The sequence below is a fragment of the Aquabacterium sp. genome (assembly GCF_034003525.1).
GTDB lineage: Bacteria > Pseudomonadota > Gammaproteobacteria > Burkholderiales > Burkholderiaceae_C > Aquabacterium.
Genome location: NZ_JAVEYN010000003.1, coordinates 1 through 115343 on the forward strand (window position 1 = coordinate 1; position 115343 = coordinate 115343).

The following is a 115343-nucleotide window of genomic DNA, read 5'->3' on the forward strand; positions in this document are numbered from 1 at the left end:
TGACTACATCCAGTTCTACAACCAACAGCGTTTGCATTCCAGCCTGGACTATTTGCCACCGGCCGCTTTTGAACGCGGCCACCTAACTGCAACCAGTGTCCAATAAAGTCGAGCAAGCGCCCGCTGATACGGCCCATCGCTTCGGATACGCCTTATGGGCGCCAGTTAACTAGTTCCACAAGGGCTTCCCCGTCTGTCAAGCAAAATCATCCCCATGAATCACCGAAGGTGATTCATTTCATTCAAGACAATCAAACCAATCAGGGATCAGTCGCGCGGATATTGCCCAGGATAAGGACGGCGGTACTACAAACGGCCTTTATTGCAGCTGGCTGCTGCGGGCCCTGATGAAAGACGCACGCGGGGGCTCCATTCGTTAGTCAAGGTCGCCAATGGCGCCTTCCTCAGGTTATCGAGCACTCCCCGCGCAGGTCCAACCTTGGCACATCAACGCGGCATCACACCATGAATCAGTTTTGGGCTACTTGCTCCCCTTGGCGTCGTTCAGCCTATCGGCTCGAACGCTTCGCCTTTGCTGAGCATCGCCCAGGCCATTCGCGCATTTTTTGCAGCCACGGCCACCACAGCTTTCCAGTAACCCCTTCTGTTAACCAGCTCAGTCACCCAGCGACTGAGGCGATCCGTCTTCTTTTTGGCAGCAACCACCACCGATCGCGCACCCAGGATCAACAGCATGCGCAGGTAACTGTCACCGGCTTTGGTAATGCGGCCCAGCCTCTGCTTGCCACCCGAGCTGTATTGCCCCGGCACCAGACCCAGCCAGGCGGCCAGTTGCCGGCCGCACTTGAAGTCGTGTCCGTTGCCAATGCTGGCCATCAGGGCCGTTGCCGTCTTCTCGCCGATGCCGGGCATCCCCATCAGCCGTCTGCAGCGCTCATCGAGCCGGTGGACTTCACTGAGCAAACCGCGAATGCGGTTGATCGTTGCCATGCGTTGTTCGACGAACCCTTGTCGTACACGGTGAATCGCCAGTCGGGCCTGCGCGTCGTCGCTCTTGACCGGTACAAATCGCATGTGCGGGCGCTGCACCGCTTCGCAGATCGCCTGGGCGTCAGCCGCGTCGTTCTTGCCGCGTCGACCACTGAGTCGATATGCCGCCACGAACTTCGCCGCGATGATCCGCACATCGCGGCCGAACTTGGCAAACTCTCGCGCCCAGTAATGCGCGCCCGAGCACGCCTCCATCCCAATCAGGCAAGGCGGCAGTTTGGCCACCAACTCCAGCAAAGCATCGCGCTTGACCGTCGGTCGCACCAGCACCGCCTTACCCCCCGCATTCACACCATGCACAGCAAAAACATTCTTGGCGAGATCAATGCCGACAGCAATAATGGCCATGGACTTCCCCTTCCGAGTGAGTTGATGAGATTCGCAACCCCATCGTGGCACTTGATGCCGTTTGCCGCAAACCGCGGCTAGCTCGGGACGGGGAAGTCCCTTTCATTAGTTAGGCCAGGTCAATAGTGGTAGCGCAATTGGGCAATCAGCATTGAATCGCCATCAATCTTGTAAACCATGCGGTGTTCGTCGGTGATTCTTCGAGACCAATATCCAGCCAGCGCGTGCTTCAAAGGTTCAGGCTTTCCGATTCCGGCAAAGGGTTCGCGCTGCGCCTCTTTGATCAGCTTGTTGATGCGCTCAACCATGCGCCTGTCTTGTTGTTGCCAGTAAAGGTAGTCATCCCATGCGGCATCTGCGAAGATCAACCTCATTCGGCCAACTTCTGTTCTGTGCCTGCTCCAGCGTTCAACTGCTCAATGGCACCCATCAGTCGCTTGGCGTTGGCGGGGCTACGAAGCAAATAGGCTGTTTCTTCAAGAGCGGTGAAGTCCGCAAGGGAGAGCATCACAACGGACTGTTGCCCGTTGCGAGTGATGATGAGCGCTTCATGGTCTTCGCACACGCGATCCATGGTGCTGGCCAAGTTGGCACGGGCAGAAGAGTACGAGATAGCATCCATGATCGGAGGGCCCCTTTGTTGTACGCATAATTGTACAGCTCGGAGGTGACAACTGTCCAGCACTCAGTCCAGGCAACGCGGTCGAACTGTAAGTTCAACGTGGATGCCAACAGCGGCCATGCCTTCGGCATTTTATTGGCCGCTGTCGGTTGCATCACGCACCTCTGATCTGATCAATTCCATGCGACATCAACAGACCGCAGCCAAGCGCGCACGCGCAATCCTTCGTGTGAAAGAACGCCTCATGGTGGATTCGTTTCCACGCATGCAAATGGGGCTGATCGTGGCGCTGACGGGCGGCTTTGGCTTGCTGGCCTCGTTCACCTTGCTGAACCTGGGCATGCATTCGATGGCCGCACGGTATCCGCTCGCGCTGTCGTTCGCCTACCTGTTTTTTCTGTTCCTGATCTGGCTGTGGCTGCGCACGAACGCCGAGGAATATGGCGACGTCCCTGACCTGTCCGGCCTGTCCCCCCAAGGCAGTGCCTCGGAATGCGCAGCCGGCTTCAAGAGCGAGGGCGGCGGTGACTTCGGCGGGGGAGGCGCAAACGGCTCCTTCGATGGCCCGGTCCACACCGCCGAAGATGCGATCTCCACGCCGCTGGGTGGCGTTCGCGAATCAGTCGGCTCCATTGCAGAGGCAGACGAGTTGGCGATTCCCCTTGTTGCCATTGCTTTGGCACTGGGTATTGCGCTGGCATCGTTCTATGTCGTTTACATCGCTCCAGCCATCTTTGCCGAGGTTCTGGTTGATGGTGCGCTCTCGTATGCCTTGTTTCGCCATCTGCGAGGCCAGAGTCCTCGGCATTGGCTGTCCAGCACACTGCGGCACACCGCCCTTCCGTTTGTGGCAACCGCTGTGTTCCTGGCGGTCGTGGGTGCCGCCATGGCGGCCTACGTCCCTGAGGCCACATCCGTTGCTCAGGTCATTGCGCACGCCCGCCAACCATGAACGCGCTTCCTGACCCACTCGGCTACTTGCTTGCGCCCGTTCTGGTTCCGTCTCTGCATGTCCTGTTCACGCCATTTTGGGCAGTGCTGGGAGGGGAGGCGGAGTTGTGGGCCTCGGCAATGGCCTGGCAGGTGATCGCCTGGTTGGGTCTCATGGCGTTCTGTCTGGCAACCCTCGGCCCGGCTCTGTGGGTTGCGCGTCGACACGTCCATTGGTTCCCGCACCGTACACTGGGTCGTCAACAAAAAGTAGCATTGGGCGTGGCAGGCTCTGCCTTGGCGTCACTGCTCCTTGTCGGCCCCATCAAAGGCTTACAGTCCGTCCCTGGCTCGTGGGTATTGGCGTACTTCGCGTCGGCGTGCTTCCTCTCTGGCCTTTACACGAAGCGCACCGCTGACACCCTCCACTGAATCATCAAACGATTGCCACCCCATGCCAATTCGCCCTTTGCTCCGCTTTGTCGCCCTGTCGTTCCTGGTCGCACAGGGCGCGCACGCACAGCCTGCCCTGTTGCAAGTGCACGGCTCCGGCGAGCAGGTGTACAAGAAGGTGTGCATTGCCTGCCACGACGCCGGCGTCGCCCACGCGCCCAAGCTGGGGGACCGGGAAGCCTGGGCACTTCTGATCGCCGAGGGCCAGCACGTCTTGACCGGTCACGCCTGGGTGGGTGTGCGTGCGATGCCCGCTCGTGGGGGCAGCGCGGAGCTGTCTCTGGCTGATTTCTCGCGTGCGGTGGCCTTCATGGCACGGTCTGCGGGTGCAGACTGGCAGGATCCCGACACCCAGCTCTTGCTCAAGATCGTCCACGAGGCCGACAAACGCCTCGTGCAGACGATCAAGGAACAAAAGGCGATGCAGCGGGAGTTGCACCGCATTGCCAAGACCTCCAAGTAAACACGCATCGGCGAAAGGGTGGCTTGCCCTGAGCCACCCTGGGTCGCAGAATGGGCTTTCCTACAACCTCTCAGGGGAGCCACCATGTCAGTCGCCAAGGTCATTGAGGTCATTTCCAAGAGCAAGATCAGCTTTGAGGATGCCATTGCGCAGGGTGTGTCACGTGCATCCGAAACGGTCAAGGAGGTGACCGGGGCGTGGGTCAAGGATCAAAGCGTCGAGGTCAGCAACGGGAAGATCGTTTCTTACACCGTCATGCTGAAGATCACCTTCGTGCTCAAGGCGAAGGGCAAGTCCAAGTAAGCGGCCCCGAGGCGACACGTCTTTGTCACCCTGCGAGCGCATGCTGGCTCGCCACACCAACAGGGAGAGCACCATGGGATTTTTCAGCAGCATCCTGTCCAAGCTGGGCATCGGCAAAGACGAGGCCCCGGTCGCCACAGCGCCAACGGCCGTCCCTGCGGCCACACCCACCTCGGCACCCGCCGCAACAGCACCGAGCGGCCCGCCCCCACACCAAGCCATCGAAGTCGTCGATGTGGTGGCACAACTGGAGCAACGCGCAGCCGCCAGCGCGCAAAAGCTGAACTGGCGCACCTCGATTGTCGACCTGCTCAAGCTCCTCGACATCGACAGCAGCCTGACCGCGCGCAAGGAACTCGCCACGGAGTTGAACTGCCCTGCCGAGCTCATGGGGGACTCGGCCAAGATGAACATCTGGCTGCACAAGGCGGTGCTTGCTCGCATCGCGGCCAACGGTGGCAACGTGCCCACGGAATTGCTGGACTGAACCGGCGCCACCCCATCAGCAAAGGAGCAGCCTCATGCAGATCACCGACATCCTCGCCCAGATGGGTGGACTCCAGTCCATTGCCAAGGAACTGGGCATCAGCGAAACCCAGGCGACCAGCGCCGCCGAGGCCCTGGCGCCCGCCATTCTGGGCGGCTTCAAGAAACAGGCGCAGTCACAGCCCGGCGGCCTCGAAGGGCTGGGCGGCTTGCTGGGGCAACTCGGTGGCAGCGGCCTGCTGGAACAGGTGCTGAGCCCCCAGCCCACGGACGTGAGTCGAGGTAATGATGTCCTCGGTCAGATCTTCGGCTCCAAGGATGTGAGCCGCGCGGTGGCGCAGAACGCGGCCTCGCAGTCAGGCCTGGACCCGTCCCTGCTCAAGAAAATGCTGCCGATGCTGGCCATGCTGGTGACCGGCTACATGGCCAAGCAAGCCGGCGGCGGGGCCTCCTCCGCTCAGCAAGCCCCTTCTGAGGGCGTTCTGGGCGGTCTGGGAGGCGGCCTTGGCGGTTTACTGGGTGGCCTGCTCGGTGGCGGTGCGAGTGGCGCCAGTCAGGGCGCCCCAGCATCGGGCGGGCTCGCCTCCATGCTGGACCTGAACGGCGACGGCAATCCGCTGGACGACATCATGGGCATGATCGGCAAAATGACCCGCTGATGCGCGCCTGGCATAGTTCGTGAAAGGGGTACAGACATGGGTTGGATCATCTCCTTGATCATCGGTGGCATCGTCGGCTGGCTGGCGAGCATGGTCATGAAGACCGATGCCCAGATGGGCTGGATGGCCAACGTGCTGGTGGGCGTGGTGGGCTCGATGCTGGGCTTCTGGATTGCCGGCGCGCTGGGCATGGCGCCCGCCGGCGGCATCATGCGCTTTGTGATCTCGATCGCGGGTGCGGTGTTGTTGATCTTCATCCTGCGCAAGCTGGGCATCTTTCGGTGAGCGTGACGCGAGCGGGCGTCGCTTCGTGGTAAGTTTCCGGGCGGGCACGCATCGCGCGCAGCCTTCCCTTTCGAATCGCCCATGAAGATCACGCCCACTGTTCTCACCGCGGCTTTGGCCGGCTGCCTCTCTGCGTTTTGCTGGCCCTGGCTTTGGCCGCTGTTCACAGACCCTGGTTCGTCGGGCAGCATGGGGCTGGTGTTGGGCATGCTGGTGTTTGTGGCACTGCCCGCGCACATCTTTGTCTTCGGCTTGGGCGGCAGCCCCACGCAACGGGGGCGCTCCGTCGACATCGGCTTGCTCAAGCGCATCGGCGCCTGGTTGAGCGCGGCCATTCTCACGGCTGGCGCGATGTCGCTGCTCGGCGCACCGGCTGTGCCCTTGGCCTGATCCCTCATTCCCACGTTTTCTCAGATGAAACTGGACTTGGCCCGTATCCAGGCGCAGGCGGTCGTGCTGCTGCGTCGCGCGTTGCACCATCTGCGCCATCCCACACGCCGCGGCATCCTGTGGGGCTTGGCGGCCATGCCGGCGCTGTGCCTGCTGTATGTGCTGGTGCTCATTCCGTTCACGCCCAGCATCAGCGACATCCGCAAAGCCCGCATCAGCGAGCCAGCCCGCATCCTGTCGGCCGACGGCCATGAGATGGCCGTGTTCAAGCGGGCCAACCGTGCCTGGGTGACGCTCGACGACATGTCGCCGCACTTGGTCAAGGCCCTGGTCGCCACCGAAGATCACCGCTTTTACGAGCATTTCGGGCTGGATTGGCGCCGCACCGCTTCGGCAGCCTTGAGCACCTTTGGAGGTGACCGCCAGGGGGGCTCCACCATCACGCAGCAGTTGGCGCGCAACCTCTACCCCGAGGAGATTGGCCGCGCTCCCACGCTGACCCGCAAGCTCAAGGAAGCCATCACGGCGCTCAAGATCGAGGCGCTGTACTCCAAGGACGAGATCCTGGAGACCTATCTGAACACGGTACCGTTTCTGTACAACGCCTTCGGCATCGAGATGGCGGCGCGCACTTACTTCGACAAGCCGGCCCGCAAGCTGGACGTGCTGGAGAGCGCCACCCTGATCGGCATGCTCAAAGGCACCAGTTACTACAACCCGGTGCTCAACCCCGAGCGGGCCGAGCAGCGGCGCAACACGGTGCTGTCGCAGATGCTCAAGCGCGGGGAGTTGAGCGAGGCCGAGTTCAAGCGCCTGAAAAGGCGCCCGCTGCGTCTGGACTTCGAGCGGCAGACGGAGCCGCCGGGCGAAGCGCAGCACTTCATGCAGCAGCTGCGCAAGTGGCTGATCGAGTGGGCAGACCAGAACGATTACGACATCTACGCCGACGGCCTCGTCGTGCACACCACCATCGACTCGCGCTTGCAGGCCTGGGCCACGCAAGCGGTCCAACGTCAGGGGCGGCAGTTGCAGTCGGTTGCCGACAGCGCCTGGGCGCCCTCCTCGGTCTGGTCCATTGATCTGGACCTGGTGCAGGCCTTTGTGCGCGAGTCGAGCCAGTACAAGCAGGCCCGAGACGCCGGCCAGACCGATTCCGAAGCCATGGCGCGCCTGACCGGCGATGCCGCCTTCATGAAAGCCTTGAAGGCAGAGAAGACCCAGGTGCAGGCGGGGTTCATGGCGCTGGACCCGCAGTCGGGCGAGGTTCGCGCCTGGGTGGGCAGCCGCGATTTTGAGCAAGACCAGTTTGACCACGTGCAGCAGGCGCGTCGCCAGCCGGGCTCCACCTTCAAGCCCTTTGTGTATGCAGCGGCGTTCATGAAGGGCGCCAAACCCACCGATACCTTGCCCGATCAGGCCATCGAGATCGAAACCGAGGGCGGCGACATGTGGCGCCCCACGGACAGCCGTCCGCCCAGCGGCCGCAACATCACGCTGCGCAGCGGTTTGGTCTACTCCAAGAACATCATCACCGCGCAGTTGATGCAGCAGGTGGGGCCTGACAAGGTGGCCGATCTGGCGCGCAAGATGGGGGTGAACGAGAGCCCGCTGGAGGAGGTGATGTCCTTGTCCCTGGGTACGAGCCCGGTCACCTTGTATGAAATGGTGACCTCCTACGGCACGATGGCCAACGGCGGGCGCTACATCGCCCCGCGCTTTGTGACCCGCATCGAGAACCGCGAAGGCAAGGTGCTGGCCGAGTTCGCCATGCCCACGCCCAAGGTGGTGCTGCCGCCCGAGGTGGACGCGACTTTGCTGGACGTGATGCGCGGTGTGATCGACAAGGGCACCGGCTCGGCCATTCGCAGCCGCTACGGCTTGCGGGCCGACCTGGCGGGCAAGACGGGCACGACGCAGAACAACACCGATGGCTGGTTCATCATGATGCACGGCCAACTGGTGGGCGGCGCCTGGGTGGGCTTCAACGACAACCGCATCACCTTGCGCAGCGACTATTGGGGGCGGGGCTCGCAAAGCGCCCTGCCCATCGTGGGCGAGGTGTTCCAGCAGGCGCTGCGCAACCGGGTGATCGATGCCAAGCTGCGCCTGGGTGAACACGACCCCACGGTGATCAAGCGCGTCAACGACTGGCTCGGTGACGTCTTGCAGCCGACCGCACCGGCCAGCGCTGCGAGCGAGGCCGAGGAAGAGGTCACGGTGGGCGATGAGCCGGTGATCTCGGCGGAGGTGGCCGCCAGTGCCGTGACGCCAGCGGCCAGCGGCGCCGCGCCCGCCAGCCCTGTGGCCAGTGAGCCGGTGGCGGACAACGCGTCGGCGCCACGCCCCTCAAATGAAGGGGACTCCGAGGCCAATTGAGCCAGCCACCCGGGTGATGATCCCTAGCATGACCGTGTGGGCGCCCTCCTACACTGGCTCGGTTGTTTCACTGCCCGAGTCTGCGTTCATGCGCCATCTTTCCCTGACCTTGCTGGCTTCGGCCCTGTTGTGTACGGCTTCGGCATCCTGGGCCCAGGCGCGCAAACCGTCGGCACCGGCCGCGAGTGCGGCGCCTGCATCGGCCTCACAAGCCGAGTCGCGCTCGGAGTTGGAGATTGACCCGAACGAGCCACACATTCAGGCCGCGATGAAGAAGGGGCGCGCCACCGCGAGCGAGGTGCTGAAAGTGGGCGCCACGGGCGACGAGAAGCGCTACGAGAACGTGGCGGTGCGTGTGCTGGTCAAAGAGGGCAAGCTGCAAGAGTTCATCTGGCTGCAGCCTTTCGAGAAAACCGACAAAGGCTATGTGGGCTATGTGGCCACGGTCCCCGTCACCCTCCAGCGCATGCAGGTGCGCATGAGCTACACCTTCCAGCCTGAAGACATCGTGGACTGGATGTACACCGACAAGCTCAAGAAGACGATGCACGGCCAGTTCATCACCTGCGCGCAGGTCAAGAAGCACGCGCCGCAGGATGCGCCGGTGCTGAAGCGCCGTTACGGTTTGGACTGCTCGCGCTGAGTCTCGGCCCGGATGGGCAGCACCTTGCGTCCCATCCCTCCGGCGTGACGGGCACGCAATTGACCGCATCCGCCATCCACATCCTGCCCGGCTGAGTTGCGCAGCTTGGTCAGAATGCCGCGCTGGTGCAGGCTGCGTGCAATCGCCGCGGCTTTTTCCCATGAAGGCCGGCGATAGGGCAACTCCGGCACGCTGTTGTACGGAATCATGTTCATCAGCGCGTACTTGCCCTTGAGCAGACGCACGATGCCCTCGAGTTCTTCTTCGGTGTCGTTGATGCCGTCCAGCAAGGTCCACTGGTACTGGATGGGGTAGCCGGTGGCGCGGGCGTAGCGCTCGCCCTCTTCTACCAGTTCTTCCGGGGTGATGCGCGGCGCCCGGGGCAGCAGTTCGGCACGCACGTTGGCCTTGGTGGAGTGCAAAGACAAAGCCAGCGCCGGCTTGACGCGGCCTTGGGGCAGGCGCTCGAAAGCCCGCGCATCGCCCACGGTGGAGAACACCAGGTTCTTGTGGCCGATGTTGCCGACCGTGCCCAGCAGGTCGATGGCCTCCAACACGTTGTCGAGGTTGTGCGACGGCTCGCCCATGCCCATGAAGACCACTTTCCTGACCGGGCGCAGCGTTCGGGCCAGGGCAACCTGGGCCACGATCTCGGCGCTGCCGACCTGCCGCAGCAGGCCTTCTTTGCCGGTCATGCAAAACACGCAGCCCACGGCGCAGCCAATCTGGGTCGAGACGCACAGGCCATCACGCGGCAGCAGCACGCTCTCGGCCATCTGACCATCGGCCAGCTCCACCAGCAGACGCGCGGATCCGTCGTCACCGGGGTGTTGCGAGCGCAAGCGGGCCAGGCCTTCCAGCTCGGCCACGATCAAGGGCAAGGCTTCGCGCACCTCTTGCGGCAGGAAGTCTTGCAACTGGCGACGGCCGCTGTCTTGTGGCAGGGCCTGAGACCACAGGCGCAGCACGCGCTGCTCGTGGATGGGTTTGGCGCCCAGGTCACGCAGACGCTGGCGAATGGTGTGGATGCGCATGGGGGAGACGAAAATCAGGCGCCAGTGTAGGCACTTTTGGCCTGCGTTTGCCTGCGGGGCGCCTCAAGACCTGGGTGGGGCACCGAATCCCTGGGTAAGCCACTCTTGCCACTGCTTCCGGGCCGACGCCACATGAGGCTGGCGGATCGGGCCGTAGCCCTTGATGGTCTCAGGCAGCTCGGCGATCTGACAGGCCAGTGGCAGGTTGGCCTGAGTCAGTCGAGGCAGGATCTGCGCGATGGCCTGCAGATACTCGTCCAGCACCTGCCGGGCCTCACGGTGTTCGGCACTGTGGCGCAGCGGGTCCAGCCAGGTTCCCCGCAGTCGGCGTGCCCAGGCCAAGCCGTGCAACACGCCGCGCCAGGCTGGGCCAAAGGCTCGCTTGCGCGGTCGCCCGGCGTCATCCAGATCCGGGTTCGACATGGGTGGGGCCAGGTGGTACACCAGTGTCCAGGCGCCTTCAAACTGGTTCGTGATGCGCTGGCGGAAAGCGTCGGACGTGAGAAGGCGGGCCACCTCGTACTCGTCCTTGAAGGCCATGAGCTTGTAAAGGTAGCGCGCCACGGCCAGGCTGAGACGGTTGGAGCCCAGCTTCTGCTCAGCAGCCCGCACCTGGGTCAGCACGTCCAGATAGCGCTGTGCATAGGCCTGGTCCTGATAGTCGACCAGGCGACTGTGTCGGTCCTGGATCAACGCGTCCAGCGTGGCAGCGACCTGTTGTGCGCTCCCGCCCACCCCTCTGCCCAGCCATTGCACGGTTTGCGTGGGCGCAGACCAGCGCGACACGCCGGCTGGGTCATGTGCAGCGTGCCTTCCCCAGGCAAACGCCTGCAGATTTCGCTCGACCTGGGTGCCGTTGAGCGTCAGTGCGCGCTCGATGGAAGCGCGCTGCAAGGGCACCCAGCCCATCTGCCAGGCAAAGCCCAGCAGCAAGGGGTTGGCGTAGATGGCGTCACCCAGCAGGCGCTCGGCCAGCACCACCGCGTCGATGCGTTGCAGGTGCTCGGGGCCAACGGCCTCGTTCAACACCTGGTCGCACTGCGCCGAGGGGAAGGCCCAAGCCGGGTCGTGCAGCACGGCGGCGGTGGGAGTGCCATGGCTATTGAGGGCCAGGCGGGTGCGCCCGCGTTGCATGACCGACAGGGTGGCCTCGTGCGCCGTCACGATGGGGTCGCAGCCCAGGACCAGATCGGCCTCGGCCATGCCCACCTTGGTGGTGTGGATGGCGCGCTGGTGTTCGGCGATCTGCACGTGGCTCCAGGTGGCGCCGCCTTTCTGGGCCAATCCGGCGGCTTCCTGCGTGACCACACCTTTGCCCTCAATGTGCGCCGCCACGCCCAGCAACTGCCCGATGGTGATGACGCCCGTGCCGCCGATGCCTGCGACCACGATGCCGTAGGGCTGGCTGCAACCCGGCAGAAGGGGCTCGGTCAGCGGTGGGAGGCTGGCCAGGTCGGGCGCTTCTCGAGAAGCCTGCTTGCGTCGCAACTGCCCGCCCTCCACGGTGACGAGGCTGGGGCAAAAGCCTTTGAGGCAGGAGAAGTCCTGGTTGCAGCTGCTCTGGTTGATGCGGCGCTTTCGGCCCAGTTCGGTCTCGATCGGCTCCACACTCAGGCAGTTGGACTGCACAGCGCAATCACCACAGCCTTCACAGACCTCTTCGTGGATCACCACGCGGCGGGCCAAGGCCGGTTCGGTGCCGCGTTTGCGGCGCCGGCGCTTTTCGGTGGCACAGGTCTGCTCGTAGATCAGCACGGTGCAGCCCGGCACGTCGCGCAAGGTCTTCTGCACGGTGTCCAGGCGGTCGCGGTGGTAAACCTGCACGCCGGGCGCCAGGTCAGCGTCGGCATGGTAGTGGTCCGGTTCGTCGCTGACCACGGCGATCTGCCGCACGCCTTCGGCTTCCAGCTCGCGCGTCATGGCAGCGACGCTCAGGGTGCCATCGACCGGCTGGCCGCCCGTCATCGCCACAGCGTCGTTGTAGAGGATCTTGTAGGTGATGTTGACCTTGGCTGCGATGGCCTGGCGGATGGCGAGCAGGCCGGAGTGGAAGTAGGTGCCATCGCCGAGGTTGGCGAACACGTGGGGCTCGTCGGTGAACGGCGCCTGGCCGACCCAACTCACGCCCTCCCCGCCCATTTGCGAGAAGGTGCGGGTGTCACGGTCCATCCACATGGCCATGTAGTGGCAGCCGATGCCCGCCAGCGCCCGCGAGCCCTCGGGCACGCGCGTGGAGGTGTTGTGGGGGCAGCCGCTGCAGAACCAGGGCGGACGATCGACCTGGGTAGAGGAATGGGCCAGGGCCTGCTCTTTGGCCTCGATGACGCGCAGGCGCTCGGCCACGCGGGCGCGCAAGGTGGGGTCGGCATCGCGCAGCAGGCCCAGTTTGTCGATGCGCTGGGCCACGGCCTTGGCAATGAGGGCCGGGTTGAGGTCGGCCTTGGCCCGCAGCAGCCAGCGCGAGGCCGGATGCGGGTGCGACCACTCGCCGCCGCTCACGTCCCCATCGGGTTCGTTGAACTTGCCCAGCACATTGGGGCGCACGTCTTCGCGCCAGTTGTAGAGCTCCTCCTTCAGCTGGTACTCGATCATCTGGCGCTTTTCCTCGATGACGAGGATTTCGCGCAGACCGGTGGCGAACTCGCGGGTGATGCTGGCTTCCAGTGGCCAGACCACGGCCACCTTGTGCACGCGCAGGCCGATGCGCCGGCACGCTTCGTCGTCCAGTCCCAGGTCGTGCAGGGCCTGGCGCAGGTCGTTGTAGGCCTTGCCGCTGGCGATCAGGCCCAGCTGCGCGTGGTGGCTGTCGAGCACGGTGTGGTTGAGCCGATTAGCCCGGATGTAAGCCAGTGCGGCGTACCACTTGTGGTCCATCAGCCGCGCTTCCTGCTCCAGAGGCGTATCGGGCCAGCGGATGTGCAGGCCACCGAGCGGCATGTCGAAGTCATCCGGCAGGAGAATCTGTACCCGGTCTGTATCAATCGACACGGTGCTGGACGACTCCACCACCTCCTGGATCGTCTTGAGCCCAGCCCAAAGGCCCGAGAAGCGGCTCATGGCCAGACCGTGCAGCCCCAGGTCCAGAATCTCCTGCACATTGCTGGGGAAGAACACCGGCAAGCCGCAGGCCTTGAAGATGTGGTCGCTCTGGTGGGCGACGGACGAGCTTTTCGCCACATGGTCGTCCCCCGCCACGGCCAGCACGCCGCCATGCCGCGCTGTGCCCGCCATGTTGGCGTGCTTGAACACGTCGGCACTGCGGTCCACCCCCGGCCCTTTGCCGTACCAGATGCCGAAGACGCCGTCGTAGCGACGCGGCCCCGGGGTCAGGTCCAGTTGCTGGCTGCCCCACACGGCGGTGGCGGCCAACTCTTCGTTGACAGCGGGCTGAAAGACGATGTGGTGGCGCTCCAGGTGGGCCTTGGCCGCCCACAGGGCCTGGTCATACGCTCCCAGGGGGGAGCCACGGTAGCCGCTGATGAAGCCGGCAGTGCGCAGGCCGTCGAGCGCGTCGCGCGTGTGTTGCAGCATGGGCAGGCGCACGAGTGCCTGGATGCCGCTCATGTAGACGCGGCCCCGCTCCTGGGTGTACTTGTCGTCCAGCGACAGGTCGGCAAGGACTTGCAACGACGAATGGGGGACGGGCGCATTCATCACGACCTCCTGAGGTCAGCGATGGGGTCAAGCGGCGCTCACAGCGCGCCCGCCTGACGGGGTGACGTGACTGCCTTTTGGGTCAGTTTAGGACGGGCGGCATCGCCTGACCCGAGTGGTTTTACCGAGACAATGCACCGCCAGTTTGGCCCTTTATGCGTTTTCCGGTGAAGCCAAAGCGGGCTGATTCCTTGCCGCGCATCGATTCCGCGTCTATCGTGTCACCTCGTCCTGAACGCACCTCGGCGTGAAGGGCCGCCACAAGATCAATTCTGGAGATGTGAATGAGCAACCCCGAGTGGAAGTTTGAAACCCTGTCCGTGCACGCCGGCTACTCGCCCGACCCGACCACCAAGTCCGTGGCCGTGCCCATCTACCAGACGGTGGCTTACGCCTTTGACAGCGCCCAGCACGGCGCCGACCTGTTCGACCTGAAGGTGCCGGGCAACATCTACACCCGCATCATGAACCCGACGCAAAGCGTGCTGGAAGCGCGCGTCGCGGCCCTGGAGGGCGGCATTGGCGCCCTGGCCGTGGCCTCGGGCTAGTCGGCCATCACCTACGCCATCCAGACGATTGCCGAAGCCGGCGACAACATCGTGTCGTCCACCGCGCTGTACGGCGGCACCTACAACCTGTTCGCCCACACCCTGCCGCAGTTCGGCATCACCACCCGGTTTGCCGACCACAAGGATCCGGCCAGCTTTGAGGCGCTGATCGACGATCGCACCAAGGCGGTCTTCGTGGAGTCGCTCGGCAACCCCGCTGGCAACGTCACCGACATCGCCCGCATCGCCGAGATCGCGCACCGCCACGGCGTGCCGCTGATCGTGGACAACACCGTGCCCTCACCCTACCTGTGCCGCCCCATCGAGCACGGTGCCGACATCGTGGTGCAGTCGCTCACCAAGTACCTGGGCGGCCACGGCAACAGCCTGGGCGGCGCCATCATCGACTCCGGCAAGTTCCCATGGGCCGAGCACAAGGCCCGCTTCAAGCGCCTGAACGAGCCTGACCCGTCCTACCACGGCGTGGTCTACACCGAAGCACTGGGCGCTGCGGCCTACATCGGTCGTGCCCGCGTGGTGCCGCTGCGCAACACCGGCGCCGCCATCTCGCCGTTCAACTCCTTCCTGATCCTGCAGGGCATCGAAACCCTGGGCCTGCGCATGGACCGCATCAGCAGCAACGCCCTGAAGGTTGCCGAGTTCCTGAAGGCCCACCCGGCCGTGAAGTGGGTGAACTACGCCGGTCTGCCCGACCACCCGGACCACGCCCTGGTGCAGAAGTACCTGTCGGGCCAGGCCTCGGGTCTGCTGACGTTTGGCGTGCCCGGTGGCCGCGAAGGCGGCGCGCGCTTCCTCGACAAGCTCCAGCTCTTCACCCGCCTGGTCAACATCGGCGACGTGCGCTCGCTGGCCACACACCCGGCTTCGACCACCCACCGTCAACTGTCGCCCGAAGAGTTGGCCAAGACTGGCGTGAGCGAGGAAACCGTGCGCCTGTGCGTGGGCATCGAGCACATCGACGACCTGCTGGCCGACCTGTCGCAGGCCCTGGCCGTAGCCGGCTGACGCGGCCCCCCCCGCCCTTCCACAAACCTGGCCTGCGGGCCAGGTTTTTTTGTGCCGATGACGCACTGCTAAGGCGATGACACCCCACGGTCACACGCCGAGTGACACAATATCGCCCTTGAGAAAATAGGCCCGATGGCCAGAGGTCTCGTGTGATTGTTCGCCCCCGTCCCAATTGGCTGCGCATGCTGTTCGTCTGGCGCGGGTCGATCCTGAAGAAGATCCTGCCCCAATTGGGATTCACCACCGCGCTGTCGATCGCGGTGGTCATCTTCCACGGTGAACTGCTGCATTGGAAAGTCACCCTCACCGCGGTGCCCTTCTCCCTGGTCGGGGTCGCGCTGGCCATCTTCCTGGGCTTTCGTAACAGTGCCAGCTACGACCGCTACTGGGAGGCCCGAAAGCTGTGGGGCAAGCTGCTGACCGACAGTCGCAACGCCGCACGCCAAAGCGTCAGCTTCATGCCGGGTGACCCGCGCCCCTTTGCCTTGGGCATTGCCGCCTTCGTGCACGCCGCGCGGCATCAGTTGCGCGGCACCGACCCCACCGCCGACATGACCCGCCTGCTGCCCGCTGAGGTGGTGAAGCAGCTCGAAGGACGGCGTACCCCCGCCTTGCAGATCATGATGTGGCTGTCTGGCCAGGTGAAACAGGCCCATGCCGATGGCCAGTTGCCCCCTATCCTGGCGGCGCAACTCGACAACTCACTGTCTGGTCTCAACGACGCCTTTGGCGGCTGCGAGCGCATTGCCTACACGCCCCTGCCCTTCACGTACTCGGTGATCCTGCACCGCACGGTGTACCTTTACTGCCTGATGCTGCCCTTCGGCCTGCTGGACTCGATCGGGATCATGACGCCCTTGATGGTGGCGTTTGTGGCCTACACCTTCTTTGCCATCGAGGCACTGAGTGACGAGATCGAAGAGCCCTTTGGCACCATGCCCAACGACCTGGCCCTGGATGCCCTGTCGCTGAACATTGAGGTTCACGTGCGGGAGATGCTGGGCGATCGAGACCTGCCCGCCCCCATGGAGCCGCAGGATTACCTGCTGACCTGAGCTGGGCCAACGCGCGCACGCGTCAGGCGTCAGCCCTCGGCCAGCAGCCCCAGCAGGCCACTGGCCCGCTGCGTGGGGTGCTGGATCGCACTGGCCAACGCACCCGTATCGGGGGCCACCAGGGTGAAGGCCTCGCGTGCACGGGTGATGCCGGTGTAGACCAGCTCACGCTGCAGCATGCCCAGTCCATAAGGCGGCAGCACCACGGCGGTGTGCCGGAACTCGGAGCCCTGGCTCTTGTGCACCGTCATGGCAAAGGCGGTTTCCACATGAGCCAGTCGGCTGACACCCACCGAGCGGATCTCGGACCCATCCATGAAGTAGGCACGCAGCGGTGCCCCGCGTGTCACCGGGCGAAGTGCAATGCCGATGTCGCCATTGAACACGCCCAGGGTCGGGTCATTGCGGGTGACCATGACCGGGCGGCCCTCGAACCATTCACCTGAGGGTTTGAGCCAACCCGCACTGACCAAGGCCTGCTGCACAGCGCGGTTCAGCCCAGCCACGCCCCATTCACCCTCGCGCACCGCGCACAGCAGGCGAAAGCGATCGAACGCGGTGAGCACCTTGCGCACCCATTGCGCATGCGCCGCCTCGTCGCCTGCCTCGGGCCGCTCGGCCATCGCCTTCAGGTACTCGGCATAACCGCCTTCGGCCTGCGGGCGCCCTTGCAGCGCCAATTGCACGGCCACTTCAGGGCCTGTGGCCGCCAGGTTGCGCACGGCGCCCGTTTTGTCTTGCGACAGGATCGCGTGGCTGCCCCGCACATCGCCCTGGTTGACCGCCAGGGCCAGTTTGCCGATGGGCCCACCGAAGCGGCGGCTCTCCCTCAGCATCACGGTCTGCTGAGCGAGCAAGGGCGCCGCGCCACTGTGGTCTTGGTAGATCAGATCCAGGTCCTGCCCCGCCACGTCGCGGGCGTAACGCAGGGTCTCCGGATCGTAGCCCCCCTGCTCGGCGTCGCGACACAGGTCGCCCAGCACCGCACCGGCCTCGACCGAAGCGAGTTGGTCCTTGTCGCCCAGGAAAATCACGCGTGCGGTGGCCGGCAAGGCATCCAGCAAGGCGGCCATCATCTCCAGGTGGATCATGGAGGCCTCGTCCACGATCAGCACGTCCACATCCAGCGGGTGGCTGGCGTTGTGGCGAAACTGCCGCGTGTCCGGCCGGGCGCCCAGCAAGGCGTGCAGGGTCCGAGCGGCACCCACCCGCTGCGTGAGCGCGTTCAGGTCGACCCGATCGCCGATGGCGTCTTGCAGTTGGGCCAGCGAGGCGTCAATCGACTGTTTGAGGCGGGCCGCAGCCTTGCCCGTGGGCGCGGCCAGGGCCACGCGCAAACGCTGGGCATCGGCATCGACTGCGAACAGCAAGGCCAGCAAGCGCGCGGCCGTATAGGTCTTGCCAGTGCCGGGCCCGCCGGTGATCACCGACAGATGCGCCCGCAAGGCCACGGCGCAGGCGAGTTTCTGCCAATCGGTGGCCGGGGCATCGCCCTCGGTGGCTCCTTTGGCGTCTGCACGCGATGGCGGTGGAAACAATTGGGCCAGCCAGGTTCGCGTCACCACCTCGTTCACCCGCACCCGCTCCGACACCCGTTGGCGCAGCTGTCGCGCCACGCGGCACTCATAGTCCCAGTAGCGGCGCAGGTACAGCACCGGCGCAGCCTCACTGCCGCCCAGCACAAGCGGCTGACCCTCGTCGGCATCCGGGCTGGCGTCCTGATCGGCAGACCGACGCGCATCGCGCACCACGCGGCTGCTGCGCAAGGCGTCCAGCCAGCCGTTCAGGGTCGCGGGCAAGGTGGACCACAGCGTGTGCAAGGCTGCCTGCGCCTCAGGTGGGCCAGCCAGCAAAGCCACGGGCGGAGCGACCACATGGGCCAGCGGCAGGCAGGTGTGGCCTCGCCCTTCCATCTGGGACAAGACGGCCGCCGCCACCAGCACCGCAGGTGGGGCTTCAGGGTCGCGCTCGGCCAGAAAGGCCGAGAGCGCCGCATCCAGCCGGCGCAGCCATCCCGCTTCGGCCCATTGCGCCAGGGTTTGACACATCGCGCTCATGCGGCATGCTCCTCATCGGCCAGCAAGGTGTCCAGCGCGTCCAGCAAGGGCCACGCGGGCGGCATCACATAGGCGCCACGCTCGGGGCCATCAATGCCCCGCAGGAAGAGGTACACCGCGCCCCCCAGGTGTTCGGTGGGCTCATAGGCATCCCCCAGGCGCACCCGCAGCAGGCGGTGCAAGGCCAGCAGGTAGATGGCAGACTGCACGTCGTAGCGATGTTCTGCCATCGCGCCTTCCAGTCGGTCGTGGGTGTAGGCGGCGCCCCGGTCGCCCAGGTGGTTGGACTTGTAATCCAGCACCCAATAGCGGCCCTCGTGCTCGAACACCAGGTCCGCAAAACCCATCAGCATCCCGTGCAGTTCGCGCTCGGGCAAAGCCGGTCGCTCCCGCCCACCCAGCAGATACATGCGGCACAAGGCGTCAATGGTCTGGGCCTGCAAGCGGCCCGCCGGCAACCAGAACTCCATTTCGGGCAAGCGGTGCTGCAGCGCTTGCAGGCTGGCGCCCACACCCGGCAAAGGCAGGCTCACCACGGCTTGCAGCCACTGAGCCACCTCATCGGCCTGCTCCAGGCGCCCAGCCCGCTCGCACTGCCGGCGCAGGCGCTCGGCCACATCCGGGCGGATCACGGCGAAGCCCTCGGCGGCCAGCCACTCCAGCTGGTCGTGCAGGAAGTTACCGGCCACGGCGCCTTTGGTGAAGCGATGCCAGGCCGGCACGTCGTTCGCGGCCTCCTGCGTCGCATCCGCTGTCCCTGGGAGCTCTGCCGCAGTCTGAGCCCCGCGGGCCGACGGGTCACTGCCGTCCCCGCCCGCCTCCGCCTCGGCGATCGGCCATTCGTCATCGGCAGGCCGCAGCGCAGCGACGGGCGCCGGCGAGGTCACCACACTCCCCAGGGAACGCACCAGCGCCGAGAAGCTGCCAATCGTCCAGCGCCGGTCAAACCGCGCCGTGTAGACCGCCGGGGCCTGCAAGGGCACCACCGCTTCGTCGCGCTGCAGCGGGGTGCGCGCCACATGGATCGGCAACGGGGTCAAGGCGATGTGGGCATCCCGTGCCGCGAAGGCCTGCAGACGCGCCATCAAGGCTTCGGGATCGGTCTGGCTCGGACCGGCCAACAAATAGCCCGAGGCACTGAGGTGGTTCGCGCACTTGGGGCTGCGACCATCGCTGACGGCGGGCAAACCCACCCACAGGGCATGGCGGGCCCGCGTCAAGGCCACATACAGCAGGCGCAGGTCTTCGCGCAGACGGTCGCGGTCGGCGGCCTCTTTCACCTCGGGGTCAGACAGGTTCAGCACCAGGCGGCGCTGCCCAGCCTCATCGAGCAGGTGCACAAAGGCCGTGCGTGACGGGTCCACCTTGCGGTGCGCCGCCGCAAAAGGCAGGCACACCACCGGGTACTCCAGCCCCTTGCTCTTGTGCACGGTCACCACCTTGACCAGGTCGGCATCGCTTTCCAGGCGCACGATCTGCTCTTCGCTGCCGCTGCGCCCCTCGTCGATCTGCATCGCTAGCCATCGCACCAGGGCCTGTTCGCCGTCCAGTTGCGTGCTGGCGTTCTGCAGCAACTCGGCCAGATGCAGGTAGTTGGTCAGGCGCCGCTCGCCCCCCGCTTCCGCCAACCAGCGCGCCGGCAAGTCCAGCCGGTGCAAGGTCTGGCGCAACATGGTGAGCACGCCCTGGTTCTGCCAGATACCGTGCAGCTCGCGCAGGGCTTCGCTGCGGGCGTCAAAGGCTTCATCGTGGCTGGCCAGGTAGGCCAGCTCGTCCAGGCTCAGGTCCACCATGCGAGTGGCCAAGGCGGCCCGCGCCAGCCGCACATCCAGCGGCGAGGCCACGGCGCGCAGCCAGTGCAGCAGATCGCGCGACTCCTCGCTGAGGAACACCGAATCCTTGTCCGACAGGTACACCGAAGCCACCTTGCGATGACGCAGCTCTCGGCGGATGGCCTCCGCCTCCTTGCCGTCGCGCACCAGCACCGCCACGTCCGCGGGCCGCAAACGCTGAAAAGATTTGCCCTCTTGCGCAAAACCGACTGCCGGGTCGTTCAGCCAGGTCACGATCTGTTCGGCGCAGCAGGCGGCATAGGGCCGCAAGGCCTCCTTGGCCGGGCGCACCGCGTCGAGGGCATGAACCACCTGGATGGCAGGCAGCGCACCCTGACCATCCACCAACACCTCGTCGCGCCCCTTGGCCTTGACAGGTACAAACGGCAGCACGCTCTCCGCCTGCCCCGCTTCACCAAACAGGAAAGCCCCAGGCCCATCCCGTTCCTCCGCCTGCTGGAACCACGCATTCACAGCGCCCACCAGCGCCTGGGTCGAGCGGTAATTGGTGTCCAGCACATAGTGCCGACCTGCCGTGGCGCGACGTGCGGCCATGTAGCTGTGAATGTCGGCGCCCCGAAAACCATAGATCGACTGCTTTGGGTCCCCGATCAGCAGCAGCGCGCTGTGTCGGTCGTGCTCGGCAGTGCGATAAATCTGATCGAAGATACGGTACTGCAGTGGCGAGGTGTCCTGAAACTCGTCCAGCATCGCCACCGGATACTGGGCCAGCACCCGCTGTCGCAAGGTCTCACCGTGCGGGCCAGCCAAGGCCGCATCCAGGCGGTGCAGCATGTCTGCAAAGCCGAAGGTGCCGGCCTGTCGCTTCAGATGCGCCAGGCGCTGCCCCACCCGTGCCGCCCCATGCAGGCGGATGGGCGTGCGCACATCGGGCACGTGCCGCAGGCTCTCCAGCAATTGCGCAAAGGCTTCAAAGTCATCGGGCAGCTCGACGCCCGGTGCCGACGCCTTGCGCGCCTCCAGCAAGCCCTCTGGGCTCAGGCGATGGCAGGCAGCCGGGGTCAAGCCGTGGGCATCCAGATCAGGATCGTCCGCCCACGCTGCGAGATTGGCCAACCACCCTTGGTAGTTGGTGGGCGCCAGTTTCCGGCGATCCCACTGGCAGTCCTTGGCCGATGTTTGTCCATCCAACCAGTCCCGCATGGCCTCGGCACGCTGCGGCCATCCAGCCTTGAGCTCATCCAGTCGCTGGCGGCGTTGCCGCTGGCTCTCGCGCAAGCAGTCCGCCAGGCTGCCCTGGCCCGCGCCCTTCGGCAACTCCTGCTCGTGCAGACGCTCCACGTCGCGCTTCAAGGCCCGCACATCCGCCCACACGCTCAGCACCACGGCCAGCTCATCGCTGCTCAGGCTGTAGCAATGCTGGCGCCAGTAGTCCTGCGCAGCCTCGGTCAGCAGCGCCTCGGCGTCGGGCTCCAGCGTTTCGTCAAACAGGCAGCCGCTGTCGAACGCATGCTCGCGCAGCATCCGCTGGCACCAGGCGTCGATCGTGTGCACCGAGGCCTCGTCCATGCCTTCCGCCGCCATCGACAGGCGCCATGCGGCCTGACTGCGGGCGGCCTCATCGGGATATGCCGCTAGCAAGTCCCTCAACATCGGGTCGACCTTGTCGGCGGGCACTTCGCCACGGAAGCAGCGCGCCGCCTCGACCAGGCGTGCGCGGATGCGATCCGACAGTTCACGGGTGGCCGCGCGGGTGAAGGTCATCACCAGGATGTCGGCCGGCAGCAGCGGACGCGGAAAGCCGTCCTCGCTGCCATGCCCCAAGACCAGACGCAGGTACAAAGCCGCAATCGTCCAGGTTTTGCCCGTGCCCGCGCTGGCCTCGATCAGCCGGCTGCCCCACAGCGGAAAACTCAAAGCATTCAAAGGCTGTCTCATACCTGCTCCCCAGTGCGCGACGCCGACGTTCCCGATCCCGTGTCGGCCATCGGCGTTTCGTGCAGGCTGACCGTGACATGGGTCGTGGCCCAGGCAAGCACCCGCCCCCACACCTCCTGCGCCAAGGCTTCAAAGCGCCCGTCATCGGCCAGCGCCTCAAAATCTGGATACAGGCGCGACCAGCATGGGTCCTCGTTCTCGGCACTGCGCATGTAGCCGCCCTCGTACACGACCTCCGGGTCCTCCGATTCGCTCACCTTGGCCAGGGCCGTGCGCATCGGCAGCGGAATCGGCGCATTCAGGCCGGTGCGCCACACAGTCAACAAGGCACGCAGGTCGTCGTGCGCAACGGCAGGGTCCATGGGCTGGCACAACAGCGTCGCATCGCTGCCCACCAGCACGCCTTGCACCGTCACGCCGCCACAGGCGGCCACCAGGCTGCGCACCCAGGCCAGCCGCAACTTGTCATGGCGCGGCTGCGGTGTCTCCTTCTTGCTGGCCTTGCCTTTGGCCAGCTTGCCCGCCGACAGTTCCAGCCAGGTCGGCACGGCCTCCGCATCTTCGGTGAGGCGCAGGTGATCCAGCCAGTCTTGCAGCACCACGCCGGCCTGTTCGATCCCCACCGGTTGACGCGTCGCAGGATGCGGGTGGCGGGCCACCTCACGCTGCCACGCTGCCAGCATCGGCAGCAAGGTGCTTTCCAGCTCCTGCTCGGTCCACTCACCCAACGCGCCCATCGGCAAACGCCCCGAGCGCCGCAGACGTTCCAGACGCGCCCGCACCTGGTCGCGCAAGGCTGCCAGTTGCGCCGGCTCATCCGCCACGGCCTCCTGCGACGCCAGCCACGCATCAAGGTCGGCCAACACCTCGTCCATCAAGCTTGACACCAGCTGATGCTCTTCCAGCGCGTCCAGCCCGAAAGACTCTTCGTCTTCCGGCTCAGCATCCATGTCGTGGAACACCACATTCAGGCGCTGCCGAAAGAACACCTGCGCCGGGTTGCGCAGGAACTGAGCCAACTGGGCCATCGTCACCGGCACGTTCGGATCAGGCTCGAACGGTGGCAGAGACGGGATGGACGCAAGGAGATCTGGCGACGCATCAGCCGAGCCCAGCTCACCGGCTGCGTCATCATCCAGATCGCCAGCCACATCGCTGTGCGCCGCATGCCATTCCCGTGCATGGGTGAACAGGCTTGCCCCCTGCTCGAAGTAACGGCGGCTGAACGGCTGCAAAGGGTGCTCCGTCGTGCGTGGCCCCAACACATCACCCGCCCAACCCGCAGCCAGATAGTCACGCAACTGTGACACCAGCACCGAAGGCGGCTGCTCGGTGTTGTCGCGCACGCTGCGACCCGTCCAGCTCACGTACAACTGGCGCCGCGCCGACAGCACCGCCTCCAGCATCAGCTGCCGGTCGTCATCGCGCCGCGAGCGGTCGCCAGCGCGGTTGGTGCCGGGCTGCAGCATCAGGTCAAAGTCGATGCGCGTGGCGCGACGCGGATAGTCGCCATCGTTCATGCCCAGCAAGCACACCACCTCGAACGGAATCGCCCGCATAGGCATCAAAGTACAGAACGTGACACCGCCCGCCTTGAAGCGCTTGTTCACGGTCGGCTCATTGAGGGCCGACAACCAGGCCTCACGCGCCACGTGCAGGTCCACCGGCGCATCGAACTCTGCCTGGGCACAGGCATCCAGCCAGGCACGCAAGGCATCGTCCAGCGCCGACACAATCAGACGGTCGTTGTCATCCTGAGCCGCGGCCATGTCTGCCAAGAGCGCACGACCGCGCTCGGCCCAGGTCGTCGGCGTGGCCGGCTCGCTCAGCACCTCGCGCCAGTGCGACAGGCGCGCCAGCAAACTGGCCAGCGCCCCGGCCAGCTCGGCCTCCAGGCCACCCACTTCCGGGTAAGCCTCGATGCCATCGAACACGCCTTCCCCGGCGGCGTAGCCCAGCAGCATGCGTCGCAAGCCAAACCATCCGGTGTTCTGCTCTCCGCAAGCGGACAGGCCCAGCTGCCCACGATGCACCTCGTCCAGCCCCCAGCGTATCCCTGCGCCGGCCATCCACTGCGTCAGCCTGGGCAGGGCATCGGCACTGATGCCGAAGCGCGCCGCCACCGCCGGCACATCCAGCAGGTCGCGCAACTCGCTGAAGCGGCAGCGCTGCTGCGGCAGGCGCAACAGCCATTCCAGCGCCGCCACCAAGGGGCTGCTGGAGCGCGCGCTGAGGTCGGCAATGTCAAACGGGATGTAGCGGGCATCGTGGCGCCCGTACTGCCCGAACACGGCCCGGATGGCGGGCGCCACCAGGTCGATGTCGGGCACCATCACCACCACGTCACGCGGCTGCACCGGCGACACCGACGACGCCGTGTCCGCAAACAGCTGCAGCAGTTGGTCGTGCAGCACCTCCACCTCGCGCATCATGCTGTGCGCGGCATGGAAGACGATCGAGCGGTCGTCTTCACGCACAGCTCGCTTCGGGTGCTCCGCCATCGGCGTCAGATCGCGGATGCGTTGCTGCACCTGCATGAGCAGCGGGGCATCTGCGGCCTCGTCCTCGTCAAACAGGTCCACCCGCGGGATGGCAAAGCGGGCCTGCGCCTGCCGCACGTCATCGAACTCGTCGAGCTGTCGCACGAAGTCACGACTCTGCCGTCCCCACGCGGCCAGCAAGGGGTGCGCGTGCGCGTGCATCTGGTCCAGCGACAACTGAGACAGGTCCACATCCCCGCGGAAGGCATGGCGCCGACGCGCAATGCCCCGCAACAGCTCCCGCCCATCCATGATGTCGGCCCAGTGGAAGCGGCAGGGGTTGGGAATGGCCATCAGCACCTGGCTGTGCGCGCTCAAGGCCGCCAACACCTGCAAGGTCGGCAAGGGCACGCTGGTCATGCCGAACACCACTACACGCCGCGCCACAGGGCTGACCGGTGGCACACCTTGTTCCAGAGCCTGCAACACCCGCTGATGCACCCGCGGCCGAATGCTCTCCAAATCCGCTGGCGCCAAAGTGGCCAGCAGGGCGCGCCACAGCTTGGGCTGCCAGCCCTGCTCGGGCGGCACCGGCTGCATGAGTCGCCCCGGTGTCGGCAGCACATCCCGCCCCTCGGCCCAGGCCTCCAGCCAGTCGGCCCGGTACACCTGGTACTGGTCAAACAGGTCGGCCAGGCGGCTGGCCAGTTGGTACAAGCGATCAGGCTCGTCGCCTTGCAGAAAGCCCGCCACCGCTTCAAACCCGGGAGCGTGCATCCACTGCGGCAACAAATGCATCAGGCGCCAGGTCAGCGGTGCCTTGTCGGTGGCGCACTGGCTGGGCACCTGGTCGCGCCCCAGCACCTGCCGGTAGGTGCGCCACATGAAACGCGCCGGCAACTCCACGCGCATGGCCGCGCACACCCCGCCATCGCGGGCCAGCGTCATCTTCAGCCACTCGGCCATGCCGGCGCTCTGCACGAGGATGACCTCTTCTTCAAGGGGCGCCAGCGGACGTTGACGCAGCCACGTCAACACCGCCTCGGCCAGGGCCTCGGAACGGTTGCCGTGCAGGGCCAGCAGGCCCGTCTGGATGTCAGTGTGCATGGATGGGGAGCAGGATGAATTCACGCTCATCTTCCCCGATTCCTGGCTCATGGCGTGAGCCAGGATGGAACAAGCGCGCGGGAGCGCCCATTGTCTCTGATGCACCACAGCGGTGCCACAAAGATGCCGACCGTCACAGCGCGAACTGGCTCCACAAAGCAAAACGCCGACAAGTACCAGACTTGTCGGCGTTCACTTATGCGGTGGGGTGGCTAATGGGACTCGAACCCACGACAACCAGAATCACAATCTGGGACTCTACCAACTGAGCTATAGCCACCGCAGAACAGAATTAAAGTATAGCGCGATTTCGTACCTTTTTACAAGGCCGACGCAGATTTTTGCGCCGCTGTGGCCTTCTCCACCACAGTCTTGCCTTCGTTCAGGTACTCGACTTTGTACTCGCGCTTGAGGGCGCGGTAGTAGGCGTCGGCTTCGGCACGGGCCCAGTAGCCGCTGAACTGAGCCTGCATTTCCTTCAGCTCTTCAGGCTTGACCTCCAGGGGCACCACCTTGTTGACCTTCAGCAGGGCCACGCCCTCATCACCCAGGCTCACCACGGTCCAGGCCGGCAGTTGCTTCTCAGGCACGCGCAGGGCGGCGTCCAGCACCGCAGCCGGCTGAGCAAACACCGTGCTGCGCGACATCTGCACCGCAGCCGGCAGTGCCGCCTTCTCGGGCGACTGCTTCCACAGGGCCATCTTCTGCTCGGCATCGGCACGTGCGGCCTTCAGGGCCTGCGCCGTCATCCAGCGCTCGCGAACCTGCGCCTGGGCCTGCTCGAACGGCATCAGCGCGGCTGGGCGGTATTTCACGATGCGAGCCGACACCAGCTTGTTCGTGCCCACTTCCACCGCTTCGGTGTTGTGGCCCTTGCTGCGGTTGGCAGGATCGAACAGCGTCTCCAGCAGGCGACGGTTCGACAGATCGCCCTGCTCCTTGGCGCCCGGCTGACGCAGTACACCATTGGCGGTCTGCACGGCCAACTTCAGCTCATCGGCCACCGGCTGCAGGCTGTCCGACTGCTCGTACACCATGTTGGTGAACTTCTCGGCCGCCTCGGCGTACTGGCGCTGGGCCAGTTGCTTGCGGGCATCGTCTTCGATCTCGGCGCGCACGGCCTCGAACGGCTTGGTCTCGCCACCGCGCACAGCCGTCAGCTGGATGATGTGGAAACCAAACTCACTCTCGACAATGCCGCTGAGTTGGCCAGGCTTGAGGCCATAGGCCGCGTCTTCAAACGGCTTGACCATGTCGCCCCGGGCAAAGAAATCCAGGTCACCGCCGTTGGCGCCCGACCCAGGGTCGTCCGAATTCTTGCGGGCCAGTTCGGCGAACTGCTTGGGGTCCTTCTGCAGTTGTGCCAACAGCTGCTCAGCCTTGGCGCGAGCAGCCTTCTTTTCGTCCGCCGTAGCGCTGGCCTCGGCCTTGATGAGGATGTGGCTGGCACGACGCTCTTCCGGCGTCGAGTAACGCTGGATGTTTTCCTTGTAGGAACGACGCAGTTCGTCTTCCGACACCGACACGCGCGCCTTCAAGGTGTCCAGATCCAGTACCACGTACTGCACATCGGCTTGCTCGGGCGTCGTCAGCCATGCGGCGTTGGCGGGGTCCTTGTAGAAGGCCTGCAGCTGTTCCGCCGTCGGATTCAACTGGCCCAGGTAAGCCTTGGGCTCGAACTTCACCCACTGCACGTCACGCACCTGGAACAGGGCATCCACGGCAGCGCGGGTCGACAGTTGCGAGCCGTGGCTCGACATCTGCACACCACCCAGCACCTGGGCCACGGTCAGCTCTTGGCGCAGCATGGTTTCGAGCTGCAAAGGCGACATGCCACGGGCTTCCAGCAGGGCCTTGTTGACCGTGCCATCGGGGTTGCGCAAGGCCGCAAACTGCGGGTCGTTGGCGAAGATGCGCATGATGCGGCCCGCCGGCACGGTCAGGTGCTGATCGTTCGCGGCCATCAGCAGCACGTACTCGCGAATCAGCGCGTCGAGCGACTGCTGCTTCACCTCGGGCAGGTCAAACAGACTCATGTCCAGATCGGGGCGCTGGGAGCGCTGACGCTCCACAAAATTGCGGTGCGCGTTGTCCCACTCCTGTTGAGACACCTTCTGCTTGCCCACCTTCGCCACGGTGCCGGCGTTGTCAGTGAACTGCGAATACCCTTCCATGCCCACCAGCACGAAGGAAGGCAGGATCAACAGAACCAGGATCAGCTGGAGGATGCGGGTGTTTCTGCGAACGAAATCAAACATGGCTTTGGGCCAGTTGGAAGCTGGCCTGCGGTAGCTTGGGAATCGGTGCCACGCCGTCAAACGTGGCCCAGATAACACAAAGGCGAACCGTGGTTCGCCTTGCTGGAGTGCGCCTGGATTGGTGGGTGCTGAGGGGTTCGAACCCCCGACCTACGCCTTGTAAGGGCGCCGCTCTACCAACTGAGCTAAGCACCCAAACGCCTCTAAGCCGGCTATCTTACATTAATTGAGCGCGTCCTTCAGGGCCTTGCCTGGGCGGAACTTGGGCACCTTGGCCTTTTTGATCTTGATCTCGGCGCCGGTACGCGGATTGCGGCCGGTGCGCGCGGCACGGGTGCTCACCGCAAAGGTGCCAAAGCCCAGCAAGGACACCGTGTCACCCTTCTTGAGGGAAGCCTGGATGCCACCGATCACGGCCTCCAGCGCACGCCCCGCGGCCGCCTTCGAGATATCAGCCTGTTGGGCAATGTGTTCAATCAACTCGGACTTGTTCACAACCACTTCCCTTCACAGTACAACGAAAAAACTCTGCGCGTTCAGCGTGATTTGGCCCGGATGTCGGGCAACGACTTTTGCAGGTAGTAGATCATCGACCAGATCGTCAAGGCGCATGCGATGTAGATCAACCAGGTGCCCAGGACGCGGCTGTGGAACAGCCCTAACACGTCGGCATCCAGCAACAGCAACACGATGGCCGACATCTGCGTGGCCGTTTTCAGCTTACCCAACATGTGCACGGCCACGCTGCCCGAGGCGCCGATTTTGGCCATCCACTCTCGCAAAGCAGAAATCGCGATTTCCCGACCAATGATGATGAAGGCCACCAGGGCGCTCACCCGGTCGAGATCCAGCAGGATCAAGATCGACGCGCACACCAGGAACTTGTCGGCCACCGGATCGAGAAAGGCTCCGAACGCCGAGGTCTGGTTCAAGCGACGCGCCAGCCAGCCGTCCAGCCAATCCGTGGCGGCCACCACCACGAACAAGGCGGCGGCGGTCACATTGATCTGTGCCTGCGTCCAAGGCAGATAGAAGACGGCCACGATGAGCGGAATCGCCACGATTCGCGCCCAGGTGAGCATGGTGGGCAAGGTGAGAAACATGCCCGCATTGTGCCGTGAACCACGGCCCTCGTTGGCACTCACCGGCGATCCAGGGTCATCGGTTTGAACTGACGTTGATCATTGAACAGAAACGTCTCATTGAACTTCCAGGGCCGCGGCAGCCGGGAGACATTGCCAAACGGCGCGGCACGGCGCACGGCCTGAATGGCGAGTTGCACCGTGTCCCGTGCCTGGCTGGGGTAGCGCATGACATCGATGCGGCGCACGGAGCCGTCGGCATTCAACTCGATGGTCAGCACCGGGATGGCCAGCAGCACCTGAGGGGACGCCCCCATATAGCTCACATCCGGACTGGCCGCCACCATCCGCCGCGCGGCCTGCTCCCGTGCCTGGGCCCAGTTCCGGGGCGTTTCGGGCGGGTCCAGCTTGACCACACGGGGTGCACCCGGACGAGCTGACTCTGCGGCCGGCGCCTCCGCCTGCGGCGTCTTGGGCGACGGCTTCGTCCCCTGGTCCGAGGGCATCAAGCCACAGCCTGCCAGCCAGGCCGACAAGGCCATCGCACCGAACAGGCTGGCGCGTGCACCAGACCCGTCAGCGCAGAGCCTTGTAGATCTCTTCTGCCAACTCATGCGAAATCCCCTCCACGCTTGCCAGCTCTTCCACGCTCGCGGACGCCACGCCTTTGACGCCGCCAAACCGCTGCAGCAGTTTCGCACGGCGTTTCGGGCCCACGCCAGCAATGTCTTCCAGGCGACTGCCGCCGGTGCGCACACTGGCCCGCCGCGCACGCATGCCAGTGATGGCAAAACGGTGCGCCTCGTCCCGAATCTGCGCCACCAACATCAGCGCCGCTGAACTGGGTGACAAGGCCAACTTGGGACGTCCGTCGGCAAACACCAGCTCTTCCAGGCCCACCTTGCGGCCCTCTCCCTTTTCCACGCCCACGATGATGGACAGGGGCAAACCAAGGGTTTGAAACACGTCGCGGGCCATCGCCACCTGCCCCTTGCCCCCGTCAATGAGGACCAGGTCGGGCACGCGGGCGGCCTTGGTGCCCGCTGCGCTGTAGCGCCGCTCCAGGGTCTGTTTCATCGCCGCATAGTCATCGCCCGGGGTGATGCCCGAGATGTTGTAGCGGCGGTACTGCGAGGGTTGCATTTTGTGACCCTCGTACACCACACACGACGCCTGCGTGGACTCGCCCGCCGTGTGGCTGATGTCGAAGCACTCGATGCGCAAGCCCGCCAAGGGGTCGTGCACCGCATTGGCCGGCGTGGCGGGCGCCGCGGCATCGCCTTCCTCGGGCGTCTCGGCAGTGGCATCCAAGCCGGCTTCACGGGCATCCAGGTCCAGATCCAGGTTGAGCGCTTCCACCAGGGCGCGGGTGCGTGCCTGCTGTGAGCCCTCCTCGCTGAGCAGGCGCGCCAGCGACAGTTCGGCCCCCTTGATGGCCATCTCCAGCCAGGCCCGTCGCTGCTCGCGAGGTTGGTGTACCACCGTGATCTTGCGTCCGCCCTGCTCGGACAAGGCCTCGATCAAAGCCGGGTTGACCGGGTGACTCAGGATCAGCAAGGACGGCACCGCCCCGCCCAGGTAGTGCTGCGTCAGGAACGCCTCCAGCACCCGGACCTCGGTGGCCTGCACCAGGGCCTCGGCGTCACGCCCATCGGCCGTACCGGCGACATTGGTTGCAGACGCCGAGGGCTCGCCTTGCGACTCGCCACCACCAGGCTCCTCCGCCTCATCGGGCACCAGCACATGGTCCTGCACATGCACCGGAAAGTGCGCCCGGTCGCCCAGATGCCGGCCACCCCGCACCATGGCCAAGTTCACACAGGCGCGACCGCCCAGCACCTTCACGGCCAGCACGTCCACATCCTTGTCCATCACCGTGTCCACCGACTGCTGGTGCAGCACGGTCGACAGTGCCTGAATCTGGTTGCGGAACTCCGCCGCCTTCTCGTACTCCATGCGCTCGGCGTGCTCCATCATGCGGCGCTGCAGGTCGGCCATCACCGCCTCGGGCTCGCCCAGCAAGAAGCGTTCGGCCTGCGCCACGCTGTTGCGGTAGTCCTCGTCGCTGACCAGCCCCACACAGGGGCCGCTGCAGCGCTTGATCTGGTACAGCAAGCAAGGCCGCGTGCGGTGGTTGTAAACCGAGTCCTCACAGGTGCGGATCTGGAACACCTTCTGCAGCAACTGGATGGTTTCCTTCACGGCCCAGGCGTTCGGGAACGGTCCGAAGTAGCGGTGCTTGCGGTCCACCGCACCCCGGTAGTAGCTCATGCGCGGAAACGCGTGCGAGGCAATCTTCAGGTAGGGGTAGCTCTTGTCGTCCCGAAACAGGATGTTGAAGCGCGGGTTGAGCGTCTTGATCAGGTTGTTTTCCAGCAGCAGCGCCTCGGCCTCGCTGCGCACCACCGTGGTCTCCATCCGCACGATCTTCGAGACCATGTGCCCGATGCGCGTGCCGCCGTGGTTCTTGTGGAAATAGCTCGACACCCGGCGCTTGAGGTCGCGCGCCTTGCCCACGTACAGCACATCGCCCTTGGCGTCGAAGTAGCGGTACACCCCCGGCAGGGCCGGCAAGGTGCTCACTTCCTGCAGCAGGCGTGCCCAGATCTGCTCTCGCTCCGCATCCGCCCCCTGGTTCGGGCGCTCCTTCGATGCATCCTGTACGTCAATCGGCTCACTCATGGGGTGCGATTGTCCCCGAGCCCGCGACCTCCCGGCATGCGGGTTGCCATAATCCGCGCCATGCTGTGGGATCTTTTCTGTCGCGTCATCGACAACTTCGGTGACATGGGGGTGTGCTGGCGCCTGGCCTCTGACCTGGGCCAGCGCGGCCACGAGGTCCGCCTGTGGGTGGACGACCCCAGCGTGCTGTCATGGATGGCGCCGCAGGTGAGCTGGCAGCACGACCCCAGCCTGGGGATGGAAACCGGCTGCGGCCAGCCCGGTGTCACCGTCTGCCATTGGGCAGATGCCGAAAGCCTGCCCGCCGACATCACCGCCGCCCCCCATCCCCTCCTCCCTGGCGACGTCGTCATCGAAGCCTTCGGCTGCGACCTGCCGGAGGCCTTTGTGGCCCGCATGCAGCGCCCCGCACCGCCGCATTGGGTCAACCTCGAGTACCTCAGCGCCGAAGACTATGTGGAGCGCAGCCACGGACTGCCCTCCCCCATCTGGCACGGGCCCGGCGCAGGTTTGCGCAAGCGCTTTTTCTACCCTGGATTCACACCCGCCACGGGGGGACTGCTGCGCGAGCCCGACCTGCTGACCCGACGCGCCGCCTGGCACGACGGAGCCCGGCAGGTCTGGTTGCAGCGCCACGGCATCCCCTGGACGCCCGGCGAACGGGTGGTGTCCATTTTTTGCTATGCGAACGCCCCGGTGGCAGACTTGCTCACGCAACTGTCAGCGCTGTCAGCCCAGCCCACCTCGACAGACGAGTTCGCCGCGCCCGCACCTCTCACGCACGTCCTGCTGGCGCACGGCCATGCCACGCAACTGGCGCAAGCCTGGCTCAGCACCGCCCCCAAACCACCTTTCGGTGTGCACCTGCACCCCCTGCCCGCCCTGCCGCAACCGGAGTTCGACCACCTGCTGTGGTCGTGTGACCTGAACTTCGTGCGCGGTGAGGACTCTGCCGTGCGCGCCCTGTGGGCCGGCAAACCCCACGTCTGGCAAATCTACGAGCAAGACGATGGTGTGCACGCCGACAAGCTCAACGCTTTCATGAACCGCTGGATGGCCGAGTGGCCGGCTGACGTGCGCCAGCAGGTGACGGCCCTGTGGCAAGGCTGGAACGGCCTAGCTCCCCTGCCTGCCGCCCTGCCCGACTGGACGCCCGACCGCGCGCCTTGGGCCCGACACACCTTGATGGCACGCAAAACCCTGCTGAAACAAGCGGATCTCGTCACCCAACTGGTTCAATTTGTCAGCGAGGCGGGGTAAAATAGCTGGCTTTGCTTCTGGCAGGTTTCCCCGTGCAAATTCACCTTTGCAGCCATCGGGAGGCTGGGAGCGTCTCCGTATTTGCACAGACCCTAATCGGGAATCCACATGAAACTCGCACAAGAAATCCGCGCTGGCAACGTGATCATGCAGGGCAAGGACCCGATGGTCGTCCTGAAGACTGAATACAGCCGTGGCGGCCGCGGTGCTGCCACCGTGCGCATGAAGATGAAGAACCTGCTGAACGGCGCTGGCGCCGAAGTGGTCTTCAAGGCTGACGACAAGATGGACCAGATCATCCTCGACAAGAAGGAGTGCACCTACTCCTACTTCGCCGATCCGATGTACGCCTTCATGGACGCCGAATACAACCAGTTCGAAGTCGAAGCCGAAAACATGGGCGACGCCGTGAACTACCTGCAAGACGGCATGGAAGTCGAAGTCGTGTTCTACGACGGCAAGGCCATCTCGGTCGAACTGCCCACCAGCGTTGTGCGCGAGATCGAGACCGAACCCGCCGTCAAGGGTGACACCTCCGGCAAGGTCATGAAGCCCGCACGCATCGTCGGCACCGGTTTCGAAATCCCCGTGCCCCTGTTCGTCGACTCCGGCGACAAGATCGAAATCGACACCCGTACCCATGAGTACAAGAAGCGAGTCTGAGCCCCCTCGGTCTCACGCCCCACAAAAAGGACACCTCGGTGTCCTTTTTTCATGCCCGGTGCCACCTCTCACGCATGACACCCGGCCGCATCACCCGCGCATCAAGGCCGTTGATGCGCCAAGGCCATGACCTCGGACGGCGGCAGATCCTTGAGCTTGTGGTCTGACCAGACCTGGCGCCAGCGGCGCGCGCCCGGCAAACCGTGGTACAGCCCCAGGATGTGACGGATCACCTGCGGCCAGCGTACTTCACCATGCGCCCAACCCGCAGTGCGCGCCATCTCACGCTCGGTGTAAGCCACCATCGCGGCTTCGACCGCCTCACGCGTCAGGGCCTGCTCACGGGGCGGCAAACCGAACAACAGCTCGTCCCATTCGGCCATCAACCAGGGGTTGTGGTACGCGGCGCGCCCCACCATCACACCGTCCAGCGCCACACCATCGATCATCGCCCCCGGCTGCAACTGCGCCACACAGCTGGCGTTGTCGGCCAGGCCGCCATTGAGCACGATGGTCAGGTGGGGGAAGTCGCGCTTGAGTTGATGAACGAACTCGTAACGCAGCGGCGGAATCTCGCGGTTCTCTTTCGGGCTCAGGCCCTTGAGCCAGGCATTGCGCGCGTGAACGATGAACACCTCGCAACCGGCGTTGGCCACCGTGCCCACGAAGTCGCGCACATAGTCATACGACTCGATCTGGTCAATGCCAATGCGATGCTTGACCGTGATGGGCACCTTCGGATCGCCCCCCACGGCGTCGATCATCGCCTTGACGCAGTCGGCCACCAAAGAAGACTCGTTCATCAGGCAGGCACCAAAGGCCCCCCGCTGCACCCGCTCGCTCGGGCAGCCGCAGTTCAGGTTCACCTCGTCATAGCCGAACTGCTGGGCCAGTTTCGCGCAGTGCGCCAGGTCAGCCGGCTCGCTACCGCCCAGTTGCAGGGCCACCGCATGCTCTTCCTGGTTGTATTCCAGGAAACGCAGCATGTTGCCGTGCACCAGCGCCCCGGTGGTGAGCATCTCCGTATAGAGCCGAGCGTGAGGGCTCAGCAGGCGATGGAAATAGCGGCAATGGCGATCGGTCCAGTCGAGCATCGGCGCCACGCAGGCACGCCAGGGGCTCAGTTCTTGGGGAGGCAAAGTGGTCACAGTCACAAAAAGAGCTCGGTCAGGGGGCGCGGGCCAGGGTCGGGTCTGAACGGCGTCCCGACCAACCCCATGTACAAGCCCGTATTTTCTCAGCTACATTGGGTTTTGTCTGATGACATCCAGTGAGGCCCTCATGAAGCACATCCTGACCACCTTGAGCGTGCTGACTGCCTTCGCTCTGGGCGCCTGCACGACCACACCCCGTCAGTACAGCGGCGACGTCATGGTCAGCACCGCGCAGGCCACCGAGCGCTGCGAGATCCTCGGCGAACTCTCCGGCTCCTCTGGACTCACCGGCCTGTTCGGCCTCAAAGGCGTCGACGACATCCGCCTCGATCTGATGCGCCGCGCCGAGGCCATGGGGGCCACCCACGTCGTGTGGGGCAAGCCCAACGTGGGCTACTTCAGCACCACCGAAACCGCACGCGCCTACCGCTGCAAGTAGCCTTCTGCCCGCCTTCACAGCGGGTCGTGCAGGTCGCGCAGTGGGTGGGCATGCGGCGGCCACACCGCCTCGAAGAATGCCTCGATCATGGCCGGCGTCACCGCCTCCACCGTCGACGGGTTCCAGCGCGGCTGGTGATCCTTGTCGACCACCAGCGCCCGCACGCCCTCCACTGTCTCACTGGCCGCACCGGGGCGCAACTGGAAGCAATGCCTGACCATCGTGCGCTCCATGCGGAAGACATCGGCCAAGGGCATGCTGCGCCCACGGCGGATCTGCTCCAGCGTCACCCCCATCATCAACGGTGAATGCCCCGCCATCTGCTGGCGCACCTGCGCGGCCCACTCGCTGTCATCCGCCAGCAAAGAAGCCCAGATGTCTTGCAAGGTGTGCTGACTGAAATGCCGGTTGATCGCCTCGAGATGCACGGTCACGGTCGCCTCCGGCAACTGCGTCAAGCCGTGCAGATCCAGGTGCGCACGGCAGCGACCCATCAACTCGTCGCTGCCATGCGCCGGTCGCGCCCCCAACTCGGCCAGCATCGATGGCCATGCGTCAGAGCGCGCATGCACATCGGCAAAGCCCAGGGTCAAGGCATCCGTCACATGCAGATGCGGCCCGACCATGCCCAGGTACTCGCCCACGGAGCCCACGCAGCGCGACAGAAAGTAGCCGCCCCCCACATCCGGAAACAGACCGATGCGGGTCTCGGGCATCGCCATGCGCAGCGACTCGGTCGCCACCCGCAGGTCGCCCCCCTGCGCCAGGCCCATGCCGCCGCCCATCGTCACGCCTTCCATCCAGGCGATCGTGGGCTTCGGGTAACTGTGGATCAGGTGATCCAGGCTGTATTCCTCGGTAAAGAAGTCTTCCACCGCCGCATCCCCCGCCAGCGCCGCATCGTGCATGAAGCGGATGTCACCCCCGGCACAAAAATGCGTCACCGGATGCTTGCCGCCTTCCGCAGGCCGTGGCGCGCCGCGCAGCAAGACCGCATGCACCGCCGGGTGTGTGCTCCAGCCCCGCAGCACCACCGTCAACTCACGCACCATTTCCAGCGACAAGGCATTGAGCGCCCTGGGCCGATTGAGGGTGATGACCCCCAAGCCACCCACGATCTCCGTCTGAATCACACGCTCCATCTCATCCCCCTGGCATCCAGCAAAAAAAAGGCCGCGTTGTCACACGCGGCCTTTTTACCTCAATCCGTCAGAGCGGATCAGGATTCGCGCGCAGCGCGCTTGCGGTCATGTTCCTTCAGGTGACGCTTGCGCACACGGATCGACTTGGGCGTGATCTCGACCAACTCGTCGTCATCGATGAAGTCCACACCGTATTCCAGCGTCAGTTCGATCGGCGGCGTGATCTTGACCGCGTCTTCCTTGCCGGACACGCGGAAGTTGGTCAGCTGCTTCGTACGCGTGGCGTTGACGACGAGGTCGTTCTCACGGCTGTGGATACCCACGATCATGCCTTCGTACACGGGGTCGTTCGGCTTGACGAACATGCGACCACGGTCGTCCAGCTTGCCCAGGGCGTAGGTGAAGATTTCACCGTCGTCCATGGAGATCAGCACGCCGTTCTTGCGTCCGCCGATTTCGCCCTTGTGCGGCTCATAGCCGTCGAAGATCGACGAGATCAGGCCCGAACCACGGGTCAGGTTCATGAACTCGTTGCTGAAACCGATCAGGCCACGAGCCGGAATGCGATATTCCAGGCGCACACGACCATGGCCGTCCAGCTCCATGTTGATCATGTCGCCCTTGCGCAAGCCCAGGGCTTGCATCACGCCGCCTTGGTGCTCTTCTTCCACGTCGGCGGTCACCAATTCCATGGGTTCGCACTTCACGCCATCGATGTCTTTGAACATCACACGTGGCTTCGAAACGGCCAGCTCGTAACCTTCGCGGCGCATTTCTTCCAGCAAGATGGTCAAGTGCAATTCACCACGACCGCACACCTCAAAAACACCGTCTTCATCGGTTTCCTTGACGCGCAGGGCCACGTTGGAGCGCAGCTCCTTTTGCAGGCGGTCCCAAATTTGGCGGCTGGTCACAAACTTGCCTTCACGACCTGCCAGAGGCGAGGTGTTCACGCAGAAGTTCATGGTCAGGGTGGGCTCGTCAATCTTCAGCATCGGCAGAGGCTGAGGATTGGCCGGATCGGTCACGGTTTCGCCGATGCCAATGTTTTCAATGCCGCTGATCAACACGATCTCGGAAGGACCAGCTTCAGTCGCTTGCACACGGTCCAGGCCTTGGAAAGTATGAACCTGGTTGATCTTGCCGGTGTAGGCCTTGCCATCAGGGCCAGCCATCACAGCCACTTGTTGACCTGGCTTCAAGGTACCTTGGGTGATGCGGCCGACGCCGATACGACCCACGAATGTGGAATAGTCCAGCGCCGAGATTTGCAGTTGCAGAGGTGCAGTTGCATCACCCTTGACCGCAGGCACGTGCTCCAGAATGGTGTCGAACAGGGCCGACATGTCTTCGCCCCACTTGGCGCCAGGCTCGCCCTCTACCTTCGAAGACCAGCCATTGATGCCGGAGGCATACACCACGGGGAAGTCCAACTGCTCGTCGGTCGCACCCAGCTTGTCGAACAGGTCAAACGCAGCGTTCACCACCTTGTCGGGGTTCGCACCGGGCTTGTCCACCTTGTTGACCACCACGATGGGCTTCAGCCCCAAGGCCAATGCCTTCTTGGTCACAAAACGCGTTTGAGGCATCGGGCCTTCTTGCGCATCGATCAGCAACACCACGCCGTCGACCATGGACAGGGCACGCTCCACTTCACCACCGAAGTCCGCGTGGCCTGGTGTGTCGAGGATGTTGATGTGGGTGTCTTTCCAAGACACGGCACAGTTCTTGGCCAGGATGGTGATGCCGCGTTCACGTTCGATGGCGTTGTTATCCATGACCGTGTCGACCACTTTTTCGTGCTCGGCAAAGGTGCCAGACTGGCGCAGCAGTTGGTCGACCATGGTGGTTTTGCCATGGTCAACGTGGGCGATGATCGCGATGTTGCGAATTTGAGTGCTCATAAAAGCTCTTTGGTCCTAAATCAAATTTCTGAGGCTGACGCCGCCGCCACGGAAGGCGCTGACTGGGTCAGCATGCCTTCCACCTCGGTCGGACTCAGCAGGCGCGTAGGGATCAATTCGCCGCCCTTGATGTGGGCACTGCCCAGCAACACGCGGCGATCCGGGAGGCTGCCCGGCTCAGGATGGGGCCCATACACACGCACCTGGGGCGCATCGGCCAAACGGGTTCGCCGGCGCAAGCCGGTGAGAAAACGGGCAGCCTCAGGCTCACTCAAGAGCACTTCCGGCCAATCGTTCAACAAAATATCGGCGGGCAGCAAGTGCGCATCGCGCTCGGCTTCGCTCATGGCCGTCAAGGCCTCCAGCGTCACCGCGCCGTTCAGGCTCACACCACCACTGCCCGTGCGACGCAGCCCGATCAGGTGCGCACCACACCCGAGCGCCTCGCCAATGTCCTGCGCCAGGGTGCGAATATACGTCCCTTTGCTGCATTGCACATCCAATTCCAGCACGTCACCTTGCCAGCCGAGGATGTCAATGCGGTGAATGGTCACCTGACGTGGCGGACGCTCGATGTCGATGCCCTGCCGCGCATACTCGTACAGCGCCTTGCCTTGATGCTTGAGCGCCGAATGCATCGGCGGCACCTGCTCGATCGGGCCGGTGAACTGCTCGCAGGCCTGCGCAATGCGCTCCGCGTTGACCTGCTCGGGCGTCACCGGGCGTGTCTGCAGCACCTCGCCTTCGGCGTCACCTGTGGAGGTGGTCTCCCCCAACTTCAGGGTGGCCGTGTAGCGCTTGTCGGCGTCCAGGGACACCTGAGAAAACTTCGTGGCCGCCCCGAAACACAAGGGCAGCAGGCCTGTGGCCAAGGGATCCAGCGTGCCGGTATGGCCCGCCTTCTCCGCCCGCATCAGGCGGCGCACCTTCTGCAAGGCATCGTTGCTCGACAGGCCCAAAGGCTTGTCAAGCAGGATGACGCCATGCAGTTGGCGACGTGGCTGACGCGGTGGCTTGCTCACGTGGGCGTGCCCTCGCCTTCATCGTCCTTTGCCTTGTCGGCCACGGCGCGGGTGATCAAGGCATTCAACTCGGCCGCACGCTCGGTCGTGCGATCAAAGTGGAAATGCAGAGTCGGAACCGTGTGGATCTGCAGGCGCTTGAACAGGCCATTGCGGATGAAACCCGCCGCCTCGTTCAAACCCACTTCGCAGGCCACCGGGTCGCCCACCAGCAAGGAGAAGAACACCTTGGCATGGGCGTAGTCGGGCGTCACCTCCACGTGGGTGATGGTGACCATGTTGCTGATGCGCGGATCCTTCAGATCGCGGATCAGCTCGGCCACGTCGCGCTGAATCTGGTCATTGACCCGATGGCTGCGATTGGGAGTAGCTTTTTTATGGCGCATGGTGAATTCCTGCTGTCTTGGCGGTCGGTGCTCGGAAACACAAACCCCGCCTGACTCAGGCGGGGTTGAGGGGCAGAGCTACCTGCGCGCTGATTACAGCGTACGGGCCACTTCCTTGATTTCGAAGAACTCGAGGACGTCGCCTTCCTTGATGTCGTTGTAGCCCTTGATGTTCAGACCACACTCGAAGCCCTCGCGAACTTCCTTGACATCGTCCTTGAAGCGCTTGAGGCCTTCCAGCTCGCCGGTGTAAATGACCACGTTCTCGCGCAGCAGGCGCAGCTTGGCGCTGCGACGCACCACGCCGTCGGTGACCATACAACCCGCGATCGTGCCGATCTTCGAGGCCACGAAGACCTGACGGATCTCGGCCGAGCCGATGACTTCTTCGCGCTGTTCCGGCGCCAACATGCCACCCATCGCTGCCTTCACATCGTCCACGGCGTCGTAGATGATGTTGTAGTAGCGCAGGTCCACACCGTTGCTGTCGGCCAGCTTGCGAGCGCCCGAATCGGCACGCACGTTGAAGCCAATGATGACCGCCTTCGAGGCAATCGCCAGGTTGACGTCCGATTCGCTGATGCCACCCACCGCAGCGTGCACAACCTGCACACGCACTTCAGGCGTGGACAGCTTGAGCAGCGAGGCCGCCAGCGCTTCTTGCGAACCTTGCACGTCGGCCTTGATGATGAGGGCCAGCGTTTGCACGTCGCCCTGCCCCATGTTCTCGAAAATACTTTCGAGCTTGGCGGCTTGTTGCTTGGCCAGCTTGACGTTGCGGTACTTGCCTTGACGGAACGTGGCAATTTCACGGGCACGACGTTCGTCAGACAGCACCATGAACTCGTCGCCCGCAGACGGCACTTCTGCCAAACCTTGGATTTCGACCGGGATCGACGGGCCGGCTTCGGTTGCCGCCTTGCCGTTCTCGTCCAACATGGCACGCACACGACCGTAGCTCGCACCGGCCAACACCACATCGCCGCGCTTGAGGGTACCGGACTGAACCAGCACGGTGGCGACGGGGCCACGGCCCTTGTCCAGACGCGCTTCGATCACCAAACCCTTGGCTTGCGAATCCTTCGCGGCGGTCAATTCCAGAACCTCGGCCTGCAGGAGGACTTGCTCCAGCAGTTCGTCGATGCCCTGACCTGTCTTGGCCGACACGTGCACAAACGGAGAATCACCGCCGTACTCTTCGGGCACAACCTGCTCGCCGACCAACTCCTGCTTCACGCGATCAGGGGCTGCACCGGGCTTGTCGATCTTGTTGATCGCCACCACGATGGGCACACCCGCCGCCTTGGCGTGGTGAATGGCTTCCTTCGTCTGGGGCATGACGCCGTCGTCGGCCGCCACCACCAAGATCACCAAGTCGGTTGCCTTGGCACCGCGAGCACGCATGGCCGTGAAGGCTTCGTGACCCGGGGTGTCGAGGAAGGTGATCATGCCGCGCGGCGTGTTCACATGGTAGGCACCGATGTGCTGCGTGATGCCGCCGGCTTCGCCCGATGCCACACGTGTGGTACGGATGTAGTCCAGCAGCGAGGTCTTGCCGTGGTCGACGTGACCCATGACGGTCACAACCGGCGCACGCGGGAACACCTCGGCAGTTTGATCGGCGTGTTCTTCTTCCAGGAAGGCATCCGGATCGTCCAGCTTGGCGGCGAAGGCCTGGTGACCCATCTCCTCGACCACAATCATGGCCGTTTCCTGGTCCAGTTGCTGGTTGATGGTCACCATCTGGCCCAGCTTCATCATCTGTTTGATGACTTCGGAGGCCTTCACCGACATCTTGTGTGCCAAATCGGCCACCGAGATGGTTTCGGGAATGTGGACTTCGAGGATTTGCGGCTCGGTCGGTGCCACGAAGGTGGACTGGCTCTCGCCACGGTCATTGCCGCGACGACCACCACGCCCGCCAGGTGCCTTCCAGCCACTGCGCGAGGCGCCTGCATCGCTGCGACCCTTACTGGCTGGTGCGCCACGCTTCTTCTCATCGGCCCAGCTCGACGACAACTTCTCGGACTTGACCGATTTCTTGTCGCCCGGCTTGGCTGCGGTTGTCCCCGGCGCAGCGGCGCCCGGAGCGCCCTTGGGCTTGTGAATGGTGCCCTTGATGGCCGCTTCGGCCGGCTTGGGCTCTTCCTTCTTCGCCACGAGCACCTTCTTGGGTGCGTTCATCATGGCGCGGATGGCCGCAGCTTCGGCTTCAGCCGCCTTGCGGCGTGCAGCCAGATCGTCAGCGCGCTTCTTCTCTTCGGCCTCGATGTCAGCGGCCTTGACCACACGCACCGCGGTGGGCTTGACCACTTCCGGAGCCGGAGCCGGTGCCGCAGCAGGGGCTGCAGCGGGCTTGCTGGCCTCGGCGGCAGCCTTGGCAGCCTGCTCGGCTTCTGCAGCCTTGGCTGCAGAAGCAGCCTCTGCGGCTTCGGCAGCCTTGGCGGCTTCAGCAGCCTTGGCCAGGCCACTGCGGGAGCCACGTTGGGCGGCAGCCGTCAGGGCCGCAGCCTCGGCGCGACCGGCCTCCAGTGCGGCAGCACGGCGAGCGGCTTGCGCAGCCTTCTCGGCAGCATCTTGCTCGGCCGTCTTGGCAGCAATGGCGGCGGCGGCAGCCTTGGAGCCTGCCTTGGCATTGGCCGCCGCAGCTTCCTGCTCGGCCAGTTCACGCGCAGCACGTTCAGCGGCGGCACGCGCACGCTCTTCGGCCTCTTCGCGCTCACGGCGTTCCTGCTCTTCGCGCTGACGACGGGCTTCGGCGAGTTGCTCTTCCTGAACGCGCAGGGCTTCAGCCTGGTTGCGCGCTTCTTCTTCGCGACGCGCCAGTTCAGCCTCTTCCTGAGCGGTTTGAGCGGTGTCATCGACGGCGTCATCACGCTTGACGAAGACACGCTTCTTCTTCACTTCGACCTGAATGGTGCGGGCTTTGCCTGAGGCGTCAGCCTGCTTGATCTCGGTGGTCGATTTGCGGGTCAGCGTGATCTTCTTGCGATCTGCGCCACCGGCAGAGCCGTGGGCAGTACGCAGGTGTTCCAGCAGACGCTCTTTATCGGCCTCCGTGAGCACGTCTTCCGGCGTTGCCTTTTGCACGCCAGCAGACTGGAGCTGATCCAACAGTGTCGCAGCCGGGCGATTGAGCTCCGCGGCGAGTTGTGCGACGGTGGTCACGGCCATGTGTTTGTATCCTTGCGATGAGCTTGCTTAAATGAGTCGAGAGGTCGGCGTTGGACGGGGTATCAGGCGAACCAGTGCTCGCGCGCCTTGAGAATGAGGGCGCGCGCCTGTTCGTCTGCCACACCAGTGATCTCGGTGAGTTCGTCCACTGCCAGATCGGCCAGGTCGTCACGGGTGTGGATGCCTGCGTCGGCCAACTTCGCGAACAGCTCAGGGGTCAAGCCTTCCAGGCCCTTGAGATTTTCCGACAAAGTCTCGACTTCTTCTTCCTTGGCGATTTCCATGGTCAGCAAAGCATCTTTCGCGCGGGTACGCAGCTCATTGACCGTGTCTTCGTCAAACGATTCGATTTCCAGCATTTCCTGCAGCGGCACGTAGGCCACTTCTTCCAGGCTGGTAAATCCCTCGGCGATCAGGATATCGGCCACCTCGGCATCGACGTCGAGCTTGTCGACGAAGAGCTTACGGATGGAGTCGGATTCCAGAGCCTGCTTCTGTGCAGACTCTTCCGCCGACATGATGTTGATACGCCAGCCCGTCAGCTCGGAGGCCAGACGGACGTTCTGCCCACCACGACCGATGGCGATTGCGAGGTTTTCCTCGTCAACCACCACGTCCATGGCGTGCTGTTCTTCGTCCACAAAAATGGACTGCACATTGGCCGGTGCCAGTGCACCGATCACGAACTGGGCCGGGTCTTCGGACCACAGCACGATGTCCACGCGCTCGCCTGCCAGTTCGTTGGTGACGGCGGTGACACGAGAGCCGCGCACACCAACGCAGGTGCCGATGGGATCGACACGCTTGTCGTGCGAGAGCACGGCGATCTTGGCGCGCGAGCCAGCGTCACGCGCACAGCTCTTGATCTCCAGCAGGCCTTGCTCGATTTCGGGCACTTCCTGACGGAACAGCTCGATCATGAAGTCAGGCGCACTGCGCGACAGCATGATTTGCGGGCCACGGGCCAGTGTGTCGACGCCCAGCATGTAGGCGCGAACGCGGTCGCCGGTGCGCAGGTTTTCCTTCGGGATCATCTCGGTGCGCTTGAGGCGACCTTCGACACGACCCGATTCGACGATGATGTCACCCTTGTCCAGACGCTTGACGGTGCCGACAAAGATTTTTTCGTCACGCGACAGGAAGTCGTTGAGCAGTTGCTCACGCTCGGCGTCACGGATCTTCTGCAAGATCACCTGCTTGGCAGCCTGGGCACCGATGCGGCCGATGGGCACGGACTCGATGGCTTCCTCGATGTAGTCATCGACTTCGATGTCAGGGATTTGTTCCTGGGCTTCGAACAGCAAGATTTCAGCATCGGGCAGTTGCAGGCCGGCCTCGTTGGGCACCACGTGCCAACGACGGAAGGTTTCATAGATGCCCGTTTCGCGGTCGATGGCCACACGGATGTCCACCTCACCTTGATAGAGCTTCTTGGTCGCGGAAGCCAGGGCGGACTCGACCGCGCCAAACACCACGTCACGGTCCACGCTCTTCTCACGAGAGATGGCATCTACCAGCATCAACAGTTCACGATTCATTTCTTCTGACCTCCGAGTTCTTGCGCCTCATCTACGGCAACTTCACCGGCCGCCGGGGTTGCCACCCGACGACTACGCCCTTTGAAACTCACGGCAGGCACCAGCCGGGCCTCGCGGATTTCATCGAGCGTGAAACTTAAAACCTGATCGACCGGACCCTGGACTGCGTCCGGGCCTGCCTTGGCCTGTTCTTTGGCCAATTTCTTGGCTGCCGTCTTGGACAAGGGCTTGTCTGCATCGGGCGAGCGCAGCACGAGGCCCCAGGCCTGCCCTGCCTCCACCTGCGCCGGATCCGCATCCTGCGCTGCACACAAGGTACCGCTGTACTTCTTGGCGCCCTGGAATGGCACCTTCAGGCTGATCGCGACCTGCTCGCCCACAAAGCGCGCAAAGTGCGCGGGGGTCTTGAGCGGGCGATCGACACCGGGGGAGGACACTTCCAGGCGGCTGTAATCGGCGTCCACCGTCTCCAGCGCATACTGCAACTGACGGGTCACCTTCTCGCAGTCGTCCACCGTCACCAGGTCGCCGGGCAGATCGTAGGCCTGATCAGGAAAACGATCGATGTACACGCGCAGCAACCCGCCAGAACTGCGTTCGCAGTCCACGAGTTCGTAGCCGAGGCCGGATACGGTGGTTTCAACAACTTTGAGCCAGGTCATCCAATGAAAAACGGTCGAGCAAAAAAAATGGGCTGGAAAGATCCGCCCATTCGTGACAAACACGAGACGATCCACTTTGCACCCGACGCGACTGATGCCAGCATCGGACAAAGCAACCAATCCTGCATTTTAGCCTGAGGAAAGCGTCACAGCAAGGCATGTGCGTTAATTTCGTGTTTTGCGCCGCACCCGTGCCAAAATCGCCCCCTCGTTAAGCATTCTGTATGGAGACCCCATGGGATTTCTCGCTGGCAAGCGCCTGTTGATCACCGGCCTGCTGTCCAACCGCTCGATTGCCTATGGCATCGCCAAGGCCTGCAAGCGCGAAGGCGCTGAACTGGCTTTCAGTTATGTGGGTGAGCGCTTCAAGGACCGGATCACCGAGTTCGCCAAGGAGTTCGACTCCGAGCTGATTTTTGACTGCGACGTCGGCAGCGATGAACAGATCGATGCGATGTTCGCCGATCTGTCCAAAACCTGGCCGAAGATCGACGGTTTCGTGCACGCCATCGGTTTCGCCCCGCGCGAAGCCATCGCCGGCGACTTCCTGGAAGGCCTGTCGCGCGAAGGCTTCCGCGTGGCCCACGACATCTCGGCCTACAGCTTCCCGGCCATGGCCAAGGCGTCCCTGCCCTACCTGAACGAGGGTGCCTCGCTCTTGACCCTGTCCTACCTGGGTGCCGAGCGCATTGTGCCGGCCTACAACACCATGGGTCTGGCCAAGGCTTCGCTGGAGGCGAGCGTGCGCTACACCGCCGGCAGCCTGGGCCCCAAGGGCATCCGCGCCAACGGCATTTCCGCCGGCCCGATCAAGACCTTGGCCGCTTCGGGCATCAAGGGCTTCAGTAAGATTCTGAGCGTGGTCGAAGAAAACGCGCCGCTGCGCCGCAACGTCACGATCGATGACGTGGGCAATGTGGCCGCCTTCCTGCTGTCGGATCTGGCTGCGGGCGTCACGGCCGAGATCACCTATGTGGACGGTGGTTTCAGCAAGGTGATGGGCGGCGGCGCTGACGCAGCCTGAGCTGCGTCAAGACATCGCTTGCAAGGGGCCTCAGGGCCCCTTTGTTGCTTTTCAGACATGATGGGGCTTGGCAAAATGCCTTTAACACCCCAAGGAGACCGCATGAACCGCTCAGAACTGGAAGCGCTGCTCAAGAAGTTGCAGTCGGAGTTGGCATCCGGCCAGCCTGTGGACGAGGAGCTGCGTGCCTCGTTGCGCAAGCTCGATGAGGACATCCTGCAGGTGCTGGGCGCCGGCAGCCCGCTGTCCGAGACCGAGAACGACGAAACCCTGGCCCAACGTGCGCAGGAAATCGACGCCCGCTTTTCGGCCGAACACCCCTACCTGGCCAACACGCTGCGTGATGTGATGGACCTGCTGGGCAAGATGGGGATCTGACCCCGCTCAGTGTCGGTGCGACGGGTGCGCCGGCACCGCAGACAGCAAGGTGCGGGTGTAGGCGTGCTGCGGCCGCTCCAGCACCTGCTGGGTGTCGCCTTGCTCGACGATGCGGCCGCTTTGCATCACCGCCACCTGGTCGGCCAGGTAGGCGACCACGCTCATGTTGTGGGTGATGAACAGCAGGCTCAACCCCAATTGGGACTGCAACTCGCGCAGCAGATTCAGGATCTGAGCCTGCACCGACACATCCAGCGCCGAGGTGGGCTCATCGCACACCAGCACCTGAGGCTCGACGGCCAAGGCGCGGGCAATCGCGAGGCGCTGACGCTGGCCACCGGAAAACTCGTGCGGGAAGCGCTGCAGCGCATCTGACCGCAAGCCGACGCGCTCCACCAACTCGACCACCTGCCGCAGACGCCGCTCGGCCGACCAGTCAGAGCGCAATGAACGCATCCCCTCTTCCAGGATGTCGGCCACCCGCATGCGCGGGTTGAGCGAGGCGAACGGGTCTTGGAACACCATCTGGATGGCCTGACGGGCCGAGCGCAAGGCCGCTGCCGGCATGGTCAACAGGTCGTCGCGTCCGGGGCCCTGATGCAGCCAGACCTGGCCGCTCACGCGCACCTGGGGCTGGCCACGCAGCAACTGCACGATGGCTCGACCGGTTGTGGTCTTGCCGCAACCCGACTCTCCCACCAGCGCCAGGGTCTGGCCTGCGCGCAAACTGAAGGACACGTCCTGCACGGCGGCCACCTCATGGGGCTTGCGGAACAGTCCGCCGCCGCTGCGGAAGATCACGCTGAGCGACTGCACGTCCAACAAGAGGGGCGATGGCGCCTGCGCATCACCCGTCGTGGCAACGGGCTGAGGGGCCGCCTCTGCTGCCCGGCCCGACCCACCGGCTGGCTGGCGCACGACGGCGTCGTCCTGGCTCAGCGGATACCAGCAACGCACCTCGGCTCCCTGATCGCCCGCGGCCGCATCCAGCGACGGCGCCTGCTCACGGCAACGGTCCTGAGCCCGGTCGCAGCGCGGCGCAAAGCGGCAGCCAACAAAGGTCTGCCACAAGGGGGGCACCGTGCCGCCGATCGTCACCAAAGGCTCGCCGCGGCGCTCGGCATCGGGCAGCGCCTGGAGCAGCATGCGCGCGTAGGGGTGACGCGGTTGCGCAAAGAAGGTGGCAGCAGGCGCCTCTTCGATGATCTGCCCGGCGTACATCAAGGCCACCCGGTGGGCCATGTCGGCCACCACACCCAGGTCATGGGTGATCAGCAGCAGGCCCAGTTGGCGCTCCTGCTGCAGGGCCTTGAGCAGGTCCAGCACCTGCTTCTGGATGGTCACATCCAGCGCGGTGGTCGGCTCGTCGGCGATCAGGTAACGGGGCTCGGCCGCCAGCGTCATCGCGATCATGACGCGCTGCTTCTGCCCCCCGCTCATCTCGAAGGGGTAGCTGTCGATGCGGCGCTCGGGCTCGGGAATGCCCACACGGCGCAGCCAGTCCACGGCTTTGTGCCGCGCCGCCGCACCGCGCAAGCGGGTGTGCGCTTCGATGGCCTCGACGATCTGGTCGCCCACCCGCATCACCGGGTTGAGGCTGGTGGCGGGCTCCTGAAAGATGATACCCACGTGCCCGCCACGGATGCGGCGCATCTCGCACTCCGGCAGGTAGAGCAGCTCGGTGGGCTTGCCGTCGGGAACGTCGGTGCCAAGGTCCACCTGCCCCTGCTCGATGCGCCCGTTGTCAGGCAGGAGGCGCATCAGCGCCAGGGCGGTCATGCTCTTGCCACAGCCGGATTCGCCCACCAGGGCAAAGGTTTCGCCGCGCTCGAGGGTCAGGCTGAGGCCGTCGAGTGCACGCACCAGGCCCGCTTCGGCATCCAGCGTGACATGAAGGTCATGGGTCTGCAGCATCGGAACCTCAGGCTGGGTGAACGGCCGCACGGGGGCGTGCGCGATAGACACGGGCCCGCGGATCGAAAGCATCGCGCACGGCATCGGCAAACAGGTTGGCCGACAGCACAATGGCCACCATGAACACGAAGGCGGCCAGGAAGGACCACCAGACGATGGGGTCGCGCGACATCTCGACGCGCGCCTGGTTGATCATGCCGCCGAAGCTGTTCATGGACGGATCGACGCCCACGCCCACGTAGGACAGGACCGCCTCGTAAAGGATCAGGCCGGAAAACTCCAGCACCGTGGTGATCAGCACCAGGTGCATGACGTTGGGCAGCACGTGGCGCTGCATGATGCGCCAGTGGCTGACGCCGAAGGCGGTGGCGGCTTGCACGTACTCCAACTCGCGCAGCTTGAGGGTTTCAGCGCGAAGCAGGCGGCACAGACCGGCCCAGCCGGTCAAGCCCAGGATGAGGCACAGCAGGAAGATCTTGAGGTCGGCGCGCTCCAGGCCGGTCTCGAACAGTTCAGGGTGCTTGTCGAGGAAGACCTGCACCATCAGCACGCAGGCCGCGATCAGCAGGATGTTGGGTACCGACGAGAGCACCGTGTAGATGTACTGGATGACATCGTCGACCCAGCCCTTGAAATAACCCGCGGCGATGCCGAACACCAGCGCGAAGGGCAAGGTCGCCAGGGTGGCCAGGCTGCCGATGACAAAGGCGGTGCGCACGCTCTTGAGCGTCATGTACAGCACGTCATTGCCGGTGCGGTCGGTGCCCAGGACGTGATAGCCCTGCCCCCAACTGAGCGCCAGGCCCCACCCCACCAGCACCGCCATCACCGAAGCGGTGACCCAAGCGGCCCGCCATGCCAGGGGCTGGGCTGCCGTGGTCGCGTGTGCTCGCGCCGTACGGACCAGCAGCCACAGCAGCAGGCTCACAGCCGCACCGCCCAGGGTGCCCCAAGTCAGGCGCATCGCGATGTCGCCCGCCCAGTCACGCTCGGGCTCGGCCAGGCCTGCCCCGCCGTACCGAAGGCGCGGGTAGGCGCGCGCGGGCAAGGTGGGCACGCCGTGTTCATCTAGCACGGGCTTGTCGTCGGCCTGTGGTGGCACCGACTCCTTGCTGAAACCATGCGTGGCCAGGGGCTGGGAGTAGCTGTTCTCGCGGCTCGCGATCAGCTTGGCCAGGCCGATGTCCAGCACGGACTCGGTGCGGGTGTCGTAGGCACGCACACCGCCAACCACATCGGGCAAGGCGCGGCGGAAGTGCAGGCTGTCTGCCAGGGTCATCAGCAGCATCACACCCAGCAGCACCGCCGACGCCATGGCCGAGGGTGTGACAAACACGCGCCGCCAGGTGGCGCGCAGCGCGGCGTCCCGGCGCACCTGGCGCACATACAGGCCCAGGCCGAGCAGCATCACCCACAAGACCACATCGGTCCACAGCGTCACAAATTTGAAAGGCAGATCCATGTCAGGGCTTCCTCACTGCATCCGCACACGCGGGTCGGCCAGCGTGTAGGCCACATCGATCAGGATGTTGGAGACGATGTAGAGCACCGAACCCAGGAAGACCATGGCCCGCACGATGGCGAAATCCTGGCTCGCGATGGCGTCGATCGTGTACGAACCCAGCCCAGGAATGCCGAAGAAGCTCTCGGTCAGCAGGCCACCCATGAACAGCCCCGGCAAGGCACTGCCCGAACTGGTGATGATGGGCAACATGGCATTGCGCAGCACGTGGCGCCCCATCACCGCCGTCTCGGCCAAACCCTTGGCCCGGGCGGTGCGAACATAGTCCTTGCCGGCCTCTTCCAGGAACAGGGTGCGGAAAAAGCGCGCCTGCCCCGCCAGGGAAGCGACCAGCATCAGGCAGATGGGCAAGACCAGGAAGCGCACGGCATCGAGCCCACCAGCATAGCCCGAGATGGGGGCAAGCCGGGCCACCCGGGAGAACAGATACTGGCCGACGATGATGTAGAACAGGCTGGAGATCGACATCATGACGACACAGGCCACCACGCCCCAGAAGTCGACCCGCGTGCCGCGGAACATCACGAGCCACAGCGAAAAGATGACGCTGGCCAGCAAGCCCAGCACGAAGATCGGCACGGTCAGCCTCAGGCTCACGCCCATGCGCTGTGCGATCTGGTGCCCGATGTCGCCACCGCTGGCGTTGTCAGCGCGGCCGAAGTCGAACACGAACAGCGACACCGAGCGCTCCCAGAACACGGTCTGGGTGAGCTGATCGGTGCCTTGCGCCTGGTCGTTGAAGAGCATGGGCTTGTCGTAGCCCCGCTCCACCTTCCACTTCTCGATCTGGTCGGGCGTGACCCGCTTGCCGCCAATGTTCAAACGCGCCATGTCGTCGGGCGTGTTGACGGTGAAAAACAGCAGGAAGGTGATGAGGTTCACCCCGATCAGGATGACCAGGCCATAGCCCAGGCGGCGAAGGATGTACGACAGCATCACCGACCTTTCTGTGTCGAAGCCAGCGGACGCGGCAAGGCCGTCTGCTGGTCACGCGCCCGCAAGATCTTGACCGCTCCCCAGACCATGGCCAGCAGGACGGCCAGCACGGCCACCACCGGCCAGTAGACCGGGTGGTTCCAGTCCTTGAGGCTGCGGCTGCGCTCGGCGATGTCAAGCCGGTAGTACTGAGCCTGGTCCCGCACCATGATGCTGGGCTTGCCGTTGTGCACCCAGCGGTGATAGGCGCCCGAGGAATAGGGGAAGTACGCCCAGGACCAAGGCGAATCTTCTTGCAGGATGCGCACCATCTTGTCGATCACGGCCTGTTTGGCCGGGCCATCGTCCATGAAACGCAAGGTGCTGTAGAGCCGGTCGTACTCCGGGTTCTGGTAATTGGCGGCGTTTTCGCCGTCGTGCACCGACTTCGCGCCCGGCCCGTACAGCAGGAACAGGAAGTTCTCGGCATCGGGATAGTCGGCCAGCCAGCCCCAGGTGAAGATCTGGTGCTTGCCGCGACGCACCTTGTCCTGGAACTGGTTGTAATCGGTGGCCCGAATCTCGAGCTGGATGCCCAGCTTGGCAAATTGCTTGGCCGTCCAGTCCAGGTTGGCCTTGCTGTCGGGCGTGGTGGCCGCCCCCACGTCGTAGTTGAGCACCAATGGCTTGCCGGTCTTGGCATCGCGCCCATCGGGGTAGCCCGCCTCGACCATCAGCTTGCGGGCGTCCTCGATCGGGCGGCGTACCGCCTGGCCATTCACCCAGCGATGAGTCACCGGATTCACACCCTCGGCCGTGCCGTGCCGCGAGCCAAACACCCCGCCTGGCAATGGGCCCTGTGCCACCTCCCCTGCAGCCTTGGGGAAGATGCGGTTGAACTCGTCCCAGTCGATGGCAATCGACAGGGCCTGGCGCAGCTTGCGGTTGCGCCGCTGTTGCTCAGGGGTGTCGCCCTTGCCCACCACCGGGTCGAGCCAGTTGAAGCCCATGTAACGGCTGGACAGGTCGACCGTGCGTGACAGGACAATGCCCTTGTCGGTGAACTCCTTGTGGAAGTTCGGCGAGTCTTCCATCTGGATCTTGTAGGCATTGCCGTAGCTCATCTGGTCGAACTCCGGCACGTCCAGATAGCCCTGGCGGAACTTGGCGTCCTGCGGCACGGCTTCTTTTTCGATGTTGAAGACCAGGGTGTCGATGAACGGGGTCATCTTCCCGCAGTCCTTCAGGCGCCCTTCGGCCTTGTCTTGCGCCGTGCCCTCGCAGGGGTAAGGCTCGCCCCGGTAGTTGGGGTTGCGCTTCATCACATGCAGGCGGTCCTGCACGAACTCGGCCATCATGTAAGGGCCCGTTCCCACTGGCCAGCTGTTCAGCGACAGGCCGTTGCCAGCCATGCCAGGCTGGGCATAGAAGGCATCGGCTTCCCAGGGAATGGGGGCCAGGAAGGTCATCGCCATCCAGTACTTCCACTGCGGGTACTTGCCGTGGATGCGGATGCGCAGCGTGTGCGAGTCCAGCGCCTGGGCGCCGGACAAAGGCCAGCGACGGAAGTCCAGAAAGGGCTTGTCCTTGCTGGTGGGCGGCACGCTGGCGCGCAGCTTCTGGTCTTCGGTGCGGATGAGCTTGCCGTAGTCCGCCAGGCCCACCACATATTCCGAAAAGATGCCGAAGACCGGTGCCGCCGTGCGCGTGGTGGCGTGGCGTTTGATGGCGTAGACGAAATCGTCGGCCGTGAGTTCGCGGGTGCCGGTGTGCTCGAACGCCCAGGGGCTGCGCTTGTCGGCCACCTGCTCAGCCGTCAGCTGATGATAGCGGTAGCGACCCTGCGCATCTTTGGCAAAGGCCGGGTGCGGTGCAAACTTCACCCCGTGCTTGATGGGGATGTCGTAAACGCTCTCTGCGATCTGGCTGGCCGGAGCGGAATCGGGCAGCGCCCGCCCCTTGCTATCAAAGTAGCGCGGCTGCACCACGGCAGCGGCCGTCTTGGGCACCAGGGTGTAGGGCCGCTTCAGGTAGTGGTAACCGTAGAGCGGCTCGTAAATTTGGTAGGTGTAGGGCGTCTCGTTGCTGCTGTAGGACGAGGTCGGGTCCAGATAACGGGGCGAACGCTCGTTGAAGGCCGTGTACAGCGTGTTGCTGTCTGCCGCGCCTGCCGGATAGGGGCTGTTGTTGCAGGCAGCCACGCTCAGGGCCAAGCCGAGCGCGACGCCGAGGCGCCCTGACCCCAGCAGCCTGCCCAGCAACGATACCTTCCTGTTCAACCCTGTCCCGCTGTGTGTCATGACTTGATTGTGTCCGAGCCGCACGCCGTGCACGCTGAGGGTTTCACCACATCACCAGAACGTCGCGTCCTTGCACCACCACGTTCACCTTGCGCCCAAGCGGCAAGCACAGCTTGGTGGGCACGTGCCCGAAGGGCAGGCCGGTGAGGATGGGCGCCGACGTCAGCGTGCGCAGATAGGCGATCACTGTCTTGAGGGTGTAGCCCCGGTCCAGCGGCGACTTCTTGAAGCCGTTGAAACTGCCCAGCAAGATCGCCTTTTGTTGATCGAGAATCCCGGCCTGGTGCAGCTGCAGCAAGGTGCGCTCAAGGCGGTAGGGATGCTCGTTGATGTCCTCGAGAAACAGCACGCCGTTCTTGATCTTGGGGAAGTGCGGCGTGCCCAGCATCGCCTGCAGCACCGCCAGATTGCCCCCCCACAAGCGCCCGCGCGTCTCCAGCCCATCGAAACCGGCTTCGGTGCGAAAGCCCACAGCTTCGAGCTCACCGGTCATGGCCTCCACAAACACTTCCTGGGTGACGTCGTCCCCCCCCTCCGGGCTGTCCGCGCGGCCGAAGTCATCGTTCGCCATCGGGCCGGCCCAGAAGCCCGCGGTGACGCCCTCTTCCACCGTCTCGGGGCCTGCCGCCTTGTGCGCCAGCGCCGCCAGTTGCAAGGCCGTCACATCGCTGTAGCCCACCCAGGCCGTGCCCTGCTCCACACTGCGGGCAATCAAGGGCCATTCGATCTGGTCCAGCAGGCGTGTCAGGCCATAGCCGCCACGTGTGGCGAGCGCCACATCGGGCGCTGCCTCGGCCACACGGTGGATGGCGGCCAGACGGGTGGCGTCATCCCCTGCAAAGCGTTGGTGCTTGCTCAGCGTTGAGGCATCGAGCGTGGGCGAGAAACCCAGCGCGGTCAGACGCTTGAGTGCCTTGCGCACAGGCGTGACAGCCGGTACGACGCCGGCGGGACTGTAGATGATCAGGGAGGGGCGGGTGTCAGTCATCCTGACATTCTCACCGACGAAACCACCCTTCCATCATCGCGGTGGCCACGGGCCGACAGATCGTTGACGATGACAGAGTCGCCCTCCGTCAAGGCGGCGTGAGAAATCGCTCTTCAGCGGCGCAGGGACAGTCCCATCACGCGCACTCGCCACAATGCCATGCATTCCCGGCACCCGGCCAGCACCGCCAGGCACAACAGCAGGCAACGGAACATCGAGGCGCGGAGTGAGGGCATGGCGTGTCAATAAGTGTGTCGAGGGAGCCTATGCGGTCCTCGTGTCAGCGCCATGACAGACCACCCGCCCTGTCGCACGCCTGACATGGAAGCGCCTCAGCATGCCGTGTGACGCGCCACTTTCCTTGCTGCCAACTTGCCCCACGACTCCCTGCCCGAACTGGATGAACTGCATCGCGTGATCGAGATGGGGGGCAGTCACGTCACTTCGCATGCGCTGTGCACCGTGCACGCTGGTGCTCGCCGCTACGAGGTCACGGCGGTGACGCTGGGACGTGATGCGCCCGACGTGCCGGCCATCGCTTTCATCGGTGGCGTGCATGGGCTGGAGCGCATCGGTGCACAGGTGGTGCTGACCTACCTGGCCAGCCTCGTGCAGCGCCTGAAGTGGGACAGCCTGCTGCACCACGAATTGAGCCGCTTGCGCCTGGTGTTCGTGCCCTTGCTCAACCCGGGGGGGCTGAGCCTGGGCACCCGCGCCAACCCCAGCGGCGTGGACCTGATGCGCAACGCGCCCATTGAGGCCCGGGAAGGCGTCCCCTTTCTTGTAGGGGGGCAGCGGCTCAGCTCGGCCTTGCCCTGGTATCGCGGCCCACTGGGCGCCCCCATGGAGGTGGAGGGTGTGGCGCTGTGCCAACTGATCACCCAGGAGTTGCTGCCCCGTCCCTTCAGCCTGGTCGTCGACTGTCACTCAGGCTTCGGCACCGAAGACCGCCTCTGGTTTCCCTTTGCCCACACCCGCGAGCCCATCGCCCACCTCGCCGAGGTCCATGCCTTGAGGCGGATCTTTGACCAGACCCAGGCGCACCACCCCTACGTCTTTGAGCCGCAAAGCCATCAGTACCTGACGCACGGTGATTTGTGGGACCACCTGTACCTGCAATCTCGCGCGCTACAGTCCGGTCACGTCTTTCTGCCCCTGACCTTGGAGATGGGCTCGTGGATGTGGGTGAAAAAGAACCCTCGCCAGCTCTTCAGCCGCCACGGCATCTTCAACCCCTTGATCACCCATCGACAGAACCGGGTCCTGCGACGCCACCTGAGCATGCTGGACTTCATGGCGCGCGCCACCGCCAGTCATCTGCGCTGGATGCCCCTGGGTGACGAACGCGAACTCCACCATCGACAGGCTTTGGCCCGCTGGTATCCACAACAGCCTCGACCCAGACGCAAAATGAAAGCACCCCCATGAGCACCTGGATCCTGCTGCGGGGGCTGACGCGTGAACAAGCCCACTGGGGCGACTTTCCCGATCTGCTGCGGCAAGCCCTGCCCTCACACACCCGCATCCTGACGCCCGACCTGCCCGGCAACGGCGCGCTGTGGCAATCGCGCAGCCCGTGCGCCGTGCCCGACATGGTCGACCACGTCAGGCAGGCACTGCAGGAAGCCGGTCATACGCCCCCGTATCACGTGCTGGCGATGTCACTGGGCGCGATGGTCACAGTGGACTGGGCTTTACGCTACCCCGAGGAGCTCGCGGCAGCCATCCTCCTCAGCACGAGCTTGCGGCCCTTCAACCCGTTTTGGCAACGACTGCGCCCGCGTCAATACGGCCGCATGTTGAGACTGCTGAGCTGTCGTGCGACCAACCTGGAGTGGGAACAGGCCATTCTGGCAATGACCAGCTGCCACGCCGCCGACCCGCAAGCAACCGTGGCGAGATGGGTGGCTGCGCGCCTCGCGCACCCGGTCAGTGTGGGCAATGCCATGCGGCAGTTGGTGGCCGCGGCTCGCTACCGCGCACCGCACAACCAACCCAGCGTGCCGATGCTGCTGCTCAACGGCCAGGGCGACCAGCTGGTTCACCCCGCCTGTTCACAGGCCCTGGCACAGGCCTGGCAACTACCCTTGATCACACATCCCACGGCGGGGCATGATCTGCCGCTGGATGCGGGGCCGTGGGTGGTGTCGCAGGTGCAGGCGTGGCTGGCGCCTCGCCACCCATGACCTGCTCGCCGCCCAGCGCTTCCAGCAGATCCGGAATCAGCTGGATCAGCTCCCCGGTGGCAATGGCCGCGTCGGCATCGAAGGTTTCCCCCTTGTCCACTGCCACCGCCCCTTCGAAGACCACGTCCAGAAATGCCACCTTCTTGAGCGCCATGGATTCGGTCAGGATGAAGGACACGCGGTCACGCCAGGTCAGGGCCACGCGGGTGGGCACCTTGCCGCTGAAGATGTGTTGCTTGACCTCGTCGGTGTCGAGATTGTGCCGCGCGTAGCGCACCACCGACTTCATCTCGTCCGTGGACTTGAGCTCGCACTCGCGGTCGATCGTGAAGTTGTAGGGCGGCTCGCCCGTTCCCAGCCAATGCGTCATCGCCACCGTGGGCGACATGGCCGTCTGTATCAGGCTCATGGACAGGCCGTGGAAAGTCTGTGCCAGCAGGGTCACTACCTCATCGGCCTTGGACTGGCTGCCGGTGTCCAGCATCAACAACCGCTCCTGCGGGGCAATCCACACCCGGGTCGTTGACTGCTTGGTGAAGGCCATGGGCAGCAACTCGTGCAGTGCCTGCTCCTTCAGCTCCTTGACCTGCTTCTTACCCGGCTTGCGTCCCGTCTGCTCTTCGATCTGGGCAGCAATCTCTTCCGTGCGCTTCTTGATCACGGAGCCCGGCACCACGCGCTGTTCCGTCATCAGCTTGAGCAGGATCTGGCCGTCCACCACTTCGACCAGAGGCGCATTCGCTTCGCCTCGTGGCTCCACCCAGCCCATGGACTTTTGCTGCGAGGCCCCGCACTCGACGAAGCGCCCCTTGTCCAACTCTGCCTCGATCTCGGCTGCAGTCGCAGTCCAGTCGGGGCCCATTCGATACACCGTCAGATTCTTGAACATGGTGGTCGTCCTGTGATGTCGTGCACTCAAAAAGAAAAAACCCCAAGTGACGGATCACTTGGGGTTCGATCTTGGCGGAGACGAAGGGATTCGAACCCTTGATGCAGGTTTTGCCCACATACTCCCTTAGCAGGGGAGCACCTTCGGCCTCTCGGTCACGTCTCCAGCAACAGCAGGCATTCTAGCCTAGAAATTTGAGCCTTCTGCCTGTTGTGCTCAAAACAACAATCAAGCCTTCACGTCGTCCAGACCGAAAGCCTTGTGCAGCGCGCGCACGGCCAACTCCAGATACTTCTCGTCGATCACGACCGAGGTCTTGATCTCGCTGGTGGTGATCATCTGGATGTTGATGCCTTCGTCCGACAGCGTCTTGAACATCGTGCTGGCGATGCCCACGTGGCTGCGCATGCCGATGCCGACGATCGACACCTTGGCGATCTTGGCATCGCCCACGACGTCACGGGCACCCAGCGCCGGCAGCACGTTGGCCTTCAGCAGCTCGACCGTGCGCGCGTAGTCGCCACGGGGCACCGTGAAGGAGAAGTCGGTCTTGCCATCGTGCGACACGTTCTGAATGATCACGTCGACTTCGATGTTGGCCTCAGCCACCTTGCCCAGGATCTGGTAGGCGATGCCGGGGGTGTCGGGCACGCCGACCACAGTGATCTTGGCTTCGTCGCGGGTGAACGCGATGCCCGAAACAACGGCTTGTTCCATTTTCTCGTCTTCCTCAAAACTGATGAGCGTGCCCGACTTGGCCTCTTCGGCCAGATCGATGTCCCAGGGGGTGAAACTGGACAGCACACGCAGGGGCACACGGTATTTGCCGGCGAATTCCACCGAGCGAATTTGCAGCACCTTGGAGCCCAGCGATGCCATCTCCAGCATCTCTTCGAAGCTGACGCTCTTGAGGCGACGGGCTTCGGGCACCACGCGCGGGTCGGTCGTGTACACGCCATCCACGTCGGTGTAGATCAGGCATTCGTCGGCCTTCATCGCCGCGGCAATGGCCACGGCCGACGTGTCCGAACCACCGCGCCCCAGCGTGGTGATGTTGCCGTTCGGGTCCACGCCCTGGAAGCCGGTGATGATCACGACCTTGCCGGCGTTCAGGTCAGCACGCACGCGGGCATCGTCGATGCTTTCGATGCGAGCCTTGGTGAACGCCGAGTCGGTCTTGACCGGCACCTGCCACCCGGCATAGCTCACCGATTGCATGCCTTCAGCCTGCAGTGCGATGGCCAGCAGGCCCACAGAAACCTGCTCGCCGGTGGAGGCGATCATGTCGAGCTCGCGCGGGCTCGGGCTGTCAGACAGCTCCTTGGCCAAGCCCAGCAGACGATTGGTCTCGCCGCTCATGGCCGAGGGAACGACCACGATTTGATGCCCGGCCCGAACCCACTTGGCCACGCGCTTGGCCACGTTGCGAATGCGCTCCGTGGAGCCCATCGACGTGCCGCCGTATTTGTGAACAATCAGTGCCATGTCAGATGTTGTTGGAAACGATCGCGTGTCAAACACACATGTCTATCACCCAGCTCACGCGATCAAACTCTCAATTTTACCCGGACCCCACGCTGATGTCGGCATCGACCCCAGAAAGTACCCGGAATCACTGCGAAATGGCGTCTGGCAACCACTCAATGGACCACTGCGGCGTGCCCTCGGGCGCTTGGACCCGGGCGTCGATGCCCAACCCTGGGACATAGATGAGTTGCTCCCCGGCAAACACCAGCGGACCGCCCCGCTGCCAGGCTGGCACTCCCAGGGCCTGGAACTGTTTCTTCAAGGATCGGGGCGGACGCCCTGCCCCCATCTGAAACTGCTCCCCACCCACCCGCTGGCGCAAAACCACATCCGCCAGCAGCGACCGCGGCACCCCGCCTGAGGACACCTCGCGCACGACCAGGCATCCGCCCCACGCCGCCACGGGCCAGCCTCCCGCTGCGCGCAAGGAGAGTTGCACCTCCTCACGCTGCCCAGCCTCGACCTCAGGCGCGACATCACCGCCCCAACTCAGCACCCCGCGGTAGAGCGACAGCTTCAAAGCGGACCACTGCGCCGCCCCTTGTCCACTCAACATCCTGGGCGCCTCCTCGGCCAGACGCTCGACCCACGTGGCCGGCATCACCTGCCCGGAGACCTGACGGTACCAGTGGCGAAGGGTTTCGCGCCGCAAGGCCCCGGACTGCACCGCCCACCGGCGTGCATCGAGCGCCGAGGTCATCGGTGTGGCGACATCGTCGGCTCCTGCGTCCACAGGCTGCGCGAGCAGCGGCGGCAGGGCCTGCAAACGCCATGCATCTACCACCGGCAAGGCATCCGCCAGGCGCCGCGCCGACGCCGCCAGATTCACCTCGGCATCGGGAAAGGCACTCACCAGTGCGGGCCAGACCGACAAGCGCAGCAGATTGCGCGCATACCGCGGGTCCGCATTGCTGTCATCGTCGATGTAGGTCAGCCCGTACGCCGCCACATAGGCTTCGATGGCCGACCTGGCGTGATCCAGCCAAGGCCTCACCCAGCGTACACCCTCACGGATCACATCACGCGGGATCCCGGCCAGTCCGGCCAGCCCGCCGCCGCGCAAGGCTTGCAGTAACAGCGTCTCGGCCTGGTCCTGTCGGTGGTGCGCCAGCAGCAGAAGGTCGGCGCCTGCCTCCTGGGCCATCTCCTGCAAGGCGGCATGGCGCGCCGCACGGGCCACAGCCTCAACGCTGTCGCCCGCACTCAGGCGCAAGCCGACGCGGCGACACAGCAGGCGAAGCGGCAACCCCTCTTCAACCCAAGCCTGGCAGACAGCCTCGGCGTGCTGCAGCCAGTCATCGGCCTGAGCGCTCAAACCGTGGTGGACATGCAGCGCCACCACCGTGACGCCCGGCCAGTCGCGCGCGGCGACGGCGGTGGCGTGCAACAAGGCAGTGGAATCGCGGCCGCCGCTGTAGGCTACCGCGACACAGACGGGCTCCAGGCCCGCCATCATCCCGCCCTCACCCGAGGATCAGGATTCCTTGGTGTCGTTGAAGCGACCATAGCTTTGCAGTCGGTCGTAACGCGTCTGCAGCAGATCCTTGATCTTCATGTCGCCAACCTGGCGCATCGCGTCGTTCAGGCCACGCTTGAGGTTGGCGCAAGCCTGCTTGTAATCGCGGTGCGCGCCGCCCACGGGCTCGCTGACGATCTTGTCGATCAGACCCAGGGCTTTCAGACGATGGGCGGTGATGCCCAGGGCTTCGGCGGCATCCGAGGCTTTGTCCGAGGTCTTCCACAGGATGGAGGCACAACCTTCGGGCGAAATCACCGAGTACACCGAGTACTGCATCATCAGCACCTGGTCGGCCACACTGATGGCCAGCGCGCCACCCGAGCCACCCTCACCGATGATGGTGGTGATGATGGGAACTTCCAGACGCGCCATCTCAAAGATGTTGCGACCAATGGCTTCCGACTGGTTGCGCTCTTCGGCGCCGATGCCAGGGTAGGCGCCCGGCGTGTCCACGAACGTGAACACCGGCAGGCCGAACTTCTCGGCCGTCTGCATCAGGCGCAGGGCCTTGCGATAGCCCTCCGGGCGCGACATGCCGAAATTGCGCATCGTGCGCTCCTTCGTGTCGCGGCCCTTCTGGTGGCCCAGAACCATGCAGGGCTGGCCGTTGAAGCGTGCCAGGCCACCCACGATGGACAGGTCGTCAGCATAGTGACGGTCGCCGTGCATTTCCTGGAAGTCTGTGAACAATTCGTTCACGTAGTCCATGGTGTAGGGGCGCTGCGGATGACGCGAAATCTGCGTGACCTGCCAGGGCGACAGCGTCGAGTAGATGTCCTTGGTGAGCTGCAGGCTCTTCTTGCTCAGGCGGTCGATCTCTTCCGAGATGTCGACGGCCGATTCGCTCTGCACGTAACGCAGTTCTTCAATCTTGGACTCCAGCTCAGCGATCGGCTGCTCGAACTCCAGAAAGTGTCGTTTGCTCATGGCAAATTTCCTTCTTCACGCCGTTAGGCGTCAATACTCCACGGGCAGCGGATCAAGGCTGCGCCACAGATACCAGGTCCCCACCGTTCGGTAAGGAGCCCAGGCTTCGGCCACGTCGCGTGCTTCGGCACGCGACACTGGCTCACCACTGAAATAGCTCATGCTGATCCCTTTGATCAGCCCCACGTCGTCGAGGGGCAGCACATTGGGCCGCATGAGATGGAAAATCAGAAACATCTCGGCCGTCCAGCGACCGATGCCACGGATGGCCACCAACTCGTCGATGATGGCCTCATCGCCCATCTGCTGCCAGTCGTCGACATGCAGGCGATTTTCGTCAAAGTGCAGCGCCAGGTCACGCAAATAATCGACCTTGCGTGCCGACAAGCCCACCTGACGCAGGTCTTCGGGCTCCTGGCGCAGCACATCGGCCACCGGGATGGGGCCGCGAAAGCCGACATCGTCGTGCCCCAGCAAGGCCAGCAAGCGGTTCCACACCGACTGCGCCGCCTTCACCGAAATCTGCTGTCCGACGATGGAGCGCGCCAGCGTGGTGAAAGCATCACCACGGCTGTACAGACGCGCGTGCCCGTGCTCGGCCACCAGCTTGCGCATGACGCGGTCGCGCTTGGCCAGATGCTTACACGCCTCATCCCAATACGACGGGGTGACGAGCGCATCGGCCGACACATCGGCTGCCGGCGCAGCCACTTTGGGTGCAGGACTCCCCATCAGGCTTTCACCCAGGTCGTGCCTTGCGGGCCGTCCTTCAACTCGACGCCCTGCGCAGCCAGGTCTGCCCGAATGCGATCGGCCTGCGCGAAGTCGCGCGCTTTCTTGGCCTCGGCACGCGCCACGATCAATGCCTCGATGGCCGCGGCATCCAGTCCCCCGGCCTCAGCGCCGCCTTGCAAATACGCCTTGGGCGACTGTTGCAGCAAGCCCAGACAGGCAGCCAGGCCTTTGAGCAGGCTTGCCGCCTCGGCGGAACGCGTGCGGTTGACCTCGGTGACCAGATCGAAGAGCACCGACACGGCAATGGGCGTGTTGAAGTCTTCGTCCATGGCCGCCTTGAAGCGTGCCGCCTGCGGGTGTGACCAGTCCACCGCGACCGCTGCCGTCGCGTCCACACCAGCTGCATCCAGCGCCGTGTACAACCGGCGCAGACCGGTGCGCGCGTCGTCCAGCCCCGCATCGCTGAAGTTGAACGGACTGCGGTAGTGCACCCGCAGCATGAAGAAACGGACGGTTTCGCCGTCGTAGTCCTTCAGCACGTCACGGATGGTGAAGAAGTTGCCCAGCGACTTGGACATCTTCTCGTTGTCGACGTTCAGGAAACCGTTGTGCAACCAGTAGTTGACGAAGGGCTTGCCGGACGCGCCCTCACTCTGCGCGATCTCGTTTTCATGATGCGGAAACTGCAAGTCGAGTCCGCCGCCATGGATATCGAAATGCTCGCCCAGCAGCGCGCAGCTCATGGCCGAGCACTCGATGTGCCAACCCGGGCGGCCTGCGCCGAACGGTGAAGCGTACTTGGCGTCTTCCGGCTCCTCCGGCTTGGCCGCCTTCCACAACACGAAATCGAGTGGGTCCAGCTTGCCATCGTCCACCGCCACGCGCTCACCGGCACGCAACTGGTCCAGTGACTTGCCCGACAGCTTGCCGTAGCCATCGAACTTGCGCACGGCATAGTTCACGTCGCCATTGGTAGCCCGGTAGGCCAGGCCCTTGCTTTCGAGCTTGCCAATCAGGTCGAGCATCTGTCCAACGTACTCGGTCGCGCGCGGCTCGTGCGTCGGGGGCTCAATGCCCAGTGCGGCGATGTCTTCGTGCATCGCGCGGGTCATCTCGTCGGTCAGCTGGCGGATGGTGATGCCACGCTCCACCGCACGACGGATGATCTTGTCGTCGATGTCGGTGATATTGCGCACATAGTTGACCTGGTAGCCCGAGACCTTCAGCCAGCGCTGCACGACGTCGAACGACATCATCATGCGGGCGTGCCCGACATGGCAGTAGTCGTAAATGGTCATGCCGCAGACGTACATGCGGACCTGCCCGGGCGTCAGGGGCACAAAAGACTCGATCTGACGCGACAGGCTGTTAAAAAGACGCAAACTCATGGGAAAGATGGGATCGGGGTGCGGCGCCATGCCCACAGGCCTGCAGTCAAGACGCGGGCAAGGCGGCAGCATCTGACGCCAGAACCGCTCAGATACAATCCAGCGAGTATAGCGGGATGACCTGTGTTCAGGGGGAACCCTCCGGGGTGCGCCCGGATGGGCTGTTATTCTTGAGCTTCCGTTGCGCGCGATCTGACAGGTCTGTCCAGCCCTGTCTGCCGCCGGCACCCCGCGCACAGTGCGCTTCACGAACACACACTGATTTGCCCATGTCTCTCATGCAAGCTGCTGCGTCCCGATTCGGGCTGCGTCTGACGTCCCTCGCGGCTCAATGCCTGACCGTCGCCGCCTTGTCGATGACCACGCTGAGCGTCCGCGCAGATGACATCGCCGATGTCCAGAAGTTGCTCGCCGCCGGCAAGAACACCGAGGCCCTTCAGAAGGCCGACCAATACCTCAACGGCAAGCCCCGCGACCCGATGATGCGCTTCTTGCGTGGCATCAGCCTGTCGCAGGCCGGCCGCTCTGCCGAAGCCGTGACGGTCTTCACCAAGCTGACCGAAGACTATCCCGAGTTGCCCGAGCCTTTCAACAACCTGGCCGTGCTCTACGCGCAGCAAGGTCAGTATGACAAGGCCCGCAACGCGCTGGAAATGGCCATCCGCACCAACCCCAGCTACGCCACTGCTTACGAGAACCTGGGCGACGTCTACGCCAAGCTGGCCAGCCAGGCTTACTCCAAGGCCCTGCAGATCGACACCCGCTCGGCCGTGGCCCCCAAGCTCGCCATGGTGCGCGACCTGTTCCCCAAGGAGCGCAACAGCATCGTGGCCGCAGCCGGTGGCAGCGCCACCCAGCCGGCACCGGTCGCCGCACGGCCCACGGCAGTGACGCCCCCGCCTGCCGCCGTCACGCCGCCCGCGCCGGTCGTGACTCCGCCCAAGCCGGCCCCGGCGCCCGTGGTCGCCAAGCCTGAACCGAAACCCGAGCCCAAGCCCCAACCCAAGGCCGATGACAAGGCCGCCGAGCGGGAAGTGGCTTCTGCGGTGGAGCGCTGGGCCGCGGCCTGGAGCCGCAAGGACATGAACGGCTACTACGCCGCCTACACCCGCGATTTCGATGGCGGCAAGGGTTCGCGCAAGGCCTGGGAGGCCGAACGCCGCGCCCGCATCGTCAGCAAGCGCAGCATCGAGGTCGACGTCTCGAACATCAATGTGGACATCAAGGGCGACAAGGCCTCGGTGCGCTATCGCCAGGCCTATCGCGCTGACAATCTGAACATCAACAGCACCAAGCGCCTTGAGATGGTTCGCTCGGGCGGCAAGTGGCTGATTGCGAAGGAAAGCGCCGGTTCGTGATGAAGTATGTGTCCCGCCGAACACCTGTTTCGGCCTTGCTGCTGAGCCTGGCCCTGGGCCTGTGTGGCAGCGCAGCGGCTCGCGATCAAGACACCCCGCGAGCCCGGAAAGCACCTCCGGCGGCATCGAAGGCCGCGCCAAAGGCATCCAAAACGCCCCAAGCGTCTTCGCGGCCTGCCCCCGCGCCTCGCGCCCTGCCCCGACAGTCGGCCAGCGCCGAGGCGCGCCTGCTGGAGATCTACCGCCTGATCGGCAGCGCGCAAGCCGATGCGGCGCTGAACAAGGCCGAATCGCTGGTGCGCGATGTGCCCAATTTCCAGTTGGCGCAACTGGTATACGGTGACCTGCTGCTGGCGCGCACCCATGCCTTGCCTACCATGGGCAATGCCCCGGCCGCACTGGCAGGCAAGGCGCAGGAGCGCCTCACACAGCTTCGCGTCGAGGCCAACCGCCGCCTGACCGCCTTGCGCGAGCGCCCACCTGAAGGCTCCCTGCCCGCGCAGTTCATCGCCCTGCCCAGCACGACCCGCCACGCCATCGCCGTCGATGCCAGCCGTTCGCGCCTGTACCTGTTTCAGAACGGCCCGAACGGCCTGCGCCTGATCGCTGACCACTACGCCTCCATCGGCAAACTGGGCCCCGAAAAGAGCTTCGAAGGCGACCAGCGCACCCCGCTGGGCGTGTACTACATCACCAGCCGCCTCAACGCCAGCCAGTTGACCGACTTCTACGGGGCCGGCGCCTTGCCGCTGAACTACCCCAACGAGTACGACCGTCGCCTCGGGCGCACCGGCAGCGGCATCTGGCTGCACGGCGTGCCCAGCGACAGCTACGCCCGCAGCCCGGAGAGCACCGACGGCTGTGTGGCGCTGGCCAACCCCGAACTCCAAAGCATCCTCGACCAAGTTCAGCCGCGCACCACGCCCGTCGTGATCGCGCGTTCGCTGCAGTGGGTCACACCGACCAAGGTCGAGCCCCAGCGACGCAGCCTGCAAAACATGATCGAAGGCTGGCGCGTGGCCCGCGCCAGTGGCGACATCGGCCGCGTCATGTCCTTCTACTCTCCCCAGTTTTCCAGCGGCAAGCAGGACTTCACGCGTTGGCGCCAGTCTGTCGAGCGTGACGTCAGCCAGTTACGCGGCAAAACCATCGAGCTCAAGGACCTGGCCATCCTGGGCTGGCAGGACAAGGGCGACATCCTGGTCGTGACTTTCGGAGAAGTCGCTGAAGGTCAACGGGCAGGCGCCGTCAAACGTCAATACTGGGGCAAAGAGGGTGGCCTCTGGAAAATCTTCTATGAAGGAGTGATCGGATGATTCGCAATGTGATCGTGGCCAGTGTCATCGGCCTCAGCGCCCTGGTCGCGCAGGCGCAGACCGTCCAGCTCAGCACCAGCCAGGGTGACATCGTCATTCAACTGGATGCGGCCAAGGCCCCCAAGACTGTGGCGAACTTCCTGGCCTATGTGAAGGCGGGGCACTACAGCGGCACCATCTTTCACCGCGTGATCGACGGCTTCATGATCCAGGGCGGCGGCATGACCCCGGACATGCGCGAAAAGCCCACCAACCCGCCGATCCCCCTGGAAAGCAACAATGGCCTGAGCAATGTGCGCGGCACCATCGCCATGGCCCGCACGGGTGTGCCAGACTCGGCCACCGCGCAATTCTTCATCAATGTGAAGGACAATGCCTTCCTGAACGCCTCGGGCCCCACCGCGCGTGACGGCTATGCCGTCTTCGGCAAGGTGACCCAGGGCATGGACGTGGTGGACAAGATCCGCAAAGTCAGCACCACGCGCGTGGGGCCGCACAGCGACGTCCCCGCCACGCCCATCATCATCAAACAAGTCTCCATCGAGAAATAAGCATGACCAAGACCGTTGAACTGCAAACCACCGCCGGCACCATCCGCCTGGAACTGGACGACGCCAAGGCCCCGATCACCGTGGCCAACTTCCTGGAATACGTGAAGGCGGGCCATTACGACGGCACGATCTTCCACCGCGTCATCAAGGGCTTCATGATCCAGGGTGGCGGGTTCGAGCCTGGCATGAAGCAAAAGCCGACCAAGGGCGAGATCCAGAACGAAGCCAACAATGGCCTGAAGAACGACAAGTACACCATCGCCATGGCCCGTACCAGCGCCCCGCACTCGGCCAGCGCCCAGTTCTTCATCAACGGCACCGACAACGACTTCCTGAACTTCAAGTCGGAAACGTCGCAGGGTTGGGGCTATGCCGTGTTCGGCAAGGTGGTTGCTGGCAGCGAAGTGGTTGATGCGATCGAAAAGGTCAAGACCGGCCGCAAGGGCTTCCATGACGACGTGCCGCTCGAAGACGTGGTGATCACCAAGGCTGTCGAAGTCTGATTTCATGGGGAAGCCCCCCTTCCCCCCGCCGGAAATCCTCAATGCACCGCCCTCGTGGCGGTGCATTGATTTCATCTCCGACCTGCACCTGCACGAGGACCTGCCACGCACCACGGCCGCGCTGGCGGCCTACCTGCACGAGACGCCGGCCGATGCCGTGCTGATCCTGGGTGACCTGTTCGAGGCCTGGGTGGGCGACGACATGCGTCAGCAAGCGTATGAACAGGCCTGCGTCGACATGCTGCGCGAGGTCGGTCAGCGGTGCCACCTGGGCATCATGGTGGGCAACCGTGACTTCCTGCTGGGCGCCGACATGTTGGCCGACTGTGGCGCGCACCCCTTGCACGACCCCACAGTGCTCAGCGCCTGGGGACAGCGCGCGCTGCTGATGCATGGCGATGAGCTTTGCCTGGCCGACACGGCCTATCTGCGCTTTCGCGCCCAGGTGCGTCAGCCGGCCTGGCAGTCCGCTTTCTTGTCTGCACCGCTGAGTGCACGCCTGGACCAGGCGCGTCAGATGCGGGCGGCCAGCCAGGCGCACCAGCAAATGCAGACCGCCACGGAATGGGCCGATGTGGACGAAGCAGCGGCCGGCGCATGGATGCAGGCGGCCGACGCCAGTGTGCTGATCCATGGCCACACCCACCGCCCTCAGAGCCAACCCTTCGGCTGTCCAGGCGGCGTCCGCCATGTGCTCAGCGACTGGGATCTGGACCACGGCCAGCCCCGCGCGGAAGTGCTGCGCTGGACCGCCAGCGGGTTCACGCGCATCGCGCTGACCTGACACCTCAAAGCCGACACCCGGAAATGAAAAGGGCCAGCAATGCTGGCCCTTTGTCATGGTGAGGCGCCACCGAGACCGGTCACGCGCCTTGTTCGCCTTGATCAGGCGGCCGTCGCCGGCTCGGGCTTGGCCTTGTCGCTCTTCTTGCCAGAGGACTGGATGTCGAGCTTGATCTCGGCTTCGGCATCGGGCTTCTCGACCACGTCCACCGTCAGGCGGCCGCCATCGACCAGTCGGCCGAACAGCAGCTCGTCGGCCAGTGCACGACGGATCGTGTCCTGGATCAGGCGCTGCATCGGACGGGCACCCATGAGCGGATCGAAGCCGCGCTTGGCCAGGTGACGACGCAAGGCATCGGTGAAGGTGACCTCGACCTTCTTCTCGACCAGTTGGCTCTCGAGTTGCAGCAGGAACTTGTCGACCACCCGCAGGATGATTTCCTCATCGAGCGGCTTGAAGCCCACGATCGCGTCCAGACGGTTGCGGAACTCCGGCGTGAAGGCCCGCTTGATATCGGCCATCTCGTCACCCGACTCGCGCTGCGTGGTGAAGCCGATGGTCGACTTCTGCAGGGTTTCCGCGCCCGCATTGGTCGTCATGATGATCACGACGTTGCGGAAGTCGGTCTTGCGGCCGTTGTTGTCGGTCAGGGTGCCATGGTCCATCACCTGCAGAAGGATGTTGAACACGTCCGGGTGCGCCTTCTCGATTTCGTCGAGCAGCAGGACGGCGTGCGGCTTCTTCGAGATCGCCTCGGTCAGCAGCCCACCCTGGTCGAAGCCGACATAGCCCGGCGGCGCGCCGATCAGGCGGCTGACGGCATGGCGCTCCATGTACTCCGACATGTCGAAGCGGATCAGCTCGATGCCCAGGATGTAGGCCAGTTGCTTGGCCACCTCGGTCTTGCCGACCCCGGTGGGCCCGCTGAAGAGGAAAGAGCCGATCGGCTTGTCGGGCTTGCCCAAGCCGGAGCGCGCCATCTTGATCGCCGCTGCCAAGGCATCGATGGCCACGTCCTGACCGAACACGACGCTCTTGAGGTCGCGGTCCAGCGTCTTCAGCTTGGAGCGATCGTCGCTCGACACACTGGTCGAAGGCACGCGGGCGATCTTCGCCACGATGTCTTCGACCTCGGAGCGCGTGATGGTCTTCTTTTGCTTGCTCTTGGGCAGGATGCGCTGGGCCGCGCCGGCCTCGTCGATGACGTCAATGGCCTTGTCGGGCAAGTGACGGTCGTTGATGAACTTGGCCGACAGCTCCGCGGCCGCCTGCAGGGCGTTCAGGGAGTACTTGACGCTGTGATGCTCCTCAAAGCGCGACTTCAGACCCTTGAGGATCTCGATGGTCTGCTCGACCGAGGGCTCGGCGACTTCCACCTTCTGGAAACGACGCGACAGGGCCGCATCCTTCTCGAAGATGCCACGGTACTCGGTGAAGGTGGTCGCACCGATGCACTTGAGTTGCCCCGAGCTCAAGGCGGGCTTGAGCAGGTTGCTAGCATCGAGCGTCCCGCCCGAGGCTGCCCCGGCGCCGATGAGGGTGTGGATCTCGTCGATGAAGAGAACGGCCCCGGGCTGCTCCTTCAACTGCTTGATCACCGCCTTCAGGCGCTGCTCGAAATCGCCCCGGTACTTGGTGCCGGCCAGCAAGGCGCCCATGTCGAGGGCGAACACCTCGGCATCTGCGAGCACATCGGGCACGTCCTTCTGGGTGATGCGCCAGGCCAGGCCTTCGGCGATCGCGGTCTTGCCCACACCGGCCTCACCGACCAGCAGCGGGTTGTTCTTGCGGCGACGGCACAGCACCTGGATGACACGCTCCACCTCGGCGTCACGACCGATGAGCGGGTCGATCTTGCCGTCGCGGGCCTGCTGGTTCAGGTTCTGGGTGTACTGCTCCAGCGGAGACGCCTTGCTCTCGCCTTCTTCACGTTCGGCTTCGCCCGCCCCCGCACCGGGCTCGGGGGCCGACCGCGACGACTCAGGCGGATCGGTCTTGCGGATGCCGTGAGCGATGAAGTTGACCACGTCCAGGCGGGTCACGCCCTGCTGATGCAGGTAGTAGACGGCATGCGAGTCCTTCTCGCCGAAGATGGCCACCAGGACGTTGGCGCCCATGACCTCCTTCTTGCCGTTGCCCGACGATTGCACGTGCATGATGGCGCGCTGGATCACACGCTGGAAACCCAGCGTGGGCTGCGTATCCACCTCGTCCGTGCCACCGACGGTGGGCGTGTTGTCACGAACGAACTGGTCCAAGCTCTTACGCAGTTCATCTGTATTGGCGGCACAAGCTTTCAACACCTCGGAAGCTGAAGGGTTGTCGATCAAGGCAAGCAGCAGGTGCTCGACCGTGATGAACTCATGGCGCTGCTGACGGGCCTCGACGAAGGCCAAGTGCAGACTGACTTCCAACTCTTGCGCAATCATGCGGTCTCCATAATGCACTGCAAGGGATGCCCGGCTTCGCGGGCGGCGGCAAGAACGAGTTCGACCTTTGTGGCCGCGATGTCCTTGGTGAAGACACCGCACACACCACGACCCTCGTGATGGATTTTTAGCATGATTTGAGTGGCCGATTCGATGTCGTGGCGAAAATGGGCCTGCAATACGTAAACAACGAACTCCATCGGCGTGAAATCGTCATTGAGCATCACGACCTGGTAGAGCTTCGGGGGCTCGACCTTCTGCGCCTGCTTCTCGACAACGACCGCGCCCTCCCCCTCGCCGCCCGGTGCGGGAGGCTGCGCAGAGGCACGCTGGTGTGAAGAAATGATCATGAAATGATTCTACGGGAGCACGGAATTCCTGCCCTCTCATCTTGGGTTCACCCTGGCAGATTCAAGGTCGCCCCTGTCCGAACATCCAAGGGAAAGCACGCATAGGTTCGTCACATCTCGATGCTTGACAGTGCCGCACAGGAGTCCAAAAATGTGAACAAATTAACAGGAGGGAGCCCATCATGGCCACAGGAGTTGTCAAATGGTTCAACGATGCCAAAGGATTTGGCTTCATCGAGCCGGATCAGGGAGGGGGCGATGTCTTCGCGCACTTCTCCGCCATCCAGATGGATGGTTTTCGCACACTGAAGCAGGGTTCACGCGTGCAATATGAGTTGGTAGCGGGCCCCAAGGGCATGCTGGCCCAGAACATCCAGCAAATGGACGGCGCGGTGTCCGACACCACGCCCGGCGGACTCGATGATCTCCACTTCCGAGATCACCCCAGTTCGGTGTACAGCCTGCCCCATTGACCGCACCGGTGCCTGTCATCCACCGCTGCAGCATGGCCCGCCTCTGGCGGGCTTTTTCATGATCGGACGCGAATGCGGCACCCTTTTCGGCATTCCCGCATGACAAGGTCCTGAGGCACGCAGATGTTTTATGTCTACAGCCCCATTGGCCAGGTGTTTTCCGGCACCCTGGAGCAACTTCGCAAGACCCGGGCCCTGACGCCAACGGCCAAGGTGCGAGCCTCTGCCGCCGTGGCCACTGGCCTCGATGAAGACAGCCAGGGCTACGGCAGCACGGGCACGCCGCTTGGCGCACAGCACGCGCTGCAAGCCTATGCCCCACCAGCCCGCCAGCCTTTGAGCCTGGTCGGGGATGTCATGCAACGCCCCTCCCATGTGGTGCGTGCGGATGCCAGCGTGCGCGAAGCCTGGCAAACCTTGAAAGACCACGGGATTGGGCAGGCCCCGGTGGTCGATGCCCAGGGTGCCCTGGTGGGACTGGTCAGCCGCGCTGAACTGCTGCCACCGCAATGGCTGGCCCCCTCGGTGGACGATGCCGCCGCGTGGCAGACCATGCTGCGTCACCCCGTCAGCCACGTCATGTGGTCGCCGGTTCCCAGTGCCCACGTGGACACCGATTTGCGACGCGTGGCGTCGCTGCTGCTGGAAACCGGCCTGCCAGGTCTCCCAGTGACCGAAAACGCCGGTCAGGTGATCGGCTTTGTTTCCCGCTCGGACCTGCTACGCGCCCTGGCCACCGATCCGCCTCTGGATCTGTGGAGCTGAGCCGCTTCGCCTAGGCGGATGCAAAAAGCCCCTGACCCGCGCGTGCGCATCAGGGGCTCGTGTCGGTCAGACCGGCTGCGTGGCACGCAGCCGCCTGGATCACATGTGCTCGATCATGACCTCACCGAAGCCCGAGCACGACACCTGGGTGGCGCCGTCCAGCAGGCGGGCAAAGTCATAGGTCACGCGCTTGCTCAGAATCGACTTCTCCATCGAGGAGATGATCAGGTCAGCGGCTTCGATCCAGCCCATGTGGCGCAGCATCATTTCGGCCGACAGGATTTCGGAACCGGGGTTCACATAGTCCTTGCCAGCGTACTTCGGCGCCGTGCCGTGGGTGGCTTCGAACATGGCCACCGAGTCAGACAGGTTGGCGCCCGGAGCGATGCCGATGCCGCCGACCTGCGCGGCCAGCGCGTCAGACACGTAGTCGCCGTTGAGGTTCAAGGTGGCGATCACGCTGTACTCGGCCGGACGCAGCAGGATCTGCTGCAGGAAGGCGTCGGCGATGGCGTCCTTGACCAAGATGTCCTTGCCCGTCTTGGGGTTCTTGAACTTGCACCACGGGCCGCCGTCGATCAGTTCGGCACCGAACTCCTTCTGGGCCAGGGCATAACCCCAGTCACGGAAGCCGCCTTCGGTGAACTTCATGATGTTGCCCTTGTGAACCAGGGTCACGCTGGGCTTGTCGTTGTCGATGGCGTACTGCAGGGCCTTGCGCACCAGGCGCTCGGTCCCTTCACGCGACACAGGCTTGATGCCGATGCCCGAGGTCTCGGGGAAGCGGATCTTCTTGACGCCGAATTCGTCCTGCAGGAACTTGATCAGCTTCTTGGCCTTGTCGCTCTGGGCTTCGAATTCGATGCCGGCGTAGATGTCTTCCGAGTTCTCGCGGAAGATGACCATGTCGGTCTTCTCGGGCTCCTTCACTGGCGAGGGCACGCCCTTGAAGTAACGCACCGGGCGCAGGCAGACGTACAGGTCGAGTTCTTGACGCAGGGCCACGTTCAGCGAACGGATGCCACCGCCCACGGGCGTGGTCAGCGGACCCTTGATGGAGACCACGTAGTCCTTGAGGACCTGCAGGGTTTCTTCCGGCAGCCAGACATCCGGGCCGTACACGCGGGTGGACTTTTCACCAGCGTAGATTTCCATCCAGTGGATCTTGCGAGCGCCTTGATAGGCCTTCTCGACTGCCGCATCAACCACCTTGATCATCACGGGGGTGATGTCAAAGCCAGTGCCGTCACCCTCGATGTAGGGAATGATGGGGTTGTTGGGAACATTCAGGGAGAAGTCCGGGTTCACCGTGATCTTCTGCCCACCTTCGGGCACTTTGATGTGCTGATACATGATGTAGGTCTCCGCGTTTGGCGTTATCCGTGAATCCGGTGCCATGGATGTCGGCAACGGTCGATTTTGATTCTACTGCGCACCCTCGTGTATCGCATCACGCGCTAACACCAAGGTCACGCCTGCCCTGCCCCGCTCAGGCGCACCAGGCCTGCCACTGCGCCACCAGTTGGTGAGACACCGCCCAGGCAGCAATCAGTGCCAGACTCAGGCCCGCCAAACGCACGGCCCAGCGTGGATCGATCAAGGTGGATGGCGCGGAGGTGGCGCTCTGCCCTGCAGGCGCGGCGTTCGAGACGGCCTCATCCCTTGATCTGAACCACAGGATGGGCACGACGGCCGTGGCGGCACCACTCGTCGCCGGCTGACGCTGTGCGCTGAGGCGACCCAGCCACTTGAGCAGGGCCGGTGCGGCCCACACACCGACGCCACTGGGCACCGCAAAGGCCAACATGACGGCAGCGCCCCCCCAGGGCTCGGAGGCCAGCGCGGCCACCATCAGGGCGGCATACAACAGGCCACAAGGCATCACGGCCCAGGCCATGCCGGCGATCAAAGGCAACACAGGGCGAGACGCGCGCAACCAACTCGGCGTCCCATCGCCCATCAGCTTGTGACGCGCACGGTGGTAAGCCTGCTGGCCCCAGGCATTGACCTGGCGGGGCACATGGCCGGTCCACAACAGCCACAGACCGAGCAACACGGCCGCGAGTTGCAGCATCACCCAGATCGGCTGCAGCATGCTGATCTGTTGTCCCCAGCGGGAAATCAGGCCCGCACCGGTTGAGGCCACCAGGCCCAGGAGCATGTAAGCCAGGCACCGCCCCACCAGGGCCAGCAGCGGCACGCCGCGAGGCAAGGCGGCCGCGCACGGCGCCCCACACATGGCAGCGCAGTGCGCAATGCCACCCAAACCCATGAGGAAAGCGGTCAACAACAATCCGGTCAGCATGTCAGCTCCCGGTGCGCGTGTGCAGACTCAGATGATGCGCGAGAAGCGCTCCAAGGTCTTGTCGGCCTGGATGTAGCGGTCGAACACCATGGCCACGGCCCGCACAAAGTACCACCCCAGCGGGGTCACACGCACACCGTCAGACTCCATTTGCACCAACCCCGACTCGACGAGCGGCTCCAGCAGGCGCAGTTCAGCCTCGAAGTATTGCTTGAAATCGATCAGGTAGGCGAGCTCAATGGATTCATAGTCGACACGGCCCTGGCACATCACGGCCATGATCACGGCGCGGCGCACCAAGTCGTCGCGTGACAGGGTCAGGCCACGCACGATGGGCAATTCACCACTGCGCAGCGCATCGTAGTACTCGTCCAGCGTCTTGGCGTTCTGGCAGTAGTGGGCACCGACCTTGCCTATGGCCGACACGCCCAGCGCGATCAGGTCACTGTCCGGATGCGTGCTGTAACCCTGGAAATTGCGATGCAGGCGCCCTTGGCGCTTGGCGACGGCCAAGCTGTCGTGGTGCAGCGCGAAGTGGTCCATGCCGATGTAGTCGTAGCCGGCCTGGCCGAAGGCTTCTATGGCGGTCGACAGCATGCCGATCTTGTCTTCGGCCTTGGGCAAATCTGCGGCGTTGATGCGGCGCTGAGGTTTGAAACGCTGCGGCAGGTGGGCGTAGGCGTACAGCGCAATGCGGTCGGGCTTCAGGGAACTGACCTGCTGCAAGGTGCGCTGAAAGCTCTCCGTCGTTTGCTTGGGCAAGCCGTAGATCAGGTCCATGTTGATGGACAAGAAGCCCTCATCACGGGCGGCCTGCAGGAGCGCGGCCACCTGCTCGAACGGCTGAACGCGGTGCACGGCTTGCTGCACGTCGGGGTCGAAATCCTGCACGCCGAAGCTCAGGCGATTGAAGCCCATGGCTGCCAGGCGCTTGAGTCGGGCCGCGTCAATGGTGCGGGGGTCGATCTCGATGGCGTACTCGCCTCCTTCCACAAAGCGGAAGGCGGTACGCAAGGTGGCCATCAGGCCGTCCAGCTCTTCGTCCGTCAGGAAGGTAGGTGTGCCGCCACCAAAGTGCAATTGCGACAAGGGCTGCGGCGCGCCCAGTTGAGCGCTGACCAACTCGATCTCGGTGCGCAGCGCTTCCAGATACTCTGTGGCCCGTTCGTGATGCTTGGTGATGACCTTGTTACAGGCGCAGTAATAACAAACCGACTCGCAAAACGGAATGTGCACGTACACTGACAAAGGCGCTGCCGCGCCGCCAATGACACCGCCGCCTTCTGCTCGCTGCTGCAGTGCCTGACGGTAGTGGGCAGGTCCGTAAGCCTCTACGAACCGGTCCGCGGTCGGGTAAGAGGTGTACCGCGGCCCGTTGACGTCCAGCCGCGACAGCATGTCGCGTGACACAACGGGCGTGTAGGGCACAACGGAAATCAGGACAGGTTCGCTCATGTGGGCCACTGTGCCAAACTCGCGGGCATCAGGGTTGATCTAACTCAATTTCTCAGCCGTCATTGCGGCAACAATCGGGCAGGCTTTGAGGTTACTCATGTTGAACAGTATTTTTCCGATCACCGACGTCACCGGCACCAGTGCTTCCTCGAACCAGCTTCAAGGCCAACAGGGTGAATCCTCAGATACACAGACCTCTTGCGGGGGCGTCAAGCTCGACGCCTTCAAAGTGGCCTGCTCGAGCTGCAACCTGCGTGAGTTGTGCCTGCCCGTCGGCTTGACCCAGCCTCAACTGAGTCACCTCGACTCGCTGGTCGCCACACGTCGCACGGTCAAGCGTGGGGACGCCCTCTTTCACACCGGTGATGCATTCCGCTCGGTCTATGCCGTGCGCACCGGCTTCTTCAAGACGCGCGTGTCGTCCGAAGATGGTCGCGATCAGGTGACGGGTTTTCAGATGGCGGGAGAACTGCTGGGCCTGGACGGCATCAGTACCGACCGCCACGCGTGCGACGCCATCGCACTGGAAGATTCGCAGGTGTGCGTGATTCCCTACGGGCAACTCGAGGAGTTGTCGCGCGAGTTCTCGGACCTGCAGCACCAGTTCCACAAGATCATGAGCCGCGAGATTGTGCGCGACCATGGGGTGATGCTGCTGTTGGGCAGCATGCGCGCCGAAGAACGCCTGGCTGCTTTCCTGCTCAACCTCACCCAGCGCCTGCATGCGCGCGGCTTCTCGGCCTCGGCGCTGGTGTTGCGCATGACGCGTGAAGAGATCGGCAGCTACCTGGGTTTGAAGCTCGAAACGGTGAGCCGCACCTTCTCGAAATTCCAGGACGAGGGTCTGCTGGAAGTGAAGCAGCGCGACATCCGCATCACGAACGAAGCCGGCTTGCGGGCTCTGGTGAACAGCGTGAAAGGCTGAGGCCACAGCCCCAACATACAAAAGCCCGCTTAGTGCGGGCTTTTTGCTGTGCGCTTCACACGTGCTGAGCGGTGCCGTGGCGTGAACGACGCCGACGCTGGTGGGGCGCCTCACCATCAGACGAATTGCCGCGTTGTGCTGCCCCTGCCATCCACTGTGAGGCGGCGGCAGCCGCCGCAATCAAGGCCCAAAACACGAAAAAGGCCAGGCTATAGACCGTGGCGGGTTCAGGATGCCAGTTGCCGAAACTCAGCGTGGCTGGGTCCAGCACACTGAACAGCAGCATTTCCAGCACACCGGCCATCACGAAAGCCGGCCACAGAACCTGAGCGGCGCGAAGCGAATTGTTTGTCATGCCCTGCTCCTGATGGTTGGGAGACATGACACATGGTGCGCCTGCACGCCCCATCCTTCAGCAGAAGAAACCCTAGGGTGCAGGCGGCACCACGCTCACTTCTCGGCGGGCGCCGTGGGCGTCGCGTCTTCGTTGGCGTGGTTGCGCGCCTTGGAGGCCGGCGCCTCTTTCTGGGTCGGGGTGGCCGAGGTGTCCAGCACGGGGTCGACGTTCTTGACCGCGATGCCGACGGTGATCAGCGCCGCCACCACCACCACGGCCGGCCCGCCAATGACCATCCAGACGATGGGCAGGCGGTACCAGGGCGGGTTGTCCACCGGCGTGGACGGGTTTTGCATAGAGAGAGGCTGTGTCATGTCATGTCCAAAATGTGTGAGGGTCAGCGCGGAACCATGAAGGTGGTCTTTTCACGGACATCGACCTGGGGCGCATCGCCCTGGCGCAATTGTTCCACCAGGATGGTGACGCCGGTGGCACCCGACCCCATGCGCGCGCCCACCTCGGGCGGGATCCGCACAGCGATGGGCACCCAGCGGGCTTCGGCTGGGCCAAGGACGACGTTCTCACCGCCTTGCACCTTGGCCTGATTGAGTTGCTCCACACCCACGCGATAGCGTTGCGTGCGCTCGCTGGCGTTCATCAACTGCACGCGGTAGACGTTCTCGATGTAGCCCTCATCGACCACGCGGGCCAGTGCGCCACGGTCACGCACGATGTCGACGCGGAACGGCGGGCGGCTGTAGAGGCTGGTCACGAAGGCCGCAACCACCAGCACCAGGATACCGGTGTAGATCAACACGCGCGGCCGGGTGACCCGCCCCCACATTTCGCTGGTGCCCCAACCCTTCTCCATCGCATTCTGCGTGGAGTAACGGATCAGGCCGCGAGGCGTGCCCATCTTGTCCATGACGGTGTCGCACGCGTCAATGCACGCGGCACAGCCAATGCACTCGTACTGCAGGCCCTTGCGGATGTCGATGCCTGTGGGACAGACCTGAACGCACAAGGTGCAGTCGATGCAGTCACCCTGCCCCATGGACTGGGCGTTGGCCTTGCGCGAGCGGGCACCGCGGGGTTCGCCGCGCTTCTCGTCATAGCTGATGATGAGCGTGTCACGGTCGAACATGGCACTCTGGAAGCGCGCATACGGGCACATGTATTTGCACACCTGCTCGCGCATGAAGCCAGCGTTGCCATAGGTGGCAAAGCCATAGAACAGGATCCAGAAGGTCTCCCAGGGGCCGAGGCCGAAGGAGATCACCGATTGCCAGAGTTCGCGAATCGGGGAGAAATAGCCCACGAAGGTATAACCAGTCCACAGCGCGACGGCAATCCACGCGGCGTGTTTGGCGGCCTTGCGCGCAAACTTTTCAGCCGTCATGGGGGACTTGTCCATCTTCATGCGCTTGGCACGACTGCCCTCGATCTTGTTCTCGATCCACATGAACATCTCGGTGTAGACCGATTGTGGACAGGCGTAGCCGCACCACAAGCGCCCTGCCACCGTCGTGAACAAGAACAGACCATAGGCCGAGATGACGAGCAAGGCGGTCAGGTAGACCAGGTCTTGCGGGTAGAGGACCAGATTGAAAAGATAGAAACGGCGGGTACCGAGGTCGAACAGCACCGCCTGACGGTCGTTCCAGTACAGCCAAGGGGTGACATAAAACACCAACTGGGTCAACCACACCATGACCCACCGCCAGTTGGTGAACCAGCCGGTCACCTCACGGGCGTAGACTTTCTCGCTCTTTTTGTAGAGGGAAACGATCTCCTCACGACGTACGGCCTTGGCGGCATCGGACGTGGCCTCTTCGGCCTTGATGGGGATCACGCGTTGAGGCGTTTCGGTGGAATTTTGTGGATCGGTCATGGCGCAAATGAAAAAGCGGAGGGGCTGAGCCAGATACCCAGAAGGGTATCACGCACCAACCACCACCGCTTGAATTTACTGCGACTCTTGATGAGCATCAAGTTGGAAACCCGATACCCATCCGGAGTGCAACTGGCTTACTTGGCCTGAGCTGTCTGTGTCGGACGCGACAGACCCCAGACATAGGCGGTCAACACCTTGATCTGGTCTTCGGACAGACGACCAGCCTGGGCCGGCATGACGTTGGTCTTGCCGTTGTTGATCATGCGAATGATCGCCTCTTCACCCCAGCCGTGCAGCCAGATCTTGTCGGTCAGGTTGGGCGCGCCCAGAGCCTGGTTGCCCTTGCCGTCTGCACCGTGGCAGGCAGCGCAAGCAGCCTTGAACTTGTCCTTGCCCAGTTCGGCCAGGATCGAGTTGTGGCCGCTACCGGACAGGCTCAGCACGTAGTTGGCAACCTGGCGAACTTCCTCAGGACCACCGACGGCAGCCGCCATCGGGGGCATCATGCCCTGACGGCCGTTGTGCAGAGTTTCGCTGATCTTCTCAGGCGAACCACCGTGCAGCCAGTCGGTGTCGGTCAGGTTGGGAAAGCCCTTCGAACCCTTGGCGTCAGAGCCGTGGCAAGCCGCGCAGTTGTTCAGGAACAGGCGCTCACCAATGGCCACGGCCTTGGGATCACGTGCCAGGTCTTCCACCGCAGCGGGACGGAAGGCAGCGTAGATCTTTTCCTCCTCGACCTTGGCCTTGGCGATCTCGGCCTCGAGCTGACCCTTGGAGGACCAGTTCAGGGTGCCCTTGTTGTTACCCAGGCCGGGGTACAGCGCCAGATAACCAACCGCGAACACCAGCGTGAAGATGAACAGGAACAACCACCAGCGAGGCAGCGGGTTGTTCAGTTCACGCAGGTCTTCGTCCCAGATGTGACCCGTGGTCTTGTCAACATTGCCCTGTGCGTCATAGATGACCTTGTGTTTGGCGGCACCAATGAGCACGAAGGCGCAATAGACCAGACCGAACACAACGATCCCGACAACGTACCAGGACCATCCACTCGAAATGAAGTCGCTCATGTCTGAGCCTCCAATCAATCTTCTGCGAGAGGCAGGCGACCTGCCTCTTCAAACTGAGCCTTGTTGCGGCGCGAAAACGCCCACACAGCAATGCCCACGAAAACGCACAGACACACCACGGTGAAAATGCTTCTTGCAACGATGATGTCCATGTGCGTCGCTCCTTACTTGACTGCGGTACCGAGGACCTGCAGGTACGCGATCACGGCTTCGAGTTCGGTCTTGCCTTTGACCTCTTCGTCAGCTGCCTTGATCTCGGCGTCCGTGTAAGGCACGCCCACCTTGCGCAGGGCTTCCATACGGGGCGCCACCTTCAGGCCGTCTTCCACTTTGGCTTGAGCCAACCAGGGGTAAGCCGGCATGTTGGACTCGGGCACCACGTCACGCGGGTTGTTCAGGTGAACGGCGTGCCATTCATCCGAGTACTTGCCGCCCACGCGGTGCAGGTCAGGACCGGTCCGCTTGGAACCCCACTGGAAGGGGTGGTCGTACACGAACTCACCGGCCATGGAGTAGTGACCATAGCGCAGCGTTTCCGCGCGGAAGGGACGGATCATCTGTGAGTGGCAGTTGTAGCAACCCTCACGGATGTAAACGTCACGGCCAGCCAACTGCAGCGCGGTGTAGGGCTTGAGGCCATCGACCGGCTGGGTGGTGCTGCGCTGGAAGTACAGCGGCACGATCTCGACGAGCGCACCGACCGACACGACCAGCAGGGTCAGCACGATCATCAGGAAGTTGCTGGTTTCAATCTTCTCGTGGGAGAAGAGCTTGGGCTTGTGATTGTGATCAGCCATGTTCTTGTCCTCCTCAGGCGTGAGCGGGCTGAGCGATCGGCGCATTGACTGCGCGACCGGCCATCGCCGTCATCACGGTGTTCCACAGCATCAGGATCATGCCGCCCAGGTAGAGCAGGCCACCCGCAACGCGGATCACGTAGAAGGGATAGGTTGCCTTGACGCTTTCGACGAAGCTGTAGACCAAGGTGCCGTCCGGGTTGACCGCACGCCACATCAGACCTTGCATCACGCCGGCAATCCACATCGCGGCGATGTACAGCACGATGCCGATGGTCGCAGCCCAGAAGTGCACGGAGATGGCCGAGACGGAGTACATCGTGGTACGGCCGAACATGCGCGGGATCAGGTAGTACAGCGAACCCATCGAGATCAGACCCACCCAGCCCAGAGCGCCGGAGTGAACGTGACCCACGGTCCAGTCGGTGTAGTGCGACAGGGAGTTCACGGTCTTGATGGACATCATCGGACCTTCGAAGGTGGACATGCCGTAGAACGACAGGGCCACGATCAGGAACTTCAGGATGGCGTCGTCACGCAGCTTGTACCAGGCACCCGACAGGGTCATGATGCCGTTGATCATGCCGCCCCACGAGGGTGCCAACAGGATCAGCGAGAACACCATGCCGACGGACTGGGTCCAGTCAGGCAGCGCCGTGTAGTGCAGGTGGTGAGGACCCGCCCACATGTAGGTGAAGATCAGCGCCCAGAAGTGCACGATCGACAGGCGATACGAGTACACGGGCATGCCGGCTTGCTTGGGGATGTAGTAGTACATCATGCCCAGGAAGCCTGCCGTCAGGAAGAAGCCCACGGCATTGTGGCCGTACCACCACTGAACCATGGCGTCTTGCACACCGGCGTAGGCCGAGTAGGACTTGGTCAGGGAGACGGGGATTTCCGCGCTGTTGACGATGTGCAGCAGGGCCACGGCAATGATGAAGGCGCCGTAGAACCAGTTGGCCACATAGATGTGACGGATCTTGCGGGTGCCGACGGTTCCGAAGAACACGATGGCATACGCAACCCACACCAGCGTGATCAGGATGTCAATGGGCCATTCCAGCTCGGCGTATTCCTTGCCGGTGGTGAAGCCCAGAGGCAGCGAGATCGCGGCCAGCAGGATGACCAGTTGCCACCCCCAGAAGGTGAAAGCAGCCAGAGGACCTGCGAACAGGCGAGTTTGGCAAGTGCGTTGAACCACGTGGTAAGACGTGGCAAACAGGGCGCAGCCGCCAAACGCAAAAATCACCGCATTGGTATGCAGTGGTCGAAGTCGGCCGTAGGACAGCCATGAAATGCCGAAATTGAGTTCCGGCCATGCCAGTTGGGACGCGATCAGGACGCCGACAGCCATGCCGACGACGCCCCATAGGACGGCCGCAATGGCGAACTGCCGGACAACCGTATCGTTGTACGTGGCAGAGTGGGTGGTTGCCATCTCTTCTTCTCCTTTGTTACAGCGTGAATTGTGGGGCCAAAGCAAGGGTTATTTTTGATGCGCCTCAACCTTGTTCTTGTCTTTTTGCTCATCTTGCAAGATGCGCAGTCCCTCTTGTTCGATGTCCTCGAATTGTCCGCTGTGCACAGACCAGCCCAGCACGACCAGGATGGCGAGGACCAGCAAAACGGAAACGGGAATGAGGACGTAGAGGATTTCCATGATCGCGATGTCCGCTTCTTCAATGGCGGCCGGGGCCGAGTCTAAGTGCATTCAGCACAACGCCCAATGAGCTCAGCGCCATGCCGAGGCCTGCCAGCCAGGGCGGCAGAAGCCCCATCAGGGCCAGCGGGATGCACGACGCGTTGTAGATGGCCGACCAGGCAAGGTTCTGACGAACGATGCGCATGGCCTGTCGGCTGATGACAACAGCCTCGGGCAAGCCCAGCAGGCGCCCCCCCAGGATGATGAGGTCGGCTTGCGACTGCGCCAAGGCAGCCCCCTGATCCAGCGCAATCGACACGTCGGCTTTGGCCAACACCGGGGCATCGTTGATGCCATCGCCGACCACGGCCACCCGATGTCCCTGGGCCTGCATGCGGGCGATGACGTTGAGTTTGTCTTCCGGCGTGGCCTGGGCCTGGGCCACCGTCATGGCATCGCCCTGCCCCAGGTGCTGGGCGGCGGCATGCACGCGGGCACTCTGGTCCCCCGACAGCAAGGACGAATGGCAACCCAGTTCACGCAGGCGCTGCACCGTCGGACGCGCCTCGGCTCGGAACACCTCGTCAAAGACAAAACCGGCCACGGTGTCAGGGTGCAGCGCGCCATCGGCACCGACGGCAGCCATCCACACCCGTGCGTCGTCGTGCTGCATCCACCAGCCTGGCGCCTGACCGGACTGCGGCGCCACATCGGCCAGCACCCAGTTCAACTGCCCCAGGCGCCAGACACGCCCCAGCGCATCGGTGGCCTGCACCCCTTTGCCGGCCTGCTCGCGCACATCGACCCAGGACGTGGTGGGCCAACCGCCAGCATCTTGGGCGGCCTTGACCAGCGAGCGGGACAGTGGGTGCTGCGAATAGGACGCCAAGGCTGCCGCCACGCCCCAGCGCTCGACCTGCGCGGCGGGCAAACCATGGCTTGTTGGCACACGGCCTTCGGGGGTCGCGATCGAGACAACCGACAACTCGCCCTCGGTGAGCGTGCCGGTTTTGTCGAAATAGACTTCGTCAATGGCCGACAAGGCCTCCAGCGCATCAAGACGGCGGACCAGCAAGCCCTTGCGAGCCATGGCACCGGCTGCAGCGAGCAAAGCGGACGGCGCGGACAGTGACAAGGCGCAGGGGCAAGTCACCACGAGCACCGACACGGCCACCCATATGGATTTGGATGGGTCGATCCACTGCCAGGCCAGCGCACCGCCGGCCGCCAGCAGGATGACGCCCCATAGAAAGGGCGCGGCCATGCGGTCGGCAAAGCGCATCCAGCCAGGCTTTTCGGTCATGGCCTGGTGCACCAGCGAGACGATCTGCTGGTAGCGGGTGTCGGGGCCCAGGCGCTCGATGGCCATCCACACGGGCGAGCCCATGTTCATGCTGCCGGCCACCACGGTTTGTCCGGCACGCCGGGGCAGCGCACGCGACTCGCCGGTGAGAAGGGACTCGTCCACCTCGGTCTCTCCGAGCAGGATCAGGCCATCTGCCGGGAAGGCCTGGCCCACGGCCACCCTCACCCGGTCGCCGTGCCGCAAGCTGGACAAGGGCGTCGACGTGACGGAGGCGGTGCTCAGGTCGTCATCCGGGTTGTCCGCACGGTCGACCGCTTCGGGCAGGCGCACGCACATGGATTCGAGGGTCTGGGTGACCCGCTCGCGTGCCCGCGATTCCAGCCAGCGGCCCGCTAGCAGGAAGGTGACAAACATGGTCAGCGAGTCGAAATAGGCTTCGTGACCGAACACATCCCGGCTGCCGAAGGTGACCCCGGTGCTGACCACAAAGGCGCCCATCATGCCCAGAGAGACTGGGGTGTCCATCGACACCCTGCCCTGCCGCGCCGCACGCCAGGCGCCGGTGAAGAAAGGACCGCAGGAGAACAGCATGACGGGCAGGCTGAGCACCCAGCAGGCCCAGTTCATCAGGTTCCACAGATCGGGCGGGATCACATCCTGGCCGGCCACATACTGCGGCCAGGTGATCATCATGACCTGCATCATGCAGAAGGCGGCCACCGAGAGACGCCACAGGAGCACGCGCCGCTCGCGCAGGCGCTCATGCCCGGCGCGGGCAGCCCCATCGGGCCAAGCCCGATAACCGACCTGCTGCACGGCGACGACCAACTCCGACAGCTTCACCCGCGCCGGATCGACCAGGATGCGCGCACGTTGCGCGGCCGATTGCACCTGGACTTCAGACACGCCGGGCACCTTGCGCAGGGCGTCTTCAATGGTGATGGCGCAGGCGGCGCAATACATGCCGGACAGGCCCAGGCCGATGCGACGCTGGCTGCTGCCCATCGGGATCTCGACGATGCATTGCTGGAGGAGATCGGGGTCGTCGAGGCCCGCCTGCTGCGCGGGCGTGAGCACGGCGGCGGTGGCACCGCCTGTTTCGGTCGCGACGTTGTTCATGAGCTCACTGATACAGTGGTGGTGGCGGACGCCCAGCGTGGCCAATCCGTGACTGTAAACCTAAACACAGATCAACAAAGGGTTAGCCCTGATGATGGACTTGAGGATGCCTCGGATTGTGGGCGGTGGCCTGCGGAACATGCTGCGCCGCTCGGTTGTGACGATGGCCAGCGTGTGCCTGACCGGCGTCTTGTGGAGTGGCGCGGCGCTGGCTCAGTCGCAGCCTCAACGCCTGCCCACCCTGACCATGAGCGCTGGCATGCACCTCATCAAGGCCGAGGTGGCCTTGACGCCCGAGCAGCACCAGATCGGACTGATGCACCGAACCAGCATGGGCGCCAACGAGGGCATGCTGTTCGTGTTCGACCGCCCGGGCCAGCAGTGTTTCTGGATGAAGAACACGCTGATCCCGCTGCAGATTGCCTTCCTCGCGGATGACGGGACGGTGGTCAACCTGGCCGAGATGAAGCCACAGAGCCTGGACAGCCATTGCTCGACGCGCCCTGTGCGCTTCGTGCTGGAGATGAACACAGGCTGGTTCAGCAAGCGCGGCATCCAGGCCGGCGCCCGGTTGCGTGGGGAGCCGTTTGGCACCCCACGCTGAAACCAGATCACGGCGAACTCCGCCACCGGGTCGCTGTCACTGAGTTCACCGGGCTCATGGAGGTCATTGGGTTTTGGCCTGAATGCGCTCGCGCAGTTTGGGCAGCATCGTCAAGGCGGCTTCACGACCGGCTATGATGGACAGGCTGCGCGCCCCGAAGTCGGCGCTGCCCACGCCTTGCAGTTTGGGTCGCATCACCACATCGGCCTCGGCCATTTCCCACTGGCTGATGGCGTGCCCCATGATGTTGAAAGTCTGCAGCAGGATGTCGACCGCCCCCTTGGTGGACTGACCTTCCGGAATGGCGGAGATGTCGACCGCGATGATCACGTCCGCCCCCATCTGACGGGTGTAGCGCACCGGCACGGGCGAGACGGCGCCGCCGTCGATGTACTCCCGCCCCCCGATCTTCACTGGAGAGAAGACCGCCGGCACCGCACTGGAGGCACGCACGGCCGTGCCGGGATCGCCGCGCCGGAACAGGATGGGCTGCCCGCTTTTCAGATCGGTGGCCACGATGCCCAATGGCGGTCGCATGGCCTCGATCGAGCGACCGCCCGTACTGGTGCGCACGAACTTGGCGAGCGCCTCGCCCTTGAGCAGCGAGCGCCCCGGGAAGACCCAGTCGGTGATCGTGGACTCATCGAGCGTCATGGCCATGTGCCCCAGCTCGGCCGGCGTCTTGCCTGAGGCATAGAGCGCTGCGACCACGCTGCCGGCCGAGGTGCCCACGATGACGTCGGGCTTGATGCCGTTTTCTTCCAACACCTGCAGCACCCCAATGTGGGCGAAACCACGGGCGGCGCCACCACCGAGGGCCAGGCCGATTCGGGGGGGCTTGGGCGCTGGCTTGGGCTGAGACACCACAGGGGCGGAAGGCGTCGTCGCAGGGGGCGTGGCCGGCGACTGGCCCGGCAGGATGTGCCCACAACCCGTCACCAGCAGCACCATGCCGAGGGCGCAACTGGAGCGCAGCACCCTCTTATATGCATTTTGGCAATAAGTACCATTCAAAAAAATTCTTCTCATATATATAAACGCTGGATAGGATCCGACTCTGCCGATTGTGGCGCCATCTGTTTGCCCCTGCTTCATGAAGATCCGCAACCTTGACCTGAGCGACAACCCGATCAACGCCGAACACCAGGCGTTGGGTCTGCCGCCGGTTGAAGACGACATCACCCACCCGTCGCGGCACCCGGTCCTGCGGGTGACGGTGTGGGCCGTGACGTTCATGTTGATCGGCGTGGTGGCCTTTCTGGCAACGCAACTGTTCAATGGCACCCATCACGCATCGGGCCGGGAGTTGATCAAGGAAACCTTGACCGGGGATGCGTTCTGGAAGGCGGTGGCCGTGGGCCTGCTGGCTCAGACCGTGGATGGCGCTCTGGGCATGGCCTATGGCATCACGTCCACCAGTTTTCTGCTGGCCACGGGATCGACCCCGGCGGTGGCCAGTGCCAGCGTCCACATTGCCGAGGTGTTCACCACCGGGGTGTCGGGCATCTCGCACGTGAAACTGGGCAACGTCAACCGCAGCCTGTTCCTGCGTTTGCTGATTCCGGGGATGCTGGGCGCCTCGCTGGGTGCCTGGACGGTGTCCACTGTGGACGCCGCCATCATCAAGCCTTTCATCTCGGCCTATCTGTTCCTGATGGGGCTGTACATCGTCAGCAAGATCTTCCGCACCATCCAGGTCCGCAAGGAAGCGCCCAAGCACGTGGCCAAACTGGCCCTGGTTGGCGGCTATGTCGACTCGGTGGGGGGCGGCGGCTGGGGCCCCGTGGTCACGACCACGCTGGTCGGCACCGGCCAGGACCCGCGTACCACGATCGGGTCGGTGAACCTGGCGGAATTCTTCCTGACCTTCATCAGCGCATCCGTGTTTGCCGTCTTGATTGATGAGACGCCCTGGCCCACGGTGGCCGGCCTTGTGGTCGGCGGGCTCTTTGCCGCCCCCTTTGCGGCCTACCTCACCAAGCGCCTGCACACCAAGACCCTGTTGGCCATCGTCGGCAGCGTGATCGCCCTGATCAGTACCTACAATTTGTACCGGGCGCTTTCCTGAGGTTTCGTACCACAGAGAGATCAGCCCTTTTTTTCTTTGACCGACCATGTACCAGTACACCGAATTCGACAAGCAATTTGTGCGTCAGCGCGCTGCACAGTTCCGCGATCAGCTTGAGCGCAACCTGGCTGGCAAGCTGGGCGACGAAGAGTTCCGTCCGCTGCGCCTGCAGAACGGCTGGTACGTGCAGCGTCATGCGCCCATGTTGCGCGTTGCCGTGCCATATGGGGAGCTGTCGTCCGCACAGATCCGGCAGCTGGCACGCATTGCGCGCGAGCACGACCGCGGCTATGCCCACTTCACCACGCGCCAGAACGTTCAGTTCAACTGGATTCCGCTGACCCAGAGCGCCGACGTGATGGACTTGCTGGCCGACGTCAACATGCACGGCATCCAGACCTCGGGCAACTGCATCCGCAACATCACGGCCGACGCCATGGTGGGTGTGGCAGAAGACGACCTGATTGACGCACGCCCGTACTGCGAAGTGCTGCGCCAGTGGTCGACCCTGCACCCCGAATTCGCCTTCCTGCCCCGCAAGTTCAAGATTGCCGTGAACGGCGCCAAGGAAGACCGCGCAGCGACGTTCTGGCACGACATCGGCTTGCATCTGGTGAAGAACGATGCGGGCGAAGTGGGCTTCCGCGTGTTGGTGGGTGGCGGCATGGGCCGCACGCCGATCACGGCCAGCGAAATCAACGCCTTTGTGCCCTGGCAGCAGATTCTGGTCTACATCGAAGCCATCGTGCGCGTGTACAACCGCTACGGTCGCCGCGACAACATGTACAAGGCCCGCATCAAGATCCTGGTGAAGGCCGAGGGCCAGAAGTTCTTTGACCAGGTCAATGAAGAGTTCCAGAACATCCTGACCCGCGATGTGGACGGCGCCGCCCACTTCATTCCCCAGGCCGAGTTCGACCGCGTGAACGCCAGCTTCGCGTTCCCGGCGGCCGTGCAGGCGCATGTGCCGGCTGGCAACGGTCTGCCGGCCGATGCATCGGAAGCCGAGCGCAAGCAGTTTGCCAAGTGGCTGGAGCGCAATGTGCGCGGCCACAAGGTGCAGGGCTACAAGAACGTGACGCTGTCGGTGAAGCGCCCTGGTCAGGCCCCCGGTGACGTGACCGACACACAGATGGACGCGATTGCCGACATGGCCGACCGCTTCAGCTGCGGCGAACTGCGCGTGACCCACGACCAGAACGCCCTGCTGCCCTTCGTGCGCGAAGAAGACTTGTACGCCCTGTGGCAAGCCGCCAAGGCCGCCACACTGGCGTCGCCCAACATCGGTTTGCTGAGCGACATGATCGCCTGCCCTGGCGGCGACTTCTGCGCGCTGGCCAACGCCCGCTCCATCCCCATCGCCAACGACCTGATCGCGCGCTACCAGGACCTGGACGAGCTGTACGACATCGGTGACATCGACCTGCACATTTCGGGTTGCATTAACTCCTGCGGCCACCACCACAGCGGCCACATCGGCATTCTGGGCGTGGACAAGGACGGCTCGGAGTGGTACCAAGTGACCCTGGGTGGCTCGGACGGCTCCGACCACGCGCCCACCAGCGTGGCGGGCAAGGTGATCGGCCCGTCGTTCTCGGCCGATGAGGTCACGGACGTGATCGAGGCGGTGATCGAGACCTATCGCACCCAGCGTTCGGCCAACGAAAAGTTCATCGACACGGTCAAGCGCATCGGCATCGATCCGTTCAAGACCGCCGCCAATGCCGTGCGTCGCACCACCGCCAAAGCAGCCTGATTCAGCCTCGCAGAAGGACACACCCCATGAAATTCGTCGACATTCACCATGACCAGTGGCACACCGTGGGCGGTGAAGATGGCCCGGTGTCTCACCCGCCGATCAAGAGCTACAGCCTGCTGACGCTGGGCCAGTGGCACGCCGTGCGCGAGCAATGGCCCGCACCGGGCACCCCCGATCACAAGCCCGTGGGCGTGATCGTGCCCAACGACACCGACATCGAGACGCTGGAGGCCGATGTGCCCAAGCTGTCCCTCGTGGTGCTGAACTTCCCGAAATGGGTGGACGGCCGCGCTTACACGCAAGCTCACATCCTGCGTTCGCGCTATCGTTTCCAAGGCGAGATTCGCGCCTCGGGTGAGGTGCTGGTGGACATGATGTCGCTGCTCAAGCGCACCGGCTTTGACGCCGTGGTGCTGCGCGCCGACCAGGACCGCGCCGCCGCCGAGCGCGCACTCGGCTTCTTCGCCGCACGTGGTCATTACCAGGGCGACGTGCAGGTGACCAAGCCCGTGTTCGCCCGCTCCAACTGAGCCAGGAGCGCAACATGAGCGAAACCTCATCCTTGATCGGCGGGCCGGCTCCGGCAGGTTCGGCCATCACGCTGTACAACCAGCCCAGCGCCGACTATGCGGCCAAGGTGCATGCCACCATCGAGTTGCTGAAGGCTGCGGCCATCGAGCACCCCGGCAAGGTGGTGCAAGCGACCAGCCTGGGTGTGGAAGACATGATCGTGACCGATCTGATCGCCCGCTACCAGTTGCCGATTGCGATTGGCACGCTGGAAACCGGCATGCTGCACCCGGAAACGGTGGCGCTGATCGGCACCATCGAGACACATTACGCCGACGCGGGCCTGCACGTCGAGGTCTACAAGCCGGTGGCCGAGGCCGCGATCACGTTCGTGAAGCAGCACGGCGAGAAGGCGATGTACGAAAGCATCGACCTGCGGAAGGCCTGCTGTGGCATCCGCAAGCTGGAGCCGCTGGGTCGCATGCTGGCCGAGCGCAGCGCCTGGATCACCGGCCTGCGCCGCGAGCAGTCGAACAACCGTGGTGACATGGCCGCGCGCGAACAAGACGACAAGGGCCGCACCAAGTTCAACCCGCTCATCGAGTGGACCTGGGGTGACGTGTGGCACTACGTGGCGGTGAACCACGTGCCCTACAACCCGCTGCACGACCAGTTCATGCCCAGCATCGGCTGTGCGCCCTGCACGCGCGCCATTGCCGTGGGAGAGGACTTCCGCGCCGGCCGCTGGTGGTGGGAGGACGAGAAGGCCAAGGAATGCGGCCTGCACGTCCACCAGAAGTGATCCGCCCGACATGATTCAAGAGTGAGAAAACAATGAACGCCCCTGTGAATGTGAACCAACTGTTGGCGGATGTGGACCACCGCCACCTGGACGCGCTGGAAGAAGAGGCCATCTTCATCCTGCGTGAAGTGGCTGCCAGCTTCGAGCGTCCGGGCCTGCTGTTCTCCAGCGGCAAGGACTCGTGCGTGGTGCTGCACCTGGCCGAGAAGGCCTTCAAGATGAAGAACCCGGAAACGGGCAAGCTGGAAGGCAAACTGCCCTTCCCGCTGCTGCACGTGGACACCGGCCACAACTTCCCCGAAGTGATCGAGTTCCGCGAACAGCGCGTGGCCGAAATCGGTGAGCGCCTGATCGTGGCGCACATGGAAGACTCCATCAAGCGCGGCACGGTGCGCCTGGCGCACCCGCTGGAGTCCCGCAACGGACACCAGACCGTGACCCTGCTGGAAGCCATCGAAGACAACCGCTTCGACTGCCTGATCGGCGGCGCCCGTCGTGACGAAGAGAAGGCCCGCGCCAAGGAGCGCATCTTCTCGCACCGCGACAGCTTCGGCCAATGGCAGCCCAAAGAACAGCGCCCGGAGTTGTGGAACCTGTTCAACACCCGCATCAAGCCGGGCGAGCACTTCCGCGCCTTCCCGATCTCGAATTGGACCGAGCTGGACGTGTGGCTCTACATCGCCCGCGAGAACATCCCGCTGCCGGGCATCTACTTCAAGCACCCCCGCCAGGTGATGCGCCGCAAGGGCCTGTTGGTGCCGCTGACCGATGTAACGCCCGCCCTGCCCGGCGAAACCATCGAGACGGTGGACGTGCGCTTCCGCACCGTGGGTGACATGACCTGCACCTGCCCGGTGGAGAGCGATGCCGCCAGCCCCGAAGACATCGTCGCTGAAACTCTGCACGTGACCGTGAGCGAGCGTGGCGCCACCCGCATGGACGACCGCACGTCCGAGGCCTCGATGGAGCGCCGCAAGAAGGAAGGTTATTTCTGATGAGCACCGTGATTCACAACGAAGCCAGCGAAGAGCTGGCGCACAAGGCCCTGCGCTTTTTGACTGCAGGCAGCGTGGACGATGGCAAGAGCACCCTGATCGGCCGCCTGCTGTTTGACAGCCGCGCCATCCTGGCCGACCAACTGGACGCCCTGGAAAAGCGCGCTGCCGGCGCCCCGATCGACCTGTCGCTGCTGACCGACGGCCTGGAAGCCGAGCGCGAGCAAGGCATCACCATCGACGTGGCCTATCGCTACTTTGCGACCAAGACCCGCAAGTTCATCATCGCCGACGCCCCCGGTCACGAGCAGTACACCCGCAACATGGTGACGGCTGCCGCCGGCTCGGACGCTGCGGTGGTGCTGGTCGACATCACCAAGATCGACTGGAAGGCCTCGCCGGTACCCCTGCTGGCGCAGACCCGTCGCCACAGCCTGCTGGCCAACCTGCTGCGCGTGCCGAACATCGTGTTCGCCATCAACAAGCTGGACGCCATCGAGCAAGACACCGAAACCGCGTTCAAGAACGTGAAGGCCTCGCTGGAAGCCTTTGCCGAGCAAGCGGGCATCGTCAACAAGGGCGTGATCCCGGTGTCGGCCCTGCGTGGTGACAACGTGACCACCCCGAGCGCCAACTGGCCTTGGTACCAGGGCCCCACCCTGCTGCAGGTGCTGGAACAGCTGCCGCCGAGCGACGAGCGCCATGACGGCGCCCTGCTCCACCCTGTGCAGTATGTGACCCGCGACAGCGTGGGTGAAGGCGAAGCCTCTGCCTCGGGCACAGGCCACCAGTACCGTGCGTTCTGGGGCCGCATCGCCCACGGCGCCGTGAAGGCCGGTGACGAAGTGCAGATCTTCCCATCGGGCGAGACCGCCATCGTGGCCGAAGTGCGCCACTCGGCCCTGGTCGTGGACCGCTGCGAAGCGGGTCAGTCGGCTGGCATCGTGCTGGACCGTCAGGTAGATATCTCGCGTGGCGACTGGATCCACACCCCCGGCAGCATCAAGCCGACCGCCGAGTTCAGCGCCACGCTGGCCTGGCTGGACACCGAGCCTGCCGTGGTCGGCCGCAAGTACTGGGTGCGCCATGGCAACCGCTGGGTGCAAGCTCGCATCACCGCGATCGACAACCGCCTCGACATCCACACCCTGGCAGACCAGGATGCGCACGAACTGGCCGTCAACGAGATCGGCACCGTGCAGATCCAGACGCAGCAGCCGCTGCCGGTGGAAGCCTATGTGGACAACCGCGTGGGCGGCGCCCTGATCGTGGTGGACCCAACCACTAACCGCACCAGCGGCGCGCTGCTGGTCAAGGCTGCCTGATCGCGCGGCCCGGGTCTTGCTGGAGAAGGCATCATGACTGATACCCGCTCGACCCCTGCTTCGTCCTCCTGCGCCCGCGTCGTTTTCATCGGCGCCGGGCCGGGAGAAGCTGACCTGATCACCGTGCGCGGTGCCCGCTTGCTGGCCCAAGCCAAGGTGGTGCTGTTCGACGCCTTGGCCGACGCGACCTTACGCGATCTGGCCCCAGACGCCGAATGGGTGGACGTGGGCAAGCGCGGCTTTTCCGGCAAGCCGGGCAGCGACTTCAACGGCCAGACGCGCATCAACCACCTGTTGGTAGAGCATGCGCGCGCCGTGGGTGCCCAATTTGGTGCTGATGCCATCGTGGCGAGGCTCAAAGGGGGCGACCCGAGCCTGTTTGGGCGCCTGGAAGAGGAGCTGAGCGCCTTGCGTGACGCCCAGATCAGCACTGAAGTGGTGCCGGGAGTGACTTCGGCCCTGGCCGCCGCCGCGGCCACCCAGCGCCCGTTGACCCGACGTGGCACCGGCCGCAGCGTCAGTTTCACCACGGCGATGACCCGCACGGGCGACCTGAAGTGCGGCATGGGCCCAGGGCAACGCGCGGACACCGAGGTGTTCTACATGGCGGGGCGCCAACTGGCCCCTCTGGGCAAAGGTTTGCGCGATGCCGGCTGGCCTGCCGACACCTTGGTGAGCGTGGTGTCCAGGGCGGGGTGGCCCGACATGCGCCACACCCTGCACCATGTTGGCACCTTGGACGAAGCCAGCGCCATCCACGCCGGACGCCCCACTTTGGTGATCGTTGGCGCTGGCGCCACTGAAATTCCTGAACAACCCTTGACCCATATCGCCCTTTGCGGCGAAGGCTGATCAAGGTGGGGCGTGTTTGCCCCGGTAAAATCTAACATTCACCTTTAACCGATACAAGAGACCTGACATGACCCACGTCGTCACCGAAGCCTGCATCAAATGCAAATACACGGACTGTGTGGACGTGTGCCCGGTGGACTGCTTCCGCGAAGGCCCCAACTTCCTGGTCATCGATCCTGACGAGTGCATTGACTGCGCCGTGTGCATCCCCGAGTGCCCTGCCAACGCCATCCTCCCCGAGGAAGATGTGCCGGGCAACCAGCAGCAGTTCATCCAGATCAACGCCGACCTGGCCAAAGCCTGGCCCAGCATCACCAAGCGCAAAGACCCCCTGCCTGACGCCGACGAGTGGAAGGACAAGACGGGCAAGCTGGGTGATCTGATCCGCTGAACGGAGCGGTGAACATGCCGTCGATGGTGGACACCGATGCCGTGGTCATCGGGGCTGGACCGGTGGGCCTGTTTCAGGTCTTCCAGTTAGGCTTGCTGGGCCTGAAGGCTCACCTCATCGACGTGCTACCAGAAGTCGGTGGTCAGTGCGTGGCGCTGTACCCCGACAAACCCATTTACGACGTTCCCGGCGTGCCGCTGTGCACCGGCCGGGAATTGGCGCGCCTGCTCCTGAACCAGGTGCGGCCTTTCTTGCCTCTGAATGTGGCATCCGGCCAGTGCGAACAGGTCCACCTGGGGCACTTGGTCAGCGAGGTGCAGGCTGAAGGCGATGGGCATTTCCTGGTGCAAACCGACCACGGCCTGCAGTTGCGAGCACGCTCGGTGTTTGTCGCCGCAGGCGCTGGCGCGTTCGTCCCCCGCACACTCAACCTCCCCATGCTGGAAGGGGCGAAGAACGTTCACTACCACTTGGACGACGCCACGATCGGCGCCTTGGGCGGCCAGCATGTGGTGGTTTCCGGGGGCGGAGACGAAGCACTCAGCGCAGTCGTGGCCTTGACTGCCCTGCCAGATGGCCAGCGCCCATCTGAATTGACGCTGCTCCACCGTCGAGACCAGTTTCAGGCTGAGCCGGAGCTGGACGCTCAGGTACGCAACTTGTTGGCATCAGGTCGGGTGAAGCTGGTCGTGGGCATGCCCACCGATGGCGTCGCTCAAGACGGCGGCGTTCGGTCTTTGACGGTGCTCGGGCCTGACAGCGTCGCCCGTGAGTTGACTCTGGATCATCTGCTGGTGCGCCAGGGCATGAGTCCCAAACTCGGCCCCGTCAGCCAGTGGGGCATGAGCCTGGAGCGCAAACAGGTGAGCGTGTCACCTGCCACCTTTGAAAGCAGCACGGCAGGCATCTACGCCGTAGGGGACATCAACATCTACCCCGGCAAAAAGCGCCTGCTGCTGTGTGGCTTCCACGAAGCCACCTTGGCCGCCCATGCGGCTGCCGCGACCTTGAACCCAGAGGCGCCGCAACACCTGCTCTACACCACGACGAGCCCCCTGTTGCACCAACGGCTGGGCGTTCTGCAGGGACATTGAGCCCGCACTTCCGGACAGCGCCCGACTGGGCATAGAATGCGACCTTCGCTAGGGGTGCGTTGCCGATGTTGACATCGGTACACGCTGAGAGAGTCCCTTTGAACCTGAACGAGGTCATCCTCGCGTAGGGAAGCACAAGCCGAACCCAGATACGCCTGCACAGGCGCGTCTGCGCTCGCTGCAGCCCCACCGAGACGCCTCATCTGTCTTTGCCGCGGAGCTGTACAGAATGCGTCGTTTTCCATCCCCCCTCCCCCATCGTCACCTGGCCTTGACGCCATTGGCTGTGGCCGCTTGTAGCTTGTGCCTCAGTCTGGGCGCACAGGCTCAAAATACCGCAGACGACGCGTCCACCCTGCCCTCGGTCGGCGTGACTGCGGCTGCCAAGCGTCAAGCCAAGGCCAGCATTGCCGGGCTGGGTGAGGGCCCGGCGTGGCAACAACCTGTGCAAGCGCAAACCTTCAGCGACGAGATGCTGAAGGACGCGCAGGTGAAGCGTCTGGCGGACTTGACCAAGCTGGATGCGAGTGTGACGGACTCGTACAACTCGGTGGGGTACTGGGACTACCTGTCGGTGCGAGGCTTCACGCTGGACAACGGCTACAACTATCGCCGTGAGGGCTTACCGGTGAGCGCAGAGACGCGTTTCCCATTGGAGAACAAGGCCAGCCTCGAAGTGCTCAAGGGCACCAGCGGCCTGCAATCGGGTGTGAGTGCGCCGGGTGGCTTGGTGAACATGCTGGTGAAACGTCCGGAAGGTCGTGTTCGCAGTGCCGGGGTTTCCGTCGACGACGCCGGTGAAGTTCGCACCCAGATCGACCTGGGGGATCGCTTTGGCCTGCAAGGCGAGTTCGGCGTGCGTGTGAACGCGGCGGTGGCCAAGCTGAACACACATGTCGACAACACCGAGGGGCACAGCCGCTTGCTGGCCGTGGCGGCTGACTGGCGCTTGAGCCCGGACACCCTGATTGAGGCCGAGATTGAGCACAGCTATACCAGTCAACCAAGTCTGGCTGGCATGAGCCTGCTGGGCAACACCCTGCCGTCGGCGCGGGCCTACAGCCGCAATCTGAACCTGAACAACCAGCCCTGGTCGCAACCGGTGGAGATGACCGGCACCACAGGCACCGCGCGCTGGACACAGAAGCTCAACAGCGACTGGACCTCTGTGGTGACGTATGGCGAGCAACACCTGCGGATGAATGACCGCATGGCGTTCCCGTTTGGCTGGACTGACTACGGCGACCCTTTGGACGATGATGATGATGCGTACTACTACAACTTCAAAGGCGACGGGACCTTTGACCTGTACGACTATCGCTCCGAGAACGAAAAGCGTCTGACGCGCGCCCTCAAGGGGGAGTTGCGTGGCGCGCTGTCGTTGGGAGGCATGCGCCATGAATTGCGCCTGGAAGTGATGCGTGCGCTGTACAGCACCGATCTGAAGCCACAGGCCTACAACTATTCGGGCGAAATGAATCTGTCTTCCCCCTACGCGCCACAGCCCGCAGCGCCAACCATGAACGACGCCAGTCCGAATCGCTCTGAACGCAGCACGGAGTTGGCCATTCAAGACACCATCCATCTCGCTGAAGACTGGAAAGCCTGGATCGGTTTGCGCCACACGCGCCTGAACCGCTACAGCATTGAAACGGACGGCAACAAAGAAGTCCGCATTCAGCAAAGCCTGAACACCCCATGGGCTGCTTTGGGGTGGACTTTTGCTCCCAAAACGCAGGCCTACGTGAGCTGGGGTGAAGGCCTGGAAACCAAGGCCGCCCCCCGACTCATGGAGGATGCGCTGGACAACTCCGGCCAGATCCTTCCCGCCCTCAAGAGCCGCCAGATCGAGCTCGGCGTGAAAGGGCAATATGCCCATGATGGGGTGAGTGCACAGTGGGGCACCAATTTGTTCGAGATTCGCCGCCCCCAAGCCGAGACGGTGGGCAACACCTACCAACTCGATGGCGATGCCCGCCACCGCGGCATCGAAGGCTTCTGGCAGGGCCGGATGGGAGCCTGGGGCATGGGTGGCAGCGTCATGTTCATCGACGCGGAACGCCGAGGCAGCCAGCTCGAAGGCGTGAGCGGCAAGAACCCGGTGAACGTGCCGGAGCGTGCCATCAAGCTGTCGGGCAGCTACAGCTTCCACACACCCTGGGTCACAACCATTCAGGCCGATGTCGTGCACGAAGGCCAGCGCTGGGTAGACACCGCCAACACCATCCGACTGCCCTCCTGGACCCGTGTGGACCTGGGCGTGCGCGCGGTGCAGCCTTTGTCAGCGCAGCGCAGCATCACCTGGCGCCTGGGCGTGGTGAATGCCTTCAACAAGCGTGCCTGGAAAGAAGCGCCCTCGATGTTCGGCGGTCACACCTATCTGTTCCAGATGCCCGAGCGCACCCTCACCGCATCGGCTCAGATTGATTTTTGATTGACCTGTCGTTGATGGGAAACGACAACAGATTGAGTCGGCGTGACAAAACATGCTATAGTTTCGTTCTCGGTTGATTGACGCAATGCAGACATCAACCTGATCCCCGATAGCTCAGTCGGTAGAGCGCCGGACTGTTAATCCGTAGGTCCCTGGTTCGAGCCCAGGTCGGGGAGCCAGAAATTCAAGACGGCTTTGCGCGCCGATATGCAAAGCCCGACATCGTTTGATCCCCGATAGCTCAGTCGGTAGAGCGCCGGACTGTTAATCCGTAGGTCCCTGGTTCGAGCCCAGGTCGGGGAGCCAAATCAAGGCCCGTGAGCGCAAGCTTTCGGGCCTTTTTATTTGCGCAATGCAGGTATAACCTGGCATCGCTTTCTCGGCCCAATGAATTCAATGGTGCCGACATGCATCCAGCGTCAAGATTCGACTTTGACAAATGGACGCGCGCGACTTGCGGCGCACCCATCGTCGGATCAATTGGGCCTCTTGCATGAACGTCCCCACCGAAGTGTCGCTGCAGGCATTGGCGCGCCTGATTCAAACGAACCAGCTGGATCCAGACCGGTGGGTCACCTTCCCCGAGCATGGGTTCCGACACTATGTGCTCTGGCAGCATCCCGAAACGGGTGCGCGCATTGCGCTGCTGGAGGTAGAGCCTGGGGGCGGATTTCCGGTGCGGCACAGCCATGCCTCCAACCAGTTCATGTACTGCATTAGCGGGGACTACGAGTACACCCATGCCCACGTCCGTTTGAAGAGTGGCTCGTTCTACATGAATCCGAAGGATCACCCCCACGGCCCCACCCTGGCGCACACGCGCAGCATCTTGCTGGAGATGTACGACGGTCTGAACGCTTATGAGACGCCGGTCTTCCACGATGACGAGTTCATGCAAGGATTTCTGAACTCGGCTTGATCAGAGCTGGATGGCGACATCTTGGTCCGCCCGGCACGGTTCATCACTGTGTCAGGCGAACTGTTTCGCTGGGCAACTCGCCGTAGCGCTGGCGGTAGAGTTGGGCGAAGCGGCCCAGCTCGTAAAAGCCCCATTGCTGGGCAATGTCGGTGATGCTGGACTTGCGGGTGGGATTCAGAAGCTCCTCGCGCACCTTTTCCAGGCGCAGTTGCCTGAGATAACGCATCGGGCTCTCGCCCCGGTAGCGACGAAAGCCTTCGTGCAGGGACCGCATGCTGGCGCCGGTCAGCTCCGCCAGGGTGAGCATGGTGATGGGATCGGACAGGTGAGCCCGCATGTAGTCCTCGGACACCTTGATGATGCGCGGCACGACGTCGATGGGGGCTTGCAGGTGCGCGGATCCAAGGGAGTTGGGCTGCATCGTCAGCAAGTTCATGTACAGCATCTGCTCGAACTGGCTCGACACCATGGGCAGCTTGAACAGATCGGGCTGCTTGCACACGTTTCGAAAAATTTGCCCGGCAGTCAGTTTGAGAGCAAGCCCGCCACCCTGGGTGGTGTCAATTTCTGGGCTGAACTGAATGGGCGAACCGGGGCTGTGGCGCCCCAAATGTGAGGCATAACGCTCCAGAGCGTGCCGATCAATGCGCAAGACGAGTTTGTGGCAGTCGGCACTCCAGTGCATCGTCAGGCGGTCTTGGGGGCCATGGATGGTGGCGCCACCGGCCTTGATATAAGCGGTCTGTCCACGATTGAGCTGGCGATCTTCACCCAGCAGCGGCAATTGAAGCAGATAGAAGGAGCCCAGTTCTTGCGTCAGGATCTGCACCGAGGCGCCGTAACCCAGGACGCTGAAGCCCAGGGCGCCCATGGTCGCGTAGCGATGCTTGTAGTCCACATGGCCGCGGCGTTCCATGCAACGCAGTTCGTGGTCGTTGAAGACGCCCGCCACCAGGCTACGGGTTTCATCCAGATCCTGCGACTGCAGTGACTTGAAATGACTCGACAGGTTCGCCATCGGCACCATGGGTGGGATGGGGGCGCTTGGCGCCCCGCAGGAGAGGAGTGGACAACACCCATCACGTTAGCGAATGTTGTGCCAGCATCACTCCGGACATCCCCTAGCGTGGTTCAGACCTCTGCCAAGACTTCGGTGCACGCATCGATCATGCGCTGAGCGCCCTGCTCGTCAAAGTACCAACTGGCCATGGTGCGGGGGTCATTGAAGCCGGCGGCCAGTTGCTGTGCCAGTTTGGGACTGCCCTGGCAGGTGCCCAGGATGTTCAGGACGTGCGGGGGGGGCGCCATCATGGTGTTGGTGAGGCGGGCCGACCATTGCGCGCTCTCCCAATTGGCGTCGGCCACGCGCTGCATCCAGGCCCGGTCAAAGTGCTGCTCGCCGTGTGCGGCAATGGCCTGCATCAGCATGGTGGCACCCTTGCTGGCGTTGTTGGAGCCTTGGCCCGTCATCGGGTCGTTCAGCACGTGGGTGTCGCCAATGCCCAGCACGCTGCGGCCAGATGGCAGTGTGCCCACGGGCTTGCGCACGGTGGGCGTCACGCCGCCGGCCAGGATGCCGTTGTCGTCGGTCAGGCGGACATGTTCGAAGCGATGGGCTTCCCAGGGGAAGTAGGTGCGGATCAGCTCGAGGGTCAGGGCCAGATGCTCCTCAGGTGTGGCAACACTGCTCCAGCGGTCCATCGGGCCGCCCGGGATGCTCTCGACGTTGATGATGTCGCAGGGGCCGCTGAGCGTGAGGCCGGGAAAGTGCACCAGTTCGCCGACACCAGGGTTGACGTTGATGTTGACGGCGCCAAAGTCTTCGCGCGGGATCATGCCGTGGACATAGGTGAGCGCTGTGATGCGCTGCGGGGCTGCAAACTGCGAACGTGCAGCATCGCGCTCGAACAATTGGCCCAGCTCACCTTTGCCCGTGGCCACCAGCAGCAGGTCGCTTTGTTCGGCGAGTTGCTCGGCCAGAGGGATGTCCACATCCTGAATGCGCAAGGTGCCGCCGCGAAGCTCGAATTCGTTCATCCAATGGGGAATCTTGACGCGCTGGTCCACCGACTGGCCTTCCGGCATGCGAGTGCGGAAGTCGATCATTACGCCGGCGTCTTCCTTGCCAGCGCGAACGTGCATGCCCTGGATGGGCGGGCAGCTGTCGTCCCAGAACAGCAGACCCTGCTCACGCTCCTGTGTGACGGCCAGGTTGTACATGGACTGGCTGGACAGGATCTTCCCCTTGGCGATCTCGTCAGCGGTGCGGTTGGAGTAGATGGTGACGTGGTGCCCTTGACGAAGCAGGCCAATACCCAGTTGCAGGCCGGCATGCCCTGCGCCGATGATGGTGATGTTGCGCATGTGTATCTCCGTGATCTGGTTGTTCAACTCGTCGGGGGGTGACGAGAGACTCAGTTTTGGACAGACACATCGCGATGGCTATGCGCTTTCGGCGGCCGGTATGCAGATTCCGCAGGAATGTGAACCGCGCCAATGGCAGACGCTCAGCGGCGGGGGGCGTTAACCATCACCTGTGAAGGCCGCGTGACCTTCTGATCAAACGGGTGGAACGCATCGCCCACCGCATGCAGGATGCGCTTCACGTACTTGCGCGTCTCCTGGTAGGGCGGCACGCCTTTGTAGCGCTCCACCTTGCCCTCACCGGCGTTGTAGGCGGCCGCCACCAAGGCCACGTCGCCCTGAAAGTAGGCCAGCAACCAGCGCAGGTAAGTGAGCCCACCGCGGATGTTCTGCGCCGGATCGAAGGGGTTCTTGACGTTGAAGCGCTCGCTGGTTTCCGGGATCAGTTGCATGAGGCCCTGGGCATTCTTGGGGGACAGGGCCTGGGTGTTGAAGTTCGACTCGGCCGCCATGATGGCCAGGGCCAGTTGGGTGTCCACTTGGTAACGCGGGGCCAGTTTCTGAACCAGTTTCAGGATGTGGCGCGGCGCGATGGCTTCGTAGTTGACGCCGGGCATTCCTGGCGCCTCGTCGTCACTGACCTCCACGGGACGCAGACATTCGGGCACTTCCTGGGTTGGGCCACCCACCACGGTCAGCATGCGTTGGGCCTGTGGGAGCCCCTGCTCGGCGGCGGCCTGGAAGAAGTAAGCGGCGGCCACGTCATCACGCGGACCGCCGCGGCCGTTGGCATGCATCCAGCCCAGGTTGTACTGGGCCTGGGCATCACCCAGACGGGCGCTCTGGCAGTACAACTGGCGTGCCTGCTCGGCGTTGCGCGCCACGCCCTCGCCATGTTCGTAGGCGATGGCCAACTCACGCAAGGCCTCGGCGGACTGCGGCGGGGCATCGAGCGCCCAGGCGGGCGCCAGGGCCATGGCACCATACATCGCCAGCCCCCAGAGACCTTGCTTGGAGAAAATCGGACGCATGTGTGCAGTATGCACACCTGGCCGCGTTTTGCCAGGGTTAACCCAAGCTCTGGGATCCCCCAGATGGGCTATCCGACGCGCGCTCAGGGCAGCAAGCTGGCGCGGATCAGCGTGATGGCCTGACGGGGCACGTAGACCTTGCCGGTCTGCTCGGCAAGGACGACGATGCCTTCGAGTTCGTGCGTGCGATCTGCCAGCAGCAGTTCGTTCTTGTGGATGGGCAGACGCACCTCGTCCCCTTGGCGGTTGCGCACCCGCAGAAGCGGGTTGGCCGCCTGCGTGCGATCCAGTTCGACCTGCAAGCCGAGGGCAGACAAAGCCGGCACGGCTTCCACGAACAGGCGCTCCTGCAGAGCCTTGAGCTCGAACCCCATGACGCGGGCCATGTGGTGGGCCAGGCCCGTGTTCTCCCACAGCCCGCTGACGCGGCCAGGGCCAAAGCTGTACAGGAAGGGGTCGCCACCAGTGTGGCCGTTGGTGGTCCAGCCCACCCCGGCCCGCGAAGAGAGCATCGGGCCCAGCACGTACTGCAGCCAGGATTGCGGTGGGGCGGTCTGGATGCCCTGCACTTCTTGCGCGCTCAGGTCCTCGATGCCCCAGTGGCGTGCCAGCACGTCACGGATGTGCGCCTCGGACTTGTCCTGGGCCATGAGCCGCGCCAGGCCTTCGCCCGTGAGTTGCGCGCGCCGCAGTGGCGCGACCAGGCTGTCGTCGTCGGTGGTGGCGTATTTCGCAGCCTCCCGACGGCCGATGGTCAGGCCGCCGTTACCGTGGTCGGAGGTGCTGATGACGAGGGTCTGGCCATCGGCGCGCGCAAAGTCCAGTGCCACTTTCACGGCCTCATCGTAGGCGCTCAGGTCGCTGAGCACCCCGGAGGGGTCGTTGGCGTGCGCCGCCCAGTCGACCTTGGAGCCTTCGACGAACAGAAAAAAGCCGTGACGCTGCCCCTTCTCGCTGCGCGACAGCACCTCGATGGCTTTGCGGGTCATCTCGGCCAGCGAGGGCTGGTCGGGCTCAAACCGGGCGCGGTCGAGGTCGTAGACCATGTCATCGGCCGCGAACATGCCAAACAGCTTGGCGCCAGTGGCCGCCCGCATCTGCGCACGGGTGCGGACGTAGTCGTAGCCCTTGTCTCGGAGCACCTTCACCAGGTCTTCGTTGTCCTGACGAACACCGCGGCCATCGGCCATCGGCAACAGGTATTGCTCCCCGCCCGCCAACACGACGTCGATGTGCTGGTAGACCTGTTGCTCGCCGATGTCGGCGTAGCGACTGCGGTCGTGGGTGTGCGCGCTGAACGACGCCGGCGAGGCGTGCTGGATGTTGGCCGTGGCGACCAGGCCGGTGGCCCGCCCGGTGAGGCGTGCGCCTTCCAGCACGGTGGGCAGGGGCGCATAGGCCTGGTCCGGGTTGGCGTTCACGCCGGCAATGGTCACCCGCCAGGGAGACACGGCAATGCCTTTGTCGGTGCCTTTGTGGCCGGTAGCAAAGGCCGTGCCGCCAGGAGCGGAGTCGGTGATGATGGAGTCGGCACCATAGGTTTGCACGGCACCGGTGAGGATGTCGTCAGAGGCCAGGCGCGTGCCCTTGATCCAGCGTGTCAACGCCCAGGCCTCGTTGGGTGTGCCGTCGCTCATCATGAAGATGACGTTGCGCACCGGCGGCGATGAGCTCGCTTCGGCCTGAGGCACGGGGGCGTGGCCGCAGGCCGCCAGGGCGGCGCCCAGCGCAATCGTCAGCAAGAAGTGTGAAAAGCGTGTGCGCATGAGCCACTCACCGGGTCAGCGCTGCGGCGAGGCCACGCGGGACCAGTTGCCGTCGGCTTGCCAGACCTCGATGGTGCAGTCAGAAGCCGGCACGGGATCGATGCTGCCGTACCACTCTGAAAAGGTTGCCTCGCAGGCCTGCGCCTGTTGCGCCAAAGCCTGCCAGCGATCTTTGCTGATGCGAGCCTGCTTGCGCAAGATCTCGCCGCTCAAGAGGCTGCGGGGCGGCACGCCCAGGCGGTACACGCCGTTGCCGAGCTGTTGCATGACGGGCAGTATCGGTGGCTGGGCCACGCCGTTGACCTCCAGGCGCTTGGCCGCGGAGGGCTCGTAGCGCTGGTTCAGCGAGAACCAGGCGACCGGACATTCGACGGCAGGCGTGTCGGGCTGGTCGTGCGGCAGGATGTAGCCGTTTTCGAGGATGTGCAGCAAGTGGCTGCCCAGTGTGTAGTGCCAGGCGAGCACCGGGGCGGAGTCTTGTTTCATCAATGCAGGTTTCAACGCCACAGCATCACGGGCACGGTGGAGATGCTGTTGGCAGGGGCGCCGTCGATCAGCTTGCGGCTGATGCCGAGGTAGACCAGCGTGCGGTGCTTGGCATCCCACATGCGGACGACGCGGGTTTCTTTGAACAGGATGGAGGTGTCTTCGCTGAAGACGGTTTCGTTCTCGGGAAGCTTGGCCGGCAAGGTGATGGGGCCGGTCTGCCGACAGGCTAGCGAGAACTGGCTGGGATCTTCGGCCAAGCCTAACGTGCCTTTGACGCCGCCCGTACGGGCCTGGCTCACGTGGCAGGTGACGCCGGGCACCTTGGGGTCTGCGAAGGCTTCGACGCAGACCTTGTGGTTGGCGCCCCAGAACTTCCAGGCCGTGGTCACACAGCCCACGGTTTCCGCTTGAGCGGAGGTCAGTGCAGCGAGGGAAAACAGGAGCGCGGCGGGAGCACGGATTCTCATGAGAGCATGATAGTCGCCTCTGTCCCCACCCTGTCGCCACATGGGGTCATGCGTTTGCTTTACGGTTCGTTCACATGACTCGGTCAGAATCCACAGAACCGTTCCAGAACTTGAATCACGATGTCGTTTCCTGCCTTTGGCGCCCCCGCGCACCCACCCCGCCCTTCGACCGCAGCCCCCCGCCCTGTTTTGTGGCTCGCGCTGGTGAGTGCCCTGGCCTTGTCAGCCTGCGGCAACCAGGCAGACGAGCGCAAGCCAGGCCAGAAGGGACCAACCACCGTCGGCGTGCTGGTGTTGAAGACCGAGGCGCAAGCGCTGAGCACGGAGCTGCCCGGCCGCACGGTGGCCGTCCAGGCGGCCGATGTGCGCCCTCAGGTGAGCGGCATCATCCGCCAGCGCCTGTTCAACGAGGGCGATACGGTGAAGGCCGGGCAGGTGCTGTATCAGGTTGATGCGAAGACCTACGAAGTGGCTGTCGCGAGCGCCAAGGCGGCGGTGGCCAAGACCCAGGCTGCGGCGAAGCTGGCCGAGTTGAACCACCAGCGCAATGCCGACCTGGTGAAGCAGCAGGCGGTGAGTCAGCAGGTGTTTGAAGAAAGTCAGGCCGCCATGCGCCAGACCGCTGCCGAGTTGGCGGCCGCACAGGCGGCTTTGGCGCAGGCCCAGATCAACCTGGACTACACCCGCATCGTGGCGCCGATTGGGGGCCGTGTGGGACTGTCGAGCATCACCCTGGGTGCGCTGGTGACGGCCAATCAGGCCACTGCGCTGACCCAGATCACGCAGCTCGACCCGATGCACGTGGACATCACGCAGTCGAGCACCGATGTGCTGCGCCTGCAACGCGAACTGGCGGCCGGGCACTTCGAACGCCACCCCTCGGGTGCTGCCCAGGTGCGCATCGTGCTGGAGGACGGCAGCGTGTACCCGCACGCTGCCACCTTGAAGTTCGAGGGCGTGAACGTGAACACGTCTACCGGGGCGATCACGCTGCGGGCGCAGGTGCCGAACCCCGACCGGGTGCTGCTGCCCGGCATGTATGTGCGCGCACGCCTGGCCACCGGCCTGGTGCCCGATGCCCTGCTGGTACCCCAGCAGGCGCTCAAGCGAGAGTTGAGCGGCAAGGCCAGCGTGATGGTGGTGAACGCCGAGAACAAGGTGGAGCGCCGCCCGGTGGAGTTGGCCGAGGCCGTGGGGCAGCGCTGGCGGGTCACCAGCGGCCTGAAGGCGGGCGAAGCGTTGGTGGTGGATGGCTTTCAGCGCATCAAACCGGGCGACGCCGTGAAGACGGTGGATGCCTCGGACAAGGTGGGGGCTGTGGCTGCACCGGCGTCTGCCGCACGCTGAGGGGCATAGCATGGCGCACTTTTTCATCAACCGGCCCATTTTTGCGTGGGTGATCGCCATCGTGATCATGCTGGGTGGGGGCATGGCCCTGAACACCCTGCCGATCGAGCAATATCCGGACATTGCCCCGCCGCAGGTGAGCATCAGTGCCACCTACACCGGCGCCTCGGCCGAGACGGTGGACAGCTCGGTTTCCCAGGTCATTGAGCAGCAGCTCAAAGGCATCGACAACCTGCTGTACATGTCGTCGTCGAGCGATGCCTCGGGGGCGTCGCGCACCACCCTCACCTTCATGCCCGGCACGAATGTGGACCTGGCGCAGATGCAGGTGCAAAACAAGCTACAGCAGGCCATGTCGCGCCTGCCACCCGCCGTGCAGAGCCGCGGCGTGACGGTGACCAAGGGCGGCAGCGACTACATGATCGTGTACCACTTCGCCTCATCCGACCCGGCTGTGAGTGCGGTGGACGTGGGCGACTATGTCACCAACAACCTCCTGGATGTCATCGGGCGGGTGGACGGTGTGGGCGAGGTGCAGGTGTTCGGCACCAACTACGCCATGCGCATCTGGATGGACCCGGCCAAGCTGGAAAAGTACGCGCTGATGCCCTCGGACATCGCCAACGCGATCCAGGCACAGAACACCCAGGTGTCCGCGGGCAAGCTGGGTGAGCTGCCCGCCCTGCCCGGCCAGCAACTCAACGCCACGATCACGGCGCGCAGCAAGTTGCAGACGGTCGAGCAGTTCGAGAACGTGCTGCTGAAGTCGGCCCCCGATGGCTCGGTGGTGTTGCTCAAGGATGTGGCCCGGGTGGAACTGGGCAGCGACAACCCCAGCGCCGCCTCCACCCGCAACGGCATGCCGGGCGCAGGCATGGGGATCGTGCTGGCCGATGGGGCCAACGCCATGGCCGTGGCCGACGCGGTGCACGCCAAAGTCCAGGAACTGTCGGCCTTTTTGCCGCCCGACCTGACGGCGTTCGTGACGCGCGACTCCTCGCCGTTTGTGCGGGCGTCCATCCAGGAGGTGATCAAGACCTTGCTGGAGGCCATGCTGCTGGTCTTCCTGGTGATGTACCTGTTTCTGCAGAACTTCCGCGCCACGCTGATCCCGGCCATTGCGGTACCGGTGGTGCTGTTGGGCACGTTTGCGGTACTGTCGGTGGCGGGCTACTCCATCAACATGCTCACGATGTTTGCCATGGTGCTGGCCATCGGCCTGCTGGTGGACGACGCCATCGTGGTGGTGGAAAACGTGGAGCGGGTGATGAGCGAAGACGGCTCCTCGCCCAAGGAAGCCACCCGCAAGTCGATGCGCGAGATCACGCCGGCCCTGATCGGCATTGGCGTGACGCTGTCAGCGGTGTTCGTGCCGATGGCGTTTTTTGGCGGCTCGACGGGTGTGATCTACCGTCAGTTCTCGGTGACGATCGTGGCGGCCATGGCGCTGTCGGTGTTCGTGGCCCTGACGCTGACCCCCGCCCTGTGCGCCACCTTGCTCAAACCCCTGCCCCCCGGACAGCACAGTGCCCATGGGGGCGTCCCGCGCAAGGGTCTGCTGGGCCTCAATGACCGCTTCTTCCAGTGGTTCAACCACCACTTTGACCGCACCTCGCACCGCTACCAGCGTGGTGTGGGCGGGGTGCTCACGCGCGCCAAGCGGGTCGGTCTGGTGTACCTGTTGCTGTGCGGGGTGACGGCGGTGCTCTTCATGCGCCTGCCCACCTCCTTCCTGCCCAACGAGGACCAGGGCCTGATGCAGGTGCAGGTGAACCTGCCGCCGGGTGGCTCGGACGCACGCCTGCGTGAGGTGCTCAAGGAGGTCAATGCCTACATGGCAGCGCAACCGGATGTGATCAGCTTCAACGCGGTGATTGGGCGCGGGGGAGACCAGAGTTCGGCGCGCGGCTTCATCCGCCTGAAGGACTGGAGCGAGCGCCCCCTGCCCTCGCAACATGCCGAGGAACTGGCGCGCAAGGCAACGCGGGATCTGAGCAAGATCCGCGATGCCCGCATCATCGTGAGCCTGCCGCCGGCGGTGCGCGGCCTGGGCAGCACGGCCGGCTTCAATTTCCAGCTCAAGGACCTCAATGGGCTGGGGCACGACGCCCTGGTGAAGGCGAAAGACACCTTGCTGGCCAAGATGCGTGAGCGCGACGACGTGATCATCAATGTGCGCTCAACCAACCTGGACGACACGGCCCAGCTGGGCGTCATCATCGACGACCGCAAGGCGGCAGCGCTGGGCCTGGCCACGTCGGACGTGAACGCGGTGTTGAGCAGTGCGCTGGGCGGCACCTACCTGAACGACTTCCTGCACAACGGACGTGTGAAGCGCGTGTACATGCAGGCGGATGCGCCCTTCCGGATGCTGCCGCAAGACATTGGCGACTGGACGGTGCGCAACAAGAACGGCGAGATGGTGCCCTTCTCGGCCTTTTCCGAGACGACCTGGACAGGTGGCCCGCCCGAGGTGCGCCGCTACAACGGCAGTCCGGCGTTCGAGTTCACGGGTTCGACGCCTGCGGGCGTGAGCTCGGGCGATGCGATGGCCGCCATCGAAGCCTTGATGGCCGAGTTGCCGCCAGGCATCGGCATGGAGTGGACGGGAGCCTCGCTGCAGGAGCGCATGTCTGGCGAGCAGGCGCCCCTGCTCTATGCCTTGTCCATCCTGTTCGTGTTCCTGTGTCTGGCTGCCTTGTACGAGAGCTGGACGGTGCCGCTCGCGGTGATCCTGTCTGTGCCCCTTGGCGTGATCGGGGCGCTGATCTTCACCGGGGCACGCGAGTTCGCGAACGATGTGTACTTCCAGGTGGGGCTGCTGACCACGGTGGGCTTGGCTTCGAAGAACGCCATCCTGATCGTGGAGTTTGCGACCAAGCTGCAAGAGGAAGGCCGCGCGCTGTTTGACGCGACGCTGGAAGCCGTGCGGCTGCGCCTGCGGCCCATCATCATGACCTCGCTTGCCTTTGGCTTCGGGGTGATCCCGCTGGCCATTGGCACTGGGGCGGGTGCCGCGGGCCGTCAGGCCATTGGCACAGCGGTGCTAGGTGGCATGGTGTTCTCGACCGTGCTGGGCCTGTTCTTCGTCCCGGTGTTTTTCCTGCTGGTGCGCAGCTGGTTCAAGTCGAAAAAGGCTGAGGCCCCGACCGCCTGATGCCTGAGCCGGGTCGTGGTGTCGTTCGCCTCAACCCGCCGCCCGGCACGGGGGCCACACTTCACAGTGGGTTGTCGGCCACCGCGTCGGGCTTGCTGGGCGACGGCTCGGCCGGCACCGTTTCACGGAACGGCGGCACTTCGCTGGCCACCGTGGGAGTGGGTGCCAGGTCAGACATGGCCGACAGGCGCTGAGACGCCTTGTGGCCCTGCTCGACGGCGCGCCGCAGGTCGCTCAGACGCGCCAGCCAGTCGTACACCTCGGTGACCTGAAACTGGCCGCCCGCGCCGGCGTGCAGCAGATGGGCCTTGGTGGCCTGATAGGTGTCCTCGAAAGCATCGCGTGCCTCGCTGGCCAGCCACTTGCCTTCGGCGGAACGGGCTTCGCTCTCCGGATCGGCAGCCTTGAAAAAGGCCAAGGCGGCAAGGAAGACCGGCGCGACGGTCGTGGGCAGGTCGGCAGCAGGGATGCCGCCGGGGATGCCCGCCGGGTGCCGGTTTGAGGCAAGCGCCCCCAGCTCCACCGTGCGCACATCGTGCGCACCCAACACCCCGACGTGGTACATGACCCGTGACAGCGTGTCGAAGTGAGTGGCAATGCGCAACAGCTCGGGCAACTTGTCGGCCACGTCCTGGTGCAAGGGCTGGCGGCTCATCTGGCTGACGAAGCTGCCAATCTGCTTTTGCAACTGCTCGACCACCGCCAGCTTGCGCGCCAGGCGGGTCTCCGACTGCGGTGGGGGCACCGTGCGCGGCAAGTGGGCGGGATTGAGCTGGGTGGCATCGGTTGCCAGCTGGAGGGCGAGGTGTCCCATGCGAGCCAGCTCACGCCGCAGCGCCTGCAGCGCCAGGGCCGGCACGGACGCCACGTTCATGTCCAGATAGCGGGGACGCAGCTCGTCCTCCTCCACCGTCTGGAAACGGCCTTGCAGGAAGCGCACCAGTGGCGTGGACAGTGGCCACATCAGCAGCACCCCCAAAGCGTTGAAGCCGGTGTGGAAGATGACCAGTTGCGTGACCGGGTTGCCATCGCCCACAAACTGCACGCCGATGTAGTGGATGAGCTTGAGCAGCGGCGACAGCAGGGCGAACGCGACGACGGCGGTGACGACGTTGAAAAACACGTGCGCTGCAGCCAGTCGCCGGGCATTGGGCGTGGCGTTGATGGCCGCGACGATGCCGGTGAGCGTGGTGCCGATGTTGGCACCGATCACGATGGCCGCTGCGATCTCGAGCGTCACCATGCCGCCCGCAACCGCCGTCAAGGCAATGGTCAGCGTGGCCGAGGAGGCCTGCAAGATGATGGTGAGCAGCAGGCCAATGAGCACGGCCGTCAACATGCCACCCAGATCACGCCCCATCTCGGGCAGGTCCGCAGGGCTCAGGCCGCCAAAACCTTCTTTCAGCAGGTCGATGCCCAGAAAGAGCAGACCGAAGCCGGCCAGGGTGCCGCCCAGCCCACCGCGTCGCGTGCCCTCACCCGAGAGCTTGAGGGCCATGCCCACGCCAATAAAAGGCAGCGCGAAGGCGTCGATCTTGAACTTGAATCCAATCAAGGCCACCAGCCAGCCTGTGACCGAGGACCCCAGGTTGGAGCCGAACACCACCCACAGCGCCGAGGTGAAGCTGAGCAGACCCGCATTGACAAAACCGATGGCGGCCACCGTCATGGCGGTGGAGGACTGCACCAGGGCCGTCACCAGGATGCCGGTGAGCAGACCATAGAGGCGCGTGCGCGTCCATGCGGCCAGGATGCGCTCCAGGGCGCCGCCGGCAGCGAGCTTGAGCCCGTCGGTCAGCATGGTCATGCCCAGCAGGAACAGGCCGATGCCGCCAAGAAGGTTCACGATCAACAACATGGGTCAGGCAGGCTCCGTCATGGCAAAGGCGTCAAAAGGGGTTGCAATAAGGGGCGCCATCTTGCCACGCTCATCACCCCAGGCCGACTGGGGATGATGCCCGTTGCGCAGGTCCAGACGCCCAGGCGCGGTCCGCCCGTCTCAGTCGGCCAGGGGAGCGCGGCGCTCCAGGGCTTCCAGCCCACGGCGGTCGGCCGCAAGCCTGACGGCATCGTCGATGCTCAGCACCGTCAGCTGGGTGGCGGGCAGGTCGGCGCGCTGCAGGACCTCGTGCGCATGGCGCTTGAGGCGGGCCAGCATCACGTGCTGCCCGGCCCGGTCGAGGTCGTGGCAAAGGTCGCGCAAGGCCTCAACGCTGGTGCCGTCGAGGTTGGGCGACTCCTCCAGGCTCAGGATGAGCGTGTGCCAGCCTGGGCGGTGACGCAGCACATGCCGCACCTGGCCCAGCAGGCTCTCGACGTTGCCGAAGAACAGTGGCGCCTCGGGGCGCAGGATCACCAGGCCCTCTTCCTGCTGGGCAGCGGGGTAGATGGCCCGGTCGATGAAGTCGTGGGAGTCTTCCATGCGGCCCAGCTCCACCACTCGGGCTTGCGCCAGGCCGCGCAGGGTCATGAACAGGCTCACGCCGATGGCCAGCAGCAGGCCGTCGAGCACGCCCAGCCAGAGCACGGCGGCCACGGCGGCCAGTGCGATGAGGCGGTCGCGGTGCCAGGTGAAGTAAGGCTGAAAGAGGCTGGGCCTGACCATGTGGCTGAGCGCGTAGACCACGATGGCGCCCAGCACCGGCTCGGGCAGGTCTTCGATGTAGGGCAGCAAGGTGAGCACGACGATGAGCAGCACCCCCGCCGCAAACAGCCCCGACCATTTGGTGCGGGCACCACTGGCCTCGTTGGCCACACTGGCCGAATAGCCCGCCCCCACCGGCATGCCGTGCAAGAGGCTGCTGAAGACGTTGGCGACACCCAGGGCCATCAGGTCGCGGTTGGGCTCGTTGCGGTCGCCGTGGCGCAGGGCGAGCGTGCGGATCGAGCCATATGACTCAGCGTACAGGATGAGCACCATGGCCACGGCCAACTCGCCCAGGCGCAGCCACTGCAGCCGATCCAGCTCAGGCATTGGGTAGAGGGCCACGTTCACCTGAATGTCGCCCACGCGGATGACCTCCCAGTCGGCCAACGGCCCCCAGCGTTGCAAGACGATGCCCAGCACCATCACCACCAGGGCGACGGGCACGCGCTGCTTGAGGCGCCCCAGAGCCAGCATGAGGACCACGGCACCACCGCCCACCGCCAGACTGGGCAGGTGCCAGTGTGCAAACTGGAGGGCCAACTCAGGCAGCAGGTGCTGCAGATCGGGCGCCTGAATGTGCAGGCCCACGAGCTTGGGCGCCTGCTTGAGGATGATGACCAGGGCCAGCCCGAAGGTGAAGCCGCGCAGCACGGGTTTGGCGATGAAGGCCGACACAGCCCCCACCCGGGCCGCCGCACCGACCAGAAAGAGCACCCCCGTGAGCAACACCAGCCCGGATGCCAGGGCCAGGCGCAGCGCCGGGTCGCCCCCGGCGAGGCTGCCGGTGGCCGCGAACAAGACGGCGGCCGACGACGAGGTCGCCGAGACGATGGCAAAGCGACTGCCGCCCAGCAGGCCGTAGCACAGCAACCCCACGAACAAGGCCATCACCCCGGCTTCGGGCGGCATGTTGCCGATGCCGGCGTAGGCCACTGCCTCGGGCAGCAGCAAGCCGGCCACCGACAGGCCCGCGATCAGGTCCCGCCAGGTCGGTTGACCGGGCGACCAGCGTTGCCACCAGTAAGCCAGGGTGTGAGCGACCATCAGAGGTCTCGCTGCAAGGCCTCACCAGGACGGCTGGAAAAGCGCTCCAGCGCGGTCTGGCGTTCGATGTCGATGCGTGCCGAACGCCCGCCGTACACGTCTTTCTTGAGCCACTCGCATTCGGCGTCCAACGCGGCCTGATTGCCCACCTGCGTGTGCCAGGCCTTGCGTTCGGCATCCCAGCGGTAGCCCCGTGCCCGCAAGGCATCCTTGCTGGCAAACGGTGAGCCGGTGGCCTGCACGCGGTAGCTGGTCGACTGCGCCGCCGCCAGCAGGCGCGCCAGCCCGGTCTCGCCGGTGTTGGGCAAGGGGGCAGCCAGCACGGCCAACAGGGCGTGGCAGTCCATCTCGGCACGGTGGGCGTCGTAGAAGAAACCCAGCTCGTGCGCCAGGAACTCGAGCTTGGCCGAGCCGCGGCCCTGCGCCTGCCAGTCAATTTCAGCCACGGAGCAGGTCCAGGGCAGTTGCGCAAAGGCGGGCAAGCGGGCCTCGACGAAGCCTCGGTCGAAGCGGGCGTTGTGGGCAATGACCAGATCCACCCCCTTCGTCAGTTCGGCGATGCGGGCCTCGTCCAGGCGCTTGCCAGCCACCATGGCATCGGTGATGCCGGTGACGCGGGTGGCCTCGGCCGGAATGGGTCGCCCAGGGTCCTCCAACTCGTCGAATACCTCCTGTACCTGCAGGGGCAAGCCGGTGGCCTGGTCCACGTCCACCAGGATCAGGGCCAGCTCGATGATGCGGTCGCGGCTGCTGTCCAGGCCGGTGGTTTCGGTGTCGAGGATCAACACCTTGGCGATTTCACCCTGACGCTTGTGGCCGAACTCACGCCGAGGCTTGAGGCGGCGCAGCACGCGGTAGTCGGGGTGGCCATCGAGCACCTCGGCCATCGCTTCGGGGTCGGCGAAGCTGGCATCCAGCAAGGGCGTGGGGTTGGGGGTGCGGGCCATCGTGTCACTCCCCCTGCATCAGCGAGTCGAGCGTCAGCTCGAAGGCCGGACCGAAGGTATCGAGAAAGTAGCGCAACTCGGGCGTCATGTGCTCGTCCATCTTGGCGCGCACCTGCTGGGCGGCCTGCTCGAACTCCTGGTTGCCGTAACGCAACTCGGCACGGCATTTGAGCCAGGCGGCCAGGCGGTCGGCCGACTTGACGAGACGCGCTTCGTGGTCGGGCCACTCGTGGTGGTCCATGGCGCTGCGGATGGCGGGCAGCAAGGCCGCGGGCAGCAGTTGCAGCATTTCACTGCACACCTCGCCCTCCAGGTGCTGGGTGGCGTGGCGCATGGCAGGCGAGTATTTCACCGGCGTGGGCAGGTCACCGGTGATGGCCTCTGTGGCGTCATGGAACAAGGCGCGCGTGGCCACGGCGTTCGGGTCGACGTCGTTGCCCAGTACATCGCGGCTGATGACGGCCAGAGCGTGCGCCAGCACGGCCACCTCCCAGCTGTGCTGCGCCACGTCTTCTTCGACCGCATTGCGCATCAGGCCCCAGCGCTTGATGAAACGCAGGCGAGACAGGTGAGCGTAAAAGGGACTGGGAGGCACGGCAAGCTGAGACATGGAGACGCTGACGACAAAGGAATGCGGGAAAGGCTCCCATCTTCGCCTAAAACGCAGCCGCCGCATGGGTTGGGCCTACGCAGGCCGAGGGGAGGCACCTGACTTGTGGGCAGCCGCCCGGCTGACGCACAATGGGTCGTTCTCACCCCATTTTCCTGGCATGTCGGACGACATCGGCAAATACATCGTTATCGGGTTTGTGTTGCTGTTTGGCGTGCTGGCCTGGCGCGCCTGGCAGATTCGCCAGCACAGCCCTGAGTGGCCCTATGTGATGGGCGAGGTGACCGTGTCGCGCGCCTACAGCCAGAACGACTTTGGCGAAGACCTGGGCACACCCAGCCACCGGTGGCAGACCGAGGTGCAGTACCGCTACGAGGTCAACGGCGTCCCCCACACGGGCAAGCGCTTGCGGGCCTTCGGACGACACCACTTCACCCAGGAAGAAGCCGAGGCCGAGATTGCGCCCTTTCCCGTGGGCAAGCAGGTGAAGGTGTATTACGACCCGGCCAAGTCTGGCAGCAGCGTGTTGATCCCGGGTTGAGGCTGGGCGACACGGGATTCGGCGCACCTGAGGCCGGGCCTGCACCGTCCCCTGCCAGCCCTCATTGCATACCCCACTGGGTATGTATATACTCGCAAGCAGTTCAATCAAGGAGCCGTCGATGGCCTTCCCGCTCGCACGACACTGTTGCCTCTCTGCCACCTTGCTGCTGACTCTGTCGGTGTGGACACCTGCGCAGGCCGCCGCCCCAGTGGTGCCCACCTTGAAACTGCAGGCGCAGGCACAGGGCCTGGAACGCCAGTGGGAAGGTGTGATCCAGGCTGTGCGCCAGAGCACCGTAGCCGCTCAGGTGCCCGGCAACGTCACGGCCCTGCTGGTCAAGGCCGGTGACACTGTGAAGGCAGGCCAGGTGCTGGCCCGCATCGACGCCCGGGACACGTCCGCAGGCCTGCTGCGCAGCCAGGCCGATGTGGCCCAGGCCGAGGCCCAGTTCAACCAGGCCCGTATGCAGTGGGAACGCAGCCAGCAGCTGAAGGCCCAGGGCTTCATCAGCGATGCGGCCCTGGACAGCGCCCGCGCTCAGTGGCAAGCCGCC

Annotated in this window: 100 protein-coding genes, 5 tRNA genes, 1 pseudogene and 1 riboswitch (1 of these 107 running past the window's edge); of the genes and pseudogenes, 45 read left to right on the forward strand and 61 right to left on the reverse strand. The window is 64.2% G+C overall.

Annotated elements, in window-relative coordinates:
* The first annotated feature begins 7 nt into the window (after positions 1-7).
* The gene (locus RBT42_RS16485; protein WP_413785839.1) at positions 8-106 is read left to right on the forward strand and encodes a hypothetical protein; all 99 of its coding nucleotides are present in this window, start codon (positions 8-10) and stop codon (positions 104-106) included.
* A gap of 398 nt (positions 107-504) precedes the next feature.
* On the opposite strand, the gene RBT42_RS02715 is transcribed toward RBT42_RS16485, so the two are convergent.
* The 3 genes from RBT42_RS02715 to RBT42_RS02725 form a co-directional block, all read right to left on the reverse strand.
* Complete coding sequence (locus RBT42_RS02715; RefSeq protein ID WP_320362329.1) at positions 505-1359, reverse strand: IS110 family transposase; 855 nt, start codon at positions 1357-1359, stop codon at positions 505-507.
* 119 nt (positions 1360-1478) lie between these two features.
* Positions 1479-1733 (reverse strand): Txe/YoeB family addiction module toxin, encoded by a 255-nt coding sequence (locus tag RBT42_RS02720; RefSeq protein WP_320362330.1) that lies wholly within the window; start codon positions 1731-1733, stop codon positions 1479-1481.
* Positions 1730-1981 (reverse strand): type II toxin-antitoxin system prevent-host-death family antitoxin, encoded by a 252-nt coding sequence (locus RBT42_RS02725; protein WP_320362331.1) that lies wholly within the window; start codon positions 1979-1981, stop codon positions 1730-1732. The genes RBT42_RS02720 and RBT42_RS02725 overlap by 4 nt, the downstream gene beginning before the upstream one ends.
* A gap of 118 nt (positions 1982-2099) precedes the next feature.
* On the opposite strand from RBT42_RS02725, the gene RBT42_RS02730 reads away from it, so the two are divergent.
* The 9 genes from RBT42_RS02730 (at position 2100) to RBT42_RS02770 (ending at position 8969) form a co-directional block, all read left to right on the forward strand.
* Positions 2100-2933, forward strand: coding sequence for a hypothetical protein (locus RBT42_RS02730; RefSeq protein ID WP_320362332.1), 834 nt, complete (start codon positions 2100-2102; stop codon positions 2931-2933).
* Between the two features lie 432 nt (positions 2934-3365).
* On the forward strand, positions 3366-3827 hold the full coding sequence (locus RBT42_RS02735; RefSeq protein WP_320362333.1) for a c-type cytochrome: 462 nt from the start codon (positions 3366-3368) through the stop codon (positions 3825-3827).
* Between the two features lie 84 nt (positions 3828-3911).
* Entirely contained in the window at positions 3912-4130 is a 219-nt protein-coding gene (locus RBT42_RS02740) for a dodecin family protein (protein WP_320362334.1), read from the forward strand.
* A gap of 73 nt (positions 4131-4203) precedes the next feature.
* A complete protein-coding gene (locus RBT42_RS02745; RefSeq protein ID WP_320362335.1) occupies positions 4204-4617 on the forward strand; it encodes a DUF3597 domain-containing protein in 414 nt (137 codons plus the stop codon).
* A 34-nt stretch (positions 4618-4651) separates the two neighbouring features.
* Positions 4652-5275 (forward strand): DUF937 domain-containing protein, encoded by a 624-nt coding sequence (locus RBT42_RS02750; RefSeq protein WP_320362336.1) that lies wholly within the window; start codon positions 4652-4654, stop codon positions 5273-5275.
* Positions 5276-5311: 36 nt separating this feature from the next.
* Entirely contained in the window at positions 5312-5560 is a 249-nt protein-coding gene (locus RBT42_RS02755) for a GlsB/YeaQ/YmgE family stress response membrane protein (RefSeq protein WP_320362337.1), read from the forward strand.
* A gap of 81 nt (positions 5561-5641) precedes the next feature.
* Positions 5642-5950, forward strand: a complete 309-nt coding sequence (locus RBT42_RS02760) for a hypothetical protein (RefSeq protein WP_320362338.1) — start codon at positions 5642-5644, stop codon at positions 5948-5950.
* 24 nt (positions 5951-5974) lie between these two features.
* Positions 5975-8326 carry a penicillin-binding protein 1A gene (locus RBT42_RS02765; protein WP_320362339.1) on the forward strand — a complete coding sequence of 784 codons (2352 nt, stop codon included), beginning with the start codon at positions 5975-5977 and terminating at the stop codon, positions 8324-8326.
* Positions 8327-8414: 88 nt separating this feature from the next.
* On the forward strand, positions 8415-8969 hold the full coding sequence (locus RBT42_RS02770) for a DUF2314 domain-containing protein (RefSeq protein ID WP_320362340.1): 555 nt from the start codon (positions 8415-8417) through the stop codon (positions 8967-8969).
* Here the strand turns inward: RBT42_RS02770 and RBT42_RS02775 are convergent.
* Both RBT42_RS02775 and RBT42_RS02780 read right to left on the reverse strand, forming a co-directional pair.
* Complete coding sequence (locus tag RBT42_RS02775; RefSeq protein ID WP_320362341.1) at positions 8945-10003, reverse strand: RNA methyltransferase; 1059 nt, start codon at positions 10001-10003, stop codon at positions 8945-8947. The two genes, RBT42_RS02770 and RBT42_RS02775, sit on opposite strands and share 25 nt — an antisense overlap.
* Positions 10004-10066: 63 nt before the next feature.
* Entirely contained in the window at positions 10067-13657 is a 3591-nt protein-coding gene (locus tag RBT42_RS02780; RefSeq protein WP_320362342.1) for an indolepyruvate ferredoxin oxidoreductase family protein, read from the reverse strand.
* 284 nt (positions 13658-13941) lie between these two features.
* Between RBT42_RS02780 and RBT42_RS02785 the strand changes: the two are divergent.
* Both RBT42_RS02785 and RBT42_RS02790 read left to right on the forward strand, forming a co-directional pair.
* Positions 13942-15231: pseudogene (locus RBT42_RS02785) on the forward strand (O-acetylhomoserine aminocarboxypropyltransferase/cysteine synthase family protein).
* Between the two features lie 152 nt (positions 15232-15383).
* Positions 15384-16289 (forward strand): bestrophin family protein, encoded by a 906-nt coding sequence (locus tag RBT42_RS02790; RefSeq protein ID WP_320362343.1) that lies wholly within the window; start codon positions 15384-15386, stop codon positions 16287-16289.
* Between the two features lie 29 nt (positions 16290-16318).
* Here RBT42_RS02790 and recD read toward each other — a convergent pair whose 3' ends face one another.
* The 10 genes from recD to uvrC form a co-directional block, all read right to left on the reverse strand.
* Entirely contained in the window at positions 16319-18346 is a 2028-nt protein-coding gene (gene recD / locus RBT42_RS02795; RefSeq protein ID WP_320362344.1) for an exodeoxyribonuclease V subunit alpha, read from the reverse strand.
* Entirely contained in the window at positions 18343-22077 is a 3735-nt protein-coding gene (gene recB, locus RBT42_RS02800) for an exodeoxyribonuclease V subunit beta (protein WP_320362345.1), read from the reverse strand. Before recB ends, recD begins: the two co-directional genes overlap by 4 nt.
* Positions 22074-25664 carry an exodeoxyribonuclease V subunit gamma gene (gene recC, locus RBT42_RS02805; protein ID WP_320362346.1) on the reverse strand — a complete coding sequence of 1197 codons (3591 nt, stop codon included), beginning with the start codon at positions 25662-25664 and terminating at the stop codon, positions 22074-22076. Before recC ends, recB begins: the two co-directional genes overlap by 4 nt.
* Before the next feature lie 204 nt (positions 25665-25868).
* A tRNA-His gene (locus RBT42_RS02810) sits at positions 25869-25944 on the reverse strand.
* Between the two features lie 40 nt (positions 25945-25984).
* Positions 25985-27922: a SurA N-terminal domain-containing protein gene (locus RBT42_RS02815; RefSeq protein WP_320362347.1), complete on the reverse strand. Its 1938-nt coding sequence runs from the start codon at positions 27920-27922 to the stop codon at positions 25985-25987.
* Between the two features lie 119 nt (positions 27923-28041).
* Positions 28042-28117: transfer RNA gene (locus RBT42_RS02820), tRNA-Val, on the reverse strand.
* 27 nt (positions 28118-28144) lie between these two features.
* Positions 28145-28417 (reverse strand): HU family DNA-binding protein, encoded by a 273-nt coding sequence (locus RBT42_RS02825; protein WP_320362348.1) that lies wholly within the window; start codon positions 28415-28417, stop codon positions 28145-28147.
* 41 nt (positions 28418-28458) lie between these two features.
* On the reverse strand, positions 28459-29025 hold the full coding sequence (gene pgsA, locus RBT42_RS02830; protein ID WP_320362349.1) for a CDP-diacylglycerol--glycerol-3-phosphate 3-phosphatidyltransferase: 567 nt from the start codon (positions 29023-29025) through the stop codon (positions 28459-28461).
* A 38-nt stretch (positions 29026-29063) separates the two neighbouring features.
* A complete protein-coding gene (locus RBT42_RS02835) occupies positions 29064-29618 on the reverse strand; it encodes a hypothetical protein (RefSeq protein ID WP_320362350.1) in 555 nt (184 codons plus the stop codon).
* A complete protein-coding gene (gene uvrC / locus RBT42_RS02840; protein ID WP_320362351.1) occupies positions 29581-31686 on the reverse strand; it encodes an excinuclease ABC subunit UvrC in 2106 nt (701 codons plus the stop codon). Before uvrC ends, RBT42_RS02835 begins: the two co-directional genes overlap by 38 nt.
* Positions 31687-31746: 60 nt before the next feature.
* Here uvrC and earP point away from each other — a divergent pair, with 60 nt between their 5' ends.
* A complete protein-coding gene (gene earP / locus RBT42_RS02845) occupies positions 31747-32946 on the forward strand; it encodes an elongation factor P maturation arginine rhamnosyltransferase EarP (RefSeq protein WP_320362352.1) in 1200 nt (399 codons plus the stop codon).
* Positions 32947-33054: 108 nt separating this feature from the next.
* Positions 33055-33609, forward strand: a complete 555-nt coding sequence (gene efp, locus RBT42_RS02850) for an elongation factor P (protein ID WP_320362353.1) — start codon at positions 33055-33057, stop codon at positions 33607-33609.
* Positions 33610-33710: 101 nt separating this feature from the next.
* On the opposite strand, the gene dusA is transcribed toward efp, so the two are convergent.
* On the reverse strand, positions 33711-34748 hold the full coding sequence (gene dusA, locus RBT42_RS02855; protein ID WP_320362354.1) for a tRNA dihydrouridine(20/20a) synthase DusA: 1038 nt from the start codon (positions 34746-34748) through the stop codon (positions 33711-33713).
* Positions 34749-34890: 142 nt separating this feature from the next.
* On the opposite strand from dusA, the gene RBT42_RS02860 reads away from it, so the two are divergent.
* Positions 34891-35202, forward strand: a complete 312-nt coding sequence (locus RBT42_RS02860; RefSeq protein ID WP_320362355.1) for a hypothetical protein — start codon at positions 34891-34893, stop codon at positions 35200-35202.
* Between the two features lie 14 nt (positions 35203-35216).
* On the opposite strand, the gene RBT42_RS02865 is transcribed toward RBT42_RS02860, so the two are convergent.
* The 7 genes from RBT42_RS02865 to RBT42_RS02895 form a co-directional block, all read right to left on the reverse strand.
* Positions 35217-36344, reverse strand: a complete 1128-nt coding sequence (locus RBT42_RS02865) for an enoyl-CoA hydratase/isomerase family protein (RefSeq protein WP_320362356.1) — start codon at positions 36342-36344, stop codon at positions 35217-35219.
* A gap of 77 nt (positions 36345-36421) precedes the next feature.
* A complete protein-coding gene (gene typA, locus RBT42_RS02870; RefSeq protein ID WP_320362357.1) occupies positions 36422-38248 on the reverse strand; it encodes a translational GTPase TypA in 1827 nt (608 codons plus the stop codon).
* A 20-nt stretch (positions 38249-38268) separates the two neighbouring features.
* Complete coding sequence (truB, locus tag RBT42_RS02875) at positions 38269-39270, reverse strand: tRNA pseudouridine(55) synthase TruB (RefSeq protein WP_320362358.1); 1002 nt, start codon at positions 39268-39270, stop codon at positions 38269-38271.
* Positions 39267-39656, reverse strand: coding sequence for a 30S ribosome-binding factor RbfA (rbfA, locus tag RBT42_RS02880; protein WP_320362359.1), 390 nt, complete (start codon positions 39654-39656; stop codon positions 39267-39269). The genes truB and rbfA overlap by 4 nt, the downstream gene beginning before the upstream one ends.
* Positions 39657-39749: 93 nt before the next feature.
* Positions 39750-42830, reverse strand: a complete 3081-nt coding sequence (gene infB / locus RBT42_RS02885; RefSeq protein ID WP_320362360.1) for a translation initiation factor IF-2 — start codon at positions 42828-42830, stop codon at positions 39750-39752.
* A gap of 62 nt (positions 42831-42892) precedes the next feature.
* The gene (gene nusA / locus RBT42_RS02890; protein ID WP_320362361.1) at positions 42893-44368 is read right to left on the reverse strand and encodes a transcription termination factor NusA; all 1476 of its coding nucleotides are present in this window, start codon (positions 44366-44368) and stop codon (positions 42893-42895) included.
* Complete coding sequence (locus RBT42_RS02895; RefSeq protein WP_320362488.1) at positions 44365-45030, reverse strand: ribosome maturation factor RimP; 666 nt, start codon at positions 45028-45030, stop codon at positions 44365-44367. The genes nusA and RBT42_RS02895 overlap by 4 nt, the downstream gene beginning before the upstream one ends.
* A 235-nt stretch (positions 45031-45265) precedes the next feature.
* Here RBT42_RS02895 and fabI point away from each other — a divergent pair, with 235 nt between their 5' ends.
* Entirely contained in the window at positions 45266-46054 is a 789-nt protein-coding gene (gene fabI / locus RBT42_RS02900) for an enoyl-ACP reductase FabI (protein WP_320362362.1), read from the forward strand.
* A gap of 102 nt (positions 46055-46156) precedes the next feature.
* The gene (locus RBT42_RS02905) at positions 46157-46432 is read left to right on the forward strand and encodes a DUF4404 family protein (protein ID WP_320362363.1); all 276 of its coding nucleotides are present in this window, start codon (positions 46157-46159) and stop codon (positions 46430-46432) included.
* Positions 46433-46438: 6 nt separating this feature from the next.
* Here the strand turns inward: RBT42_RS02905 and RBT42_RS02910 are convergent, their stop codons facing one another.
* From RBT42_RS02910 to RBT42_RS02935, 6 genes are all read right to left on the reverse strand, one after another.
* Entirely contained in the window at positions 46439-48346 is a 1908-nt protein-coding gene (locus RBT42_RS02910) for an ABC transporter ATP-binding protein (protein WP_320362364.1), read from the reverse strand.
* A gap of 7 nt (positions 48347-48353) precedes the next feature.
* A complete protein-coding gene (locus tag RBT42_RS02915) occupies positions 48354-49808 on the reverse strand; it encodes an ABC transporter permease (protein WP_413785835.1) in 1455 nt (484 codons plus the stop codon).
* A gap of 12 nt (positions 49809-49820) precedes the next feature.
* A complete protein-coding gene (locus RBT42_RS02920) occupies positions 49821-50804 on the reverse strand; it encodes an ABC transporter permease (protein WP_320362365.1) in 984 nt (327 codons plus the stop codon).
* Positions 50804-53032, reverse strand: a complete 2229-nt coding sequence (locus RBT42_RS02925) for an ABC transporter substrate-binding protein (protein ID WP_413785840.1) — start codon at positions 53030-53032, stop codon at positions 50804-50806. The genes RBT42_RS02920 and RBT42_RS02925 overlap by 1 nt, the downstream gene beginning before the upstream one ends.
* Positions 53033-53126: 94 nt before the next feature.
* A complete protein-coding gene (locus RBT42_RS02930) occupies positions 53127-54071 on the reverse strand; it encodes an LD-carboxypeptidase (RefSeq protein WP_320362367.1) in 945 nt (314 codons plus the stop codon).
* Between the two features lie 113 nt (positions 54072-54184).
* The gene (locus tag RBT42_RS02935; protein ID WP_320362368.1) at positions 54185-54307 is read right to left on the reverse strand and encodes a hypothetical protein; all 123 of its coding nucleotides are present in this window, start codon (positions 54305-54307) and stop codon (positions 54185-54187) included.
* Between the two features lie 136 nt (positions 54308-54443).
* Between RBT42_RS02935 and RBT42_RS02940 the strand changes: the two genes are divergently transcribed.
* Together RBT42_RS02940 and RBT42_RS02945 are read left to right on the forward strand one after the other, a co-directional pair.
* On the forward strand, positions 54444-55499 hold the full coding sequence (locus tag RBT42_RS02940) for a M14 family zinc carboxypeptidase (protein WP_320362369.1): 1056 nt from the start codon (positions 54444-54446) through the stop codon (positions 55497-55499).
* Positions 55496-56257 carry an alpha/beta hydrolase gene (locus RBT42_RS02945; RefSeq protein WP_320362370.1) on the forward strand — a complete coding sequence of 254 codons (762 nt, stop codon included), beginning with the start codon at positions 55496-55498 and terminating at the stop codon, positions 56255-56257. The genes RBT42_RS02940 and RBT42_RS02945 overlap by 4 nt, the downstream gene beginning before the upstream one ends.
* Here RBT42_RS02945 and RBT42_RS02950 read toward each other — a convergent pair.
* The 7 genes from RBT42_RS02950 to cysS form a co-directional block, all read right to left on the reverse strand.
* Complete coding sequence (locus RBT42_RS02950) at positions 56163-57146, reverse strand: recombination-associated protein RdgC (protein ID WP_320362371.1); 984 nt, start codon at positions 57144-57146, stop codon at positions 56163-56165. The two genes, RBT42_RS02945 and RBT42_RS02950, sit on opposite strands and share 95 nt — an antisense overlap.
* A gap of 72 nt (positions 57147-57218) precedes the next feature.
* Positions 57219-57311: transfer RNA gene (locus RBT42_RS02955), tRNA-Ser, on the reverse strand.
* Between the two features lie 63 nt (positions 57312-57374).
* Complete coding sequence (locus RBT42_RS02960; RefSeq protein ID WP_320362372.1) at positions 57375-58631, reverse strand: aspartate kinase; 1257 nt, start codon at positions 58629-58631, stop codon at positions 57375-57377.
* 127 nt (positions 58632-58758) lie between these two features.
* Positions 58759-60129: a tRNA lysidine(34) synthetase TilS gene (tilS, locus tag RBT42_RS02965; protein WP_320362373.1), complete on the reverse strand. Its 1371-nt coding sequence runs from the start codon at positions 60127-60129 to the stop codon at positions 58759-58761.
* An 18-nt stretch (positions 60130-60147) separates the two neighbouring features.
* Positions 60148-61119, reverse strand: coding sequence for an acetyl-CoA carboxylase carboxyltransferase subunit alpha (locus RBT42_RS02970; protein ID WP_320362374.1), 972 nt, complete (start codon positions 61117-61119; stop codon positions 60148-60150).
* A gap of 30 nt (positions 61120-61149) precedes the next feature.
* Complete coding sequence (locus RBT42_RS02975; protein ID WP_320362375.1) at positions 61150-61851, reverse strand: DNA-3-methyladenine glycosylase; 702 nt, start codon at positions 61849-61851, stop codon at positions 61150-61152.
* Positions 61851-63242, reverse strand: a complete 1392-nt coding sequence (gene cysS / locus RBT42_RS02980) for a cysteine--tRNA ligase (protein WP_320362376.1) — start codon at positions 63240-63242, stop codon at positions 61851-61853. The genes RBT42_RS02975 and cysS overlap by 1 nt, the downstream gene beginning before the upstream one ends.
* 269 nt (positions 63243-63511) lie before the next feature.
* Here cysS and RBT42_RS02985 point away from each other — a divergent pair, with 269 nt between their 5' ends.
* From RBT42_RS02985 to RBT42_RS03005, 5 genes are read left to right on the forward strand one after another with little or no spacing between them, the layout of a single operon-like run.
* The gene (locus tag RBT42_RS02985) at positions 63512-64600 is read left to right on the forward strand and encodes a nuclear transport factor 2 family protein (RefSeq protein ID WP_320362377.1); all 1089 of its coding nucleotides are present in this window, start codon (positions 63512-63514) and stop codon (positions 64598-64600) included.
* Entirely contained in the window at positions 64600-65916 is a 1317-nt protein-coding gene (locus RBT42_RS02990; RefSeq protein WP_320362378.1) for a L,D-transpeptidase family protein, read from the forward strand. The genes RBT42_RS02985 and RBT42_RS02990 overlap by 1 nt, the downstream gene beginning before the upstream one ends.
* Complete coding sequence (locus RBT42_RS02995; RefSeq protein ID WP_320362379.1) at positions 65913-66467, forward strand: peptidylprolyl isomerase; 555 nt, start codon at positions 65913-65915, stop codon at positions 66465-66467. Before RBT42_RS02990 ends, RBT42_RS02995 begins: the two co-directional genes overlap by 4 nt.
* Before the next feature lie 2 nt (positions 66468-66469).
* Positions 66470-66970 carry a peptidylprolyl isomerase gene (locus RBT42_RS03000; protein WP_320362380.1) on the forward strand — a complete coding sequence of 167 codons (501 nt, stop codon included), beginning with the start codon at positions 66470-66472 and terminating at the stop codon, positions 66968-66970.
* A 4-nt stretch (positions 66971-66974) separates the two neighbouring features.
* Positions 66975-67754, forward strand: a complete 780-nt coding sequence (locus RBT42_RS03005; protein WP_320362381.1) for a UDP-2,3-diacylglucosamine diphosphatase — start codon at positions 66975-66977, stop codon at positions 67752-67754.
* Positions 67755-67855: 101 nt separating this feature from the next.
* On the opposite strand, the gene clpA is transcribed toward RBT42_RS03005, so the two are convergent.
* Together clpA and clpS are read right to left on the reverse strand one after the other, a co-directional pair.
* Positions 67856-70183: an ATP-dependent Clp protease ATP-binding subunit ClpA gene (gene clpA, locus RBT42_RS03010; protein WP_320362382.1), complete on the reverse strand. Its 2328-nt coding sequence runs from the start codon at positions 70181-70183 to the stop codon at positions 67856-67858.
* Positions 70180-70533: an ATP-dependent Clp protease adapter ClpS gene (gene clpS / locus RBT42_RS03015; RefSeq protein ID WP_320362383.1), complete on the reverse strand. Its 354-nt coding sequence runs from the start codon at positions 70531-70533 to the stop codon at positions 70180-70182. The genes clpA and clpS overlap by 4 nt, the downstream gene beginning before the upstream one ends.
* 182 nt (positions 70534-70715) lie before the next feature.
* Here clpS and RBT42_RS03020 point away from each other — a divergent pair, with 182 nt between their 5' ends.
* Complete coding sequence (locus RBT42_RS03020) at positions 70716-71006, forward strand: cold-shock protein (RefSeq protein ID WP_320362384.1); 291 nt, start codon at positions 70716-70718, stop codon at positions 71004-71006.
* Positions 71007-71129: 123 nt separating this feature from the next.
* On the forward strand, positions 71130-71771 hold the full coding sequence (locus tag RBT42_RS03025; RefSeq protein WP_320362385.1) for an HPP family protein: 642 nt from the start codon (positions 71130-71132) through the stop codon (positions 71769-71771).
* Between the two features lie 99 nt (positions 71772-71870).
* On the opposite strand, the gene icd is transcribed toward RBT42_RS03025, so the two are convergent.
* From icd to hemN, 3 genes are all read right to left on the reverse strand, one after another.
* Positions 71871-73124, reverse strand: coding sequence for an NADP-dependent isocitrate dehydrogenase (gene icd, locus RBT42_RS03030; protein ID WP_320362386.1), 1254 nt, complete (start codon positions 73122-73124; stop codon positions 71871-71873).
* 136 nt (positions 73125-73260) lie between these two features.
* A complete protein-coding gene (locus tag RBT42_RS03035) occupies positions 73261-74076 on the reverse strand; it encodes a sulfite exporter TauE/SafE family protein (protein WP_320362387.1) in 816 nt (271 codons plus the stop codon).
* 27 nt (positions 74077-74103) lie between these two features.
* Positions 74104-75531 carry an oxygen-independent coproporphyrinogen III oxidase gene (gene hemN, locus RBT42_RS03040; protein WP_320362388.1) on the reverse strand — a complete coding sequence of 476 codons (1428 nt, stop codon included), beginning with the start codon at positions 75529-75531 and terminating at the stop codon, positions 74104-74106.
* Positions 75532-75628: 97 nt separating this feature from the next.
* On the opposite strand from hemN, the gene fnr reads away from it, so the two are divergent.
* Entirely contained in the window at positions 75629-76456 is an 828-nt protein-coding gene (gene fnr, locus RBT42_RS03045; protein ID WP_320362389.1) for a fumarate/nitrate reduction transcriptional regulator Fnr, read from the forward strand.
* A 55-nt stretch (positions 76457-76511) separates the two neighbouring features.
* On the opposite strand, the gene RBT42_RS03050 is transcribed toward fnr, so the two are convergent.
* The 9 genes from RBT42_RS03050 to RBT42_RS03090 all read right to left on the reverse strand — a co-directional run bounded on the left by RBT42_RS03050 (position 76512) and on the right by RBT42_RS03090 (position 84624).
* Positions 76512-76811 (reverse strand): hypothetical protein, encoded by a 300-nt coding sequence (locus tag RBT42_RS03050; protein WP_320362390.1) that lies wholly within the window; start codon positions 76809-76811, stop codon positions 76512-76514.
* Positions 76812-76906: 95 nt separating this feature from the next.
* Positions 76907-77167 (reverse strand): nitrogen fixation protein FixH, encoded by a 261-nt coding sequence (locus RBT42_RS03055; protein WP_320362391.1) that lies wholly within the window; start codon positions 77165-77167, stop codon positions 76907-76909.
* Positions 77168-77190: 23 nt separating this feature from the next.
* The gene (gene ccoG, locus RBT42_RS03060; RefSeq protein WP_320362392.1) at positions 77191-78684 is read right to left on the reverse strand and encodes a cytochrome c oxidase accessory protein CcoG; all 1494 of its coding nucleotides are present in this window, start codon (positions 78682-78684) and stop codon (positions 77191-77193) included.
* 137 nt (positions 78685-78821) lie between these two features.
* Positions 78822-79757 (reverse strand): cytochrome-c oxidase, cbb3-type subunit III, encoded by a 936-nt coding sequence (ccoP, locus tag RBT42_RS03065; RefSeq protein ID WP_320362393.1) that lies wholly within the window; start codon positions 79755-79757, stop codon positions 78822-78824.
* 14 nt (positions 79758-79771) lie between these two features.
* Positions 79772-79909, reverse strand: coding sequence for a cbb3-type cytochrome c oxidase subunit 3 (locus RBT42_RS03070; RefSeq protein ID WP_320362394.1), 138 nt, complete (start codon positions 79907-79909; stop codon positions 79772-79774).
* Between the two features lie 12 nt (positions 79910-79921).
* Entirely contained in the window at positions 79922-80554 is a 633-nt protein-coding gene (gene ccoO, locus RBT42_RS03075; RefSeq protein ID WP_320362395.1) for a cytochrome-c oxidase, cbb3-type subunit II, read from the reverse strand.
* Positions 80555-80567: 13 nt separating this feature from the next.
* Entirely contained in the window at positions 80568-81995 is a 1428-nt protein-coding gene (gene ccoN, locus RBT42_RS03080) for a cytochrome-c oxidase, cbb3-type subunit I (RefSeq protein ID WP_320362396.1), read from the reverse strand.
* 48 nt (positions 81996-82043) lie between these two features.
* The gene (ccoS, locus tag RBT42_RS03085) at positions 82044-82217 is read right to left on the reverse strand and encodes a cbb3-type cytochrome oxidase assembly protein CcoS (RefSeq protein ID WP_320362397.1); all 174 of its coding nucleotides are present in this window, start codon (positions 82215-82217) and stop codon (positions 82044-82046) included.
* A 19-nt stretch (positions 82218-82236) separates the two neighbouring features.
* Positions 82237-84624: a cation-translocating P-type ATPase gene (locus RBT42_RS03090; RefSeq protein WP_320362398.1), complete on the reverse strand. Its 2388-nt coding sequence runs from the start codon at positions 84622-84624 to the stop codon at positions 82237-82239.
* A 106-nt stretch (positions 84625-84730) separates the two neighbouring features.
* Here RBT42_RS03090 and RBT42_RS03095 point away from each other — a divergent pair, with 106 nt between their 5' ends.
* Complete coding sequence (locus tag RBT42_RS03095; protein ID WP_320362399.1) at positions 84731-85228, forward strand: DUF192 domain-containing protein; 498 nt, start codon at positions 84731-84733, stop codon at positions 85226-85228.
* 63 nt (positions 85229-85291) lie between these two features.
* Here the strand turns inward: RBT42_RS03095 and RBT42_RS03100 are convergent, their stop codons facing one another.
* Positions 85292-86203: a patatin-like phospholipase family protein gene (locus tag RBT42_RS03100; RefSeq protein ID WP_413785841.1), complete on the reverse strand. Its 912-nt coding sequence runs from the start codon at positions 86201-86203 to the stop codon at positions 85292-85294.
* Positions 86204-86321: 118 nt separating this feature from the next.
* Here RBT42_RS03100 and RBT42_RS03105 point away from each other — a divergent pair, with 118 nt between their 5' ends.
* The 13 genes from RBT42_RS03105 to RBT42_RS03165 all read left to right on the forward strand — a co-directional run bounded on the left by RBT42_RS03105 (position 86322) and on the right by RBT42_RS03165 (position 98377).
* Positions 86322-87296 (forward strand): sulfite exporter TauE/SafE family protein, encoded by a 975-nt coding sequence (locus tag RBT42_RS03105; RefSeq protein ID WP_320362401.1) that lies wholly within the window; start codon positions 86322-86324, stop codon positions 87294-87296.
* 46 nt (positions 87297-87342) lie between these two features.
* Positions 87343-89052 carry a nitrite/sulfite reductase gene (locus RBT42_RS03110; protein WP_320362402.1) on the forward strand — a complete coding sequence of 570 codons (1710 nt, stop codon included), beginning with the start codon at positions 87343-87345 and terminating at the stop codon, positions 89050-89052.
* A gap of 26 nt (positions 89053-89078) precedes the next feature.
* Positions 89079-89585, forward strand: a complete 507-nt coding sequence (locus RBT42_RS03115) for a DUF934 domain-containing protein (protein ID WP_320362403.1) — start codon at positions 89079-89081, stop codon at positions 89583-89585.
* A gap of 14 nt (positions 89586-89599) precedes the next feature.
* Positions 89600-90367 carry a phosphoadenylyl-sulfate reductase gene (locus tag RBT42_RS03120; RefSeq protein ID WP_320362404.1) on the forward strand — a complete coding sequence of 256 codons (768 nt, stop codon included), beginning with the start codon at positions 89600-89602 and terminating at the stop codon, positions 90365-90367.
* A 32-nt stretch (positions 90368-90399) separates the two neighbouring features.
* Positions 90400-91362: a sulfate adenylyltransferase subunit CysD gene (gene cysD / locus RBT42_RS03125; RefSeq protein ID WP_320362405.1), complete on the forward strand. Its 963-nt coding sequence runs from the start codon at positions 90400-90402 to the stop codon at positions 91360-91362.
* The gene (locus tag RBT42_RS03130) at positions 91362-92687 is read left to right on the forward strand and encodes a sulfate adenylyltransferase subunit 1 (protein WP_320362406.1); all 1326 of its coding nucleotides are present in this window, start codon (positions 91362-91364) and stop codon (positions 92685-92687) included. The genes cysD and RBT42_RS03130 overlap by 1 nt, the downstream gene beginning before the upstream one ends.
* 33 nt (positions 92688-92720) lie before the next feature.
* On the forward strand, positions 92721-93539 hold the full coding sequence (cobA, locus tag RBT42_RS03135) for a uroporphyrinogen-III C-methyltransferase (protein ID WP_320362407.1): 819 nt from the start codon (positions 92721-92723) through the stop codon (positions 93537-93539).
* A 67-nt stretch (positions 93540-93606) separates the two neighbouring features.
* Positions 93607-93930 carry a ferredoxin FdxA gene (fdxA, locus tag RBT42_RS03140; protein ID WP_320362408.1) on the forward strand — a complete coding sequence of 108 codons (324 nt, stop codon included), beginning with the start codon at positions 93607-93609 and terminating at the stop codon, positions 93928-93930.
* A 14-nt stretch (positions 93931-93944) separates the two neighbouring features.
* Complete coding sequence (locus RBT42_RS03145) at positions 93945-95024, forward strand: NAD(P)/FAD-dependent oxidoreductase (protein ID WP_320362409.1); 1080 nt, start codon at positions 93945-93947, stop codon at positions 95022-95024.
* A 40-nt stretch (positions 95025-95064) separates the two neighbouring features.
* A riboswitch (TPP riboswitch) is annotated at positions 95065-95172 on the forward strand.
* 222 nt (positions 95173-95394) lie between these two features.
* Positions 95395-97458 carry a TonB-dependent siderophore receptor gene (locus RBT42_RS03150; RefSeq protein WP_320362410.1) on the forward strand — a complete coding sequence of 688 codons (2064 nt, stop codon included), beginning with the start codon at positions 95395-95397 and terminating at the stop codon, positions 97456-97458.
* A 103-nt stretch (positions 97459-97561) separates the two neighbouring features.
* Positions 97562-97637: transfer RNA gene (locus tag RBT42_RS03155), tRNA-Asn, on the forward strand.
* Between the two features lie 51 nt (positions 97638-97688).
* Positions 97689-97764, forward strand: a tRNA-Asn gene (locus RBT42_RS03160).
* 187 nt (positions 97765-97951) lie between these two features.
* Positions 97952-98377 carry a cupin domain-containing protein gene (locus tag RBT42_RS03165; protein ID WP_320362411.1) on the forward strand — a complete coding sequence of 142 codons (426 nt, stop codon included), beginning with the start codon at positions 97952-97954 and terminating at the stop codon, positions 98375-98377.
* Between the two features lie 43 nt (positions 98378-98420).
* Here RBT42_RS03165 and RBT42_RS03170 read toward each other — a convergent pair whose 3' ends face one another.
* The 6 genes from RBT42_RS03170 to RBT42_RS03195 all read right to left on the reverse strand — a co-directional run bounded on the left by RBT42_RS03170 (position 98421) and on the right by RBT42_RS03195 (position 104494).
* On the reverse strand, positions 98421-99395 hold the full coding sequence (locus RBT42_RS03170; RefSeq protein WP_320362412.1) for an AraC family transcriptional regulator: 975 nt from the start codon (positions 99393-99395) through the stop codon (positions 98421-98423).
* A 113-nt stretch (positions 99396-99508) separates the two neighbouring features.
* Positions 99509-100741, reverse strand: a complete 1233-nt coding sequence (locus tag RBT42_RS03175; protein WP_320362413.1) for a styrene monooxygenase/indole monooxygenase family protein — start codon at positions 100739-100741, stop codon at positions 99509-99511.
* A 143-nt stretch (positions 100742-100884) separates the two neighbouring features.
* Positions 100885-101772 (reverse strand): transglycosylase SLT domain-containing protein, encoded by an 888-nt coding sequence (locus tag RBT42_RS03180; protein ID WP_320362414.1) that lies wholly within the window; start codon positions 101770-101772, stop codon positions 100885-100887.
* A gap of 83 nt (positions 101773-101855) precedes the next feature.
* Complete coding sequence (locus RBT42_RS03185) at positions 101856-103538, reverse strand: alkaline phosphatase (protein WP_320362415.1); 1683 nt, start codon at positions 103536-103538, stop codon at positions 101856-101858.
* A 15-nt stretch (positions 103539-103553) separates the two neighbouring features.
* On the reverse strand, positions 103554-104024 hold the full coding sequence (locus RBT42_RS03190) for a hypothetical protein (protein ID WP_320362416.1): 471 nt from the start codon (positions 104022-104024) through the stop codon (positions 103554-103556).
* 11 nt (positions 104025-104035) lie between these two features.
* A complete protein-coding gene (locus RBT42_RS03195) occupies positions 104036-104494 on the reverse strand; it encodes a CreA family protein (RefSeq protein ID WP_320362417.1) in 459 nt (152 codons plus the stop codon).
* Positions 104495-104614: 120 nt separating this feature from the next.
* Between RBT42_RS03195 and RBT42_RS03200 the strand changes: the two genes are divergently transcribed.
* On the forward strand, positions 104615-105841 hold the full coding sequence (locus tag RBT42_RS03200; RefSeq protein ID WP_320362418.1) for an efflux RND transporter periplasmic adaptor subunit: 1227 nt from the start codon (positions 104615-104617) through the stop codon (positions 105839-105841).
* A 10-nt stretch (positions 105842-105851) separates the two neighbouring features.
* Positions 105852-108998 (forward strand): efflux RND transporter permease subunit, encoded by a 3147-nt coding sequence (locus tag RBT42_RS03205; RefSeq protein ID WP_320362419.1) that lies wholly within the window; start codon positions 105852-105854, stop codon positions 108996-108998.
* A 61-nt stretch (positions 108999-109059) separates the two neighbouring features.
* Here RBT42_RS03205 and RBT42_RS03210 read toward each other — a convergent pair whose 3' ends face one another.
* The 4 genes from RBT42_RS03210 to yfbR form a co-directional block, all read right to left on the reverse strand.
* Positions 109060-110856: a Na/Pi symporter gene (locus RBT42_RS03210; RefSeq protein ID WP_320362420.1), complete on the reverse strand. Its 1797-nt coding sequence runs from the start codon at positions 110854-110856 to the stop codon at positions 109060-109062.
* 141 nt (positions 110857-110997) lie between these two features.
* A complete protein-coding gene (locus RBT42_RS03215) occupies positions 110998-112689 on the reverse strand; it encodes a SulP family inorganic anion transporter (protein WP_320362421.1) in 1692 nt (563 codons plus the stop codon).
* The gene (locus RBT42_RS03220) at positions 112689-113636 is read right to left on the reverse strand and encodes a 3'-5' exonuclease (protein WP_320362422.1); all 948 of its coding nucleotides are present in this window, start codon (positions 113634-113636) and stop codon (positions 112689-112691) included. Before RBT42_RS03220 ends, RBT42_RS03215 begins: the two co-directional genes overlap by 1 nt.
* A gap of 4 nt (positions 113637-113640) precedes the next feature.
* Positions 113641-114246: a 5'-deoxynucleotidase gene (gene yfbR / locus RBT42_RS03225; protein ID WP_320362423.1), complete on the reverse strand. Its 606-nt coding sequence runs from the start codon at positions 114244-114246 to the stop codon at positions 113641-113643.
* A 160-nt stretch (positions 114247-114406) separates the two neighbouring features.
* On the opposite strand from yfbR, the gene RBT42_RS03230 reads away from it, so the two are divergent.
* Both RBT42_RS03230 and RBT42_RS03235 read left to right on the forward strand, forming a co-directional pair.
* Positions 114407-114787, forward strand: coding sequence for a DUF3592 domain-containing protein (locus RBT42_RS03230; protein WP_320362424.1), 381 nt, complete (start codon positions 114407-114409; stop codon positions 114785-114787).
* A gap of 121 nt (positions 114788-114908) precedes the next feature.
* Positions 114909-115343, forward strand: the 5' end (the start) of a protein-coding gene (locus RBT42_RS03235) for an efflux RND transporter periplasmic adaptor subunit (RefSeq protein WP_320362425.1). The gene runs 666 nt beyond the window's last position; the window shows 435 of its 1101 coding nt (coding positions 1-435); its start codon is at positions 114909-114911; its stop codon lies off the right edge, out of view.

What these genes read in the sequence shown, in the direction of transcription:
- RBT42_RS03210 (WP_320362420.1), bottom strand. Translation starts at nt 110,856, where the DNA reads ATGTTGTTGATCGTGAACCTTCTTGGCGGCATCGGCCTGTTCCTGCTG.
- infB (WP_320362360.1), bottom strand. Translation starts at nt 42,830, where the DNA reads ATGGCCGTGACCACCGTCGCACAACTCGCCGCGGAGCTCAATCGCCCG.
- RBT42_RS03190 (WP_320362416.1), bottom strand. Translation starts at nt 104,024, where the DNA reads ATGAAACAAGACTCCGCCCCGGTGCTCGCCTGGCACTACACACTGGGC.
- RBT42_RS02835 (WP_320362350.1), bottom strand. Translation starts at nt 29,618, where the DNA reads ATGAGTTGGCAGAAGAGATCTACAAGGCTCTGCGCTGACGGGTCTGGT.
- RBT42_RS03145 (WP_320362409.1), top strand. Translation starts at nt 93,945, where the DNA reads ATGCCGTCGATGGTGGACACCGATGCCGTGGTCATCGGGGCTGGACCG.
- RBT42_RS03165 (WP_320362411.1), top strand. Translation starts at nt 97,952, where the DNA reads ATGAACGTCCCCACCGAAGTGTCGCTGCAGGCATTGGCGCGCCTGATT.
- RBT42_RS03180 (WP_320362414.1), bottom strand. Translation starts at nt 101,772, where the DNA reads ATGCGTCCGATTTTCTCCAAGCAAGGTCTCTGGGGGCTGGCGATGTAT.
- RBT42_RS02910 (WP_320362364.1), bottom strand. Translation starts at nt 48,346, where the DNA reads ATGCTGCAGACCCATGACCTTCATGTCACGCTGGATGCCGAAGCGGGC.
- RBT42_RS02720 (WP_320362330.1), bottom strand. Translation starts at nt 1,733, where the DNA reads ATGAGGTTGATCTTCGCAGATGCCGCATGGGATGACTACCTTTACTGG.
- RBT42_RS03000 (WP_320362380.1), top strand. Translation starts at nt 66,470, where the DNA reads ATGACCAAGACCGTTGAACTGCAAACCACCGCCGGCACCATCCGCCTG.
- RBT42_RS03215 (WP_320362421.1), bottom strand. Translation starts at nt 112,689, where the DNA reads ATGGTCGCTCACACCCTGGCTTACTGGTGGCAACGCTGGTCGCCCGGT.
- recC (WP_320362346.1), bottom strand. Translation starts at nt 25,664, where the DNA reads ATGCACACTGACATCCAGACGGGCCTGCTGGCCCTGCACGGCAACCGT.
- ccoG (WP_320362392.1), bottom strand. Translation starts at nt 78,684, where the DNA reads ATGACCGATCCACAAAATTCCACCGAAACGCCTCAACGCGTGATCCCC.
- recB (WP_320362345.1), bottom strand. Translation starts at nt 22,077, where the DNA reads ATGAGACAGCCTTTGAATGCTTTGAGTTTTCCGCTGTGGGGCAGCCGG.
- RBT42_RS03220 (WP_320362422.1), bottom strand. Translation starts at nt 113,636, where the DNA reads ATGGCCCGCACCCCCAACCCCACGCCCTTGCTGGATGCCAGCTTCGCC.
- fnr (WP_320362389.1), top strand. Translation starts at nt 75,629, where the DNA reads ATGTTGAACAGTATTTTTCCGATCACCGACGTCACCGGCACCAGTGCT.
- RBT42_RS03035 (WP_320362387.1), bottom strand. Translation starts at nt 74,076, where the DNA reads ATGCTGACCGGATTGTTGTTGACCGCTTTCCTCATGGGTTTGGGTGGC.
- typA (WP_320362357.1), bottom strand. Translation starts at nt 38,248, where the DNA reads ATGAGCACTCAAATTCGCAACATCGCGATCATCGCCCACGTTGACCAT.
- RBT42_RS03070 (WP_320362394.1), bottom strand. Translation starts at nt 79,909, where the DNA reads ATGGACATCATCGTTGCAAGAAGCATTTTCACCGTGGTGTGTCTGTGC.
- RBT42_RS02990 (WP_320362378.1), top strand. Translation starts at nt 64,600, where the DNA reads ATGAAGTATGTGTCCCGCCGAACACCTGTTTCGGCCTTGCTGCTGAGC.
- ccoP (WP_320362393.1), bottom strand. Translation starts at nt 79,757, where the DNA reads ATGAGCGACTTCATTTCGAGTGGATGGTCCTGGTACGTTGTCGGGATC.
- RBT42_RS02730 (WP_320362332.1), top strand. Translation starts at nt 2,100, where the DNA reads ATGCCTTCGGCATTTTATTGGCCGCTGTCGGTTGCATCACGCACCTCT.
- nusA (WP_320362361.1), bottom strand. Translation starts at nt 44,368, where the DNA reads ATGAATCGTGAACTGTTGATGCTGGTAGATGCCATCTCTCGTGAGAAG.
- RBT42_RS02920 (WP_320362365.1), bottom strand. Translation starts at nt 50,804, where the DNA reads ATGCTGTCGTACATCCTTCGCCGCCTGGGCTATGGCCTGGTCATCCTG.
- RBT42_RS02770 (WP_320362340.1), top strand. Translation starts at nt 8,415, where the DNA reads ATGCGCCATCTTTCCCTGACCTTGCTGGCTTCGGCCCTGTTGTGTACG.
- RBT42_RS03170 (WP_320362412.1), bottom strand. Translation starts at nt 99,395, where the DNA reads ATGGCGAACCTGTCGAGTCATTTCAAGTCACTGCAGTCGCAGGATCTG.
- RBT42_RS02895 (WP_320362488.1), bottom strand. Translation starts at nt 45,030, where the DNA reads ATGACCTGGCTCAAAGTTGTTGAAACCACCGTATCCGGCCTCGGCTAC.
- RBT42_RS02905 (WP_320362363.1), top strand. Translation starts at nt 46,157, where the DNA reads ATGAACCGCTCAGAACTGGAAGCGCTGCTCAAGAAGTTGCAGTCGGAG.
- fdxA (WP_320362408.1), top strand. Translation starts at nt 93,607, where the DNA reads ATGACCCACGTCGTCACCGAAGCCTGCATCAAATGCAAATACACGGAC.
- RBT42_RS03090 (WP_320362398.1), bottom strand. Translation starts at nt 84,624, where the DNA reads ATGAACAACGTCGCGACCGAAACAGGCGGTGCCACCGCCGCCGTGCTC.
- yfbR (WP_320362423.1), bottom strand. Translation starts at nt 114,246, where the DNA reads ATGTCTCAGCTTGCCGTGCCTCCCAGTCCCTTTTACGCTCACCTGTCT.
- RBT42_RS02760 (WP_320362338.1), top strand. Translation starts at nt 5,642, where the DNA reads ATGAAGATCACGCCCACTGTTCTCACCGCGGCTTTGGCCGGCTGCCTC.
- RBT42_RS03005 (WP_320362381.1), top strand. Translation starts at nt 66,975, where the DNA reads ATGGGGAAGCCCCCCTTCCCCCCGCCGGAAATCCTCAATGCACCGCCC.
- RBT42_RS03020 (WP_320362384.1), top strand. Translation starts at nt 70,716, where the DNA reads ATGGCCACAGGAGTTGTCAAATGGTTCAACGATGCCAAAGGATTTGGC.
- RBT42_RS02725 (WP_320362331.1), bottom strand. Translation starts at nt 1,981, where the DNA reads ATGGATGCTATCTCGTACTCTTCTGCCCGTGCCAACTTGGCCAGCACC.
- RBT42_RS03175 (WP_320362413.1), bottom strand. Translation starts at nt 100,741, where the DNA reads ATGCGCAACATCACCATCATCGGCGCAGGGCATGCCGGCCTGCAACTG.
- RBT42_RS02735 (WP_320362333.1), top strand. Translation starts at nt 3,366, where the DNA reads ATGCCAATTCGCCCTTTGCTCCGCTTTGTCGCCCTGTCGTTCCTGGTC.
- RBT42_RS02915 (WP_413785835.1), bottom strand. Translation starts at nt 49,808, where the DNA reads ATGGATCTGCCTTTCAAATTTGTGACGCTGTGGACCGATGTGGTCTTG.
- RBT42_RS02715 (WP_320362329.1), bottom strand. Translation starts at nt 1,359, where the DNA reads ATGGCCATTATTGCTGTCGGCATTGATCTCGCCAAGAATGTTTTTGCT.
- RBT42_RS02970 (WP_320362374.1), bottom strand. Translation starts at nt 61,119, where the DNA reads ATGAGCAAACGACACTTTCTGGAGTTCGAGCAGCCGATCGCTGAGCTG.
- icd (WP_320362386.1), bottom strand. Translation starts at nt 73,124, where the DNA reads ATGTATCAGCACATCAAAGTGCCCGAAGGTGGGCAGAAGATCACGGTG.
- cobA (WP_320362407.1), top strand. Translation starts at nt 92,721, where the DNA reads ATGACTGATACCCGCTCGACCCCTGCTTCGTCCTCCTGCGCCCGCGTC.
- RBT42_RS03105 (WP_320362401.1), top strand. Translation starts at nt 86,322, where the DNA reads ATGAAGATCCGCAACCTTGACCTGAGCGACAACCCGATCAACGCCGAA.
- uvrC (WP_320362351.1), bottom strand. Translation starts at nt 31,686, where the DNA reads ATGAGTGAGCCGATTGACGTACAGGATGCATCGAAGGAGCGCCCGAAC.
- pgsA (WP_320362349.1), bottom strand. Translation starts at nt 29,025, where the DNA reads ATGTTTCTCACCTTGCCCACCATGCTCACCTGGGCGCGAATCGTGGCG.
- RBT42_RS02960 (WP_320362372.1), bottom strand. Translation starts at nt 58,631, where the DNA reads ATGGCACTGATTGTTCACAAATACGGCGGCACGTCGATGGGCTCCACG.
- clpA (WP_320362382.1), bottom strand. Translation starts at nt 70,183, where the DNA reads ATGATTGCGCAAGAGTTGGAAGTCAGTCTGCACTTGGCCTTCGTCGAG.
- RBT42_RS03025 (WP_320362385.1), top strand. Translation starts at nt 71,130, where the DNA reads ATGTTTTATGTCTACAGCCCCATTGGCCAGGTGTTTTCCGGCACCCTG.
- RBT42_RS03200 (WP_320362418.1), top strand. Translation starts at nt 104,615, where the DNA reads ATGTCGTTTCCTGCCTTTGGCGCCCCCGCGCACCCACCCCGCCCTTCG.
- RBT42_RS02750 (WP_320362336.1), top strand. Translation starts at nt 4,652, where the DNA reads ATGCAGATCACCGACATCCTCGCCCAGATGGGTGGACTCCAGTCCATT.
- RBT42_RS03130 (WP_320362406.1), top strand. Translation starts at nt 91,362, where the DNA reads ATGAGCACCGTGATTCACAACGAAGCCAGCGAAGAGCTGGCGCACAAG.
- RBT42_RS02780 (WP_320362342.1), bottom strand. Translation starts at nt 13,657, where the DNA reads ATGAATGCGCCCGTCCCCCATTCGTCGTTGCAAGTCCTTGCCGACCTG.
- ccoS (WP_320362397.1), bottom strand. Translation starts at nt 82,217, where the DNA reads ATGGAAATCCTCTACGTCCTCATTCCCGTTTCCGTTTTGCTGGTCCTC.
- RBT42_RS03095 (WP_320362399.1), top strand. Translation starts at nt 84,731, where the DNA reads ATGCCTCGGATTGTGGGCGGTGGCCTGCGGAACATGCTGCGCCGCTCG.
- ccoO (WP_320362395.1), bottom strand. Translation starts at nt 80,554, where the DNA reads ATGGCTGATCACAATCACAAGCCCAAGCTCTTCTCCCACGAGAAGATT.
- RBT42_RS02755 (WP_320362337.1), top strand. Translation starts at nt 5,312, where the DNA reads ATGGGTTGGATCATCTCCTTGATCATCGGTGGCATCGTCGGCTGGCTG.
- RBT42_RS02745 (WP_320362335.1), top strand. Translation starts at nt 4,204, where the DNA reads ATGGGATTTTTCAGCAGCATCCTGTCCAAGCTGGGCATCGGCAAAGAC.
- RBT42_RS02975 (WP_320362375.1), bottom strand. Translation starts at nt 61,851, where the DNA reads ATGGGGAGTCCTGCACCCAAAGTGGCTGCGCCGGCAGCCGATGTGTCG.
- RBT42_RS02985 (WP_320362377.1), top strand. Translation starts at nt 63,512, where the DNA reads ATGTCTCTCATGCAAGCTGCTGCGTCCCGATTCGGGCTGCGTCTGACG.
- cysS (WP_320362376.1), bottom strand. Translation starts at nt 63,242, where the DNA reads ATGAGTTTGCGTCTTTTTAACAGCCTGTCGCGTCAGATCGAGTCTTTT.
- earP (WP_320362352.1), top strand. Translation starts at nt 31,747, where the DNA reads ATGCTGTGGGATCTTTTCTGTCGCGTCATCGACAACTTCGGTGACATG.
- RBT42_RS02815 (WP_320362347.1), bottom strand. Translation starts at nt 27,922, where the DNA reads ATGTTTGATTTCGTTCGCAGAAACACCCGCATCCTCCAGCTGATCCTG.
- RBT42_RS03185 (WP_320362415.1), bottom strand. Translation starts at nt 103,538, where the DNA reads ATGCGCACACGCTTTTCACACTTCTTGCTGACGATTGCGCTGGGCGCC.
- tilS (WP_320362373.1), bottom strand. Translation starts at nt 60,129, where the DNA reads ATGATGGCGGGCCTGGAGCCCGTCTGTGTCGCGGTAGCCTACAGCGGC.
- RBT42_RS02930 (WP_320362367.1), bottom strand. Translation starts at nt 54,071, where the DNA reads ATGACTGACACCCGCCCCTCCCTGATCATCTACAGTCCCGCCGGCGTC.
- RBT42_RS02945 (WP_320362370.1), top strand. Translation starts at nt 55,496, where the DNA reads ATGAGCACCTGGATCCTGCTGCGGGGGCTGACGCGTGAACAAGCCCAC.
- RBT42_RS03050 (WP_320362390.1), bottom strand. Translation starts at nt 76,811, where the DNA reads ATGACAAACAATTCGCTTCGCGCCGCTCAGGTTCTGTGGCCGGCTTTC.
- clpS (WP_320362383.1), bottom strand. Translation starts at nt 70,533, where the DNA reads ATGATCATTTCTTCACACCAGCGTGCCTCTGCGCAGCCTCCCGCACCG.
- rbfA (WP_320362359.1), bottom strand. Translation starts at nt 39,656, where the DNA reads ATGCGCCATAAAAAAGCTACTCCCAATCGCAGCCATCGGGTCAATGAC.
- RBT42_RS03230 (WP_320362424.1), top strand. Translation starts at nt 114,407, where the DNA reads ATGTCGGACGACATCGGCAAATACATCGTTATCGGGTTTGTGTTGCTG.
- RBT42_RS03205 (WP_320362419.1), top strand. Translation starts at nt 105,852, where the DNA reads ATGGCGCACTTTTTCATCAACCGGCCCATTTTTGCGTGGGTGATCGCC.
- RBT42_RS02865 (WP_320362356.1), bottom strand. Translation starts at nt 36,344, where the DNA reads ATGGAGCGTGTGATTCAGACGGAGATCGTGGGTGGCTTGGGGGTCATC.
- RBT42_RS03115 (WP_320362403.1), top strand. Translation starts at nt 89,079, where the DNA reads ATGAAATTCGTCGACATTCACCATGACCAGTGGCACACCGTGGGCGGT.
- ccoN (WP_320362396.1), bottom strand. Translation starts at nt 81,995, where the DNA reads ATGGCAACCACCCACTCTGCCACGTACAACGATACGGTTGTCCGGCAG.
- RBT42_RS02775 (WP_320362341.1), bottom strand. Translation starts at nt 10,003, where the DNA reads ATGCGCATCCACACCATTCGCCAGCGTCTGCGTGACCTGGGCGCCAAA.
- RBT42_RS02765 (WP_320362339.1), top strand. Translation starts at nt 5,975, where the DNA reads ATGAAACTGGACTTGGCCCGTATCCAGGCGCAGGCGGTCGTGCTGCTG.
- RBT42_RS02950 (WP_320362371.1), bottom strand. Translation starts at nt 57,146, where the DNA reads ATGTTCAAGAATCTGACGGTGTATCGAATGGGCCCCGACTGGACTGCG.
- RBT42_RS02740 (WP_320362334.1), top strand. Translation starts at nt 3,912, where the DNA reads ATGTCAGTCGCCAAGGTCATTGAGGTCATTTCCAAGAGCAAGATCAGC.
- efp (WP_320362353.1), top strand. Translation starts at nt 33,055, where the DNA reads ATGAAACTCGCACAAGAAATCCGCGCTGGCAACGTGATCATGCAGGGC.
- hemN (WP_320362388.1), bottom strand. Translation starts at nt 75,531, where the DNA reads ATGAGCGAACCTGTCCTGATTTCCGTTGTGCCCTACACGCCCGTTGTG.
- RBT42_RS02860 (WP_320362355.1), top strand. Translation starts at nt 34,891, where the DNA reads ATGAAGCACATCCTGACCACCTTGAGCGTGCTGACTGCCTTCGCTCTG.
- RBT42_RS02995 (WP_320362379.1), top strand. Translation starts at nt 65,913, where the DNA reads ATGATTCGCAATGTGATCGTGGCCAGTGTCATCGGCCTCAGCGCCCTG.
- RBT42_RS03110 (WP_320362402.1), top strand. Translation starts at nt 87,343, where the DNA reads ATGTACCAGTACACCGAATTCGACAAGCAATTTGTGCGTCAGCGCGCT.
- cysD (WP_320362405.1), top strand. Translation starts at nt 90,400, where the DNA reads ATGAACGCCCCTGTGAATGTGAACCAACTGTTGGCGGATGTGGACCAC.
- RBT42_RS03055 (WP_320362391.1), bottom strand. Translation starts at nt 77,167, where the DNA reads ATGACACAGCCTCTCTCTATGCAAAACCCGTCCACGCCGGTGGACAAC.
- recD (WP_320362344.1), bottom strand. Translation starts at nt 18,346, where the DNA reads ATGAGCGCGATGTGTCAAACCCTGGCGCAATGGGCCGAAGCGGGATGG.
- RBT42_RS02935 (WP_320362368.1), bottom strand. Translation starts at nt 54,307, where the DNA reads ATGCCCTCACTCCGCGCCTCGATGTTCCGTTGCCTGCTGTTGTGCCTG.
- RBT42_RS03195 (WP_320362417.1), bottom strand. Translation starts at nt 104,494, where the DNA reads ATGAGAATCCGTGCTCCCGCCGCGCTCCTGTTTTCCCTCGCTGCACTG.
- RBT42_RS03120 (WP_320362404.1), top strand. Translation starts at nt 89,600, where the DNA reads ATGAGCGAAACCTCATCCTTGATCGGCGGGCCGGCTCCGGCAGGTTCG.
- fabI (WP_320362362.1), top strand. Translation starts at nt 45,266, where the DNA reads ATGGGATTTCTCGCTGGCAAGCGCCTGTTGATCACCGGCCTGCTGTCC.